Source organism: Catenulispora pinistramenti (genome assembly GCF_018274385.1).
Classification (GTDB): Bacteria; Actinomycetota; Actinomycetes; order Streptomycetales; family Catenulisporaceae; genus Catenulispora; species Catenulispora pinistramenti.
Genome location: NZ_JAAFYZ010000004.1, coordinates 1 through 114,780 on the forward strand (window position 1 = coordinate 1; position 114,780 = coordinate 114,780).

Consider the following 114,780-nt stretch of genomic DNA (forward strand, 5'->3'; position numbering starts at 1 on the left):
GGTGGGGTCTGTTGGGGCGTTGTTGGCTGGGGTCGGCTGCGGGTCGGTGCCTAGGAGTACCTCCGGCTTGGGGCGCAGGGTGTCGGCGTCGAGCCAGCCTTGCTTGACCGCCTCTTGTTGGCAGCCGGTGCGGGAGCGGCCGTGGGCGTGGCTGATGGCTTTCCAGTTTTCGCCGGTGCGGATGCGGCGGAGGAGGTCTTGGCGCTCGTCGTCGGTCCAGCGGGTGCCGTGGTTGGGCCATTGGGCTTTGCGGAGGGCTGATTCGGGGTTGGGTTGTTTGGCGAACCAGGTGATGGAGCGGAGTTGGCCTTGGGCGGCCACGTAGACGATGTCGCCTTGGTGGTGGAAGACGAGTTGGTCGTCGTGGAACTCGACGCCGTCGGCGGGGATCATCAGTTGGGCGCCGGGGGTGGTTTCGGGGCCGGCTATGAGTTCCGCGCGGAGCCAGGGGTGGGTTTGGGTGGACATTGGTTCCCCCTCTGTGGTGGTTTGAACCTTTTGGTGACACCAGGGTGACAGAGGGGTCTGACGGTTTTTGGGGGTTTGGGGGGATTGGGGATAAGAGGTTTTATATTACCTTTGGCTCTTTTTGCGCCTCTTGGCCCGGGTGCTGGTGAGCAGGAGGCTGGTGAGCATGCCGGCCAGGAAGGTGCCTGCCAGGGTCAGCCACATGGGGCTGGTCACGGTTACCACCCAGAAGGTGATGCTGGCTTTGTGGGTGTTGGCCAGGATGAACCAGATCGCCACCACCGCGATGACGATGCCGCCGATCATGCGGGAGCGCTGGGCCTTGTCGGCCGCGTTGAGCGGGGCTTGGGCCGGCGGGGGCTTCGGGGCGTCGGTCGTCATGTCCGCACCTGTTGCCGCGCTGGTGCCTCGGGAACCGTTTATTGCCCCGAACAGGGGAAGGGGCGGGTGTGGGTCAGCGGTTGTTGAGGGAGAAGACCACTGAGCCGAAGGAGACCTCGTCGCCTGGGTGGACGGCGGTGGGAGCGGTGATGCGCCAGCCGTTGACTCGGGTGCCGTTGGTGGAGCCCAGGTCCACCAGGAACCAGCCGGTTTGGGAGCGGCGGAACTCGGCGTGGTAGCGGGACACCGTGGTGTCGAACAGTTGCAGGTCGCATTCGGGCATGCGGCCGATGCGCAGGGTGCCCTGGGGACCGCCGGGCAGGGACAGGCGGGGCAGGGAGGGGCCGCGCCAGGCGGCCTTGACCTTGAAGCGGAAGTGGGCGACGGCCGAGACGGCGTTCACCACGCGCTGGCCGAAACCCGGGCTGTCGGGCGGGATCGGCAGGTCGGAGACGAGTTGGGTCAGCTCGCTGTGCGACTGGACCGCCAGTACCCGGTCGATGCGGTGGGAAAAGGTGTCGCTGGACAGCCGGCCGGCCTGGGCGCCGGCCGACAGCGCTTCGATGGCGTCGTCGCGCTCGGCGTCGGACGGCCGAAAGTCCGGCGGCTGCCACGCCGCGCTCCCGAACGAAGGACCTCCCATGGAAGAGATTGTCCAATGTCGGCGGATCGGGTGTCCAGCAAGAGTGCGGGGCGTGATCGAGCCCTGTGTTACCCGCGGGGGTCGGTCACCTGGCCGAGGAACAGGATCTGGCCGCTCACGGTGTCCCGGATCAGGACCAGGAAGGGCCGGTCGACGTGCATTTCCGTCGGCTGGCGCGGCGGTCCCGGGGCGGCGCCGGCGATCACCGTGACGCCCGACGCCGCGGCCGCCGTGGTGCCCTGCTCGTCGACGGCGACGTGGGTCTTCTGCGCGACCATGCCCACGTGGAGCGGTTCGGCCGTGGCCGGCAGGCCGCTCAGATCCGCCGATTTCGGGTCGAACGCCGAGGTCATGCCCAGTTTCTGAAGCGCGGTTCCCAACTGGGCGCCGGTGTCGAAGGTGAACTTCGGGAGTTCGAGGGCGACGGTGCCCGGCGCGGCCGTGTTGATCATCGCGCTGAGGTTGTCGGCGGTGAGCGCCTTGCGGAAGGTGTCGAAGGACCCGGCTGACGGGAGCAGGATGCCCATCGCCATGTGGTCCTGTTGGTACGGCAGTTCCGCGTACTGCCAGCCGCTGCCGGAGGCGTAGCCGAAGCTGCTCTCGTCGCTCATCATGGAGACGTTCGCGGTACCGCCGTCGAGCAGGTGGAACGGCTTGTCCGCGGTTTCGTTCTTGTCGAAGGCCCCGGCCCACGCGGCTTTGAAGTACAGCGCGTCGGTGAGCGCGAGTCGGGTGTCGGCGGTCATCGAACCGGGTCCGAAGAGGTCCTTGATGAGGCCGTTCGTCTGGTCCTCGACGTTTTTGTCGATCGTCTGGCGGGCGGCGTCGGGGTTCGTGAAGTCGGTCTCGTGGACGCTGGTGTCGAAGGCCGCGGACAGAGCCTGCGCATACGACTGCTGGAGGCCGTAGCCCTGCTGCGTCCACACGGTGTCGTACTGCCGCAGGTCCGCTTTGTCGGCGAGTTCGCGCTGCATGGTCGCCGAGTCGAGCGCACCGAGTGCGTCGGCGAACTGGCCGGCCGGCATGGTGGTGTGCAGGACCTTGGCCATCTGGGCCTCGGTCTGGCCCTTGGCGCCGGGCATCAGCATCGCCAGCACCGTGGCCAGGCTGGTCGGCGAGACCATGACGTTGCCCTCGCTGCCGTCCGAGACGGAGTGGAAGATGTCGACGCCGAACGCGTTCACGCTGGCCGAGGCGGAGCTCAGCTCGGCCGGCCCGACGAGCGACTGTGCGTTGTCGACCCGTACGGGGCCGGTGTGTTCGGGGCCGGTGCGCACCGGTGCACCGTGACCGTGCGTACTGCTGCCGGAGGAAGCGCACGCCGTCAGGGCGGCGAGGGACGCGGCGGCGATCGCGGCTATCTGCTTGCGTGGCATGCGGATTGGACGCGGACCGGGCCGTCTCGGTTTCCCCGACGAGGGGGTGACCGCGTCCGGGGTTGATCGTTGAAGCGGGCATGAACGCCATGACCGTGCCCCCGATGACCAGCCCGGCGATGCCGCAGAACCAGGATCAGGAAGTACCCGGGGAAGTCGTTGACATCCCGCAGCAACAGGACGCCGAGTCGCCCGCGCAGGACGCCGGGGAGGTGTCTGTGGAAGCCGCTGTGGAGCCGGAGCCAGTCGCCGAGGTCGGCGAGCAGAGCGACGAGAAAGACGGCCAGGACGACAAGGACGGCAAAGAAGGCGGGGACGAGAAGGATCTCCGGGAGGAGAAGGAAGAGAAAGACGAGAAGGAGGACAAGGATGAGAAGAAGGCGGCGGCCAAGCCGAAGCGCAAGAGCGCCCCGCGCAAGGCCGCCGGCGGCACCAAGAGCCTTGTCGTCCTGAAGGAGGGCCGGGTCCAGTACGCCGACGTGGACACCGTCGTCGTGGTGGACCTCGATGAGGCCGCCTCCCCCGACACTGATGTGCACGACGTCCTGGACCGGCTCACCGAGCTGCGCGACGCCACCGAGTCGCCAGCCAAGGCGGGCGCGGTCAGGGCACTGACAGACCTGATCCAGGAGAAGGCCCTCGGCTAGATGATTGATTCCTGGGGGTACCGGCGCGAAACGTCACGCAGCCTCTGGCTGCCAAGGGCACAGTAGCGGCGCCTGGCCGCCCCGGCCGGCCACCCACAGCCAAACCAGGCTGAGGGCGGCCGTCCGGGTCGCCCATGCTTGCTGCTGAGCCGTTTCGCAATTTCACGTGTCAGCGGCGGTTCCGTATGCCGGAACCCCCAGGAATCAATCATCTAGTCGCCGATCAGGCGTCGGCGGGCGGCTGCCACAGCGGTTCGTCGACCGTGAAGCCCACCGGCTCGCCCCAGCCGTTCCGGTACGCGACCTCGTGCGCGGGACGGCGCGGGGCGACTCCCCATCGTCCGGTCGGGTAGCCGAAGGACACGCAGCAGGACTGGGTCCACTTCTCCTCGGCCGGCACGCCGAGGATCTCCTTGACTTCCTGATCATGGAAGCCGCCGAGGATCGTGGTCAGCGAGCTGCCGACGCCCTGGGCCCGGGCCGCCAGCTGCGCGCTCCAGACCGCCGGGAAGATCGAGCCGCCGGTGCGGTCGCGCTGGACGAAGGCGAACAGGAACAGCGGGACCTGTTCGAAGTGCTCGCTGAGCCACTGCGAGGACTTCGTGACCTTCGCCATCTGCCGGGACTCGGGGCTGTCCGGGTCGGCGGCCATGGCTTCCAGCAGCGGGGCGTAGACGGTCTTGTAGAGCTGGTCCATGGCGTCGCGGTAGAGCGGACCGAGGAGGTTCTTCTTCTCTGGGTCGTCGAGGAGCAGGAATCGCCAGTTCTGCCCGTTGCCCCCGGAGGGCGCGCGGATGGCGGCGTCCAGGATCTGGGCCTGGACCGACTCCGGAATCGGGTCGGGCTTGACCCGGCGCATCGCCCGGGTGGTGTAGAGCGCTTCGTAAATGTCCATGGTGTACCGAACAGTAGGTTTCCCCTGAGGCCGGCACAAGCGCCCGCTCAGTCATGGCGCAGCGCATAGCTCAGGCGGTCCGCGACGGCGGCCCGGGCCAGCCGCACGGCGGTCGCGTTGTCCACAGCTAGGAACACCAGGCCGCCGTCGTCCGGGGCGGAACGGGTGAGCGAACCGGCGTCCGCTGAGTGCGCGATCTCGAGGACCGAGACGTCCGTCGCGACAGCGGTCTGAGCCCGTGGCGGGCCGGGGTCGGAGTCGGGAGCCGGGCCCGCAAGAGCGTCGGGTGGGCCCGGTGGTCCGCCCGGACCGCCGTCCCGGGCGGCCAGCACGTCGATCCGGTCGCCGGGGCGCAGATACCCGGTGCTGCCGGGGTCGGCGAACCGCACCGGGACCGCGACCAGGCCGCTCATCAGGGATTCCGCCGCGAACCGGGGCGGTCGGCGCGGCGGTGGGGCCGAGTGTTCGGCGGTCAGCAGGGCCATTGAGACCCCGGCGAAACCGGCGGCGCCCAGGACGCGCAGCCTCCGGGTGCGCGACGAGTGGCGCCGGCCGGTCAGTCGGGCGACGAGCTTCGGGCGGGTGGTGGTGGGTGACGGCATTGCTCCCCCAGGCGTAGTCGGGACGCTTCAGGGAGTAATGATCCGAGGGGGCCGTCAAGCCTGTCCACCGGTTGCCGGGCAGCCTGTGGATAACTGGGGAGATTCTGTGGATAACCCGGTGGATAACCGGGGTGGCTCAGCTCTTTGTGGACGACGAAGAACTCGAGCTTGACGACGACGAGGACGACGTGCTCGACGACGAGGACGACGACTCGCCCTTGGCCGAGCCCTTGGTCGAGCCCTTCGACTCGCCGGAACCGCCCGAGCTGCCGGAGTCGCCCGAACCCGACGACCCGGACGAACCGTTCGACGAGGACGACGGCGGCGTGGACGAGCTCGAAGCCGAGCGGCTGTCGGTGCGGTAGAAGCCGCTGCCCTTGAACACGATGCCCACGGCGGAGAAGACCTTGCGCAGTTCGCCTTGGCAGTTCGGGCACACGGTCAGCGCGTCGTCCGTGAACTTCTGCACGACCTCCAGCGCCTCACCGCAGTCTTTGCACTGGTACTGGTAAGTCGGCACGGGGAAACTCCTTCATCGACCTGGCACTCTGGCCGCCAGACTGCCAATTCTGCGGGATCGGTGCGCGGACTGTCCAATGCGGTGGGGCAGTATCGTGACACACGTCACTAAAGACACCGCTCAGACGGCCGTCGCGCGCTTAGAGACCCTCGCACAACGGGGGATCTCAGAACAGCGGGATCTCGAACCAGACGAACTTCCCGGCGTCAGTGGGCCGCGCGCCCCATCGGGCCGACAGTGCGTCCACGAGATACAACCCGCGGCCGCCCTCATCTGTTTCCGCGGCCTGCCGGATGCGCGGCAACCGCACGTCCGGGTCGTGCACCTCGATCCACAGGGCCCGCAGGCCCCGGCGCAGCACCAGGTCCAGCCGCCGCGAACCGCCGGGGGCGGCCAGCGTGCCGTCCAGCATCCCCAGCTCGTCCAGCAGGCCGGGCTCGGCGAGCAGGTCCATCTCGTTGTCCTCGTCCAGGGCGCCGAGGTGGTCGGCGTACTCCCGGACGGCGGCCAGCTCCATCATGTCCTCGGCCATCGGCGGCGGCTCCGGCTCCGGGTACTGGTCGGAGTCGGAGAACGACCACGGGGTCGGGCGTGGTCCGCTGGCGTGCCGCACCGCGTTCGTGATCAGTTCGGAGACCAGCAGCTCGGCCAGTTCGGCGTGCTCGCTCAGGCCCCACTCGCGAAGTACGGCCCGGGTGTGGTGCCGGGCCGCGAACGCCGCCTCGGGGCGCGCGGGGAGGGCCAGCCGCGACAGCGGGAGGTCGACGGTGGACGTCGCCATGGCCAGCACGGCCTGGTCGTCGTGCGCTTCGCTGCCGGCGGCCCGCAGGGCGGCCCGGCAGATCGCCCGAGGCTCGCGCACCACGCGCTCGATGGCCAGACACAGGGTGCGGACTCCCGTGTCCACCGACTGGTCGCGACGTTCCACGACCCCGTCCGTGTACATCACCAGGACGTCCCCGGGAGGGATGCTGAAGATGTGATCCTCGAACTGCACGGCGCCCTTGCCGCCACCCGGTCCGAGCGGACCGATGCCCAGCGGGACGTCCGGCGGCACCTCCATCGGATAGGTGCCGTGTGCGGAAGCCAATAGCGGCGGCGGATGTCCGGCGTTCGCTAAAGCGCAGCGCCGCGTGAAGGGGTCGTAGATGGCGTATACGCAGGTGAAGAGGATTTCTTCGTTCAGCCCACGGACCAACTCATCCAGATATGAGAGCAGCTGTCCGGGCTGAACATCCAGTACCGCATAAGCGCGCAGAGCGGCGCGCAACTGCCCCATCACCGCAGCGGCGTGCGCACCGCGTCCCTGTACATCTCCGATGACCACGCCGATCCGCCCCGCCGACAGCTCGACCACGTCATAGAGGTCACCGCTGACTTCGGAGGCGGCACCCGGCGCATAGCCGACGCGGATGGAGACGCCATCAGGAAGCGGGAGATCGGTCGGCAGTAGCGACTTCTGCAGAGCCAGGGCCAGGGTCCGCTGCCGGTCGAACATGGCCGCGTTCTCCAGAGCCAGTCCGGCCCGCGCCGCCAACTCCTCTACGAGTTCCAGGTCCGCGGTGTCATAGCGCGGGGTCGGGTCGGCGTCCTCAGTGAGCGCGATCGCCAGCACTCCGCGCACACCGCTCGGTGCCAGCAGCGGAACGGCGATCAGCGACTTCGCATCCAGCAGGAGCGCCTTGCGGTCGCACTCCTCATCCGGATCCAGCGCCTTGACCCGCGGCGCGCCCTGGATGAGGACTGGGCGTCCGGTACGCAGCGCACGGTCACAAGGATGGCGCGCCGGGTAGTGGATCTCTGTACCCGCACGCATAGGGGGACACGGAGAGGTGTCCGTACTGTGCACGGTCACCAGGCGCTGCGCAGTGCCGTTCTCGTCCAGCAGGTCCACGACGCAGGTGTCGGCGAAAGCCGGAACCAGGATCTCGGCGAGCGCGGCCAGAGTCCGGCCGGTGTCTAGAGAGGTCCCTAACTGCATCCCCGCACGGGACAACACTGCGGCGCGTACCGCCGCCCGGGCCGCGGCCCGCTGCTGGTCGTCCCGGCTGGCGTCGGAGCCGAAGAGGTCGATCGCGGTCACCACGGTGCCGGTGACCATGCCGCCGTTCATCATGGGAGCCGCGCGCACCCGGGCGAGCAGAGAGTCGCCGTTACGCGTGGTGATGGGGAAGGAACCCTCCCATGTCCCGCCACGTTGGACAGTCGAACCGATGGAGTCCAGGTGTGACAGCGCGTTGCCATTGGTGTCGTCGACGACCACGAACTCGGTCCACGGCCGGCCCAGCACCTCTTCGCCGTACCAGCCGAACAGCTCCTCGGCGGCCGGGTTCCAGCCGGTGATCTGGCCTCGGTGGTTCAGGACCACCACCGGGTCGGGCAGGGCCTCCAGGACCGAGATCGCCGCGGTCTGGGTGCTGTTCGCCGGTACGAGCTCGGCGGCCGGCCGCGGCCGGGCATGCGGGAGCTGTTCCCCGGTCCCCGGCTGACGTCGCATGTGAGGTACCAACCGCTCTGCCGACCCTGCGTTCTTTAAGCGCCGAGTCTGCCACTAGCGGTCCCCTCAGCGCGAGAGAACCTCGCCGGGAGATTCGTTCCAGCGGCGAACGGTCTGCCCGGCGACCGCCATATCCACCGGCCGGTCGTGTGGTTCCACGGGGAGGTCGACATCGAGTTCGTCCGGGTAGAGCAGGGCCGCCACCCGGGGGCGTACGGCGCGCGGGGACGCCTCGATCCTGGCCAGCACCCGGTCGTAGCTGCCGCCGCCCCGCCCCATCCGGTGACCGCTCGGTGACACCGCGAGGGCCGGGACCACGATCCAGGAGGCTGACAACACAGCGTCCACACCCAGTGACTCGGCCGGCTCCGGGATCGGGCTCGGCCGCGAGCCGCCCGGCGGGATCCTTCGAACGAGTGAATCAGGGCCGGAGTAGTACCCCCACGACAGGTCCATGTCATTCTCTAGAATAGGTAACAGGACGCGGATACCGCGCCCGCGCAATCCCGCCAGCAACGGGCCGGTGTCCGGCTCGGTGCCGAAAGAGGCGTAGGCGGCGACCGTGTTCGCCGCTCCGATCTGCCCCACCAGGATCTGTCCCACCAGCACTTCGCACGCCGCGCTCGACCACGCCGCGCGCTGCTCCGGGGCGCACGCGCGCCGGGCGGCCAGCAACCGTGACCGGATCGTGCCCTTGGCATGGGCCGGGTCGTTGGATTGATTCGTCATGCTGTGCTCAAGAATGCCAGGTCGGGAGAGGAGCCCCACCCATGTCTCTCACGGCGCTCGGCTTGGTGTTGCTGGCGGTGGCCTGTTTGGCCTTAGCCGGCCTGAACCTGGCACTGCGTCGGCGACTGGAACACCTGGAGGAGTCCACCCGCACCGCCCTGGCCGAGGCCGCCAGCGAGGTGACCGGGCTGGAACAGGGCCGGGAGGACCTGGAACGGCTGTCCGCGCTGGACCCGCTGACCGGGGTGTGGAACTACCGCCACTTGCAGGGCATGTTGGCCCGGGAGCTTGAGGCCGCCCGCACCACGGGCATCGGCGGGGCGCTGTTGATGATCGATGTCGACGACTTCCGTCAGGTGAACGCCGCGCACGGCCACCAGCGCGGCTCGGCTGTGCTCCGCGAGCTGGCGCAGCGGTTGGCGCTGGAAGTGCGACACGCCGACACTTTCGCCAGATACGGCGGTGAGGAGTTCGTCCTCATTTTGCCCGGAACCAACGCCGAAACAGCGACGAAGGTCGCTGAGAGACTGTGTTACGCGGTCCGCAAACTCACTTTCGACGCAGGTCCGGACGGAGACGCGGAGCAGGGCCCGTTCCAGTTGACCATCTCCGTCGGCGGCGTGATCTTCCCCGACCACGGAACGCATGCCGCGACCCTGTTGCGCGTCGCTGATGAACAACTCATGGAAGCTAAACGTGACTCTCATGGAAGTTGGCGGATCACCTGATAGCGTCCCGATTTATGGTGGAGGTTCGCAAAGCAGTCATCCCGTCGGCAGGTCTGGGAACGCGGTTCCTGCCGGCCACCAAGGCGACGCCCAAGGAGATGCTTCCGGTCATCGACAAACCGACGATCCAGTACGTCGTCGAGGAAGCCGTGACCGCCGGACTGACCGACATCCTCATGGTGACCGGCCGGAACAAGCGGCCGCTGGAGGATCACTTCGACCGCGCCGCAGAGCTCGAGGAGGCACTGGCCGCCAAGGGCGACGAGAAGCGCCTGCAACTGGTCCGGGCGTCGTCGGAGATGGCGAACGTGCACTATGTCCGACAGGGCGACCCCAAGGGTCTCGGGCACGCCGTCCTTAAGGCGGAGTCCTATGTGAACGGCGAACCGTTCGCCGTCCTGCTCGGTGACGACTTCATCGACGACCGCGATCCGCTGCTCCCCGCGATGATCGAGGTCCGGCAGCGCTATGGCGGATCCGTGGTCGGGCTCATCGAGGTTCCTGAAGAGCAGATCCATATGTACGGCTGTGCCGCGGTGAAGCCGGCGGCCGACGGCCCGGGCCTGTCCCAGGCGCACACCAGCCTGATCCAGATCACCGACCTGGTGGAGAAGCCCTCGGCGGCCCAGGCCCCCTCCAACCTGGCCGTGATCGGCCGCTACGTGCTGGACCCGGCCGTCATGGAAGTCCTGCGCGAGACTCCTCCGGGACGCGGCGGGGAGATCCAGCTGACCGACGCGCTGCGCACCCTGGCGAGTGACCCGGACATCGGCGGACCGGTCCACGGCGTGGTCTTCACCGGGCGCCGCTACGACACCGGTAACCCGATCGACTACCTGAAGACCGTGGTGCAGCTCGCGGTCGACCGCCCCGACCTCGGCCGGGAGTTCCGCGACTGGCTGTCGTCCTATGTGCGTGAAGGCTTCCAGTCCTGAAGCACCGACTTCCTCCCTTATAGGTATAGGTCACCTTATAGATACAGATCACTCCGCCAACGGCGTTCGCGTCGGCGGCATAAGGGATGATGGACGCATGTCCGATTCCGATAACGCGACGATGCGCAGCGTCGACGACCACCTGAAGACGGTCCTCGACACCGTGCAACTGCTCGCCCCGATGGAGCTCCCGATCACCGATGTGAACGGGCTGGTGCTGGCCGATGACGTGGTGTCGGCCATCTCGCTGCCTCCGTTCGACAACTCTTCGGTGGACGGCTACGCGGTGCGCCTGGCCGATCTGGAGGGCGCCGGCGAGGACAGCCCGGCGGAGCTGCGGGTGCTCGGCGACGTCGCGGCCGGCTCGGTCCACGAGGGCATCCTGGAGCCGGGCACCTGCCTGCGCATCATGACCGGCGCGATGGTGCCGTACGGCGCCGAGGCGATCGTGCCGCTGGAGTGGACCGACCGCGGTACGGAGAGCGTGCGCATCACCCGGGCCCCGGAGCGCAACGAGCACATCCGGATACTCGGTTCCGACGTGACGGCCGGCGACGTCGTGCTCAAGGCCGGCACCCACCTGGGCCCGCGCCAGATCGGCCTGCTGGCCGCGATCGGCCAGGTCCACGCCCCGGTGCACCCGCACCCGCGGGTCGTGGTGCTGTCCACCGGCTCCGAGCTGGTCGAGCCGGGCACCCCGCTGGGCCCGGGCCAGATCAACGACGGCAACGGTCCGGCGCTGACCGCCGCGGTGAACGCCATGGGCGCCACCGGCATCCGGGTCGGCATCATCGGCGACGACCCGCAGGGCGTGCTGGACGCGATCGAGGACCAGCTGATCCGCGCCGACATCGTGATCACCACCGGCGGGGTCTCGGTCGGCGCCTACGACGTGGTCAAGGAAGTGCTCTCGACCCTGGGCACCGTGGAGTTCTCCAAGGTCGCGATGCAGCCGGGGATGCCGCAGGGCTTCGGCACGGTCGGCGAGGACCGGATCCCGATCTTCACGCTGCCGGGCAACCCGGTGTCCGCCTACGTCTCCTTCGAGATCTACATCCGCCCGGCGATCGAGAAGATGATGGGAATCGAGACCGGGCCCCGCAACACCGTGACCGCGACCTGCTTCGGGGCCTTCAAATCGCCCGACGGCAAGCGCCAGTTCGCCCGCGGCGTGTTCGACCCGGTCGGGCTGTCGGTGCGGCCGGTCGGCGGGCACGGCTCGCATCTGGTCGGTGACCTGGCCCTGGCCAACGCGTTGATAGTGGTGCCGGAGCACGTGACCGAGGTGGTCGACGGCGACGACGTCGAGGTGATCGTGCTGGACGGCGGTCCGCGGTGACCGCCGCCGAGGCAGCGGGGCCGGACCAGGCAGCAGGGCCGGCGGCAGCAACCGGAGCCGCCGGAGCGACCGGAGCCGCCGGGTCGGCCGGGTCCGCTGGGTCCGCCGCGGGCGGCAAGTCCGACCGCCTGACCCACATCGACGCCTCGGGCGACGCGCGCATGGTGGACGTGACCGCCAAGCCGGTCTCCGCGCGCCAGGCCCGCGCGACCGGCTTCGTCGAGGTCTCCCCCGAGGTCGTGGAGCTGCTGCGCGGCGAGGGCGTGCCCAAGGGCGACGCCCTGTCGGTGGCGCGCATCGCCGGCATCATGGGTGCGAAGAAGACCTCCGAGCTGGTGCCGCTCTGTCACCCGATCGGGATCAGCGGGGTGAAGGTGGCGCTGGAGGTCGAGGACGCCGGCGTGGCCATCGCCGTCACGGTGAAGACCGCGGACCGCACCGGCGTGGAGATGGAAGCGCTGACCGCGGTGGCGGTCGCCGGATTGACGGTCATTGACATGGTCAAGGCGGTCGACCCGGCCGCGGTGCTGACGAAGGTGCAGGTCGAGGCCAAATCCGGCGGTGTCTCTGGAGACTGGTCGCGGCCGGACTAGAACACGTACTCGATAACTCTTGCGACTTGAAGGTCTCGGTGTCATGGTGCCCCGAACGCGGCTTGTGAGGCTTCTCACAGGTCGTGGCCCTAGGCCGATCGGACATCTCCCCGAGATCTCAAGGACGCGCCATGACCGAATCGAGTACCGCGCCCGCACCGCCGCCAGATAACGACACCGGGCGCCTGGATCACGCGTCCCGGGCGCGCATCTTCTCCGTCATCGTGGTCGTCGTGCTGTTCGCCGAGGTCGCGCCGCTGCAGTACACGATGGTCTCGCCGGCGGCCCAGCTGATCGGCCGCAGCTTCCCCGGGGTGGGGAGCAACATCGCGTGGATGACCATCGTGTTCGGGCTGGTCGGCGGGGCCGCGACGCCGATCCTGGGCAAACTGTCCGACCTGTACGGCAAGCGCAACATGCTGCTGGCGGTCGGCGTGTCGTTCCTGTTCGGCTCGGTGATCTGCGCGACCACGAGCAACTGGACGCTGTTCCTGATCGGCCGGGCGTTCCAGGCGGTGGCCATCGCCGCGGCCACCGTCGCCTACGGCCTGATCCGGGACCTGATCCCGCGCAAGTACGTGCCGCTGGCGATCGGGCTGGTATCGACCGGGCTCGGGGTGTCCGGGGTCGGCGGGATCATGCTCTCCGGAGTGCTGACCGATTCCGCCGGCTGGAGCTACAAGTCGTTGTTCTGGTTCCTGACGATCTACACGTTGGTGACGCTGCCGTTGGTGTTCCTGATCTGCCCGGAGACCAAGTTCCGCGCCCGGCAGAAGCTGGACCCGCTGGGTGCGCTGCTGCTGGCCGGCGGCGTCGGATTCGGGCTGCTCTACGTCTCCAACGGGGCGAACGTCGGCTGGACCGATCCGCTCTACCTCGGCTACCTGATTCTCGGCCTGCTCCTCATAGCGGCGTTCGTCGCCTTGGAACGCAGAGTCAGCCAGCCGATCATCGATTTGAAGCTGCTGTTCTCGCCACAGGTCTCGGTGGTGCTGTTCATCGGGTTCTTCGCCGCGATCGTGGTGGGCATCCAAGCCTTCGCGATCCCTTATATGGTCTCCACCCCGAGCCACAGCGAACTGATCGCCGCGGGGCAACAAGGCGCGGCGGCCCGCTTCAAGGGGATGGTGCAGCCGAATCAGGTCCCGGTGAAGGTACTGGGAGACGTCGGCTACGCTCTCGGATTCACGTTGCTGGGCTTGGCGTTCCACGTCCAGGTATATGGCTCCTCGGTGTCCATGGTCTCCGGTGCGGCCTCGGGGCAGCTGTCGGGGAAGATCGGTGCGCGTAGACCGCTTCTGCTCGGTATGTTCGCCTTCGCCTTGACCAGCGGTATATATGCCGCATGGCATCACGGAGCGCTGACGCTTGCCCTTGTCGGTGTTGTCTTCGGGGTTGGATTCGGTGCGTATTACGCGACAACGCCGAACCTGTTGGTGGAAGCGTCTCCGCCGGAACAACAGGGCATCACCGCGGGGATGCTCGGAGTGTCCAACTCCATAGGCACTGCGGTGGGGACCGCTATAGCGGCGGCGTTCCAGGCGGCGCATCCTGTGAAGCTGGTGGTTGCCGGGCAGACGGTGCTCGCAGGGACACCAGATCCGAAGACCGGTATAACGGAGCGCGCGGCGGTCTTCACAGACGCTGCCTATACGCAGATCTTCATCGCCTGCGCTATAGCCGGCCTGATCGCGCTGATCGGTACGTACTTCATGCGGTCTGGACGTACGCCTTCTACCGGCGGCCTCGGCTATCTGTCCGAGTCGACACCCGCTAAACAGGCCGCGACCGCATAGGGAAGTTTGACCGCATAACGGTCTTAGACAGGCGCCGCCACACTGATGGGCTCGCACCGGGCGTTCAAGCACAGGCCGGTGGTGAGCGAGAAGTCGAAGTTGTGCGCTAGGCAGCGCAGAACCAGGCCCTCCGGCGCCTCGTCTATCACCGCTCCCTCAGCGAGGTCTTCGCCTGAGTGCGGGCAGTAGCGCGTCACTTCGAAGGCGCGGTCACCGGCGCTTAAGGTGACAGTCGCGTTCGGGTCGCGCTTGTCGTAGTCCTCAACAGCCTGCAACGCGTCTGCGTCGGCGTGCTTGAGCAAACCGAACAGGTAGGTGCCATCGGCATCTGGAGTGTGCTCTATGAGCAGACGCCGCGACAAGAACAAGTCGTCCCAACGGATCTCCCCGCTGAGTACTGCCTCCAGCCAGCGAGCTTCCACACTGAATGTGTACTGAGGAGCCTGCTGGGAGTGGGACGCCCCGAGGTCGACATCCCATACGCCGCCGTCGGCTCCAGAGACGTCGAAGCGTACCGTCATGCTGATTCGCTCTAAGAAGTACGGACTTAGCCGACCTAGCCGTACGAAGTGCTCCTTGAAGCGCTTTGCAAGACCTGAGCCCGCACCGGGATCCGGATGCGCTGCCCACACTTCGGCGATCTCCTGCGCGCGTGAGGAGGCGTACGCATCTAGATGCTCGCTATAAGCGAATCCCTCCCAGTGCGGATCCCTTATGACGTCATGGGTTGTGGGCGCTATGCGGACACTGTCCCCGGGAAGCATCCGCAGAGTCTCGGTCGGGAGTTCGCCGGGCTCACAGAGGTGCTGGTTGTGCTGTGCCAGGGCCGGATCCAGGAAGCACGCCGGTCCTGAGTACGTCATCACCAGACGCGGCTTCACAGAGCGCACCAACCGCTTCACCGCTTTGAACCTGGGCTCCGACGCGTCCAGCGCCATCAGGTCCAGCGGTCCGCCGACCTCGACCATGGCCCGGCGCGTCTGCGACAAGGACAGTCGCGCATCGTTGCCGTGCAATACGGAAACGCCGTCCGCGACGATCAGGAACGCGGCGCGGTGTTCCGCCGGCGACTGCTCGGGTATCGCGGTCAGCCAGTCACCCCGGTCGTTGAGCGGCAGCCGCTCCCAGGCCGCGACCTCGACGATGTCCTTGACACCGGCCTCGGAGAGCCGGTCTCGGAAGACGGATGACGGATACTCGGGGATCACCACGCGGACGCCGTCGCTGAGCGCTGACAAGAACGCCAAGTCCATGTGGTCCAGATGCGCGCTCGACACGGCGACCCACTCGGCGTGCCAAAGCCCTGGCATAAGCCGCAGATGGCTGTTGTCCGGGAACGGGAACCGCGCGCCGAGGTACGCGCCGCCCGGCGATACCCACGGATCGCACAGGACCCGCAGATTCTGGGTCTGCAGTCGCAGACCCATGTGTCCCGTCGAACTTATGAGTGGACCGAGCACCGGCTCATCCTGCCCCACAAAGCCACCGGGGCCAACCCTGCAAAGCCACCGGGGCCAACCCCGCGAAGGGGTGGCCCCGGCTGAACAGCGCCTATGTGCCGCAGGTGAGCGGGTAGGCGAGTGAGCGGGCGATGTCAGATCGCTGCTTCGAAGGCCTTCGCCATCACCTGGTAACCCGCGTCGTTCGCGTGGATGTTGGGACCGACCGGGGCCGGCGCGCACATCCAGGTCCACTGGCAGATCCGGGCCACGTTCAGCGGCACGGTGACCCCCGGCTTCAGCGGCACCTGGTCGATGAAGTCGTTGCTGTCGAAGGCCGAGGCGACGTCGGCGACCCGGACGCCGTTCAGCGGGTACTCGACGGCGAAGACCCCATTGAAGAGGTTGAGGAAGACGCCCGACAGCTCGGCGTTGGTCTGGCCGGAGGAGCCGGTGAGCCAGGTCGCGAGGAAGGGGTTGTAGTACGTCGACCCGACGAACTCGGTCTTGTGGCCGGCCGCGGCGCGCAGCGTCTGCAGGATGACGGGCAGGTCCTGCGCGGTCTGCTTGATGCCGTTCAGGCCGCACTGGATATCCAGGCCGTTGGCACCCGCGCAGCCGTCGACGTCGTTCGCGCCGATGTCCAGGGTCACCATGACCCGGTCGCCCTTGTGCGCCTTGAGGAACGTGGCGGCGGCGTCGAGCTGGCTCTTGTACGGCTCCGGGTACGGGCAGCCGCCGTGGATCATCGAGCCGGTGGTCTCGCCGGGGCACGCCAGGTTCACGTACTTGGTGCCCTGGGCCTTCAGCGTGGCGGCGATGTCGTCGGCGTAGCCGTGGCCGCTGATGTAGCCCTGGCCGGTCACCGCGTCGGGCTGCCAGCCGGCGCCGAGCGAGTCGCCCAGTGCGAGGTAGTAGTCGTACGGCTGGTGCTTCCAGCCGTCGGCGGCGCTCGCCGGGCCGGCGCTGACCGCCAGGCCGCACAGCGCGGCGGCCGCTATCGCGGCGGCCTTGCGCAGGCCGAGTCTGGGAACGTGCATACTCTTCGGTCCCCTCCCGTGGAGATGGCGCCGCCCGGCGAGGATGGCTCGCACAGAGAGTTGGCGGCGAACACCTGGATGCTACTGGCAGGTAGCCAGGAGGGGTAGAGGACCGGTCCTCTCTTGGAACGCAGAGGAAACGCCATAGCGCCCATAGCGCTATCGTCAGGAGAAAGACCGGTTTCGGTCGAAAGTCACCGCTATGTCAGGTCGCTGCGTCAGTTGTCGAAAGGCAGAACCAGCGTCCGCAGCAATCCGGCCAGCGCCTCCCGATCGGCCATCGAAATGCTGCCCAGCAGATCCCGCTCCTGGGCGAGCAGCCCCTCGAACGCGCCGTCCACCCGCTTGCGCCCGGTGTCCGACAGCTGCACCAGCACCCCGCGCCGGTCGCCGGGGTCGGGGAGGCGCTTGACCAGGTCCTTGGCGGCCAGGCGGTCGATGCGGTTGGTCATCGTGCCGCTGGTGACCAGGGTCTGGGTCAGCAGTTTGCTGGGGGTGAGCTGGTAGGGGGCGCCCGCGCGGCGCAGGGCGGACAGGACGTCGAACTCCCAGGGTTCGAGGTCGTGCTCGGCGAACGCGGTGCGGCGGGCGCGGTCCAGGTGGCGGGCCAGGCGGGAGACTCTGGAGAGGACTTCGAGGGGGGCGACGTCCAGGTCCGGGCGTTCGCGGTGCCAGGCTTCGATGAGGCGGTCCACCTCGTCCCGGCAGGCCTGGGCGCCGGGGTCCTCGGGTTTGGCGCCGTTGCCGGCGGTGGTCGCGACGGCGTCCAGGTCGTGCGTGTGTGGCGTCTCCACCGCGTACCTTCTCCTCGCCGATGATCCGAGATCCCAGCCTACCGGGAAGGTCGGCGCCGAGCATCTTGACATCGAGATTCTTGACCGGGCAGACTCTCGGTACATCGGTATCTCGATATCGAGATACTTGGTGGAGATACTTGATGGAGACCCGACCCGGAACCCCGACCCGGAGATCCGACCCCCAGCGGAGGCACAACACCATGGCCGGCGACATCTGGAACGCCCAGCAGTACCTGCGGTTCGAGAACGACCGCCTGCGCCCCTTCCTGGACCTGGTCACCCAGCTGGATCCGGACGGCGAGGTGCGCACCGTCGTGGATCTGGGCTGCGGCCCCGGCAACGCGACCGCGCTGCTGGTCGACTGGTGGCCGGACGCCCGGATCGTCGGCGTCGACTCCTCGCCGGCGATGATCGAGGCCGCGCGGCAGCACGCCGTGCCCGGCCACATCGAGTTCGAGCTCGGCGACCTGCGCGACTGGCACCCGGACGACAAGGTCGACGTCCTGCTCGCCAACGCCGTGCTCCAGTGGATCCCGGACCACCTGGACCTGCTCCCGAGCCTGACCGCGCAGGTCGCCCCCGGCGGCGTGTTCGGCTTTCAAGTCCCCGGCAATTTCGAGGCGCCCTCGCACCTGGCGCTGGCCGAGGTGAAGCGCAAGTGGGCCGACCGCGTCCCGCCCGGCCTGGACCGGCCCGGATCCCACGACCCGGCGGTCTACCTCGGGAAGCTGGCCGAGGCCGGGTTGGAGCCGGACGTGTGGGAGACCACGTACACCTACCTCGTCCCGGCCGACCCGGACCCGGGCGTGCCCTGCGGCGTGACCGAGTTCGTCCGCGGCACCGCGCTGCGGCCGGTGGTCAAGGCGCTGAACGAGGCGGACGCCGCCGACTTCGTCGCCGAGTACGACGCCCTGGTCCGTACCGCCTACCCGCTGCACGAGATCGGCGGCCGCACCGTGCAGCTGCTGGACTACCGGCGGATCTTCGCCATCGGCCGGTCTGCCTGACACATCGGCCGGTCTGCCTGGAATCGGCCACAGAACCGCGCAAACCGAGTATCGCTGAACAGGGGAGAAGAAGGATGCTCACAACACTCCACCACGTACAGGTAGCGGTCCCGAAGGGGGTCGACGACGTCTCGCGCGCCTACTACGTCGGCGTCCTGGGCATGACCGAGCTGACCAAGCCACCGACGCTGGCGGCCCGCGGCGGCTGCTGGTTCGCCGGCGGCGGCCTGGAGATCCACACCGGCGTCGTGGAGGATTTCGTCCCGGCGCGCAAGGCACACCCGGGGATCATGGTCACCGACATCGACGAGCTGGTCGCCGCGCTCACCGCCGGCGGGCACGAGTACACCTGGGACGAGACCATCCCGGACCGCCGCCGGGTGCACACCTTCGACCCGCACGGCAACCGGCTGGAGTTCATCCAGCAGTAGCCGCAGGGGTAGCAGTAGAAGCAGCAGCAGTAGAAGAAGCAACAGAAGAAGCAGCGGTCAGCGGTAGCCGCTGTAGCCAGCCGGTTCGCGACAGCCGCTACTCGTCCGTGAGCTCCCGGTCCCGCTGATCGAGTTCCTTCAGCAGGGCCTGGAGCTCGCCGCGCACGTAGTCCCGGGTGGCGACCTCGCCGACCGCCATCCTGAGCGAGGCGATCTCCCGGGTCAGGTACTCCATCGTCGCGATCGACATCTCCTCGCGGGCCTTGTCCTCGGCGATCTGCACCTTGTCCCGCTCGGCCTGCCGGTTCTGCGCCAGCAGGATCAGCGGGGCGGCGTACGCGGCCTGCGTGGAGAACGCCAGGTTCAGCAGGATGAACGGGTACGGGTCCCACCGGATCGTCTTGGTGATCACCATGATGTTGAGGATGATCCAGACCACGACGATCAGGCTCTGGATGATCAGGTACCGGGCCGTGCCGAAGAACCGCGCGATGCTCTCCGACACCCGCCCGAAGGCGTCCGGGTCGAACGAGGGTTTCAGCGACACCTGTCGCCGGCCGCGCGGCTGGTCCAGTCGCGGCGGGGTGTATTCGCGCGCCATTTAGCCCTCCCCCGCCTCGTTGTTCCGCTTGAGCGCCGATCGCTCGCGCTCGGCTTCCTGCTCCTCCAGCAGGTCCACCACCTCGCGGGCCTCGCGCTGCAGCTCGTCGAGCGCGTGCCTGGAGGGCTGCTTGCGCCAGTCGTCCGGCAGCAGGTGGTCCAGCACGTCGTCCACGGTCACCGCGCCGAGCAGCCGGTCGTCGGTGTCCACCACCGGTGCGGCCACCAGGTTGTACGTGGCCATGTACGCCGTCACCTCGTTCAGCGGAGTGTCCGGGGGCAGCGGCTCCAGCTCCAGGTCCACCACCGAGGCCGCCAGCGCCATCGGCGGCTCGCGCAGCAGCCGCTGGATGTGAACGGCGCCGAGGTAGCGGCCGGTCGGGGTCTCGGTGGGGGCGCGGGTCACGAACACCAGGGAGGCGTTCGCCGGCGTCCGCTCCGGATCGCGCACCAGGGCCAGCGCCTCGGCCACGGTCGCGTTCGGCGGCAGGATGATCGGGTCGGAGTTCATCAGGCCGCCAGCGGTGTCCTCCCGGTAGGTCAGCAGCCGCCGCACCGGGTTCGCCTCCTGCGGCTCCATCAGCGCCAGCAGCCGTTCGGCCTCCTCGGGGCTGAGCTCCCCCAACAGGTCGGCGGCGTCGTCCGGGTCCATCGCCTCCAGCACGTCGGCGGCCCGCTCGGACTCCAGGTCGCCCAGGATCTCCACCTGGTCGTCCTCGGGCAGCTCCTCCAGGACGTCGGCCAGGCGATCGTCGTCCAGCGCCGCCGCCACCTCGCCGCGCCGCCGGGGGGTCAGCTCGTGGATGACCTGGGCCAGGTCCGCGGCGTGCAGCTTGTCCAGGGCGGCCACCAGTTCGGCGGCGCCCTGGGTGCCGGCCGCGGCCAGCCCGGTGACCGCGTCCCAGTCCACGGTCAGTGACTCGCCGCGGCGCCGCAGGCCGCCCTTGATCCCGCTCTTGACCGGCTTCTGGACGAACAGCTTGCTGACCACGATCTCCTTGCCGCCGCGCTCGGGTTCGATCGCGACGTCGCGCACGGTGGCCGGGCCGCCGCCGGCCTTGAGGTGCACCTGCCGGTCCAGCAGTTCGGTCAGCACCAGCGTCTCGCCGGGCCGCTGCTGGAAGTGCCGCATGTTGACCAGGCCGCTGGAGACCACGTGCTCGTTGTCGATCGACTTCACCCGGCCGATCGGCAGGAACACCCGGCGCCGGCCGTGCATCTCCAGCACCAGGCCGAGCACTCGGGGCGCGGACTCGCCGGAGCCCATGCCGACCACGATGTCGCGGATCCGGCCGACCGGGTCGCCGTCCGCGTCGAACACGGACCGGCCCGCCAGGTGCGAGACGTAGACGCGGGACAGGGCGCTCAAGTCATCCTCCGCATCCGGGTCGGCCGGCCGACGGTACCGCGGACCGCCGCCGGTGGTCATGGTGAATGTGCTGCCGGCGGCGGTCGCCGAAACGCCGCCGACCGCGGGACATCCCAGGTCTGATGATGTGATCAGGCTACCGGTTCCGGGCCGGAGGCGGCCGACTCCGCTACTCCGTCCCCGCCGCGTACTCGGACCGTCTAGTCTCGTGGCGTCACCGATCGACTGGAGTACCGTGCGCACGTCCCGAGGAACCGCCGTCCGAGCAGGCGCCGTGGCGATAGCGGCCGTGGCGGCCCTGGCCGGGTGCGGCTCCACCGGCACGAACGGCGTGGCGAAGAAGGGGACCGGCTCGATCGTCGCCGACGCCGAGGACGCCGTGCTCAACGCCAGCAGCGTCCACATCCAGGGCCAGTTCAAGTCCGGCAACCAGCCGGTCGCGCTGGACCTGCGGCTGGAGCAGGACAAGGGCGCCTCCGGCACGGTCACCATCGGCAACGAGGTGATCGAACTGCTGCGGGTCGGGCCGGACGTCTACGTCAAGGGTGATGAGGAGTTCTACCGCTCCGTGCTGTCCCGGCTCGGCGACGGCTCGCCGGCCCCGTCGGCGGCGCCGAGCGGGACCGGGGCGCCCTCGGCCGCCGGGTCCGCGGCCGCCAGCGGCAGCTCCAGCGCGCCGGACAACATCGCGGTGACCGCGATGCAGATCAACTTCCTGCACATCGGCCCGGCCGACGCGCAGTACCAGACCTTCGCCTCGCTGACCGACCCGCGGCAGCTGCTGGCGCAGGTCATGCAGGGCATCGGGTCATTGGACAAGGACGGTCAGAAGGACATCCGGGGTACCAAGTCGATCGTGCTGTCCGGGGGCAAGGGCACCCGGGTGTACGTGGCCATCGACGGTCAGCCGTTCTTGGAGCGGGTGCTGCCGCCCGGCGGCGGGACGCTGGACTTCATGGACTACGACCAGCCGGTGACGCTGAACCCGCCGCCGCCGGGGCAGGTCGTGGACATAGCCAAGATCGCGAAATAGCCGCGATCCGGCGCACCGCCGATCCGACACAGCATCACAGATCCAGCGCACCGCCGATCCGTCACCCCACCGAGGCGAAAGCCTTGCCGTCGAGGACGATCCCCGGCTCGACCCCCAGCGCCGCGTAGACGTGCGCCGCGACGTCGACGTGCCGCAGCCTGCCGTACTCGGCGCCGCCCTCGATGCCCGGACCGCACGCCGCGATCCACGCCGTCCGCTCGGCCTCGCTGTCCCCGCCGTGCCCGCCCGCCAGCACCTGGCCGTGGTCGGTCACCAGGATGAAGGTCCAGTTCTCGGCGGCCCGGTCCGGCCGGGACGCCACCGCCGCCAGCAACTGGCCGACCCGCTCGTCGGTCCGGCGGATAGCCGCCCGGTAGAGGTCGCCGCAGCCCTGGTCGTGGCCGGTGGCGTCGTTCACGCCGAGGTAGACGAACGCCGCGCTGACGTCCTCGGCGGCCAGGACCCGCACGGCGTCGCCGGTGACCGCCTCGTCGCCGCGGTCGCAGCCCGGCGCCGACTGCCCGAACGTGGCGAAGCTCAGCCGGGACGGCGCCGCGAACATCGGGCCGTGGTCGGCGGTGGTGGCCAGGGGCGGCCAGGCGCCGACGGCGAGGTAGGTGTGCAGGCCGAAGTCGCGGGTCAGCACGGTCAGGAAGTCCGGGTGCTCGGCGAGGCGGTGTCCGGCGAAGTCGTTGCCGGTGACGTGGTGCCGGTCGATCGTGGTGCCGGTGACCGCGGTGGCCCAACAGGGCCCTGACACCGTCGGCGTGCCGTCCTCGATCCAGACCGGTGCGAGGAAGCCCTCACCGATGACGCGGCCGATGTCGGGGGTGGGTTCGGCGTCGAGGAAGTCGAGCCGGGTGCCGTCGATCCCGATGACCAAAACGCGTGAAGTGCTCATGTCTCCCCAGGCCTCGCCAGCCGACTACGCGATCCGTGCGAGATCATCCTCACGGACCGCGCCGAGCAGCGGAAGCCCCGCGGCGTAACGCTCCACCTCGGCGACGGCGTACTCGCCGAGCAGCGCCACCTCGGTGCCCATCGCCCCGGCCAGGTGCGGCGTCACGACCACGTTCGGCAGCAGGAACAACGGATGCCCGGGCGGCAGCGGCTCATCCGGGTCGGTGACGTCGAGGAACGCGTCGATCCGACCGGTCGCGCAGTGCCGCACCAGCGCCTCGGTGTCGATCAGCGCGCCGCGCGCGGTGTTGACGAGCACTGATCCGTCGCGCATCAGCCCCAGCCGCCGATCATCGAGCAGGTGGTGGGTCTCGGGCAGGGACGGCGCGTGCAGCGTCACCACATCGCTGCGGCGCAGCAGATCGTCGAGCTCGACGAGTTCGATCGACCACGGCGCGGGCATCAACGCCGCGGCGTCTGCGGCGCTCAGCGTCGGGTCGGCGAGGAGTACCCGGAAGCCTTCGCGGGCCAGCATCGGCAGGACCAGCCGACCGATCCGCGACGCGCCGACCACCCCGACCGTGCGGCCGGTGTTGCCGAAGTGCCGCGAGCTCGCAGAGTGCTTATATTCACCCTCGGCGTATCGCCGCGCCATCAGGAAAGTCCGTTTGCCGGCCAGCAGAATCACGCTCATCGTGAACTGCGCGACCGGATAGGCGTTGGCGTCCGCGGCCGAGGACGCGAGGATTCCGCGGGCCCAGAAGTCCGGGCCCAGATGCTGCTTCACCGACCCGGCCGCGTGGATCACGGCGCGCAGGTTCGGCGCCGCGTCCAGCACCGCGGCGGTCAGCGGCGGACAGCCCCACCCGGTGAGCAGGACCTCCGCTCCGGCCAGCGCCCGCCGGGCACGCGGCTCGGCGAAATCGGTCACGACCAGGCCGTGGTCGATGTCCACGACGGCGTCGAGCCGGGTGCGCAGCGCGGGCCCGAACGCCGCGTCGGCGACGTCCGGGCGCATGGCGGATAACGCGGCGGCGCGGTCGGCCATGGGGTCCCCTCCCAGTCAGGGTGATGTTCTGCCGGTACAGGTATGCCCGTTCGTTCCTCGCCGAGACATGTAATGTAACCGTTTTCGTACGCCGGGACGAAGACCTGAAAGGATCGGCGCATGAACTACCTGGCCGCCCTGGAAGACGAGGTCCGCGAGGCCGTGGCGCACGCGGCCGGGTCCGCCGCGCCCGAGCTGACCTACACGCTGTACCGGCAGTTCGGTGACACCGGGTACCGGTACGGCTACGAGCATCCCTATTTCGAGCGGCGCGGGCGGCTGGTCGCGGCCGGTGCGGCGGCGATGTTCGACGTGCGCGCGGGCGGCGCTGACGGCGCCGACGGCACGGTCAGCGCGGACGTGCTGGCCGTCCTCGCCGACGAGCTGTGGCGGGTGTGCGACGAGTACACCTGGGCCCTGCCCGCCCACGAGCATCACGCCCGGGACGGCGACATGCGGCGCTGCGTCGACCTGTTCGCCGCCGAGACCGCGCACACGGTCGCGGAACTGATCGGGCGCTTCGGGAAGCAGCTGCCCGAGGACGTGACGATGCGCTGCCGCGAGGAGCTGCTGGACCGGGTCTTCATCCCGTTCGCCGACGACCAGCGGCCGATGGCGTTCGAGGCGATGACGAACAACTGGCTGGCCGTGGTGGCCGGCGGCGTCGGGATGGCGGCGTTGGCCTTCTTCCCGGGCGACGCCAAGCGGTTGGCGATGATCCTCAAGCGCGCGCAGAAGTCCTTGCGCCGCTTCATCGAGCACTACCCGGAGGACGGTGGCTGCTCGGAGGGCATGGACTACTGGGTATACGGGTTCGGATACTTCGCCTACTTCGCCGAGGCGTGGCGGGAGCGCGGCGGCCCGGATCTGTTGCTGGACAAGAAGATCCGGGAGATCGCGGCCTTCCCGGCGCGCGTCGGGTTCGGCGACGGCCGGTTCCCCAGCTTCTCCGACGGCTCCGAGAACGCGGAGATCCCCACCGGGCTGATGTCGCGGCTGGTCGAACGGCTCGGGGTGCCGGTGCCTTGTCTGGCAACGGTTCCGAGCCTGGCATCAGACTTCTGTCATCGATGGCCGCACGTCGCCAAGAACATCGAGTGGACCAGCGAGCGGGTCCTGGGCAAGCCGGTCAGTCCGGGCGTGTCGTATCTGCCGGATCTGGCGTGGGTCGTGGACCGGGGCGCCGAGGCGGAGTTCGCGGCCAAGGGCGGGCACAACGACGAGTTCCACAACCATCTGGACGTCGGCACCTTCATCCTGCGGGGCCACGGCGAGACCTTCCTCGCCGACCTCGGCGCGGGTGAGTACAACGCGGACTACTTCGGGCCCGAGCGGTATAAGGACATTCATACGGCCGCCGAAGGTCACTCGATCCCGCTGATCGACGGCCGGGGGCAGCTGCCGGGGGCCGAACACGCCGCGGAGGTCGAGCGGTTCGCCGACACCGGCCGGGGTGCCATCCTCACCTTGGATCTGACCAAGGCCTACGAAGTCCCCGGGCTGCTCGCGGTCGGCCGCCGCTTCACCTGGCAGCGGCATGGCAGCCTGGCGGTGGTCGACCGGATCGAGGCGGACCGCCCGATGCCTTTCGAAGAGGTCTACATCAGCCGGATCCGGCCGGCGATTGAGCTGGCCGACCGGGTGGCCTCGGAGCGGCAGTCGACCCGCGGCGTGGCTTCCGATGGCGCGGCTCGGGAAGGTGAGCCGGCGGTGGGCGGCCCTGTGCCCGACCGCGTGGTCTGGGAGGGCGAGAAGGCGCGCTGCGTGCTGACCTTTCCGGCCGCCATGACCCCCGAGCTGGAGACCATCGAGACCACCGGTCATCGCGGAGAGCTGGAAAGCGTTTTCCGGCTTCGGCTACGATGCTCCCTCGAGGCTGGTGGCAGCCGGCTGGAGTCCGTGTTCACCGTCGAGCGCAAGGAGCGTTGATGGCCGGCGCGTTGGATGTCCCCGAGGACCGCGAGCTGTCCGGGTACACCGGCTGGACGCGGGAGCACTGGCTCACGCAGGCCGACTACCTGCTGGATTCGCTGAAGCCGTACGCCTCGCCGCACTCGGCACGCTTCGAACTGCCGGGGCGGCCCAGCGTCTCGGGCTTCGACTCGGACGCGCTGGAGGGCTTCGCCCGGACCTTCCTGCTGGCGGCTTGGCGGATCGCCGCCGACCGGGGGCGGGGACCGGTCGCCGAGGACCTGATCGCGCGGTACTCCTCGGGCCTCGCGGCCGGTGCTGACGCCGCGCATCCCGAGTCCTGGCCCCGGATCCCGCAGGGCCGGCCGGGACAGCCGATGGTCGAGGCGGCGTCGATCGCGCTCGGTCTGCACTACACGCGCGAATGGCTGTGGGACAAACTGGACACCCGGGCTCAGGGGCTGGTCGCCGACTGGCTCGGCGAGTTCGTCGGCAATCCGACCTGGCCCAACAACTGGATGCTGTTCCAGACGGTCAGTGAGGAATTCCTCGCCTCGATCGGCGCGCGGTATGAGGAGTCTGAGATCTTTCGCGGTCTCGACGCGACTGAGGAGTGGTACGTCGGCGACGGTTGGTACACCGACGGCGCCGGTCGCAACTTCGACTACTACATCGGCTGGGCTATGCATCTGTATCCACTGCTGTGGACACAGATGGCCGAGGGCGGCGCGCGTAACGACCGTGCGCTGTCGGCGCGCGAGGTCTACCGGGACCGGCTGCGCCAGTTCCTGGAGCGCTATTTCGACTTCTTCGGTTCCGACGGCGCGCCGATCCACCAGGGCCGGTCGCTGACCTACCGGTTCGCCACCGCCGCGCCGATCTGGATCGGGGAGATGTTCGACTGCTCCCCTTACGGCGCCGGGCTTTCGCGGCGTGCGGCCAGCGGCGTGCTGAAGCACTTCGCCGAGCACGGCGCCCCGGATTCGCGCGGCCTGCTGACCATGGGCTGGCACGATCCGTTCCCGCCGATGGTGCAGAACTATTCGGGCCCTGCTTCGCCCTATTGGGCTTCGAAGGGCTTCATCGGGCTGATGCTTCCGGCTGACCACAGGGTGTGGACGACGCCGGAGTCGCCGCTGCCGGTGGAAGCCGGCAACTTCCAGACGTCCATCGTGCCGGTCGGCTGGGCGCTGAGCGGCACCAAGGACGACGGCGTGGTCCGGTTGCTGAACCACGGCAGCGACAAGGCCCGGCACCACACTCCACCCTTCGACCAGCACACCGACGTCTTCTACGCGCCGCTGGCCTTCTCGACCGTGACCGCGCCGGACACCGCCCCGGAGGCGTGGGCCAAGCGGGTCGGGAACCAGGTCACGCTGATCGCGCCGGACGGCCGGATCTCCTCGCGTGCGGTGATCGAGCCGGGTCTGGCCGCTGACGGGCACGTCTCGTCGTCGTACGTCCCCGGCTTCGAGACCGAGCCGGGCGGGGCGGTGCTGCCCATCGAGGGCACGGAGATCTCGACCAGGGTGTTCGTGAAGGACGGCATCGAGACCCGGGAGCACTCGGTCACGGCGCCGGCCGGGTGGACGGTACGCGAGGGCGGCTACCCGGTCGCCGGCCCCGAGCAGCCGGTGCGGGGCGAGAAGGAGACGCGGCCCGGGGCGTTCGCCGTCAACGACCTCGGGGTGATGTCGCAGATCGAGGCGCTGAGCGGATGGACCGCGGCCGGGGTGGACGACGAACTGGGTGCCAACGCGCTGGGAGCCTTTTCGGCGACGCCCTATTTGACCGCCGAACATCCCGGCGGCACCAAGAGCTACCTGTCCGAGGTCAGGGTCTATCGGCTCCCCGATGAAGATGACGACGGGAATGAGGGCGTGGAATGAGCTGGCCGTTGGCGTTTTCCACACTGGGCTGTTCCGGGATGCCGTTGGCGGACGTCGCGGAACTGGCGCGGTCCACCGGGTGGCTCGGGTTGGAGCTGCGGGCCGCCGATGACGAGCCGGTGCATGTCGGGTTGTCGGCGCGGGAGCGGGCCGCGGCGCGCGAGGTGCTGGAGTCCGGCGGCGTCACGGTGTTGGCGGTCGCGTCTTATGTCAAAGTGGCGAGCGGTGCGGTCAGCGATGACGAGTGCGTCGCCGCGACTTTGGCACACGCGGAACTCGCACGGGATCTCGGGGCGCCTTACGTGCGCGTCTTCCCCGGCGCCGAGGAGCCCGGGGCCGAGGCGGACGCGCGTGCGGTGCGTCGGCTGAACGCCGCCGCGGCACGGCTGCCCGAGGGCGTCGCGATCCTGTTGGAAACCCACGACAGTCATCCACAGGGTGTGGATATCGCGCGGGTGCTGTCTCAGGTGTCCGGTGACGTCGGCACGATCTGGGACGTCATGCATCCGTGGCGGACCGGCGAGCCGATCGCCGTGACGAAGGAGGCGCTGGCGCCGTATCTGCGGCACGTGCAGGTCAAGGACGTGCTGTCGCCGGAGGAGCGGAAGCCATTGCCGTTGGGCGAGGGCACGATTCCGCTCGGCGAGTTCTACGCCGCGCTGCGCGAGTTGGGATATCAGGGCTGGATGTCGCTGGAGTGGGAGTCGAAGTGGCACCCCGACGCGGTGCCGCTGGCCGAGGCGTTGAAGGTGAAGCCGGTCTTCGACTAGACGATTGGAATCAATCGGCTGGGCCCGCCGCGCGCTCACCGGTTGATGAGCGGCCGCACCGAATCCCGCAGCACGATGTGGGTGCCCAGCATGACGTGCTGGCTCGGGGCGGCCGGTTCGTTGCGGTGCAGGGCCAGCCGGACGGCTTCGCGGCCGAGTTCCGTGTGCGGGATGGAGACGGTGGTCAGCGCCGGATAGACGTCCTGCGCCTCGCGTTCGTCGTTGTATCCGATCACTGATACGTCCGCCGGCACTGACACCTTGGCCTCCCGCAGCGCCACGAGTGCGCGGGCGGCCATGTGGTCGTCCCAGGCGAAGACGGCGGTGAAGTCCGGCGGGCCGGCGGCGAGGCGCTCCTTGAGAGCGGCGTAGGCGAACGGCGGCAGCTGGCCGCCGACGATGATCAGGCCCGGGTCCTCCTCGATGCCGTACGCCGCGGTGGCGCGGCGGTAGCCGTCGAGCCGGTCGCGGGTCGTGGTGTTGGCCGGGTCGCCGCCGATGAACAGGATCCTGCGATGCCCCTGGGACAGCAGGTGGCCGGCCGCGGCGAAGGCGCCGCCGGCGTTGTCGTATTCGACCACTGTCACGGGCAGGTTCTCGCCGGGCGAGGGACGTCCGCAGACCACCAGGCGCGAGCCTGCGCTGTCCAGCAGCCGGGCCAGCCGGGCCATGTGCTCGCGGTACTCGGGGGTGTCGACGACGCCGCCGACCAGGACCACCGCGTCCACGTTCTGCTCGCGCAGCGTCTCGACCAGCTTCACCTCGCGCTCCGGGTCGCCGCCGGTGGTGCTCACCATGCACAGCCGGTCCTCGGCCATCGCCTGCTGCTCCACGCCGGAGGCCACGCGGTTGTAGAAGGGGGAGGTGAGGTTGGACAGCAGGACCGCGATGGTCTTGGAGCGGGTGCCGGCCAGGGCCCGGGCGTGCGCGTTGACGACGTAGTCCAGGTCGCGGACCGCGCGCAGGACCTTGGCGCGGGTGGCGGCGGCGACCGGGTAGTTGCCGGTGAGGACCCGGGAGACGGTGGCGACCGAGACTCCGGCGCGGCTGGCGACGTCGCGGATGGTCGCGGCCCGGCCGTGAAGGGAATCGCCGTCGTTATGGGGTCGTCTCGGCACGGGGAGAGAATACGTTTTCTAAAGGGCTTCGCCTAATCATCCCGCAAAAGCACGGCCAGCTGCGTGCGCGATCGGACGCCGAGCTTTCTGTAGACGCCGGTCAGAACGGATTCGACGGTTTTCACCGACAGGAACAGGTTCGCGGCGATCTCGCGGTTCGGCAGGCCCTCGGTGACCAACGCGACGATGCGCTGCTCCGCGGCGGTCAGATCCGGCGCCGGTGCCTCGCCGACCACTTCGGCCGGTTCCCACAACGGGGCCTGCGCGCGTCGGAAGACCGCCTCGGCCTGGTCGTGGAAGTGCCGGGCGGAGGCCGCGCGGCGCCGACGCTTGTCGATGTTCGAGCGGGTCAGCAGGACGCGGCCGCGCTCCAGCGGCAGGCCGAGCGTGCGGAAGGTGTGGTCGGCGCGGTGCAGGAGGGCTTCGGCGCGCGGGTGATCGCCTTGCGCCGCCTTGAGGACCGCGTCCGCGCGGTCCAACGTGGCCAGGACTCCGCGCCGTCGCAACCGCTCGGCTTCGCGCCGGGCGTCGGCTATCACGGCTGCGGCTTCGTCGCCTTGGCCGAGCGTCACCAGCACTTCGGCCAGGTCGGCGTGGAAGCGTACGGCTGACGGGTCGACGAGGCCCTGCTCCTCTACCAGGGTCCTGACTCGCTGGAGATCGTCGGCCGCCGCGGGGGTGTCGCGCAACAGGACGTGAACCATGCCGGACAAAGCGAGGCAGCGCGTGAGGAAGATCTGGTCCTGCTCCTGCGCCGAGGCGGCGGTCCCCCGCTCGGCGAGGCGCAGTGCCTCCTCCAGCGTGCCGCCGGCCAACTGCGCCAGCGCGGATGTGAAGAACGCCGGGCCGGGGGAGGCGCGCTCGGCGCCCGGGAGCTCTTCGAGCCGGCGTGCGTTCCGGATCGCGGCGGCCCCGTGCCCCGCCCGCGCGTCGATCTCCACGGACCCGCGCAACAGCAGCGCGCGGTCGGCGTGGCTGCCGCTGCGCTCGGCGTGCGGCGTGAGCTGGCGGAGGTGGTGGCGCGCCTCGTCGAGCTGGTCGGCGAAGAGCGCGAAGCGGACCGACAGCCAGCGCGGGGAGTTGAGCAGCGCGCCGGGCACCGGATCGGAGCTGAGCGCGAGTGCGCGGCGCAGCACGCGCGGGTAGGACGGCTCGCCGAGCAGCTGCTCGATGCGCGCGAGCATGACCAGCGCCGCCGCCCGCGACTCAGGATTCTGCGAGAGCTCGGCGGCCCGCACCGCGGCCCGGGCGGCATCATGCGCGCGCCGGTTGTCGCCCAGCGCGAGGTGCGCGTGCCAGGCGACCCGCAGATGCACAGCGGAGAGCAGCGCCGGATCCGCGGCCGCCTCGGCATCGGCCAACGCCCGGCCGAGGAGGTCATCGAGCCCGCCCACGGCCTGCCCGGCGGCATCCACGACCGCGAGCCGAGCCCGCGCGCGAGCCAGATGATCGGACTCGGTGCGATCAAGCCGCGTGACGGCGGTGCGGGCCAGGTGCGGGCGGCCGGCGGCTGCGGCGTCGGTGGCGGCGGCCAGGAGGAGGGCCGAGACGGCGGTGGGGCTGGGGTTGGGTGGTGAGGTCGGCGGGATCGCCGGTTCGGGCTGTTGCTCGGCGGTGGGGGTGGCTGCGGTTTCGTCGCGATGCTGCGCAGGGTGTTGCTGATTGGCGGTGGGCGCGAGGTTGCTGGGCGGAGCCGGTGGTTTCGCAATTTGCTGCTGCTGCTGCTGCTCGGCGGCGAGTGCGAGGTCGCTGGGCGGAGCTGGTAGTGCGGCGTCGAGGTGCTGGGCAGGCTCGCTTGCCGCCGAAGCCTGCGCGGGGTCGGCGGCGGTGCGAGGTGAGCGCTCACTGGCAAGCTGCTGATTGGCGGTGGGCGCTGGGTCCCGGGGCGGAACTGGTCGCGTTGTGGGGGCGGGCTGTTGCTCGGCCGCCGGCTTGTTCGCCGTCCCGCTGACCGGCGCGGGCAGCGGCGCCAGCGATCCGTCCGCCGCGCCCGCCTCATCCGCGTTACCCGTCTCACTTGCCTCATCCCGGGCCGGCATCATCTCCGCCGCCAGCAGCCACAACTCCGCCGCCCGTCCCGGGTCCCCGCGCCGTCGCACTGCTCGCGCCGCGGCTGCCAGCTCGGATGCGACCCCCAGATCCGGGTGGTCGCGGGCGGCTGAGGCCCGGTGCCATAGGCGCGCTGTGGAGTCGGTTGCTGTTTCGGCCAGAAGTAGGTGCACTGTGCGGAGCGTTTCTTGTGATGCGTCGGCGAGGACCGTGTCGCGGACCGCGGTGGCTGGGAAGGAAACCGTTCCGTGGACGTCGACCGCGATCAGTCCCGCCTGCTCCGCGCAGGCCAGTGCTTCCAATGTGTCCGGTCCTGCCGTGCGGCGCAGTGTCGGTATCGAGGGGTCGGCGGCGAGTGCGGTGATCAGGAGTGTGCGCCAGATGCCGTCCGGCGTCGGCAGTTCGTCGATCCAGCCGCGGACGCAGCGCCGTGCCGCTGTCGGGGTCGTCACCACGTCCAGTGCGCCGGATGACGCGTCCAGGCCGCGTGCGATCTCGACCGTCAGGCGCGCGTTGCCGCCGGCCGCCGCGTGGACGCGGGCCGCGACGCGGAGGCCGATTCCGCGTTCCTGGAGCAGGGTCGCGGTCTGTTCGGCGGTGAGTGCGGGGACCGGTAGTTCGATGGCGTCGCGGCCGAGGAAGTCCACCGGGCCGCCGGGGCGGGTCGCCGCTACGACGGGGATTCCGTGGCGTGCGAGGTAGGCCAGGGCGTCGAGGCTGTCCGGGTCCCACCATTGGGTGTCGTCGGCTAACAGCAGGACGCGCTTGGTGGGTGGCGGCGCCGAATCCACGCATGCCTTTGCGGCTAAGCGGATCGCCACGCGGTCTGGTCGGCCGGGTATTCGGCGGAGCGCCTGGCGTACCGCTTCCAGCCAGAGGGCGGGGAGGCCGGGTGCTTCGCAGAGGAGGTCGGCGAGGGCGGCGAAGGGGACTTCGTGGTCGGTGGGGGCGGCGGTGAGCCAGATGACGTGGTCTTCGCGGGTGATCCAGGGCTCTGCGACCGCGTCCAGGAGGGCCGACTTGCCGCGGCCCGGCGGTGCCGACAGGACCGTGGGGGCGCCGTCGGCGGCGCGTGCGGCCAGGTCGGCGACGAGCTCCCGGTGCCCGATCATGTCAAGTCCTTGGCGGTCGCGATGCCGGTGACGGCCGCGGGTGCCGGATCCGGCGGGGTGCGGCGGTCGTTCGGGGAAGATTACGCCGTGATTGTCGTCGGTCACAAGGGGTCCCGTTGTGTTTCCAGCCACGCCACTGTGATTGAGAGCCGGCTATGAAGCGACACATCAAGGGTTTCCCCAGATGCGGCTCCGCCTGCACGGTGTGCAGCCTACGGAAACGCGGATTTTGTGCGACCGCATAAACGCCGTCGGAAACGCCGCCCCGACGGGGTGGAGGCGGCGAACGCGGCGCCACGTTGTTGGACGACGTGGCGGCGTTAAGTGATCAGCTCTCTGCGACCGAGCGCGGCTCCGGCTCCCTCAAGCCGGATCCGCGCTCGTCGTCGGGCGGCTGTCAGATCCCCGAGGCGGCGCTGACCGCCTCGTGGCGGGCGCGGACGGTGGCGATGGTCTGGTCGCCGTCCGCGTCCCAGATCTCCTGGTTGAAGATCTCCACCTCGGCGGAGCCGGTCCAGCCCGCGGCGGTCACCAGCCGGCGCATCCGCGCGAAGTCGATGTGGCCGTCGCCGACGTGGCCGCGGCCCAGCAGCATGTCGGCCGGCAGCGGCACGACCCAGTCGCACTCCTGGTAGGAGTGGATGCGATTGCCCTTGCCGGCGCGGGCGATCGACGCCTCAAGCTCCGGGTCCCACCACACGTGGTAGGTGTCGACCACGACGCCCACCCGCTCGGCCGGGAACGCCTCGGCGATGTCCAGCGCCTGCCCGAGCGTGGAGACCACGGCGCGGTCCGCGCAGAACATCGGGTGCAGCGGCTCGATCGCCAGCTTCACACCGTGCTCGCCGGCGAACGGCGCGAGGTCGGCGATGCTCTCGGCGACCGCGGTGCGGGCGGCGGGCAGGTCCTTGGAGCCGAGCGGGAGGCCGCCGACCACGAGGACCAGGACGTCGGTGCCGACACCGGCCGCTTCCAGGACCGCCTGCCGGTTGTCGGCGAGGGCGGCGGCCCGGTCCTCGGCGGAGGTCGCGGTCAGGAAGCCGCCGCGGCACAGGCTGGTGACTTCGATCCCTGATCCGCGCACGATCTTCGCGGCGGCCTCGATGCCGATCTCCTGGACCCGGTCGCGCCACAGGCCGATCGCGGGGACGCCGCCCCGGACGCAGCCGTCGACGGCTTCGGCGAGGGTCAGGCGCTTCACGGTGGCCTGGTTCAGGGAGAGCTTCACGCGGTCACCGCCAGGGGTGCGATAGTCAGTAGACTGATATCGGTGCCGATGAACAGGCGCTCGCGCGGGCTCATGCCATCGCTGGCGCTGGCGCTGACACGGATGCTGTTGTTGTTGCGAGCGGGGCCGGCGGCTGAGTCCGAGCCGGCGGCCGAGTTCGGGCCGGCGGCCGAGTCCGGGCCGAGCGGCGCGCGCGAGTTCACGAGACCACTGCCTGGAAGCGCGCGGCGGCCGACTCCGGGTCGTCGATGACCCCGGCGATCTCCGCCAGCCGCAACAGTTCCGTCAGGTGCGCCGCGTCGCGGGCCGTCTCCAGGCCGCCGACCATGCGGAAGTGGTCCTGGTGGCCGTTCAGGTAGGCGAGGAAGACCAGGCCCGTCTTGTAGTTGAAGGTCGGCCTCTCGAAGATGTGCCGGGACAGCTCGACGGTCGGCGTCATCAGCCGGTCGTAGGCGTCCAGGTCGCCGCGGTCCAGTGCTTGCAGGGCCTGCGAGGCGGGGCGGGCGATGCCGTCGAAGATGCCGAGCAGGGCGTCCGAGTGGCCGTGCTCGTCGCCCTTGATGAGGTCGGGGTAGTTGAAGTCGTCGCCGGTGTAGAGGCGGACGCCTTCGGGCAGGCGGCGGCGCAGTTCGAGCTCGTAGTCGGCGTTCAGGAGGGAGACCTTGATGCCGTCGACCTTCGCCGGGTCGGCGTTGATCAGGTCCAGGACCGTGTCCATCGCCGTCGGGATGTCGGACGAGCCCCAGTAGCCGGCCAGCGCCGGGTCGAACATGTCGCCCAGCCAGTGCAGGATCACCGGGTTCGAGGCCTGATTCAGCAGCGATCCGTAGACGGTCAGGTAGTCCTCCGCCGACTTCGCCGAAGCCGCCATCGCGCGGCTCGCCATCAGGATGACGCGCGCTCCGGCGCCCTCGACCACGCCGAGCTGTTCCTCGTACGCGGCCTGGATGTCAGGGAGCGGATGTGCACCGGCGGCGAGCTGGTCGGTGCCCGCACCACACGCCAGCAGCGACGGCACGTTCGCCGCGTCCACCGCCTTCGCCGCCGCGCCGCTGCGCCGGATCAGCTCCTGGGTGGCCGGCCAGTCCAGTCCCATGCCGCGCTGCGCGGTGTCCATGGCGTCGGCGATGCCGAAGCCGAGCGACCACAGGTGCTCGCGGAAGCGCAGGGTGGCGTCCCAGTCCAGGACCGCGGGCCGGCCGGGGCCGTTGTCGGCGTTCGGGTCCGCCACGACGTGCGCGGCGGCGTACACGACCCGCGAGGTGAAGCCGGTCATCGCGGTGCTCACTTCCCGGTCCGGTCGAGCTCCGGCACGGCGATCTTGCGGCCCTCGCGCCAGGACTGCGCGCCGAGTTCGGCCAGCTGCACGCCGCGGGCGCCGGCCCACAGGTCGTGGCTGTACGGCGCGTCGGCGACCAGGTGCGCCAGGAACATCTCCCACTGCACCTTGAAGCCGTTGTCCATGACGGCGTTGTCCGGGACCTCCTGCCACTGCGCGAGGAAGTCCTCGGTCGCCGGGATGTCCGGGTTCCAGACCGGCTTCGGGGTGGCGGTGCGGTGCTGCGCCTTGCAGTTGCGCAGGCCCGCGACGGCGCTGCCGTGGGTGCCGTCGATCTGGAACTCGACCAGTTCCTCGCGGTTGACGCGGGTGACCCAGGAGGAGTTCAGCGAGGCGACGATGCCGCCCTGGAGCTCGAAGATCGCGTACGCCGAGTCGTCGGCGGTGGCCTTGTACTCCCGGCCCTGCTCGTCCCACCGGGCCGGGATGTCGGTGCGGGCCTCGGCGTAGACGCTCTGGACCGGCGCGACCACGTGGTCCAGCACGTAACGCCAGTGCGGGAACATGTCCAGGATGATGCCGCCGCCGTCCTCGACCCGGTAGTTCCACGACGGCCGCTGCGCCGGCTGCCAGTCGCCCTCGAAGACCCAGTAGCCGAACTCGCCGCGGACCGACAGGATGCGGCCGAAGAAGCCGGAGTCCACCAGGCGCTTCAGCTTCAGCAGGCCCGGCAGGAACAGCTTGTCCTGGACCACGCCGTGCTTGATCCCGGCGTCGTCGGCCAGCTGCGCGAGGCGGATCGCCTCGTGGAGCGTCTCGGCGGTCGGCTTCTCGGTGTAGATGTGCTTGCCCGCTTCGATCGCCCGGGTGATGGCCGGGACGCGGGCCTGGGTGACCTGCGCGTCGAAGTAGACGGTGACCGACGGGTCGGCCAGGGCTTCGTCCAGGGAGGTGGTCCACTTGTCCAGGCCGTGCCGGGCGGCCAGCGCCTCGATCTTCTCGGCGTCGCGGCCGACCAGGACCGGCTCGGGCCAGACCGTGCGGCCGTCGGGCAGGACCAGGCCGCCCTGCTCGCGGATGGCGAGGATGGACCGCAGCAGGTGCTGCCGGTAGCCCATGCGTCCGGTGACGCCGTTCATAGCTATTCCGATAGTCTCGCGCGTCATCGCTGCTCCCAGGGGGTCTGGCGGTCGGTTTGGGGTGGTCTGCGCGGTTCGCGCGCCGAGGGAGATCGATTCGTGATCCGCGGCCGGCCCGGCGGGCGCTGGAAAGCGCTTTCCGAACCTGCCCCGAGGCGATAGGTTACGAGCGTGTCCACGCAGCGGTCAACACCCCCGCCGGCCCCGCGCCGTGGCGGCGCCACCCTGCAGCAGGTGGCCGACGCCGCGGGGGTCTCGCTCGCCACCGCTTCGCGGGTGCTGAACGGCAGCACCCGGACCGTGAACGCCGAGCTCAGCGAGCACGTGCGCGAGGTCGCCACCCGGCTGCGCTACGTCTCGCACGGCCCGGCCCAGGCCCTGGCCCGGGCCACCACGTCGCTGGTCGGGCTGCTGGTCCACGACGTCAACGACCCGTACTTCTCGGCGATCGCCGCCGGCGCGATGCGGGTGGCCCGCGAGCGGGACCTGCTGGTGATGGTCGCGAACACCTACCGCGACCCCGCGTTGGAACTGGACTACATCACCCGCCTGGGCGCACAGCGGGCCCGGGCGATCCTGGTGGCCGGCTCCCCGCCGGTGGATCCGGCGCTGGCCGAGCCGTTGCGCGAGCGGCTGTTGGACTACCAGCACGGCGGCGGCCGCGTGGTGACCATCGGCGACCAGGGGCCGGAGATCGATGCGGTGCTGCCGGCGAACGCCGCCGGCGCCCGCGCGGCGGCGCTGCACCTGACCGCGCTGGGGCACCGGGAGATCGGCCTGGTCGCCGGCCCCGGCGGGCTGGTGACGATCGCCGACCGCTCCGCCGGCTTCCGGGCCGGCCTGATGGCGAGCGACAACGATCCGCACGGCATCGCGATCGAGGGCGACTTCACCCGCGACGGAGGCTACGCCGCGACCCGGCGCCTGCTGACCGAGCACCCCGAGGTGACGGCGCTGTTCGTGATGGCCGACGTGATGGCCGTCGGCGCGCTGGCCGCGCTGCGGGACGCGGGCCGCCGGGTGCCGGCGGACATCAGCCTGGTCGGCTTCGACGACCTGCCGATCTGCGCCGATCTGGTGCCGGCGTTGACGACCGTGCGGGTCGACACCGAGGGCATGGGCGAGCAGGCGATGCGGATGGTGGTGGCCGAGCCCGAGCTTTCCGGGGAGCCGGACGGGGCTGCTTCGGAGGTTGCTTCGGAGGCGGCTTCGGAGGCGGCTTCGGAGGCGGAAGATCCGTATCGCGGGCGCACGGTCGTGCACAGCGCCACGGAACTCGTCGTTCGGGGGAGCACCGGGCCGGTGACCTGAGCCGGTTCGCAGCACACGTATATAAGGGTGGGGATTTGAGTCTGCTCAGTGCCGAGGCTTCGGCTGCCGGCGCACCCGGAATCCTGGTCCCCGTCGTCCTTTCCGCGGCTTTCTTGCATGCGTGCTGGAACGCGATCCTCAAGTTCGTCCCCGACAAGCTGACCGCGTCACTGCTGATGACGGTGTCCGGCGGCGTGCTGGCTGGGCTCGGCGCGTTCGTGGTGCCGGTACCGGCTCGCGCGTCGTGGGTGCTGTTGCTGGTGTCGGCGGCGCTGCACGTCGGCTACTTCCTGATGCTGATCAAGACCTTCGAGATCGGCGACTTCAACCAGGTGTATCCGCTGGCGCGAGGGCTGTCGCCGGTGGTGGTCGCGGGCTTCGCGACACTGCTGGGCGACCCGATGTCGCGGCACCAGACCCTGGGCATCGCAGTGGTCTGCGGCGGACTGGCCACGCTGGTCTTCTCGGCCGGGCGGCCGAAACGTACGCAGGGCAAGGCCTTGTTCTGGGCTGCGATGACCGGGCTGTCGATCGCGACCTACACGGTCACCGACGGCGTCGCGGTGCGGCATTCGGGGACCGCGGCTGGCTACACGGCGTGGATGATGCTCGCGGAGAGCACGATGATGACGGCCGCGTGCGTGACGATCATGGTGCGCCGGGGTGCGGCGGCACCCGGCGGGCAGGACGCGGGACTGCGTGCCGCGCTTCGCCAGCTGAGCCGCGGCGATGTGGTGCGCGCAGTGATCGCCGGAGCGTTGTCGCTGCTGGCTTACGGCTTGGTCCTGTGGGCCCAGACGCGCGGCGCGCTGGCGGCGGTGTCGGCACTGCGCGAGACCAGCGTGATCTTCGGCGCGGCGCTCGGGTCGGTGTTCCTGCGCGAGCCGTTCGGGCGGTATCGGATCCTCGCCGCGGTGACGATCGCCAGCGGGATCTTGATTCTTGAGGCGGCGTAACGTCTTTAAGCGCTAGATCCGCACCGCGTCCAAAGCCGCCCGCATCCGCAGCACCCGCCGCTCCAGCCGCCCGACCGGGCCCTCGCGTCCGTTCTGGTCGATCAGCAGCGCGAGGGTGCCCTCGATCGCGCCGAGACGGTTCGACAGTTCGTCCAGCATCCGCGGGGTGACGCCGGCTTGTTCGCGCAGCATCTCCGCCTGCTCCTTGAGCTGGCGGTTCTTGCGATGCAGTTCCGCGAACACGCCGACCTTCGCGCGCAGGACCCAGGGGTCGAACGGCTTCGTCAGGTAGTCCGCGGCGCCGGCGGCGTAGCCGCGCAGTGTCTGGTGCGGGCCGTCGCCGGCGGCGGTCAGGAAGATGATCGGGGTGTCGCGGGAGCGTTCGCGGAGGCGGACGTGGGCCGCCACCTCGAAGCCGTCCATGCCGGGCATGCGGACGTCCAGCAGGATCACCGCGAAGTCCTCGCGCAGCACCGCTCGTAGGGCCTGTTCGCCGGAGGACGCGGTGATCAGTTCGTGGCCCAGGGATCCCAGGATCGACTCCAGCGCCAGCAGGTTCTCCGGGCGGTCGTCGACCAGCAGGATCTTGATGTCGGCGCCGGACGGGGCCGAGGCGCGGTGCGTGTCGTTCACGGGGTGGGGCCTCCTGCTGTGGGCTGGACGCCGGTCTCGGCGTCGAGCCAGCCTCGCATGACGGTCAGCAGATGCGGGGTGTCCACGGGTTTGGTGACGTAGTCCGAGGCCCCGGCCTCGATGGACTTCTCGCGGTCGCCGCGCATGGCCTTGGCGGTCAGCGCGATGATGGGCAGGTTCTTGTAACGGTCGATCTCGCGGATGGCCGCCATGGTGGCGTAGCCGTCCATCTCCGGCATCATCACGTCCATCAGGACCAGCGCCACGTCGTCCGCGCGTTCCAGGGCCTCCAGGCCCGCGCGGCCGTTCTCGGCGTTCAGGACCGAGCAGCCGTGTTGTTCCAGGACCGAGGTGAGGGCGAAGACGTTGCGGATGTCGTCGTCGACGATGAGGATCTTCTCGCCGTCGAAGGTGATGTCTGAACCGGCCGCGTAGAGCTCTGTAGAGGGCAGGTAGAGGTCCGGCTGCGGGCCCTGCGAGGGGATCAGCGGCAGGGTCGGGGACGGTTCGGCGGCCAGGATCGCGGGCGGGATCGGGCTGGTGCCGTAGCCCAGGCTGGCCGTGCTGCCGAAGACCGCGCCGCCGTCCGGGCCGACCGCGTGCGGCAGGAACAGGGTGAAGGTCGAGCCGCGGCCGCGTTGGCTTTCGGCGCGGATGGCGCCGCCGAGGAGCTTGGCGATCTCCCGGCTGATGGACAGGCCCAGGCCGGTGCCGCCGTAGCGGCGGGAGGTGGTGCCGTCCTCCTGTTGGAAGGCCTCGAAGACGGTCTGGATCTTGTCGTCCACGATGCCGATGCCGGTGTCGGACACGGCGAAGGACACCGCGCGTCCCAGCGAGACCTCGTTGCTGTCCTCCGGGCCGCCCAGGAGGATGTCGTCGGCGGTGTCCACGACCAGCTCCACGTGCCCGGTCTCGGTGAACTTCACCGAGTTCGACAGCAGGTTGCGAAGGACCTGCTGCAGCCGCTGCTCGTCGGTGAACAGGTGCGCCGGGACCGAGGGGTGGACGCGCACCCGCAGGTCCAGGCCCTTCTGCTCGGTCTGCGGGCGGAAGGTGGCCTCGACGTAGTCCACCAGCTGGCTGACCGCTATCCGGGCCGGCTGCACGTCCATCCGGCCGGCCTCGATCTTGCTCAGGTCCAGGATGTCGTTGATCAGCTGGAGCAGGTCGCTGCCCGCGCCGTGGATGGTCTCGGCGTACTCGACCTGCCGTTCGGTCAGGTTGCCCTCGGCGTTGTCGGCCATCAGCCGGGCCAGGATCAGCAGGCTGTTCAGCGGGGTGCGCAGCTCGTGCGACATGTTCGCCAGGAACTCGGACTTGTACCGCGAGGACATGGTGAGCTGGTTCGCACGCTCCTCCAGCTCCTGCCGCGCCTGTTCGATCTCGGAGTTCTTGACCTCGATGTCCTGGTTCTGCCGGGCCAGCAGCTCGGCCTTCTCCTCCAGTTCGGCGTTGGAGCGCCGCAGTTCCTTCTGCTGGTTCTGCAGCTCGTCGGTACGGGCCTTGAGTTCGTCGGCCAGCCGGCGGGACTCCCCGAGCAGTTCCTCGGTGCGGGTGTTGGCGGTGATGGTGTTGACGGTCACGCCGACCATCTCCATCAGCGATTCCAGCAGCGCCCGGTGCACCTCGTCGAAGCTGTGGAAGCTGGCCAGCTCGATGACCGCCATGACCTCGTTCTCGAACAGCACCGGCAGCACCGCGATCGAGGACGGCGGCGCCGAGCCCAGGCCGGAGGAGATGCGGATGTAGTCCACCGGGGCGTGCTGGATCATGATCGGCTTGCGTTCCACCGCGGCCTGCCCGATCAGGCCCTGGCCCAGCCGGAAGCGCGAGGTGACGTCGGGGGACTCGCGGTCCACGCCGTAGGACGCGATCAGGTTCAGCACCTTCGTGCCGGATTCCTTGCGGGCCAGGTAGAAGGCCCCGTACTGGGCGTTCACCAGCGGGGTCAGCTCGCTCATGATCATCGCGGAGACCGCGTCCAGGTCGCGCTGGCCCTGCATCATGCCGCTCATCCGGGCCAGGTTGGTGTTCAGCCAGTCCTGCTGGTCGTTCCGGCGCGTGGTCTCGCGCAGGTTGCCGATCATCTGGTTGATGTTGTTCTTCAGGTCGGCGACCTCGCCCTTGGTCTCGACCGTGATCAGCCGGGTCAGGTCGCCGGCGGTGACCGCGGTGGCCACCTCGGCGATCGCCCGGACCTGGGTGGTCAGGTTGGAGGCGAGTTCGTTCACCGACTCGGTGAGGCGCTGCCAGGTCCCCGAGACGTCCTCGACCGTGGCCTGGCCGCCGAGTTTGCCCTCGGTGCCGACCTCGCGGGCGACGCGGGTGACCTCGGAGGCGAACGCCGAGAGCCGGTCGACCATGGTGTTCAGCGTGGTCTTCAGCTCCAGGATCTCCCCGCGCGCCTCGACGTCGATCCGCCGGGTCAGGTCGCCGTTCGCGACCGCGGTGGTCACCTGCGCGATGTTGCGGACCTGGCTGGTCAGGTTGTTCGCCATCGCGTTGACGTTGTCGGTCAGGTCCTTCCAGGTGCCGGCCACGCCGCGCACCGTGGCCTGGCCGCCGAGCTTGCCCTCGGTGCCGACCTCGCGGGCCACGCGGGTGACCTCGTCGGCGAAGGTGCCGAGCCGGTCCACCATCTTGTTCAGCGTGGTCTTCAGTTCCAGGATCTCGCCGCGGGCGTCGACGGTGATGGTCTGCGTCAGGTCGCCGGAGGCCACCGCGGTGGCCACCTGGGCGATGTTGCGCACCTGGGTGGTCAGGTTGTCGGCCATGGAGTTCACCGAGTCGGTGAGGTCCTTCCAGGTGCCGGCCACGCCGGGCACGCGGGCCTGGCCGCCCAGCCGGCCCTCCGTGCCGACTTCCAGCGACACCCGGGTGACCTCGTCGGCGAACCCCGAGAGCTGGTCCACCATCGTGTTGATGGTGTCCTTCAGCTCCAGCATCTCGCCGGCCACCTCGACGGTGATCTTCTGGGTCAGGTCGCCCTGCGCCACCGCGGTGGTCACTCCCGCTATGTCCCGGACCTGAGCCGTCAGGTTGCGGGCCGCGGAGTTCACCGAGTCGGTGATGTCGCGCCAGATCCCCTCTGCGTGCGCAACCGTGGCCTGGCCGCCGAGCCGGCCCTCGGTGCCCAGTTCGCGCGCCACCCGGATCACCTCGGAGGCGAACCCGGACAGCTGGCCGACCATCGCGTCGATGGTCTGGGCGAGTTCGGCCACCGGGCCGTCGACGATGTCCCCGGACAGCGCGATCTTGCGCGACAGGTCGCCTCGGGCCACCGCCTGGGCCACCTCCAGGATCGCTCCGAGCTGGCGGTCCAGCTCGGCGTCCGCCCTGGCATCCGATTGCAGCGTCATCGCCGCGCCTCCTTGACGTGGGCGGCGGCCTGCACCGGGTGCGCGACGCTGAATGGCTCCGGCGTGCTCGTGGAGTCACCCGACGTGCGGCGGCTGCCGCCCGGTGTTCTCTCGTTCTGACACAGTCTGGCAGATCGTTCGGGCGGAAACGGATGAACCATACGATTAGCCCGCGCAGACGCCCCGGCCGGGTTAGGCTCGAAGGCGATGGCCCAGCGCACCCCCCGTACGTCTCTTCCCCGAGACCGCCCCGAAGAAGCGGTCCGGCTCACCTTGCTTTCCCAAGCCGGCGAACTGCTCACCGGCACCCTGGACCGGCGCCGCCTCGCGGCCCTTGCCGCCCAGCTCATCGTGCCCAGGCTGGCCGACTGGGTGGCAATCTATCCCGCCGCGGATCACTCGAACGTGTCATCCGCATGGACGCCGGAACACATTTGGCACCGGGAAGAGCGCAGGTTGGACGCCTTGGGCGTGGCGCTGAAGAACTGGCAGCCGCCGCTGCCCGGCGACAGTGGCAGGACTCACATCCCGGGGATCGGTCAGAACGACTGGCCGGTCCCGGTCGCCTCCCCCTACGGCCAGGCGCTGCCGATCCCGCTCACCGCGCGCGGCGTGTCACTGGGCACCCTGGTCCTGGGCGGGCCCGGCAAGGGCGGTTTCGCCGGGCCCATGCTGCCGCTGGCGGTCGAGCTGGCGGCCCGGATCGCGGCGGCGCTGGACAACGCCCGGCAGTACGCCGAACAAGTGGAGATCATCCGAGGGCTGCAACGCTCGCTGCTGCCGCCCTCGCTGCCCACGGTGGGCGGCCTGGACATCGGCGTGGTCTACGAGGCCGCCTCCAACAGCGACGGCGTGCACGTCGGCGGCGACTTCTACGACGTGTTCCCGATCAGCCGGAAGGTCTGGGGCTTCGCGGTCGGCGACGTCTGCGGCACCGGTCCGGAGGCCGCCGCGCTGACCGGCCTGGCCCGGCACTCGCTGCGGCTGCTGGCCCGCGAGGGCCGCTCGCCGGTCTCGGTGGTCGAGCGGCTGAACCAGGCGGTCCTGGAAGAGGGCGAACTCGCCGGCGACGCCGGGCGGTTCATCACCCTGCTGTACGGCGAGGTCGAACCCCGGCCCGACGGCTCGGCGCAGCTGGTGATGGTCTGCGCCGGCCACCCGCTGCCGCTGATCCTGCGCCAGGACGGCAGCGTCCGCGCCGCCGCGAACCCGCAGCCGCTGCTCGGCGTCCTGCCGGATCCGACGCTGTACGCCGAGGACGTGGAACTCGGCGTCGGCGAGGTGCTGCTGGTCTACACCGACGGCGCCAGCGAGCGCCGCAACGGCCGGCAGATGCTGGGCGACGAGGGCGTGGCCGCGGCGCTGTCCGGCTGCTCGGGGATGACCGCGCCGGGGGTGGTGGCGCGGGTGCGGCAGGCGGTCGTGGACTTCGGGGACTCCGGGACGCGGGACGACCTGGCGCTGTTGGCCCTGCGGGCTTACAAGGGCTGAGGGAGCAAGGGCTGGCAAGAGCTAGCAAGGGCTGAGGAAGCAAGCGATTCGGCCCGGACACACAGGTGCGGTCCCGAGCCGGGGGGAACGTTCGGGACCGCTGCCGGCCTGAGCCGGCTATCTATAGGACGCCTGCGAGCCACGGTTGGGTTGTGTTACGACAGGCCCTTGACATCCGGACCGCTCAGGGCGGCGGCGAGGGCGGCGGCGGTCCACGGGACCGGCTTCAGCGCGGCGCCGGCGGTGTAATCCGGCCCCTTCGGCAGGCTCAGCATCGGTACCGGCTCGCCGTGGTCGTAGACGATGGCCGGGGCGGCGGCGATGACCACTGTCGAACCGTTGGGGAAGGTCCGGGCGGCCACCGTCATCGACTCGGCGCCGGCATCCAGCGAGTGCGTGGTGTCGATGAACGAACCGTCGCTCTGGCGCTGCTTCTCACAGGGCGACCAGTTCTTCGGGGCGCCGTCGGGCGACGTCTCGAACAGCCCGCCGCCCAGGCCGCACGGCGCGGTCGATGCCGGAGTGTCGGGCCCGACCTGCGGATCCAGCAGCTTGATGGTCACCAACCCTACGGGTTTCGACGGGTCGGAACCGTGTCCGTCCAGGGATGGCTTGGTGACGCCCTGCGGAACCCAGTAACCGGTGCCGCCGATCTCCACGGCGTGCACGCCGGCCGGCAGCGTTCCGACGTCGAAGGGACCGGTGCCGCCCTCGGCCTGGATCCGGGCCCGGGTCGGATCCAGACCGAGCAGGATGTGGTCGATCGTGGTGGCGGCGGCTGCCGGGTACATCTGGGTGTGGGTCCGGCTGGCACCGGTGCTGTATGTCCGCGACAGGGTGAGGTACGTGGTGAGGTTCGCGTGCGTCGAGGACGGGTCGCCGGACGCCGACGAGACGGCTTCTGCGCCGCCGCCCGACCCGCCGCCGAGGGTGGTGAAAGCCGTCGCCGAGATCCCCACGATCGCTGCCGCGGCCAGGGTGCCGCTCAGTCGGAGCCGCGTCCGTCGGCTGGCGCTCACGCCTGCCGCCGCCACGGCGTCGGGGACCCAGTGTGGTTCCTGCTGACCGGTCCGCACACGGTCGAAGACACCGCGGGCCCAGTCGTCTTCTTGGATTTCGAGATCTGTCACGGGATCGTCCCTCATATCGAGATCAGGCATATCGAGATCAGTGTTCTGCCGGCGCGGGCTCGAAGACCGTGCCGGCCAGGAGCGGGCGCAGTGCGGCGAGTCCCTTGGCGGCCTGGCTCTTGACGGTGCCCGCGGCGCACCCCAAGATCCCGGCCGTCTCCTGCACGCTCAGGTCCTCCCAGTAACGCAGGACCAGGACCGCACGCTGCCGGGGCGGGATCCGGCGCAGCGCCGCGACCAGCACGTCGCGGTCCTCGCTGGGCTCGGTGCCCGGCGCCTGGAGATCCGGCAGGTACTCGGCCGGGGTCTCCCGCCGCCACTTCAGGCGGCGGGTGTCGAGGTAGGCGTGAAAGAGCGTCGTGCGCAGGTAGGCGTCGAAGGAGTCCTGGCGCCGGATCCGGCGCCAGTGCAGATGGACCTTGACGAACACGGTCTGGACCAGGTCCTCTGCCAGGTGCCAGTCTCCGGACATCAAGTAGGCGGTGCGCCGGAGCGCGCCGCCTTTGGCGGCGACGAGTTCGGCGAACTCCGCCTCGTAGGACTTGTCCATCCCCCACCTCTTCCTGTACCTGCGCTGGCAGGAGTTATACGGAAGTCGGGGGCGGTTGGGTTGCCCGGCTCAGCGCCTGGTGTAGGCCAGCTGCGAGACCCCGATGTAGCCCGAGGCGAATCCGGCCTCGCAGTAGGCCAGGTAGAACCGCCAGGTCCGGCGGAACACCTCGTCGAAGCCGAGCGCGGCGACCCGCGGCCACTGCTCCTCGAACCGGTGCCGCCACGCGCGCAGGGTGCGGGCGTAGTCGAGGCCGAAGTCGCGGCGGGCGGCCAGCCGCAGGCCCGCGGTGCCGGCGGCGTAGTCGAGTTCGGGGATCGACGGGATCAGGCCGCCGGGGAAGATGTACTTGTGGATCCAGGAGTACGAGTCCTGGGTGGCGAGCATCCGGTGGTGCGCCATGGTGATGGCCTGGATCGCGACCCGGCCGCCGGGGGCCAGATTGCGCTCGATGGCCTGGAAGTAGTCCGGCAGATACCGGCGGCCGACCGCCTCGATCATCTCCACCGAGACCACTGCGTCGAACATTTGTTCCTCGGCTACCTCGCGGTAGTCGGCCAGGCGCACCTCGATCCGGTCGGACAGGCCGGCCGCGGCGATGCGCCTGCGGGCCAGTTCCCGCTGTTCCTCCGAAAGGGTCACGGTCAGCACCGTGGCACCGCGCTCGCCGGCCGCCTTGATCGCCAGCGAACCCCAGCCGGAGCCGATCTCCAGCACCCGCGTGCCCTTGCGGACCCCGGCCGCGTCCAGCATCGCGTCGATCTTGCGGAGCTGGGCGGCGTGCAGGTCGCCGGGGCCGTCGGCGTCCGCGACCGGGTCGAACAGCGCCGAGGAGTAGGTCATCGAGGGGTCGAGGAAGGCCTCGAACATTTCGTTGGACAGGTCGTAGTGCGCGTGCGCGTTGTGCCGCGCCCCGTGCTCGTCGCCGTCGTGCTCGCGCGGGACGTGGTCGGCCGCCAGCCCGCGCAGCTTCTGCAGCGGCCTGGGGATCAGGCCCTCCAGCCGGGAGGCCAGCTCGGTCAGCAGCGCTACCAGCTCGTCGCCGGTGGCGGTGTCCCAGGCGCCGGTCTGATACGCCTCGCCGAAGCCGATCAGGCCGTCGGCGCCCAGCCGGTTCAGGAACTCCTTCGGCCGCCGGACGCGCAGCACGGGGCCGCCGCCTCCGGGCACCCCGGCGCCGGCCAGGGCCAGCCCGTTCGGGGCGACCACGGTCACCGGGATTTCCTTCAGTGCGTGAGTGAAAAGTCGGCGCGCTATGCGCGCCCGGACCGGACGGTCCGGGACCCGGGCCAGGTCCGGCCAGCGGGCGGTGTCGATCAGCGGGATCGGCGGGTGCGTCATGGTTCTCGCTCCGAGATGGTGATCTGTCTCTGAACGCCTTCAGTAACGTAACACGCTCTTGATCGTTAAGCGCGGACTCGCCCGGCGGGGGTCAGGACCCGTTGTAAGCCCTCGGGCGCGGCCGCTTGGAAGGCCTCGGCGATCACCTCGGCGTAGCGGGGCGGCCGGGCTCCGGCCTCGTCCGCGGCGCCGTTCTGATCGAGGAGACACGTATAACTGAATGCCAGGACCAGCCGATTCCAATCCCGGGCGCGGGAAAGAAGTGTGTGGCCCGAGCCCGGCAGGACGATCCGCGCCACGTCGTGGCCCTCGGCCCGGGCGCGCGCGGCGTACTCGAAGGACGAGCGCGGCGACGTGACGTGATCGCGGGTTCCGTGCGCGAGCAGCAGACGCCGCCCGGCCAGCTGCCCGGTGGGCTCCTCTGCCGGCAGCCAGGGCGCCAGCCCCAGCACGCCGACCACGCCGGGCGCGTCCGCGGCGTTCACCACGGCCCGGCCGCCGAGCGAGTGCCCGGCCAGTACCAACGGCACGTCGCCGTACCGCTCGGCCAACCGCGTGACGGCCCATCGCACATCCGGCACCGGAGCGCTCTCGGCCCCGTTCCACCCCTGATACCGGAAGCACATCGTGTGCACCGCGACCCCGCGCCCGGCCAGCACCGGGGCCACGGCGCGCGCGATCATCCGCACCCGGGTCACCGGCCCGCCCCGCCGCCGCGGCGCCTGGTGCGAAAGCTCTTTGCCGCCGTGCGTCAACAGCAGGACGCCGACCACCTTGTCCGGGAGCTGATGGACCGGCGGGTCGAGGCGGGGTTCGGATTCCCTGCTCACGGGAGCGAGGGTACCGCTGAAAGGTTCGCGTTGCTAAGCATCATCTCAACGGGCGGGTGAACGAGGGCCGTCGGTGCGGGGCTGATACCCGCGCTGTCGGCTGATCCGATCGAAGCACGGCGACACTCCCGCGAGCGAAAACCCCGAAGCCCGTCGGAGCCGAAGCTCCGACGGGCTCCGAACCGGGACCGGGCGGTCGACCTCACGCTGCCTTGCGCTGGTCTCCCGCGGCCTCGGCGAACTCGTCGCGCGGGCGCTCGATGGAGCCCAGGCCGACGGCCTCGCGGCGGAAGAACAGGGCCAGCGTCCAGTCGGCGATGACGCGGATCTTGCGGTTGAAGGTGGGGACCCGGCTCATGTGGTACGTGCGGTGCATGAACCAGGCCGGCCAGCCGCGCAGCCGGATGTTGTAGACGTCGGCGACGCCCTTGTGCAGGCCGAGGGAGGCCACCGAGCCGACGTGCTTGTGCTTGTACTCGCGGGGCTCGAAGCCGCGGACGGCCGCCACCACGTTGTCCGCCAGCTGCTTGGCCTGCCGGACCGCGTGCTGCGCCGACGGGGAGCACCACTTGCCGGGGTTGGCCAGGTCCGGGACCTGCGCGCCGTCGCCGGCCGCCCAGACGTTGGTGAAGCCCTCGACCAGCAGGGTCGGGTCGGCCTTGACGTGGCCGCGCTCGCCCAGCGGGACGCCGAACTTCTGCACCACCGGGTTCGGCTTGACGCCGGCGGTCCACACGATCGTGGAGGCCACCATCTTGGTGCCGTCCGACAGCTGCACCCGGCGGTTGACGCAGGACTCCAGGAAGGTGTTCAGCTTGACCTGGATTCCGCGCTTCTCCAGCTCGTGCACGGTGTACTCGCCGAGCGCCGGCCGCACCTCGGGCAGGATGCGCCCGGAGCCCTCGACCATCACCCAGCGCATGTCCTCCGGCTGGATGTTGGGGTAGATCTTGCAGGCGTCGCGGGCCATGTCCTCCAGCTCGGCGATGGCCTCGATGCCGGCGAAGCCGCCGCCGATGAAGACGAAGGTGAGCGCGCGGCGGCGGATCTTCTCGTCCTTGGTGGTGGCCGCGATGTCCATCTGGCCCAGGACGTGGTTGCGCAGCGCTATGGCCTCTTCGATCTGCTTGAAGCCGATGCCGTTCTCGGCCAGCCCGGGGATCGGCAGGGTGCGCGCGATCGAGCCGACCGCGATCACCACCTGGTCGAACTCCAGCTCGTAGGGGTCGCCGGCGATCGGCTCGATCGAGGCCACCTTGCGCTCGTGGTCGATGTCGGTGACCCGGGCGGTGAGCACCTCGGCGCGCTTGAGCACCGAGCGCAGCGGCACCACGACGTGCCGCGGGGACAGGGAGCCGGCCGCCGCTTCGGGCAGGAACGGCTGGTAGGTCATGTACGAACGCGGGTCGACGACCGTGACCAGCGCTTCGTCCTTGCCGAGCTTCTTGAGAATGCGGTGCGCCGTGTACATCCCGACGTACCCGCCGCCAACGATCAGAATCCGAGGGATCGCCTTGCCGTTCCCGCTCGCCTTGCCCACTTTGATGCTCGCCTCCGCCGCCTAGTCCAAGGCCGCCGTCTCGACGCTCGATCTTCTTACTTTTCAAGCGTAGAGACGTTCAGAGCGTGCCCGGTGCGACGTGTGTTAACGGCAGATGTCGGCGGGAAGATTTGGGCGCATTTGGCGCCAGATGTGCCGGTGACGCTGGTCACATTGTGAGGAACATTACAGCTGCTCAGACACAGTGTCAGGTACTGAGACACATTCGACGTCGCGTAGAAGAATGCGTTCGACGAAGTGTAGAAGAAAACGCCGCCCGGGTAATACGAGCGGCGTTTCCCGTTGGTTCCCGCCCCGGGCTCAGTTCCCGAACGGCTGGATCTGCTGGTCCGCCTGCGCGATGAAGGACTGGTCCATCGTCAGCGCCCAGCGCGGGTCCGCCACGATCGCGTAGAGCTGGTCGTCGGTCAGCGGGCCGTTGCTCCACTCCACGACGTTGATCTGGAGGTGGTCCGGCCGTTCGATGGTGATCGAGTTGTTGTGCGTCTTCGGGCCGTTGGCCGGCTCGCCGGTGCCGTGGACGACATAGACGATCGTCCCGTCGGAGAGCGTGCCCGCCGCGCAGTAGTCCGTCTCGTACATCGGATTGCAGGTCGACTGCAGGTGGTGGCCGTCCAACTCACTCTTGTTCACCGAGACCGAGAACCTGGTCGTCCCCCGCGGCGTGCTCCAGCTCAGGGTGGTGTTCGCGTTGGTGCCGGGGGGTTCGGCGCCGCCGCCGAACCCGGACGCCGAGCCGGGCCCGGTCTTGCGCAGGTCGTCCCGCAGGATCCAGGCGACGGCCTGCCCGTCCGCGGTCGCCGGGTCGGTCGGGGTCCCGGTCGCGGTCGGGGGCTTCCAGGAGGCCGGGATCGAGCCGATCACGGTGTTCGGGCCCGACGTCGAGGAGCCGGGGTTCGTCGGCGGCTGGGACTGCGGGGTCCGCGCCGGTGGCGTGGCCCCGGCTGGCGTCGGGCCGGCGGCCGTCGTGACCGGAGCGGACTGCGCGGCCGGTGTACCGCTAGGGCCGCCGGCGTTCACCGAGTGCGACCCGCCGGAGGCGAACCCGCCGCCCAGCGCGACCGCCCCGGCGGCCACCCCGGCCACCGCCGCGGCGCCGCCGACCATGCCGAACAGCCTTTCGCGGCGCCGGATCCGGCGGCCGTGGGTCAGCGCCTCGCCGGCCAGACCGCCGAGCGGCGGCGGTCGCAGACCGGCCAGCTCGTCCTCGATCCGGTCGCGGATGTTGTCTTCAGACGTCATGAGGATTCTCCAATCGCGTGCCGTGGAAGTGGGCCGCGGGGCCCTCAGACCGGCAGGTCCTCGCCGAGCAGGTTCCGGAGTTCGGCCAGGCCGCGCAGGCTGGCCGACTTCACCGCGGACCGGCTCATCCGCAACGCTGACGCCGTCTCCTCGACACTGCGGTCCTCCCAGTACCGCAGGACGATGACGGCGCGCCGCTTCGGCGTCAGCCGGGCCAGCGCGGCCAGCAGGGACAGGCGCAGTTCGGCGCGGTCCTGGCCGCCGTCCCCCGCCTGCTCCGGCAGGTCGTCGGACGGCCGCTCGTGCCAGGACCGGCGCCTTTGCTGGCTCAGGAACTCGCGCACGATGATCTGCCGCACATAGGCGTCGACGGCGCCGTCACCGTGGATCCGGTGCCACGCCGCGTAGGCCTTCGCCAGGCCGATCTGTGTGAGGTCCTGCGCCCGGTGCCAGTCCCCGCACATCAGGTACGCCGTGCGGCGTAACCGATCGGCCCGCGCCACCGCGAACTCCGTGAACTCCTGGTCCCTGATCGCCCGGTCCACCCCGACCCGCTTCCCTCGTGTGTGAGCCCGAAGGCCGCTGTCACAAGGAGGTATGCAGTGACAGCGGCCTTCGGATGCACTTCGCAGGTCAGGCGATGCTCGCGGCGATCCCGTCCAGGATGTCCCGCTCGCTGACCACGACCTCCGGCACGGTCAGGCCGGACGCCACCCGCTCCATGATCGCCAGCAGGATCAGCGCTCCGGCGCCGATCACGTCGGCGCGGCCGGGGTGGATCGCCGGGACCGCCTTGCGCTGCTCGGCGGTCATGCCGAGCAGCTGGTCGGTGAGGTCCCGGATCCGGCCGAGCGAGAGATGCGACAGGTGGACGCGGGAGGAGTCGTACTCGGCCAGGTCCAGCGCGACCGCGCCGAGCGTGGTCACCGTGCCGGCCAGGCCGACCAGGGTGCGGGCCTCGTCCAGCGGCACCGCCTCGGCGGCCCGGTCGATCAGCTTCCCGATGTCCGCGCGCGCGGCCTTGACCTGGGCCTCGGTCGCGATCCCGGAGCCTTTCAGGTGCCGCTCGTACATCCGCACCGAGCCCATGTCGACGCTGCGGGCGGCGATCACCCCGCGCTCGCCGTCGCCGAGGACGAACTCCGTGGAGCCGCCGCCGATGTCGATGACCAGGTAGGGCGCCTGGTGCCGGTCGTGCGGCAGTTCGGTGGTGGCGCCGGCGAAGGAGAACCGGGCCTCCTCGTCGCCGCTGGCCACATACGGCTCGACGCCCAGGATGCCCTTCACGCCCCGGACGAACTCCCGCCGGTTCTCGGCGTCGCGGGTGGCGCTGGTGGCGACGAAGCGCAGCGGGATCGGCGTGCCGCCGCTGTGCCGCTCGATCAGGTCCTGGTACTCCAGGCAGGCGGCGAAGGTGCGCTCCAGCGCGGCCGGGGCCAGCCGGCCGGTGGCGTCCACCCCCTCGCCGAGCCGCACGATGCGCATCTCGCGCACCACGTCGTCGGTCTTACCGGTCTTCTGGTGGACGTCCGCGATCAACAGCCTGATGGAGTTGGTGCCGCAGTCGATCGCGGCGACGCGCTTGGTCATGTCGTTCATGTTCCGCTACGCACCCGGTTCTACGCCCGGTACGACACATTGCCCGGCCTTCCACCACTCCGGCAGCAGCGCCAGCGCCTCGTCACCCAGCGGGTTCACCCCGGGGCCGACGGCCAGGGTGTGGCCGACCAGGACGTGCAGGCACTTCACCCGGTCCGGCATGCCGCCGGCGGTCGGGAATCCGTCCAGCACCTCGATGGCGTCGCGCCGGGCCCGGTAGTCCTCGTCGGCGGCGCGGTAGGCGGCGGCCAGCTCCGGGTCGGTCTTCAGGCGCTCGGTCATCTCCTTCATGAGACCGGAGGCCTCCAGGGTGCCGATCGCCGAGGCCGCCTTCGGGCAGGTCAGGTAGAACAGCGTCGGGAACGGCGTGCCGTCGGGCAGCCGCGGCGCGGTCTGGACGACGTCCGGGTTGCCGCACGGGCAGCGGTGCGCGACCTGGCGCACGCCGCGGGGCGTACGGCCCAGTTGGGCCTGGACGGCGGCCAGGTCGACCTGGTCGACCGGGGGCGGCGCGGCGGCGTCGGCGCTCGCGGCCGCTTCCGGGGCGACGGGGGCGGTGCGGGCGGGGTCCGGGGTGGGGGCGTCGTTCGTCATGGCCTGTCCAGCCTACGTGCCCTCGGCGCTACGCACTTCCTCCGGCGGCGCCGAGGGAGGTACTTCCGTTGGAGTACGGCTGCTGACTCCTGATGGGGGACGCGTAGATCAAACGCGTGCTGCGAGGGTCGTGAGGTCATCGCGAACCTGAGTCACGTATACGTCGAGGGGGACGTACCAGATGCTTCCGGCTTTGCGCGTGGTGGCAGTGCTCCACGCGCTCTCCTTCCTACTGCAACCGATTCTGGCCGGGCTGTTCCTGTCCGGCCAGGATTCGGCCATCGATTCGCACGCCACCAACGCCGGGATCGTGGTGCTGCTGTGCCTGATCCTGACCGTCCTGGCGTTCCCGGCCTGGCGCAAGGACCTCGTTCCGCGCGCGGCGTTCACCACGTCCCTGTCGTTGCTGGTCGCCGAGGGCGTCCAGATGTACGCCGGCTTCGCGCACCTGATGTGGCTGCACGTCCCGCTCGGTGTGGTGATGATGGGCGGCCTGGCGACGGTGATGCCGCTGGTGATGCGGCCGTACAAGCCGGCGATGGCGGCCGGTTCGGCCGGTGCCGTCGTGGCCTTCCCCGGTGCGGAGGCCGGGGAATGAGTGCTTTGCGTCTGTCCCGCCGCAGCGCGCTGCGGCTCTTCGGCGGTGCCGGGATGGCCGCGGTGCTGGCGCCGACGCTGGCCGGTTGTGCCAAGCCCGGCAGCGACGGGATCAACCCCGGGACCCTGAAGAGCTCGGCGAAACTGCCGCAGCCGTTCACCGTGCCGCTGCCGATCCTGAAAGCTCTGGCCCCGGACTCCACCGACGCGCAGGGCGTCCACTACTCGATGACGCTGAAGCAGGCCGAGGTCGAGATCCTGCCCGGCTACCAGACGAAGATCTTCGGCTACAACGGGACCTTCCCCGGGCCGTATCTGGACGTCCACGCCGGCACGCCGGTGGTCGTGCACCAGACCAACCAGCTGCCGGTGCCGATCGTCACCCACCTGCACGGCGGCCTGACCCCGCCGAGCGACGACGGCTTCCCCACCGACCTGGTGTTCCCGCAGGCGCTGGCGGACATGGCGAATCCGGGGATGGCGGCGTCGATGTCCGGGATGGACGGGATGCCGTCGATGACGGACCCGCTGGCGCGCATGACCGCGGTGCAGCGGGACTACGTCTTCCCGCTCAACCAGCGCGCGGCCACGCTCTGGTACCACGACCACCGGATGGACTTCACCGGGGTGCAGGTGTGGCGGGGCTTGTTCGGGCTCTGCGTCGTGCGCGACGCCGAGGACGACAAGCTGCCGCTGCCCAAGGGCGAGCGCGAGATCCCGCTGATGATCGTGGATCGCGCCTTCGACGGCGACGGCCAGCTGATCTACCCGGAGAAGGACCCGACGCTGCTCGGGAAACCGAGCATGGACAAGTCGATCTCGGCCGGTGCGCAGGGCGACGTGGTGCTGGTGAACGGTGCGCCGTGGCCGTACCTGGAGGTCGCGGCGGTCAAGTACCGGCTGCGGATCCTCAACGCCTCCAACGCGCGCCGCTACGAGCTGAAACTGGACGGCCCAGGGGGCGGGGAGTTCATCCAGGTCGGCTCGGACGGCGGCCTGCTGGCCGCGCCGGTCACCCACTCCACGCTGGCCATGGCCGCGGCCGAGCGTTTCGACGTGGTCGTGGACTTCTCGAAGTACCCGGTCGGTTCGACGGTGACGCTGAAGAACGCCGCCGACAGCGGCGGTCCCGGCCTGGTGATGCAGTTCAAGGTGACGTCGCAGGCCACTGACGATTCCTCGGTCCCGGCGACGCTGTCCACCATCGACAAGCCGGCGGTCGACGGGGCCAAGCGAAAGCTGGTCTTCTCGTTGCAGGCAGACAAGTGGCAGATCAACGGTAAGGACTTCGATCCGGCGCACCCGCTGCTGAAGCCGGTGTTCGGCAAGACCGAGGAGTGGACGGTGACCTCGGTCGAACGGCACTCGGTGCACGTCCACGGGGCGCACTTCCAGGTCACCGCGCGGGGCACCGGCGGGGCCGGGGAGTACGACCACGGCTGGAAGGACACCGTGGAGCTGTCTCCGGGTTCTGAGGTCAAGTTCGCGATCCGGTTCGACGGCTATCGCGGCCGGTATGTCGCGCACTGCCACAACCTGGAACACGAGGACATGGCGATGATGGCGGCCATCCAAGTGGTCTGATCCGCTGTCGGTGATCCGGGCCGGTCCGCCGCCGATCCGGCGGCGATCAGCCGCCGATTCACCGATCTACTGCGGCCGATGTGCCGCCGCCGGCGCCAGGGGCACCCGCCAGACCACGCGGGTGCCCTCGGCGTCTTCGGCGGGCCCGGCGTGGAAGCTGCCGCCGAGTTCGTCCGCGCGGGCGGCGAGGTTCGCCAGCCCTTGCGCGGCGGTGCGCGGGTTCGGTTCCCAGGCCGGCATCGGGGCGCTGCCGTCGTCGTGGACGTCGAGGGTCAGTGTGGTGGCCGGTCCGGTCTCGACCGTCACCACCACCTCGACCCTGGTCGCACCGGCGTGTTTGGCCGTGTTGGCCAGCGTTTCGCGGACGGCGGCCACCAGGTGCGCGCCGGTGCCGGCGGTGACGAGGGAGTCCAGCGGGCCGGTGAAGCGGACCGAGGGCTCGAAGCCGAGGACGCGGGCCGCGCGGGAGGCCTCGCGCAGGACCCGGGCGCGCGTGGAGGTGGCCTCCTGGTCGGCGGAGAGCTGGAGGTCGAAGATGGTGGTGCGGATCTCGGCGATCGCGGCGTCGAGTTCGTCCATCACACTGTCCAGGCGGTCGGCGGCGGCCGGGAGGTCCGGGCCGGGCCCAGTGAGGCGGCGGCGCAGCGTCTGCAAGGACAGGCCGGCGGCGAAGATGCGCTGGATGGTGAGGTCGTGCAGATCGCGGGCGATGCGCTCGCGGTCGGCGTAGACGGCCAGCCGGTCCTCGGCGGCCCGGGCCTCGGTGAGGGCCAGTGCCAGCCCGGCCTGGTGCGCGAAGGCGGTGGCCAGCCGGGCGTCCTCGTCGTCGAAGGTCCGCCGGCCCGGTGCGTTGGCCAGGACCAGGGTGCCGATGGGGCGGTCGTCGCGTTGCGCCAGGGCGGCGTAGACGAGCGCTCCGAACCGGCGGTAGGGCGGCGCGAGCTCCTCGGGTTCGGCGTCCCCGGCCTCCATGACGAAGGCGCGGCCGGTGAGGGCCACTTCCACCGAGCGCCGATGCGGTTCCACCCGCGCGCCGCGCACCTCGTCGGCGGCCAGCCCGGTGGCCACGTCGACGCGCCAGGTGCCGCCCTCGTGGTGCAGCAGCAAGGAGCAGTGGTCGGCGCCGGAGGCTTCGCGGGCCCGCTCGGCGACCAGGACGAGGACTTCGTGGGGATCCTCGGCGAGCAGCATCAGGGTGATGACGTCCGTGGCCGCCGAGAGCCAGGACTCGCGGCGGCGGGCGGCGGCCAGGTCGGCGCGCAGGGCGGCTATTTCGGGCGATTCGGACATCGCCTCGATCTTAAGCCGCCCGCGCGCCGCCTGCCTTCTGTGCTGCTCCCGCCGGCTGCCGGCCCCGCAGGCCATTTCCTGCGGGGCCGGTGTCCGGTGCTACTCCCGGAACTCGCCGGCGACCCGCAACAGGATGTCGTTCGCCTCGACCTCGCCGATGGTGACCCGCACGCCCTCGCCGGCGAACGGCCGGACCACGATGCCGGAGACCTCGGCCATCGCGGCGAACTCCACGGTGCGCTCGCCCAGCCGCAGCCAGACGAAGTTGGCCTGGCTCTCCGGGACGGTCCAGCCCTGTGCGCGCAGCCCCTCGATGACCCGGGTGCGCTCCTGGACCAGCGCCTCGCAGCGCTCCAGCAGCGGCTTCTCGGCCCGCAGCGACTCGATCGCGGCCACCTGGGCCAGGCTGTTCACGCCGAACGGCACCGCGGTCTGGCGCAGCGCCGCGGCCACCGGCTCGTGCGCGACGGCGAAGCCGATCCGCAGACCGGCCAGGCCGTAGGCCTTGGAGAAGGTGCGCAGGACGGCCACGTTGGGGCGGTCGCGGTAGAGCTCCAGGCCGTCCGGGCTGCTGTCGTCCCGCACGAACTCCCGGTACGCCTCGTCGATCACCACCAGCACGTCGCTCGGCACCCGGTCCAGGAACCGCACCAGGTCGTCCTTGGAGATCGCGACGCCGGTCGGGTTGTTCGGGTTGCAGACGAAGATCAGGCGGGTGCGGTCGGTCACCGCGGCGGCCATCGCGTCCAGGTCGTGGTGCTCGTCGGGGGTCAGCGGCACCTTGATCGAGGTGGCCCCGGAGATCTGGGTGATGATCGGGTACGCCTCGAACGAGCGCCACGCGTAGATCACCTCGTCGCCCGGGCCCGAGGTGGCCTGCAGCAGTTGCTGCGCCACGCCGACCGAGCCGGTGCCGGTGGCGATGTGCTCCGCCGGGACGCCGAAGTGCTCGGCGAGCTCGGCGGTCAGCGCCGCGACGCCCATGTCGGGGTAGCGGTTGAAGCTCTCCGCGGACTTCTGGACCGCTGCCAGCACGCCCGGGAGCGGCGGGTAAGGGTTCTCATTCGAGGACAGCTTGAAGGCGGAGGTGTCGGGGATCTTTCCCGCTTTGTAAACGGGGATGCCGCGCAATGCTCCACGGAGCTTCGGGGTCTGGACGTCGTCGGCCACGGCTGGAATCTCCTTCTCGGGGTTGATCTCAGATTAACCGCCGCCGGACTTTTCGCCGACCGTCCTGAGCGGGACAAATGAGGTGTGACCCTCAACGGATTCCCTTACGGAGAGTTGCTGTTCGGTACGGACGGTCAGGTGGCCGACCCCTCTCAACGCGGCGTCGCCCCGGCGGTGGCGCTCGGCGCGGATGTCACGGACGTTCTGGTGCTCTCACACGGCTGGCTGGACGACGCCTCGCGTGCGCAGATCCTGTACGACGGCCTGACCCGGGCCATGGTCCAGGCCGGCGGCGCCCCGCCGGGACTGGCCGTGCTCGGGATCGTGTGGCCGGCCCGGCGATTCGACGCGGCTCCGGAGGTCGAGGCCACGGCGGCCATGAACGATCCGAGCGGCCGGACCGCCGCGTCCTACGTCACCCGGCTCCGGAACCGGGTCCGGACCGAGATCATCGACCTGCCGGCCGCGGCGGAGTACGCCAACCCCGGCGACCATCAGGCCACGTTCTTGGGGCTGGACCCCAGGGAACTGCTGGCGAGGTTCGGTCGGCTGGAGGACGGGATCTACGCCGTCATGAACCTGGCGACCTACTACGAGATGAAGGCGCGGTCCGGCAACGTCGGCCGGGGTTTGGCGCCGGTGTTGGCGGCGGTGCGGGCGGCCCGGCCCTCCGTGCGGCTGCACCTTGCCGGGCACAGCCTCGGGTCCCGGGTGATGGCCTCGGCGCTGGCCAACTGCGAGCCGCTGCCGGTGTCGTCGGCGATGCTGATCCAGGGCGCGCTGTCGCAGTTCGGCTTCGCGAAGCACTGGGACGGTGTGCACGACGGCCTGTTCCGCCCCGGGCTGTTCGGCGGGCGGCTGCGGGGGCCGGTGGTCGTGACGCACTCGCGGCACGACGAGATGGTCGGCATCATCTACGACCTGGCCTCGCGGCTGGTCGACGACCAGACGGACTCGGCCGGCCGGGCTCCGGAGGACGCCGCGCGTGCGGAGTTCGCGGCGATCGGGTCCCATGGCGCGCTGTGCACACCGGAGTCGGTGTGGGGCGAGATGCTGCCGGTCTCGGGGGCCGGCTACGCGTTCCGGGCCGGGGCGATCAGCAATCTGGATTCGAGTGCCTACATCCGGAGCCACTTCGACGTGATGACGCCGGAGGTGGGGAAGGCGCTGGTCGGGATGGTCACGGCGGGCGAGGTGCGCTGAGCGGACCGGCGGCGACGCTTCATGGCCGGATCTGTCATGGCCGGATCTGTCACTCGCGTGTCATTGCGGACTTCGGCGCGTGCGGCGACGCTATGAATATGAGCCGCCGCGTGGTGTTCCTGGTCTTCCCGCGGTTCCAGCTGCTCGATCTGACCGGGCCGCTGGAGGTGTTCGCGCAGGCCGACTCGCTGTTCGGGCCGGGGCGTGAGCGTTACCAGACCTCGGTCGTGGCGCTTGATCCCGCGGCGGTGACGGCGTCGGACGGATTGGCCGTCGTGCCGCATCAGACGATGGCCGAGGCCGCCGATGCGGCGATCGACACGCTGGTGGTGGTCGGCGGGCGCGGGGTGCGCACCGCGATCCACGATCCGGTTTACGTGGACTGGGTCCGGGCCAGCGCCGCTCGGGCCCGGCGGGTCACCTCGGTCTGCACGGGCGCGTTCCTGCTCGCGGCGGCCGGGCTGCTGGACGGTCGGCGGGTGGCGACGCACTGGAACGCCTGCGAGGAGTTCGCCGCCCTGTTCCCGCACGTCCGGGTCGAGGCGGACCCGATCTTCATCCGCGACGACCCGATCTGGACGTCGGCCGGGGTCACCGCCGGTGTGGACCTGGCGCTGGCGCTGGTCGAGGACGACTTCGGCGCGGCGGTGGCGCGGCGGATCGCGAAGCAGCTGGTGGTGTTCGTGCAGCGGCCCGGCGGGCAGGCGCAGTTCAGCACGCAGCTGGCGGCGCAGCGTCCGGAGCGTGATGCGCTGCGGGAGGTGCAGGACTGGATCGCCGACCATCTCGAAGACGATCTGAGCCTGCCGGCGCTGGCCCGGCGGGCGGCGCTGAGCGAGCGGCACTTCTCGCGCGTGTTCCGGGCCGAGACCGGGATGACGGTGGCGGCCTACGTCGAGGCCGCACGGCTCGAAGCGGCGCAGCGGCTGCTGGAGAGCACGGGGGACGGCCTGGACCGGATCGCGCGCAGCTGCGGGTTCGGGACCGTCGAGACCATGCACCGGACCTTCAACCGGACGATCCGGGTGACACCCGGGGAGTACCGGCGGCATTTCAGTTCCCACCGTTAGGGATCCGTAGAAAGAGGAAGTCACCATGACCCGCCGCATCGCCATCCCCCTGTTCCCCGGCTTCATGCCCCTGGACCTCGTCGGCCCCTACGACGTCCTGCGCTTCCTGCCGGACACCGAGACCGTCTTCGTCGCCGCCGAACCCGGCGTCATCCCCGGCGCCGACGGCGGCTTCGGCCTCCAGGCCCAGGCCGCCCCGGCCGACATCGAATCCTGCGACATCCTGCTGGTCCCCGGCGGCGGCGGAACCCGCGACTACGAGGCGCGCAAACCGCTGATCGACTGGATCGGCCGCATGCACGAGACCACCACCTGGACCACCTCGGTCTGCACCGGCTCCCTCCTGCTCGGCGCGGCGGGCATCCTGAAAGATCTCGACGCCACCACCCACTGGAACGCCGTCAAGGATCTGGAGTCGCACGGCGCCCACTACACCGCCGACCGCGTGGTCCGCCGCGGCAAGGTGATCACGGCCGCCGGCGTCTCCTCGGGGATCGACATGGCCCTCACGCTGGCCGGCCTGATCGAGGGCGACGAGTTCGCGAAGGCGGTGCAGCTGTGGATCGAGTACGACCCGCAGCCGCCGCACGACACCGGGTCGGTGGCGAAGGCGGGGCCGGAGTTGGTGCGGCGGACGCCGGAGCTGATTCGGGAGGGCGGCGCGCGGCGGGGGTAGTGCGAGGCGCTGCCTGAGCCGCGAGTGGGTTCGCTGCCGAGCGGCGCGGGCCGCGGGCAAAGCCGTGGCCGGCGCGGGCCGCGGGTAGGAGTCGGCACTGCATGATCGTGCTGGTTGCTCAGCGGCGAGATGACCTGTCCGAACACCGCCAGCCCCGCCGCACTCCGCTGCCTAAGGTCGGTGAAGTGGTCGCGATTTCAACCACTTCACCAAGCCTTAGGGGATTGTCATGGATCTTGCATTGCGCGGCCGCGTCGCCGTTGTCACCGGCGGCAGTAAGGGCATCGGCCTCGCTGTGGTCAGGACGTTGCTGGAGGAGGGCGCGTTCGTCGTCGCGGCTTCGCGCTCCGAGTCGGCGGGGCTGGCGGCGTTGGCCGGCCCGAACCTGCTTCATGCGGCCGGCGATCTGCTGGATCCGGTGTTTCCGGGGCAGGTGGTGGCTCGGGCCGTGGACGCTTTCGGCGGCCTCGACATTCTGGTCAACAACGCCGGTGGTCCCCCGCCGGGTGTCGTGCTGCCGCGCGGGCCGTTCCTGGACGGGACCGACGTCGACTGGCAGGCGATCTTCGAGTTCAACCTGTTCGCCGTCATGCGGCTGACGCGCGCCGCGCTGCCGCACTTGGTCGAGCGCGGCGGGACGATCGTCAACGTCTCCTCCTCGCTGGCGCGGCAGCCCGGGACCAACAACTACGAGTACTCGGCCGCCAAGGCGGCGCTCGCGCATGTCTCGAAGGGATTGGCCGAGGAGTTCGGGCCGCGGGGAGTGCGGGTCAATGCCGTGTCGCCCGGTGTCACGCGGACCAATTGGTGGACCGACGAGGGCGGGGTCGCGGACATGTTCGCCGGGGCCATGGGGGTGGACCGCGACACGTTGCTCGACAAGACGTTGCCGGAGATGTTGCGACTGAGCACCGGCCGCTTCGTGGAGCCGCAGGAGGTCGCGGATGTGGTGGCGTTGTTGGCGTCGCCGCGGTCGGGGAGTGTCAACGGGGCGGACTTCGTCGTGGACGGCGGCATGTTGAAGGAGCTGTAGCGGGCTTGCGTGCGGGGTGGCCGCCCGAACAGCCTCCGCCGGGCGGCGCGCGTGGTTTGTGATCGATTGCGGAGCCGCGCGTGGCGGTTTAGGTTACTGGCGAGTAGTACGAGTAGCGCCCGCGCCGAGGAAGAGGCCGCCATGCCAGTGCTCCGCTCCCAGCTGGATCCGTCGTCGGAGGCGGCCCGCGCCGATCGCGAGGCGGTGTTGGCAGCCTTGCAGCGGATCAGGGAGCTCCAGCAGAAGGTGCAGGCCGGCGGCGGGGCGAAGTACTCCGAGCGGCACCGCTCGCGGGGCAAGTTGCTCGCGCGGGAGCGGTTGGATCTGTTGCTGGACGAGGACTCGCCGTTCCTGGAGCTGGCCGCGCTGGCCGGGACGCACGATCCGTCCGAGACGGTCGGCGGCGTGTCGGGGATCGGCACCGTGTCCGGCGTCGAGTGCATGATCGGGGCCAACGACCCGACCGTGAAGGGCGGTGCGGTCGGGCCGTCCGGGGTGGCGAAGCAGTTGCGGATGCTGGAGATCGCCGAGCGGAACCGGCTGCCGCTGATCTCGCTGACCGAGTCGGCGGGTGCCGATCTGCCGCGGCAGGCGGACATCTTCGTGCCGGGCGGAGCCTCGTTCAAGGGGATCTCGCGGTTGTCGGCGGCCGGGATCCCGACGCTGTCCATCGTGTTCGGGTCCTCGACGGCCGGCGGCGCCTATGTTCCCGGCATGAGCGAGTTCACCGTGATGGTGAAGAACCAGGCGGCGGTGTACCTCGGCGGGCCGCCGCTGGTGAAGATGGCGATCAACGAGGACACCGATGACGAGACGCTCGGCGGTGCGGACATGCACGCGCGCATCTCCGGCCTGGCCGACTACCTGGCGCGCGACGAGCGGGACGCGATCCGGATCGGACGGCAGATCGTCGCCGATCTGCGCTGGCGCAAGGCCGGTCCGGGACCGACTGAGAACCCTGATGAACCCCTCTACGCCGCCGAAGACCTGCTCGCGCTGGCCCCGATGGACCTGCGGCGGCCGGTCGAGGTGCGGGAGATCCTGGCCCGGGTGCTGGACGGCTCGCGCTTCTCGGAGTTCAAGCCGCTCTACGGCACCACCCTGGTCTGCGGCTGGGGCTCGATCCACGGCTACCCGGTCGGCATCCTGGCCAACAACGGCATCCTGTTCTCCGAGGAGGCGAACAAGGGCGCGCACTTCATCCAGCTGGCCAACGCCCGCGAGGTGCCGCTGCTGTTCGTCCAGAACATCACCGGCTTCATGGTCGGCTCGCGCTACGAGCGCGGCGGCATCATCAAGGACGGCAGCAAGCTGATCAACGCCGTCTCCAACTCCCAGGTGCCGCACGTGACGCTGATGGTCGGGGCCTCCTACGGCGCCGGCAACTACGGCATGTCCGGCCGCGCCTACGACCCGCGCTTCGTGTTCACCTGGCCGAACCACCGGATCGCCGTGATGGGTGGCCGGGAGCTGGCCGGGGTGATGTCGATCGTGCAGCGGCAGAAGGCTGAGAAGGCCGGGCAGCCGTACGACGAGGCCGCGGACGCGCAGACCCGGGAGTTCATCGAGGCGATGGTCGACGGGCAGTCCGACGCCGTCTACGCCAGCGGCCGGCTGTGGGACGACGGGGTGATCGACCCGCGGCAGAGCCGGACCGTGCTCGGGCTCGCGTTGTCGGCGATCGACTCCGGGCCGGTGGCCGGGACCCGGGCGTTCGCGCCGTTCCGGATGTAGCCCGTTTGCGGGCCGCCGCCGCGCGGATCGTGACGACAGTCACAGCTCCACGACCGACATTCCGACCTGTGAGACAGTGACGCCATGCCGACGAATCCGACGTTCTCCACCGTGCTAGTGGCCAATCGGGGCGAGATCGCCCGGCGGGTCTTCCGCACTGCCAAGGCCATGGGCCTGCGCACCGTCGCCGTGTATTCCGAGCCGGACGCGGACGCCCCGCACGTGCGCGAGGCCGACGTCGCGGTGGCCCTCGGCGGCAGTACCAGCGCGGAGTCGTACCTGGATGTCGCGAAGATCCTGGAGGCGGCGCGCAAGACCGGCGCGGACGCCGTCCACCCCGGCTACGGCTTCCTGTCGGAGAACGCCGGCTTCGCCGAGGCCTGCGCCGAGGCCGGGATCGTGTTCGTCGGCCCGTCCCCGGACGCGATCCGGAAGATGGGGATCAAGCACGAGGCGAAGGCGATCGCCAAGGCGGCCGGGGTCCCGGTGCTGCCGGACGCGCTGCTCACCACCGACGAGCCCGACGACTGGCGCAAGGCCGGCGAAGGCGTCGGATTCCCGTTGCTGGTCAAGGCTTCGGCCGGCGGCGGCGGCAAGGGTATGCGGCTGGTGACCGTGGTGGACGAACTGGAGAACGCGGTCTCCGGGGCCCGGCGCGAGGCGGCAGCCGCGTTCGGGGACGGGACCGTGTTCCTGGAGCGCTACCTGACCGAATCCCGGCATATCGAGATCCAGGTCTTCGGCGACAGCCACGGCAACGCGGTGTTCTACGGCGAGCGCGAGTGCTCGGTGCAGCGACGGCACCAGAAGGTCGTCGAGGAGGCGCCCTCACCCGTGGTCGGCGCGGCGGTCCGGGCCCGGATGGGCGAGGTCGCGTGCGCGCTGGTGCGCGAGCTCGGCTATGTCGGCGCCGGGACAGTGGAGTTCCTGTTCGACGACACGGACGACTCCTATTACTTCCTGGAGATGAACACCCGGCTCCAGGTCGAGCACCCGGTCACCGAGGAGGTCTGGGGCCAGGACCTGGTTCGCAAGCAGTTCGAGGTCGCGAACGGCGCCGAGCTCACCGCGCCGGACCCGGAAGGCCTGCACGGCCACGCGATCGAGGTCCGGATCTACGCCGAGGACCCGGCCCGCAAGTACATCCCTTCGCCCGGCACCCTCGCACTGTATGAGCACGCTGATGTGCCCGGGATCCGTTATGAGGACGGGGTGCGCAGCGGCAGCGTCGTCTCGCACTACTACGACCCGATGCTGGCCAAGGTGGTCGCGACCGGCGCCAGTCGGACCGAGGCGGCGCTGAAGCTGGCTTCGGCGCTCGCCGGTATGCGGATCCAGGGCTTGAAGACCAACCGGGATCAGCTCGTCGCGATCCTGCGCGACCCCGACTTCCTGGCCGGGACCACGCGCACTGACTTCCTCGACCTGCACCCCGCGCTGGCGGCGCCGGAAGACCGGGTTGACGTCACCGCGCATCTGGCGGCGGCCATCGCGGTGTCCGTACACCGGCGCCGTACCGCCGGTGGCGCCACGGCTTTCGCCCCGGCCGGCTGGCGGCTGCTGCCGTACGACGGTGCCAACGCGGCGTGGACCCGGCAGGACGTCCGCCGCGCGCCCGAGACACCGGTGACCTACCGGCTGGACGGCTCGACGCTGTACCTGATCCACGGCGGCGCCGAGTACGAGGTTTCCCTGAAGGATCTGGGCCCGGAGTCGGTGCGGGTCACCGTCGACGGCGTCGATCGGCTGTGCCGGGTGCGGGTCGCCGACGACACCGTGGTCTGGGTCGACGACAGCGACGGCGGGCACTCGGCGTGGAAGCCGACGCCCCGGTTCCCCGAGGACGCCGACGCCTCCGCCGCTGATGACGGGGCCGCCGAGGTGCCCGGGACCGTGGTCGCGATCGCGGTGGCGGCCGGGGACCGGGTGAAATCCGGCCAGGTGCTGGTGACCATGGAGGCTATGAAGATGGAGCACCAGGTCAAGGCCGGGCGGGACGGCGTGGTGGCCTCGGTGGACTGCGCGGTGGGGCAGTTCGTGGACGCGCACCAGGTTCTGGTGACTCTGGCCTGATGGGGCGTGCGGGGAATGTAAGTGCCGCGCGCGCATAGTGCTAGCGCGCGGGGCGCTTTCAGCCCAGAATCGGGGCATGCCTGCCACGCAAAGTACTGAGACGCGCGACCCGGTGGAGTTCCACTGGCTCGGCGACATCGTGCGTGTGAACCTCGACGACAACGCGCGCGGTTCCGTCCTGGCCTACGGGGACCAGGAGTGGGACTGGACCGAGTTCGACGCCCGGGTCCGCAAGTGCGTGACCGGGATCCGCAGCGACCGGCTGCAGCGCGGCCAGCGGGTCGCGGTGCTGGCCCGCAACCACCCGGTCCACGTCGAGACCCTGTTCGCGGCCAGCAACATGGGGCTGGTCTGCACCTGGCTGGACTGGCGCCTGGACCGCGCGCGGCTGGTCCACGCGCTGAACGAGGCCGAGGCCCGGATCCTGTTCGTCGGCGAGGAGTTCGTGGACCTCATCGACGGCGCCATGATGGAGATCGCCTCGGTGGTCAGCACGATCACCGTCGGCGGCCGCGAGGACGAATACGAGGAGTGGCTGGAGACCCACGAGACCCACGAGGCGCTGCTGCGTGCGGCCCGGGAACTCGCGGCCGTGAGCGGCGACGACCCGGTGCTGCGGCTCTACTCCTCGACCGGGAAGAAGGGGCCGACCCGCGGTGAGTACACCCATCGCGCGCTGCTGGCCTCGGCCTCGGAGACCCTGCGCCGCAAGTCCCTGGCCCGCGGCGACGTCGAGGCGCTGGACGCGCCGGTGACGGTGCACGAGGCCGCGGTGCGGGTGCTGGCGAACATGTCGGCGGGGGCCGCGACGGTGCTGGTGCGGGAGGAGTAGCCACTGCCGGGAGGAGTAGCTACCGCTTCGCCTCGGCCCGCTTCGCGCGCTCGGTCCGCTCAGCGTGCTCCGCGTGCTCGGCGAGTTCCGGGTGCTCAGCCCGCGGGCCCCGCTCGGCCCGCTGCGTCTTGCGTGCGGCGCGCCGCACCTTGGCCTCGGCCTGCTCCTGCACTATCAGCCGCGGCTGGCCCTCCAGGTGGGACAGGCCGTTCCAGGCCAGGTTCACCAGGTGGGCGGCGACCTCGGCCTTGGGCGGCTTGCGGACGTCGAGCCACCACTGGCCGGTCAGGGCGACCATGCCGACCAGCATCTGGGCGTACATCGGGGCCAGCTTGGGGTCGTAGCCGCGGTGCATGAAGTGCACCCCGAGCAGGTCCTCGACCTGGGAGGCGATGTCGGAGATCAGGGAGGCGAAGTTGCCGGTGGAGGTGGTGACCGGGGAGTCGCGGACCAGGATGCGGAAGCCGTCGGTGCTGGACTCGATGTAGTCCAGCAGCGCGAAGGCCGCCTGTTCCAGCAGTTCGCGGGCGTGTTCGCCGGTCAGGCCGGTGGTCACCATCGACAGCAGCTTGGCCATCTCCCGGTCCACCACGACCGCGTACAGCCCCTCCTTGCCGCCGAAGTGTTCGTACACCACCGGCTTGGAGACCCCGGCCTTGGTCGCGATCTCCTCCACCGAGGTGGCGTCGAAGCCGCGCTCGGCGAACAGCGTCCGGCCGATCTCGATGAGTTGTTCCCGCCGTTCCTTGCCGCTCATCCGGGTGCGGGACGCCGGGGCCGGGGTTCGGGAAGTCACCGTGGCATTCTCTCAGGTTTCTCGCGACATGACGCGACCGGGGTGGAGGCACCCTCCGTATTTCCCGGCCGGACGTCGTCGCGGGTGGGACCGCCCGGGCCCGCTTCGGCTCAGACCGCCTGCGTCTGCTTCATGGCGATGCGCTCGGGCGAGGGCCACCGGACGTCGCGCACCCAGCCCAGCTTCTCGAACACCCAGATGATCCGCGCCGAGGAGTCGATCTGGCCGCGCAGCACGCCGTGCCGGGCCGCGGTCGGGTCCGAGTGGTGCAGGTTGTGCCAGGACTCGCCCATCGACAGCACCGCCAGCCACCACACGTTCCCGGACCGGTCCCGGGAGCGGAACGGCCGCTCGCCGATGGCGTGGCAGATCGAGTTGATCGACCAGGTGGTGTGGTGCAGCAGGCTGATCCGGACCAGCGAGCCCCAGAAGAAGGCGGTCAGTATCCCCTGCCAGCTCCAGGTCACCAGCCCGCCCACGGCCGCCGGCAGCAGCAGCGAGGCCAGCGCCAGGTAGGGGAAGGCCCGCGAGACCCGGACGATCGCCTGGTCCTTGAGCAGGTCCGGGGCGTACTGCTGCTGGTTGGTCTGCTCGATGTTGAACAGCCAGCCGATGTGCGCCCACCACATGCCCTTGATCAGGGCCGGGACGGTCGCGCCGTAGCGCCACGGGGAGTGCGGGTCGCCGTCCTGGTCGCTGTAGCGGTGGTGCTTGCGGTGGTCGGCGACCCAGCGGATCACCGGGCCCTGGACCGCCAGCGAGCCGGCGATCGCCAGCCCCACCCGCAGCGCCCTGCGGGCCTTGAACGAGGAGTGGGTGAACAAGCGGTGGAACCCGACCGTGACGCCGTGCCCGCTGATCGCGTACATCACCACCGCGATGATCAGATCGGTCCACGTCAGACCCCAGCCCCACAGCACCGGGACGGACGCGACCAGCGCCACGAACGGAATCCCGATGAACAGACTGAGCGCGAAGCGTTCCTTGAAGGACTGTTGGTCGCCCCCGAGCGTGCCCCGGCTCGGGACGGGCTCGACGGACTGCTGGGGTACGGCGGTTGCTGTCATCGCGATCATGCCTTGAGGGGAAGTGCCCTTGTGGGGGCTGGCGGATCGGGGGAACTGACCGCAACCTACGCTGCCGTAGGTTGGGTTACAAGGATTACACGGCGGGTGACGCTCGGATGTCCGAACGCTGTACGCCTCCCGGAGGACCGACGGCGGTCGGCGCCGCCCTAATCCCGGGCGCGCGAAGACCCCCGGATGTGGGAAACTGGCGACGACGATCCGCCATGGGGTAATTGGCAGCCCAGCAGACTTTGGATCTGTTTGTCCAGGTTCGAGTCCTGGTGGCGGAGCACTGGCGAGGGCCGGCCGCGGCTGGCCCGCCCCGGCGGGGGTTCGCTCGCAACCCCTCCCCACGATCGCTACCCTCCTAGGGAACCGACGCCGCCGACGCGCGGCGCGCAGCAGCACCGCACCCCGCTAGGAGTCACCCCATGACCGACCAGCACGCGCCGACCGTCGTCATCCTGGCCGCCGGCGAGGGCAAGCGGATGAAATCCGCGACGCCGAAGGTGCTGCACGAACTGTGCGGGCGCACGATGCTCGGACACGTGGTGGCCGCCGCGCACGAGCTGGCGCCGCGGCGGCTCGCGGTGGTCGTCGGCAAGGGGCGCGACCAGGTCACCCCGCACGTCGAGGCGATCGCCCCCGAGGCCCGGATCGTCGTGCAGGACCCGCAGAACGGCACCGGGGAGGCGACCCGGCTGGCGCTGGAGGCGCTGACCGCGGACGGCGCGGAGCTGCGTGGCACGGTGCTGGTACTGCTGGGCGACGGGGCCATGGTCACCGGGGACACGCTGCGGCACCTGATCGCCGAGCACGAGAAGGCCGGCAACGCGGTGACCGACCTGACCGCGGTGGTGCCGGACCCGACGGGCCTGGGCCGGATCCTGCGCGAGCCGGACGGCACGCCGGCCGGCCGGCTGCTCGGCATCGTCGAGCAGAAGGACTGCACCCCGGAGCAGGCCGCCATCCACGAGGTGAACTCCGGGATCTTCGCCTTCGACGCCGAGACCCTGCGCGCCGCGCTGGGCCGGCTCACCACCGACAACGCCCAGGGCGAGGAACTGCTCACCGACGTGCTGGCGATCGCGGTCGGCGACGGGCTGCCGGTCGGCGCCGTGGTCGCCGCCGACCACCACGACCTGCTGGCCGCCAACGACCGGGCCCAGCTGGCCGATCTGCGCCGGCTGATGAACCAGCGGATCACCCGCCGGTGGATGGTCGAGGGCGTCACCATCGTGGACCCGGCGACCACCTGGATCGACGTGGACGTGGTGCTGGAGCCGGACGCCACGATCCGGCCCAACACCCAGTTGCAGGGCTCGACCCGGATCGCCGCCGGCGCCGACGTCGGCCCGAACTGCACGCTGACGGACACGGTCGTCGGCGCCGGCGCCCGGGTCACCAACGCCACCACCGATGGCGCCGAGATCGGCCCGCAGGCCAGCGTCGGCCCGTACACCTACCTGCGCCCGGGCACCAAGCTCGGCCGCAAGGCCAAGGCCGGCGGCTTCGTGGAGATGAAGAAGTCGACGATCGGCGCCGGCAGCAAGGTCCCGCATCTGGCCTACATCGGCGACGCCACCATCGGCGAGGGCTGCAACGTCGGCGCCGGTGTCATCACCGCCAACTACGACGGCGAGAACAAGTTCCCGACCCGCATCGGCGACCACGCCTTCATCGGCACCAACACCACCCTGATCGCCCCGGCCGACATCGCCGACGGCGCCTACGTCGCGGCCGGCTCGGCGATCAGCCTGCCGGTCGGCCCGGGGGAGTTGGCGGTGGCGCGCGGGCGCCAGCGCAACATCGCCGGCTACGTCGCCCGCAAGCGTCCGGGCTCGGCGGCGGCCCAGGCGGCCGAGCGCGAGATCGAGCGCTCCGGGCAGTCCGGATCCGATGCCGGCACCGCTGTTGAGACGAATCCCACAGGCAGCGGGCCCGACGGTCGGGGGGACGCGGTCTGAACGGCTCGTTGCGTCTGAGAGTATGAAAGAACTACGGCCCCTCGTCTCTTAGGAGAACCCACCGTGACCGGCCTCAAGACCACCGGCGAGAAGAAGCTCATGCTTTTCACCGGACGTGCCTACCCCGAGCTGGCCCAGGAAGTCGCCGAAGAGCTGGGGGTGGAGATCGCCCCGATGAAGGCGCACGATTTCGCCAACGGCGAGATCTACACCCGGTTCGAGGAATCGGTGCGTGGTAGCGACGCCTTCGTGATCCAGTGCCACTCGGCCCCTATCAACCACTCCATCATGGAGCAGCTGATCATGGTGGACGCGCTCAAGCGGGCGTCCGCCAAACGGATCACCGTCATCACCCCCTTCTACGGCTACGCCCGCCAGGACAAGAAGCACAAGGGCCGCGAGCCGATCTCGGCCCGGCTCATGGCGGACTTCTTCGCCACCGCCGGCGCCGACCGGCTGATGGCGGTGGACCTGCACACCGACCAGATCCAGGGCTACTTCGACGGCCCGGTGGACCACCTGTTCGCGCTGCCGCTGCTGGTGGACTACATCCGCGGCAAGTACGACACGGCGAAGCTGACGGTGGTCTCCCCCGACGCCGGCCGGGTCCGTACCGCCGACCGCTGGACCGACCGGCTGAACACGCCGCTGGCGATCGTGCACAAGCGCCGTGACCCGAACATCCCCAACACGGTCTCGGTCCACGAGATCGTCGGTGACGTCAAGGGCCGCACCTGCGTCCTGGTCGACGACATGGTCGACACCGCCGGCACCATCTGCGCGGCCGCCGAGGCGCTGTTCGACAACGGCGCGGCCGAGGTCATCATCGCGGCCACGCACGCGGTGCTGTCCGACCCGGCGGTGGACCGGCTGAAGAACTCGCGGATCAGCGAGGTGATCTTCACCAACACGCTGCCGATCCCGGACGAGAAGCGGTTCGACAAGATGACGGTGCTGTCCATCGCGCCGATGCTGGCCCGGGCCATCCGCGAGGTGTTCGAGGACGGTTCGGTCACGTCGATGTTCGACGACCACAGCCACTGAGCCGCACCACGAGCCCAGGGCTTGCGAGTACTGGGCCATAAGTACTGAAGCGCTGAGCGATGCTCCGGCCCACTGTGTGGTCCGGAGCATCGCTTTGGGCGCGCTAAGCTGGACCTTTGTCCGGCGAGGGCGGGGAGAGCACTCCCTGCCGTTATCGACGAAACAAGGAGAAACCCCCATGGCTGAAATCCGTTTGAGCGCCGAGGACCGCACCGAGTTCGGCAAGGGCTTCGCCCGCCGCGCCCGGGCCGTCAACAAGATCCCGGGTGTCGTGTACGGCCACGGCGAGCCGGTGCGGCACATCCTGCTGCCGGGCCACGACCTGATGATCGCGCTGCGGACTTCCAACGTGCTGCTGAGCCTGGACTTCGGCGACGGCTCGACCCAGCTGGTGCTGCCCAAGGACGTGCAGAAGGACCCGGTGAAGCGGACCCTGGAGCACGTGGACCTGCTGCTGGTCCGCCAGGGCGAGAAGGTCACCGTCGACGTCGCGGTCACCCCGGTCGGCGAGGTCGTCACCGGCGCGGTGCTGGACCAGCCGCTCACCTCGGTGTCGGTGCTGACCGAGGCCACCCACATCCCGACCTCCTTCGAGGTGGACGTGGAGAAGAAGGAGGAGGGCTTCCAGCTCTTCGCCCGCGACCTCCAGCTGCCGGCCGGCGTCGAGCTGCTGACCGACGGCGACCAGCTGGTGCTGCACGTCGCCGCGACCCGCGGTGAAGTGTCCGAGGAGGCCGCCGAGGCCGCCGACGGCGAGGGCGACGCCGGCGAGGGCTCTGCGGAGTAAGCACTCCCAGCCCCGCTATCCTGGTCGTCATGACCACCACCGAGGCCCGCGATCGACTCTGGTTGATCGCGGGCCTCGGCGCTGTGCTTTCGGCGCGGCAGGGGTTCTACCACCCGTACCCCCGATCCGGACGGCCGACATGAACAACGTTCCCGAAACCCGCGACCAGCTTTGGCTCGTGGTCGGACTGGGCAACCCCGGCCCCGGGTACGCCGGCAACCGGCACAACGCCGGGTTCATGGTCGCGGACCTGTCGGCCGCGCGGATCGGCGGCAAGTTCAAGTCGCACAAGGCCCGGGCGGACGTCGTCGAGGGCCGGCTGGGCATCGGCGGGCCGCGGGTGGTGCTGGCCAAGCCGAAGACGTTCATGAACCTGTCCGGCGGCCCGGTGAAGGCGCTGAGGGACTTCTACAAGATCGAGCCGGCGCAGATTATCGTCGTGCACGACGAACTCGACATCGACTACGGCGTCCTGCGCCTCAAACTCGGCGGGGGCGACAACGGCCACAACGGGCTGCGCTCCATCTCCTCGGCCCTGGGGACCAAGGACTACCACCGGGTCCGCTTCGGCGTGGGACGGCCGCCGGGCCGCCAGGACCCCGCCGACTTCGTGCTGAAGGACTTCTCCACCGTGGAGAAGAAGGAACTGGACTACCACGTGGACCGGGCGGCCGACGCGGTCGAGGACCTGATCCGGCGCGGCCTGGTCGACGCGCAGAACATCTACCACGCGGCCTGAGAGGGCGGATTGTGACAATCGCGGCGCGAAACGGCCTATGAGCGGCGCCTGGCGTCGCCAGACGGCCCTTGCAGCCAACCAGGATGCGGCAGGCCGTCTGTCTCGTGCCGTCTCAGGCAACGTCTGCCCTGGTGATGACTTGGCGTGGGCGGAGGTTGTCGGTGTGGCGGTTTCGCTAGATTGCTGGCGGGATGAGGTAGTGCGGTAGAGGGCCGGTTTGGGGTGTTCGGTTTCGGATCTTCTTTTTTGAGGGGATTCTGCGGGGCGAGTTGCTGTTTGGTTGTGGGTTTTAAATGCTTTTTACGGCCTTCGGTCATAGTTGTGCCGGTTCGGGGTTCGGGGTGGTGGGTGTGTTTGTCGGCTGCCGGTTCCGGTGTTCACAACCCCGCCGCACCTCAGGCCTCTTCAACACCGGCAAGTCAGAGCAAGGGCAAGGCCAGATCAAGAGCAAGATCAACAGCACAGGCCAGATCAAGATCAAGAGCCACAGGCAAGATCAAGAGCTGAAGGTCAAGGTCAAGGGCTGTGGTGAAGGGCCGGGCCTCCGGCGGGCCTCGGCAACCTCAGGGAAACTAGCGCGGTTCCCTCGGGTGGCTGGGCCAGGGCTCAGCGGCGGCGGTTTGTGAGGTGGTGCGGTCCGCTCCCCTCGGTCGCGTCGTCAGCCCGATGGGTACAGCACCGGTGTCCGGGGGTCAAGTCCGCGCGGCTGCGGTTGGGCGTGTGAGCTGCGGTTTGTGATAGCGCGAACTTGACCCCCGGCCACCGGCACTGTAGGCGAAGCCCTGCCGACGCGACCGAGGGGAACGAACCGAAAACCAGCCGGAAGAATGGCAAAGCCCAGTGGTTCGCTACCGGCGGCCAGGCGGATTCGGCAGCCGGTCGGGGTGCTGGCAGCGCGACAGTCGCAGGGTGCTCATTCCGAGCTGGCGGGTGCGGCCGCAGGTGTGGGCGCGGGCTCATCTGGCTGCCAAGATCGCTGCCGCCGGATGACAGACAGGCCTGACCACCAAGATGGCCGCCGCCGGATGACAGACGGACCCCACCACCAAGATGGCTGCCGCCGGATGACAGATTGGTCTAGCCGCCAAGGCATGCCGCCTACCGCACCCGGGCGTGTTCTCGACCAGCTGACCACCGGCCCGCCGCCACATCCTCACCGGCAGCGGCATCAACCAACCGGTGTCCTCGTTCCCTGCGTTTTGTATTTCTCCGGCTGGTTTTCGGTTCGTTCCCCTCGGTCGCGTCGGCAGGGCTTCGCCTACAGTGCCGGTGGCCGGGGGTCAAGTTCGCGCCATACGAAACCGCCGCCCACCTGCATGTCCGCCGCGCGCGGACTTTACCCCCGGACACCGGTGCTGTACCCCCCGGGCTGACGACGCGACCGTGGGGAACGGACCGCACCACCTCACAAACCGCAGCCGCTGAGACTCACCCGGCCACCCGAGGGAACCGCGCTAGTTTCCCTGAGGTTGCCGAGGCCCGCCGGAGGCCCGGCCCTTCATCACAGCCCTTGACCTTGACCTTAGCTTGTGGCTCTTGCTGTTGATCTTGCCCTTGCTCGGACTTGCTGGAGTTGAAGAGGCCTGAGGTGCGGCGGGGTTGTGAACGCGCGAACCGGCAGCCGACAAGCACACCCGCCGCCTCGAACCCCGAACCGGCACAACTATGACCGAAGGCCGTAAAAATCGCCTTTCAACCCACATCCCAATCGCAACCTGGCCTGCAAACTCCACCCTCCTGAAACTCCACCCCAACGGACCCGAACCCCGAAGAGCCCTCGTGGCGTGCCTCATGCCCGCCCGTGCCCCACGCCCACCATTAGCACCAGAATCCCGCAGCGTTGCCTCAGCCCAGGGGCATGCGCACCTTCAACCAGTGTTCAACGAGCGCTTGTCCATTGCGCTGTTCGCAGCCGCCGCTGGTGGCTTGATCCCCTGCTGCACGGCGCCAGCGAGCTCTCTGCGTCGGCGTAGCCTTTTCCTGGCTGCTATTGCCAAGGTGGGGCGTGGCTCGGCATGGGTAATCTCCATCAGAGGTCTGATTCGTGATGGGGTGTGGGCTCCTGTCGGGAAAGTGGGGACACTGATGGGACCGGTCGATCCGCTGGGTGTCTCGAAGGGCGACGTGTCGTCCGAGCTGTCGGGCAGTGCGAAGGACGTCGTCCAGGCTCGGGATGTGTCCGGCGGGATCCATTTTCATACGGACTCCACCTCGGCAGCGGTGCCGCATCTGCTCCGCGCGGATGTGACCGGATTCGTCGGCCGCGAGGCGGAACTGGCGGCGCTGGCTGTCGCCGCCGAGAAGCGTTCCGGGCTGCGGCTGGTGGTAGTGGCCGGTACTGCCGGGGCCGGGAAGACGTCGTTGGCTTTACGATTCGCCCACCGGGTGCGCCCGTCGTTTTCGGGTGGGGATCTCTTTGTGGATCTGCGTGGCTATGACCCCGGCCCGCCGGTGGCTCCCACCACGGCGCTGGCGTTGTTTCTGCGCGCTTTGGGAGTAGCGGCCGGCGACCTTCCCGCCGACCTGGAAGGCCGTGCCGGGCTGTACCGGTCGTTGCTGGCCGGCCGATCGGTGTTGGTGGTGTTGGACAATGCCGCCACGGTCGGGCAGGTACGTCCGTTGCTGCCGGGGGATGGCGGGGCTCTGGTCGTGGTGACCAGTCGCAGCCGCCTGTCCGGGCTCACCGCCCGGGACGGAGCCCGCCGGATAGGGGTGGGCGTACTGGACCAGGCTGCGGCGGTGGACTTGATCCAAGCCGTGACGGACGGGGAGCGGGTCGGTGACGACCCGGAACAGGTGGCCGAGTTGGCCGCGCTGTGTGCTCGGTTGCCGCTTGCCCTGCGCATCGCCGCGGAGCGCGCGGCGGCGCGCCCCTTCATGCCGCTGCCGGACCTGATCGCGCAGCTTCGCTCGGGGTCGGGACTGTGGGAGGCGCTGTCGTCCGACGACGACGAGCAAGAGGCCGATGCGGTGCGCACCGTGTTCGCCTGGTCCTACCGGGCTCTGCCGCCGATCGCAGCCCGGGCCTTCCGGCTGCTGGGACTGCATCCGGGGCCTGAGTTCGGCGCGAGGGCGGCCGCGGCGCTTCTCGGGGTCTCGCAGGTGAAGGCCCGCACCATGCTGGACGTGCTTGCCGGTGCGCATCTGCTGGAGCAGACCGGCCCGGCCCGATTCCAGTACCACGACCTATTGAGGGCCTTCGCTGCCGATACCGCTGCGGCCGACGAGCCGGAACATGAGCGGCGCGAAGCCTTCCAGCGGATCGCGGACTGGTATCTGCACAGCGCGCGTGCCGCCGCCCTGTTCGCCGACAACCTTTCGGCCGGCGCGGCAGCGGAGCCGCCCGTACCCGGCGTCGAACCGGAGGACTTCACCGACTACCAGGGTGTCGCGGACTGGTACGCCGCCGAGCGGCACAACCTGCAAGCCATGATCCGGGCTCTGGAACAGGCTGGCGACGGTGAAGCCGTCTTCCAGTTGGCGATGACTGTTCGGCCGCTGATCTTCACGCACGGATCCGCCGACGACCGCTTGCCGACCGCGCAGGCCGCCTTGCGCGGCGCCGTCGCCGCCGACGATCTCGGGGCCCAAGCCCGCGCCTTTCGCGCTCTGGCCAGCACCGAGCGCCTTGGCGGCGACCTGCCCGCGGCCCTGGAGTACGCACGGAGCGCGCTCGACGCCTTTGAGACCCTGAACGACCCCGCCGGGGCAGCCGAGGCGGCCAACGCCCTGGCCCTGGTACTCATCGCTCAGCGCGACCTGGAACAGGCTCAGCGAGTACTCACTGTGGGCACCGAGCGGGCCGATGCCGACGGGCAACAGCGCTGGGCGGCGCTCCTGAGAACCAATAGCGCGGGCGTGCTGGAGGCACAGGGAGACTTCGCCGCCGCTGTTGAAGTCGGCGAGCGGTGCGTAGCCGGGCTCGCTGAGGCCGGCTATCAGGGCCCGATGCTTCTGGAAGCGCACAGCACAGTCGTCCGGGCCTGTATCGAGCTCCAACAATGGGACCAGGCCCGGCAGCACCTGGACGCCGCCGAACGCCACGCCTCCACCGGAGCCGATCCCTCGGTACAGGCGACGCTGCTCACCGACCGCGCCGAACTGCTCATAGCCCTGGGACACCCCGCCGAAGCCCAGGAGGCGGCGTGGCAGGCCGAGAACCTGGCCCGGGCACTGGGCGAGCGCGGGCAGCAGGCCCGCATACTGACCGCCGCCGGACGTGCCCTGCGCCTTCTAGGGCGGGCTGAGGAGGCGGCAGGCTTGCACCGTCGCGCCGTCCAGTTGCGTCGTGTCCTGCCCGACCGGTTCAAGACGGCTGAAGCCCTTGGCCGTCTGGCCGAGGCCTTGGCCGACATCGGCGAGCCATCCGAGGCGAGCGCTGTCCGTGGTGAGGCGGTCGGCCTGCTTGACGGGTACCGGGATCGGCGCGCGACGGACTTGCGGGCCCGCCTTGCAGATGTCGAGGCGCCAGAGGCTTAGCTGAGTTGTTCTTCTGTCGCCAGGGCAGCCTGCTGATGTTCGCGTGAGAGCGCATCATCACCGGTAGTGGCGAACACTTCGCTGAGGGCCCGATGGGCTTCGGACTGTTCCATGAGCGCGGCGGCTTGTTCTGCCAAAGCCAGTGCGTTGCGATAGGCGTCGATGGCGCGAAGGGTATCGCCGCTGGCCCGGTAGACGTGTCCTTCGGCCAGTTGGATCTGTGCCTGTTGCCGCTGATCGCGAGCGTGTTCGGCCAGCGCCGCGGCCTCTCGGAGCTCTGCGAGGGCGGTGGTGTGGTCGTTCAGGCGGGTGTGGGCGGTGGCCATCAGGATGAGGCTGTCGATCTCGCTGCGATGGTCTCCGATGGCCCGGAACGCGTGAAGGGCCTGTTCGAAAGACGCCAGTGCCTGGCGGAAGTTGCCGGCGTGTTCGTATATCGCGCCGAAGTTGTTGCCCAGCACCGCTGTGACAAGTGGGTCGCCGAGGCTTTCGGACAGGACGCGCGCCTCATGGAAGTAAGCCAGGGCTCGAGTCTGGTGGCCGACTGTGCGATGCAGTTCGCCGAGATTGATCAGTGCGTCGCAGATCGCGCGCAGATCGTTCTCGCGGCGCGCGAGATCCAGAGCGTGATTGCTCAGGGCGAAGGCTTGCTCGTGGTGTCCTTGGAAGAAGGTCGCGACGGCGCACAGGTTCTCCGCCGCGGCCACTCGGTTGTTGTCGCCGAGTGCCCCGTACAAGGCTGCGGCGGCGCGGTAGGCGGCGACGGCCTCGTCGTGGCGTCCGGCGACGTAGTGGACGCGGCCGATCTGGAAGTGCGCGTCGGCCTGGCCGTAGCGATCGTCGTCGGCGGTCCACACGGTCAGCGCGGCTTGGGCCGATTCCAGGGCCTTGCCGAGGTCGTCGGTCCTGATGTAGACGGCGGCCTGGTCGGTGAGGAGCCTGGCCGCCACGGCGCCTGATTCCGTGCCGGAACTCAGGTGCGCGGCGAGGGTCTGCTCGATGTACTCCAGTGCCTCGTGCGAGCGTCCCCGGTGGTCGAGGTGTTCGATGAGTACGTGCGGCAGCAGGCCTGTGAGGGTGCCGTGCCCCTGTTGCACCGTCCACGCGGTGAGGGCGGCCAGGTTGAGATGCTCCTGGTCGAGCCAGGCGCGAGCCTGTTCGGGGGTGTCGAGGAAGACGCCGTCCTGCGTGGTCGAGGCTGCGGGGTAGTGCAGCGCCCATCGGCGGGGGTTCTGGGCATGGTCGGCGCGGGCCGCGGCGGCGCGGTAGAAGGCGATGGCCCGTTCCACACCGTGCTGGTTGTCCGGTATCTGATGCTGTTCGACGGACTGCGCCAGAATGTACTGGCGAAGCAGGTCGTGGAGCCGATAGCGGTGTGGCCCGGCGTGGTCCAGGAGCCGGTGGTCGACGAGGGCGTCGAGTCTCGCGTCGGTGTCGGCCAGAGCGCCTTGGGACATCGCGGCGGCGGCGGGCAGCCCGATGTCTGCTCCCGGGTGGGCCGCGACGTAGCGCAGCAAGTCGCGCAGCGTGCCGTCCAGCGCCCGGTACGACATCGCGAAGGCGGTGTGGATCGGCCCGGTCAGCGGGTCGTCGGCCAGGGCCCGCGACATCATCGAGAAGCGGTCCACCAGGTCGCCGACAGTCCAGACCGCACGGCCGCGTAGGTGGCCGGCGGCCAGCGTGATCGCCAGTGCCAGACCGCCGAAGCACCGGGTGAAGCGGTCGAGGTCGCCGTCGCCGGACAGATCCCGCTCGGTGATGTGGGCCAGGAGCGCGATGGCCGCGGCGTCCGAAAGCGGCGCCACCGTGAGATGGCGCAGGTCGGGCGGTCCGACCAGGCGGCGCCGGGACGTGATCAGGACGATGGTGCCGGGCGTGGCCGGGAGCAGCGGTTCGATCTGGGCGAAGTCCTGGACGTCGTCGAGGACCAGGAGCAGACGCTTGCCGCTGGTGCGCCGGCGCCACAAGGCGGCCAGAGACGCGAGCGTGTCGGCGCGTCCCAACTCGCGAAATGGAGTTCCGACCGCGTCGAGTAGCTGAGTCAGGGCTTCGCGGGGGTCCAGCGGCGGCAGGTGTTCGTCGTGTGTTCGTAGGTTGATTTGCAGCGCTCCGTCGGGGCAGCGCTTGCGCAACAGGTGAGCCGCGCGCAATGCCAGAGCGCTCTTTCCGATTCCCCCGAGCCCGTCGACGGAATACGTCACCCTTCGCGCGCCGGAGAGCAGGTCGGCGTCGACGGTTTCGATGAGGGCTGAGATATCGGCGTCCCGTCCGGCTATGAAGGTGGGATCGGTATCCAGGGTGTTGATCTCATCCGGCGTTTGTCGGCGGTCGACGGCCGGCTGCGTCTTGGCCGAGCCGTTGAGCAACCGTTGGTGGACCATCCGGAGTTCCGGCCCGGGCTCGGTCCCGGTCAGCTTGTGCAGCTGATCACGGAAATCGCGGTAGACGCGCAGCGCGTCCGTGGTGCGGCCGTCGCGGCCCAGCGTCGTCATCAGCAACCCGGCCACCCGCTCGTCGGTGCGGTTGGTCGCCGCCAACTCGCTCAGCTCCACCACCGCCTCGGCGGGGCTCGCACCGGAACGCAGGTCCAGCTCGATACGGCGCAGGATGGCGGCGCGGCGCTTGTCGGTCAGGATCCGCTGCACAGCCGTGGCCCAGGACCCGGTCAACCCGGCCAGCGGCTCACCGATCCACAGCGCCTCAGCCTGTCGGAACAGCCTTCGGGCCGCGGAGGGGTCGGCCTCGGCACGGGCTTGAGCCTGCGACACCAGCCGGTCGAAACAGTGCACGTCGACTCGGTCGAGGGAGACGTTCATCCGGTATCCGGCCGGACCGCTCGCGATGAGCTCGCCCGATTCGCCCGCATTGCGCAGCCGCCTTCGCAGGCGTGAAATATACGACTGGAGGGTGCCTCGGAAGCCGTCCGGAGGATCGTCGTCCCAAACCCGATCGGCGAGCGCACGCGCAGACACCGCCCGGCCGCGCTCGATCAGCAAAGCTGCGAGCACCAGCTGCTCTTTAGGGGAACCAGCTGGCTGGAAACGTTCTCGTACGCGCAGGCCGATCGGACCCAGAACGGTGAACACACCAGGCGCCCCCTTGTGTGCTGCAGGACGTTGCTCTGCAACTGTGGCTGCATGGGGCTATATCAGACCCCAGAGATAATTTGCGGCAAACCGTCTTGCTTCGCAAGCGGGGTGGCTTGAAGCAGCGCCGGCCGGGGAGCCTGCGCCGAGCGCCGAGCGCTTCTAGAGCAGCGGCCTCAGTTCGACGCTGTAGTCGAGGCGGTCAGCCCAGACGATCAGCGCGATCAGCCGCGGCATCTGCTCGCCGTCCTCCCAGCGCTGCAACGTCGATCTGGTGACCCCGACGATCAGGCCGAGGTCGGTTTGGGAGATCTTGCGGACGCGGCGCCTGGCCTTCAAGAGCGGAGCCAGCAGGCGGTACTCCTGCATCTGCCAGATCGGGTGGTGCTCCACCTCGACCGGGGGAGTCGTCGCGTCGGTGAGCCGGTCGGCGAGCGCGAGGCGGAACCCCAGCCGCTGGGCCCAGTCCAACGCGTGGGCGAGGCTGGGCGAGTCGTAGCGCCGTTCCCAGTCCCGCAACGATCTGCTCGTCACCCTGAGCGCTTCGCTGAGGGCTTCTTGCGACATCTTGGCCGCCAGCCTCGCGCTGAGGAGCTGTGCCTGGATCGCGTTCAACCGCCGTTGTGCCGCCGCGTTGACCCGCAAGCCCATCCGAAAACACCCCGCATGTCAGAACCGCCGACATGCCACGTGACCGGAGCAGCAGCCACGTCGCGTGGGTCGGCGCCCGCGGGTCACCTACCCGCGGAGCCACCGATGGAACCTAGCGGAGCCCTCGCGAACCGACAATGCGTTCGTGGTCAATCACACACGAATTCTGCGGCCGAACCCGCCATTTCGTTCGATGTCTGTGGACGCCGGCGCACGCGCCTGATCTGGGCGGATGTCTGTGTTCGGATACCGCTGGGGTGCTGCTCTGGCACCCTCTACCATGCATCAAATGATACCTGTGGTAAATGGATCTTCGTTGGAGCTAGTACTGTGCGATACGCGCGATCCAGGCCGGCTTGATAGCTGGTCCGGAGGTAAAGCACAGCATTAGACCGACAGGCTGCCTCTGCCTGCGATCGCGTGAGATGCCCCGGACTGCTCACGACCGTCGAAGAGGATCTTGATGTCTCGGATATGCCGCCGCTCGACCGCCCTCATCAGTGCTCTGACCATCCTGGTGGGTGTCTTGTGTTTGAGCCTCGGCCACAGCGTGCCCGCCGCACCGCGTGCGAGCGCTGCTATCAGCCGTGCGAGCGTTGCTGTTGCCCGTGACCAGATTCAGGCGCAGCGGGAGGTGGCTCTTGGCGCGGATGATCAGGTCGTCGCGGACGAGTTGCCGGTCGTCGAGCCGGCGACGTTCATCCATCACATGATCATCGGCCCCGATTCGGCCGAGGCCAGTCAGCAGCCGCAGCCGCTCACTTGCTGACCCCGGGCCCGTCGCGATCTATCAAATGAGGCAGACGGGCACAAGCTGGACGTCCAGCGATCCGTAAGCGGGCTGCAAACCCCGGCGGAATACCTCTAGTAGCGGATCACGCCACGTACATACGCCGCTCGCTCACAGGTCTACAGCAACAAGGGCCGAGTGTCGAAGGCGAAGGCGGGCTCTGCGGTAAGTCACCGAACCGGGGGCGGGCCCCGGCGGTGTGGGGGAGTTCACGGGAGGAGAGGGCCATGGGGTCACAGTGTCGAGGGTGGTCGAAGAGCACCTTCAGCGATCAAGGCACGAGCTGCGTGGAAGTGCGGTTCGTGGAGGACGACGGTGACAGCGGCCTCCTCGCTGAGGTCCGGAACAGCCGTCAGCCGGAGGGGCCGGTATTGGTGTTCGACCGCACGGAGTGGGAGGCGTTCGAACTGGGCGTCTTCAATCACGAGTTCGAAATGCCCTGTTAGGCACTGTTAGTCACAGCTTGTGCTGTTGACCAAGGCGCGGTCCGGTCCGGGATTCCCGGACGGGCCGCGTTTCGGTGCATGGCGCAACGAGTCCCGCTGATCGGCCGACGGGACAAGGCACTCGGCCGGTCAGCAGGGGCCTTCGTTACGGATGCGGATGGTCGTCGATCTGCACCGGGTCGTGCCCGCGCAGGGTGCATCTGAGTACCTGCTTTTGTCAAAGTCTTGTCTGCTCTGAACGAGCTAAGGAGTCTGATCGCAGGTTGTGCCTTCCCGGTTCGAGGTGAGCGCTGGCCTAGCCTTCGCCTGAAACCAATCGGTTCCAGGAGGGATTCAACGTGCACACAACCATGCGTATCGGGGCCGCGGCCGTGGCGGTTCTCACGGCCGCGGGTATCTCGGCGGGAACAGCCTCGGCTGCGGAACGCGGCCATTCCGCCTTCGGCTGGGGCGCGGACCGGGTCGTGTTCGCCCAGACCGATGCCACGACCGGCAACCAGGTCGTCGCCTACCACCGTGGCGACGACGGCCGCCTCACCCCGCTCGCGGCCTACGACACCGGCGGGCTCGGCGGTGTCCTGGGCTCGTCGGTGGTGGACCACCTCGCCTCGCAGGGTTCCCTGACGTACGACCGGGAGCACCAGCTGCTGTACGCGGTCAACGCCGGCAGCGACACGGTCTCGGTCTTCGCCGTCCACGGAGACCGGCTGTGGCTGCGGCAGACGCTGCCTTCCGGCGGCACCTTCCCGGTGAGCGTCGCAGTGCACGATGACGCGGTCTACGTCCTCAATGCCCTGAACGGCGGCTCGGTCCAGGGATACACCGTTGAGGACGGCCGACTGCGCGAGCGGCGCGCGTGGAACCGTCCGCTCGGGCTGGACCCGAACGCCACGCCGCAGTTCACCAACACCCCCGGGCAGGTCGGCTTCGCCGACCGGGGGCGCAAGCTGGTCGTGACGACCAAGGCCAACGGTGACAACGTCGACGTCTTCGCCCTCGACGAGGACGGTGCCCCGGCGCCGGCTCCGGTGGTGACCAACCTTCCGGGCGCGGTGCCGTTCGCCTTCGTCACCGGGCCGGACAGCCGGACGCTGTATCTGACCGAAGCCGGGCCGAACGCCGTGGCCTCGTTCCGCGTCAACGGCGACGGGACGCTCACGCCGCTGCAGACCGCCGCCACCGGCCAGTCGGCGACCTGCTGGATCACCGCGGTCGGCGACCTGTTGTACGTCTCCAACGCTGGCAGCGCGACTGTCAGCATCTACCGCGCCGGCGAGGACGGCTCGCTGCAGCCGATCGGCACCGCGGCCACCGACCCGGGCACCGTCGACTCGGCCGCGTCCCACGACGGGCGGTACCTCTACGTGCAGACCGGCGGCCAGGGCATCCTGGACGGGTACGCGATCAACCGGGACGGCACCCTGCGCCCGATCGGTTCCGAAACCGTGCCGAACGCCGTCGGCGGCGAAGGCATCGTGGCCGCCTGAACAAAGGTTCTCCGCGGAACCGGTCCCGGCGGTCGGCCTGTCTGCCGGCCGCCGGGACCCGCGAACGTCGACCGCTCGGCGTAGCTCCGCAGGCCAAGGCATGAGAACGCTGCCTAGCGTTGCCATCATGGATCCTGCTCACAACCACGCCTTGTACTACAGCAACGGGAACTACGAAGCGTTCGCGCGGCCGCGCAAACCGGCGGGTGTCGAGGACAAGACGGCGTGGTTCGTGGGTGCGGGCCTGGCCTCGATGGCCGGCGCGGCCTTCCTGATCCGCGACGGACAGATGTCCGGCGACCGGATCACGATCCTGGAGCGCCTGAAGCTGCCCGGGGGCGCCCTGGACGGTATCGAGAAGCCGAAGAAGGGCTTTGTGATCCGTGGCGGCCGGGAGATGGAGAACCACTTCGAGTGCCTGTGGGACCTGTACCGGTCGATCCCGTCGATGGAGGTCGACGGGGCCAGCGTTCTGGACGAGTTCTACTGGCTGAACAAGGACGACCCGAACTCCTCCCTGTGCCGCGCCACCTGGAAGCAGGGCGAGGACGCGCACACCGACGGGCAGTTCACCCTGTCGGACGCGGCGCAGAAGGACATCGTGAAGGTGTTCCTGGCCACCCGGGAGCAGATGGAGGGTAAGCGGATCGACGAGGTCTTCGGGGCGGACTTCTTCGCCAGCAACTTCTGGCTGTACTGGCGCACCATGTTCGCGTTCGAGACCTGGCACAGCGCGCTGGAGATGAAGCTGTACCTGCACCGGTTCATCCACCACATCGGCGGTCTGCCGGACTTCTCGGCGCTGAAGTTCACCAAGTACAACCAGTACGAGTCCCTGGTGCTGCCGCTGTACCGGTGGCTGGTGGACCAGGGCGTCACGTTCATGTTCGACACCGAGGTCACCGACGTCGACTTCCACATCACCGGCGAGCGCAAGCAGGCCACCCGGATCCGCTGGGTCAGCGGCGGCACGCCCGGCGGCGTCGGCCTCGGCGAGAACGACCTGCTGCTCATGACCATCGGCTCGCTGACCGAGAACTCCGACGACGGCGACCACCACACCCCGGCCCGGCTGGACACCGGCCCCGCTCCGGCGTGGGACCTGTGGCGCCGTATCGCAGCCAAGGACCCGGCGTTCGGCCGCCCCGACGTGTTCGGCGCCCACATCCCGGAGACCAAGTGGGAATCGGCGACCGTCACCACCTTGGACCGGCGGATCCCGGCGTACATCGAGAAGATCTGCCGGCGGGACCCGTTCAGCGGGCGGGTCGTCACCGGCGGCATCGTCACCGCCAAGGACTCGGCCTGGCTGCTGTCCTGGACGGTGAACCGACAGCCGCACTTCAAGCAGCAGCCGCGGGACCAACTGGTGGTGTGGGTGTATTCGCTGTTCGTCGACAAGCCCGGCGACTACGTGAAGAAGCCGATGCAGGAGTGCACCGGCGAGGAGATCACCGCCGAGTGGCTGTATCACCTGGGCGTGCCGGTCGAGGACATCCCGGAGCTGGCCGCCGAGGCCGCGACCTGCGTGCCGGTGATGATGCCGTACGTGACCGCGTTCTTCATGCCGCGCAAGGCCGGCGACCGGCCCGACGTGGTGCCGGAGGGCGCGGTGAACTTCGCCTTCATCGGCCAGTTCGCCGAGACCACCCGCGACTGCATCTTCACCACCGAGTACTCCGTGCGCACCGGCATGGAAGCCGTCTACCGGCTGCTCGGCGTCGATCGTGGCGTGCCGGAGGTCTTCGGTTCCACGTACGACGTCCGTGCCCTGCTGGCCGCCACCACCCGGCTGCGTGACGGGAAGGAGCTGACCCTGCGTGGCCCGGCCAAGCTCCGCAAATGGCTGGGCCGCAAGCTGGACACCAACGAGGTCGGGGAACTCCTCAAGGACGCGGGACTCGTCGGCGACGAGTGAGTGCGTCCGAGAGGTGGCAGATCTCGCTGTCACACCCGCGGCGTCATACCCGCGGCGCCACCGCCTGGCGAGGTGCCGCGGCGGTCCGCGCCGCGGTGAGCGCCGCGTCCACGCGGTCCAGTTCGTAGGTCCCGCCGACGAGGTCGGCGAACGGGAAGGTGCGGTGGTGGTCGGCCAGGAACCGCACCGCGGTGGCGAGGTCCGCGGGCCGGTAGTTGTGGACGCCGATCACGGTGTGCAGGCCACGCACCACGCGTTCCGGATCCAGGCTCGCCGGTGCGCCCGGGGACACGGATCCGACCAGGACCGCCGTGCCGCCCACGGTGAGGGAGTCCAGGCAGGCCTGCACGGCGGTCGCCTGGCCGGAGAACTCTAGCGCCACGTCGAATTCGCGGATTCCGTCGGCGGTGATGTTGGTGGTGTTGGTGGCGGCGTCGGCAGCGGTAGCGGCAGCGGCAGTGGTGGCGGCGTGCGCACCGGCGGCGCCGAAGGCCAGGGCCTGGGCGCGGCGGACCGGGTCCGGATCCACGGCCTCCACGTGGGCGCCGGCGGTGGCGGCCATCGCCGTCGCCGTCAGGCCGAGCATGCCCGCCCCGGTGACCAGAACCCGCCGGCCGGCCAGCGGCCCCGCGACGGCGAGCGCCGCGGCGACGGTCGCGGTGGCGCAGGACGCGGGGCTGGCCACCTCGTCGGGCAGGTCCGCGGGGACGGCGACGACGGCGGTGCCGGGCAGGACCACGCAGTGGGTTGCGAAGCCACCGGTCAGCGGGGCGCTTTCGACCAGGGGTTCGTGCCCGTACTTGCGCAGCCGCAGGCACTTCTGCGGCAGTCCCCGATCGCAGCGCTCGCACGATCCGCAGGACGCGGTGACCGACCAGACCACGCGCATGCCGGGGACCACGGGCGTCCCGTCGACGCACCGCACGCCGCCGGCACCCACGCCGAGAACGGTCCCCACCTGCTCGTGGCCCAGCAGTGCCGGGACCGGGGAGGGCCGGTGCCCGCCGACCGTGTGCAGATCGCTGCCGCAGACCGTGGCCAGGTCGATCCGCACCAGCAGCGCGCCGGGGCCGGGGACCAGGGGAGTGTCTGCGCAGACCACGCGGAAGGGGCTGCCGACGCCGTCCCACCGGGCGTAGCGGACCGGGACGGTTTCCATCGAAGAGGTCATGAGCCGAACTTGTCATGAGAAGCTGAGAAAATCAACGGCGCCCGGTACGACAGCCCTTTTCCAGGCCTGGAGCAGGCAAGGAGCGACCACGAGGGGCGTCTGGTCGCAGAGTGTTCAGGTCTTGGACGACTCAGATGTCATGACAGGAAGGCGGTGTTGAGATACCGTCGCCGGTCCTCACAGCCTCGCCGTCCGCGTACCGCGGGTGTTGGTGACGGTCACGGTCGCCACGTCCGGCCGGTACCGGTCGTCGGACCACTCGATCGGCACGCCCTGGGAATCGGTGGTCACGCGACGTTCGCGCAGCAGCGGGGAACCGACACCGACTTCCAGCAGCTCGGCGTCGGTGGCGTCCGCGGCGACGGCGTCGAAGGTGTGCCGTGCCGCCGCCAGATCGGTGCCCTGCTCGGTGAGCACCGCGTAGATGGAGCCCGCGTCCAGGTCCGCGCTGAGCAGCGGACGGCCGACCGCCTCGGTGTAGGTCATCCGCTCCAGCATCGCCGGCCGGCCGTCCAGCAGCCGCAGCCGCAGAAGCTGGACCACCATCGCGTCGGCGTCGAGCTCCAGCGCGGCGGCCACCGCCGGATCCGGGCGGCGCAGGGCGATCTCCTGGAGGCGCTGACCCGGCACCTGGCCGGTGAGTTCGGCGCGCATCGTGAAGGACAGGAACGACTCGAACGGCTGGGCCGGCACCGCGTCCAGCACCAGCGAACGCCGCCCCTGGCCGCCGCCGATCAGACCCTCTTCGCGCAGTACGGCCAGGGCTTGGCGCACCGGAGTCCGTGAGGCGGAGAACTCCTCGCACAGCTCGGCCTCCGACGGCAGCGACTCCCCGACGCCGATCTCGCCGCTGCGGATGCGGCGGCGCAACTCGGCCGCCACGGTGCCGTGCAAGGACTCCTTCACGACTGACGACCCTACAGGCGGGCGGTGGTGAGTGATTCCTGGGCGCGAGGCGAGATCGGGTCGGAAGGTGTAGTGACAAGATCGAGCTTCGAAGCAGGGGCGGCTGGTTCGCCGTGCGCATTTGGCCAGTGCGTTCCTGTTATCCACCGCACTGCCTGGGTCTCCGGCAAGGTGAACTGTCGGTGACTTGTAAGTACAAGTCATTGACCGGGATCTCGGTGCCTGCCACTGTCTGCTCACAGCACTGCAAGCCAGGTACAGCAGGCCTGCCACCGCATGTCCAGCACCCCACCCCCAGCATCAGGAGACCGCCGTGACCACCGACACCCCGCCCGCCGGTGTCCAACAGATCCTGGACGACGCCCCGCTGAGCACGTTCCACCTCAAGGCCGCGGTCGTCGCCGGCGCGGGCTTCTTCACCGACTCCTACGACCTGAACGTGATCGGCACGGTGATGCTGCTGGTCAAGCCGCAGTTCCACCTGGTGGCCGGGCAGGTCTCGCTGGTCACCAGCTCCACCCTGCTGGCCGTGGCGGGCGGGGCGCTGCTGTTCGGCCGGCTCGGCGACCTGCTGGGCCGGCGCCGCATCTACGGCCTCGAAGCCGTTCTGATGATCATCGGTGCCCTGCTCTCGGCGTTCGCCCCGAACTTCACAGTGCTCATGGTCGGCCGGGTGATCCTGGGCCTGGGCATCGGCGGCGACTACCCGGCCAGCGGCGTGATCATGGCCGAGTTCGCCAACCGCCGCAACCGCGGCAAGCTGGTCGGCCTCACCTTCCTGTTCTACGTGCTCGGCCAGGTCGCCGCCTATCTCGTGGCCCTGCTGATCATCGCCGTCGGCACCCCGGACCACGTGGCGTGGCGGGTCGTGCTGGGCCTCGGCGCGCTGCCGGCCCTGTTCGTCCTGTGGAACCGCCGCCACATGCCCGAATCGCCGCGCTGGACGGTGGCCGTCGCCGGTGACGCCGGGCAGGCCGCCGTGGACTTGGCCCACTACGCCGGCCGCGCCGTCGGCCGTGACGCGGTCGCCGCCGCTTCGGGTGCGGCCGTTGCTGTTGCCACCGCTGGCACCGCTGCCACCGCGGCACCGGCCGCACCGGCCGCACCGGCCGCGGCGAGCCCGCGTTCGCGTCCGCGCCTGGGTCTGGGTCTGGGCCTGGACGTCCTGCGCAGCCGCTCGTTCCTGATAGCCCTGCTCGGCACCGCCGGCAGCTGGTTCTTCTTCAACGTCGCCGTCTACGGCAACTCCGTCAGCCAGCCCCTGCTCATCGCGAGCATCGCCCCCAAGACCACGACCATCCGCAACATCGCGATCAACGCCGCACTCGTGCTCTGCTTCAGCCTCACCGCCGCCCTGATCGGGCTGGCGATCCTCGATCGGATCCCGCGCCGACCGCTCCAGATCATCGGCTTCGGGTGCAGCGCCGCCTCCATGCTCCTGATCGCCTCCTTCAGTGGCCTGACACACACCGTCGTACCCTTCGCCCTGGTCTTCGGTGTCTCCTTGTTCGGAATCGCGCTCGGGCCGAACTACACCACCATGCTGCTGGCCGCCGAGAGCTATCCCACGGCCGTCCGCTCCACCGGGCACGGCCTGTCCGCGGGCATCGCCAAGATCGGGGCCTTCCTCGGGGCCCTGTACACACCGGTGGTCCTGGCCCACTACGGGCTTCGCGTGGTGACGCTGATCGCCGGGATCTGTTTCCTGCTCGGCATCGCCACCACCCTGGTCCTGCGCGAGCCGAAGGACTCGGCACTGGGCGACCTCGACGTGACCGAGGCTCGGACGCCCGAACCAGCGCTCGCGTAAGCGGTGCGCCGCAGCGGCCGCTGCCCGCTTGACGTCCGGCTGGCTGGTACAGTGGGGGCCGACACCGCCGTAAAGTGACGGTGCAACCCACCGGCACAGCGGGGCCGACTGCCCCGCGCTTTGGTACCCGGTCAGGGTCGTGATCGCTGAGATGTCGCGATCGCCTTGAGGTTCTTGCGACGAGCAGAGCTTTGAACCGTCGCGCCGGTCGTTCGGTCGAGCGTTTCGCAGATCACGAAGTAGTGAGGACCCCGCTGTGACCACCTATGGCTTTCTCAGCACGTATCCGCCCACCCACTGCGGGCTGGCGACGTTCAGCTCCGCGCTGCTCCGCCACCTCACAGCCCAGGGCTTCCGGGACCGCGCCGGCGTGGTCCGAGTCGTGGACCAGTTGTCGGCCGAGGTCCATCCGGACGTCGTCGCCAACCTGGTCAACGGCTCGCCGGGCGGCCCGTCCACCGCCGCCGCGGTTCTCAACCGCTTCGACATCGCCCTCGTGCAGCACGAGTACGGCGTCTACGGCGGTCCGGACGGCGCCGAGGTGCTCGACGTCCTGGCCGAGGTGACGGTTCCGACGATCGTCGTGCTGCACACGGTGCTGTCCGCCCCGTCCGCGCGCCAGCGCCAGGTGCTGGAGCGGATCGCGGACTCCGCCGCCGCGGTCGTGGTCATGTCCGCCACCGCCGCGCGCCGTCTCCAGGAGGGATACCTGATCGACCCGGCCAAGGTCTCGATCATCCCGCACGGCGCGCTGACCGGCCGGCGGTTGTCCCCGCCGGCCTCGTTCAACCCGTTCAGCCCGCCGGACCCGCGCCCGAAGCGTCCGTTGATCCTGACCTGGGGCCTGCTCGGACCGGGCAAGGGCATCGAGGCGGCGATCGAGGCCTTCGCCGGCCTGACCGACCTGGATCCCGCGCCGCGCTACCTGGTCGCCGGCCAGACCCATCCCAAGGTCCTGGCACGTGAGGGCGAGGCTTATCGCGACTCCCTGGTCGGCCGGGCCGAGGAACTGGGCGTCAGCGCCGACGTGGAGTTCGCACCGGAGTACCGCAACGCGGAATCGCTGATGGACCTCGTGCGCGCGGCCGACGTCGTGCTGCTGCCGTACGAGTCGACCGAGCAGGCGACCTCCGGCGTCCTCATCGAGGCCGTCGCGGCCCGCCGCCCGATCGTCGCCACCCGGTTCCCGCACGCCGTCGAACTCCTCGCGGACGGCTCCGGGCTGCTCGTCGCGCACGGGGATGCCGCCGCCATGACGGGGGCCCTTCGCACCGTCCTGACCCAGCCCGCCACGGCGGCGTCCATGACGGCCGCCAGCGGCCGCCTCGCCCCGGCCCTGGACTGGTCCGCCGTCGCCGACTCCTACCGGACGCTGGCCACTTCGCTGCTCCGGGCTCGTGCCGGGATCGCCGCATGATCGCTGCATGATCGCGGTGTGATTGGTTTGATCGCGGTGTGATTGTGCTGTAGCCGCGATGCGGTCGCGGGGTGACAGCCGCAGCCGGTCACCGGCCGTACGCCGCCGTCGGACGGGCTCAGCACCCGAATGAGCCGTTGCCGTCCCAGCTGAGCAACTCGGCGGCCGGGGTGTGGTTCCCCGTCGTCGCCGCACCGGCCATCGCGGCGGCCGCGGTGCTCCGGGCCGTCTCCGGCGGCACGACGAGCAGGAGCCGGTGATCCAGGATCCCGACACTGAGGCTGATGGTCCCCGCGCTGGCGGCCGGCCAGCCGATCCGGACCAGGTCCCCGTTCACGATGATCGAGCGCGGCACGCTGTCCCAGAACCCGGTGTCCAGCGCGACCCGGCGGATCCGGCCCAGATGGGCGCCGAGCGCGGTGATCAGGTCCGGAAGTTCCGCCGCGATGTCGCTGGACCGCGGCCACCACGCCCCGTCGAACAGTCCGGTGCCCGTCATCGCCGGTTCGAGCACCAGGCGGGGCAGACAGTCGGTGGCGAAGGGCCGGGGTCCGGGCCCGGGCAGAGGCCTTACGGGGAAGAAGCTGTCCGTCATGCCGGACGCCGCCCGTCTGATCTGGTGAGAGACCGATCGTGAACCCAGGGCGACACCAATTCGGCTACCGATGTACGACATGTCCTCGGCTGGGAGCATCATACGCCTGTCAGACCGCGCGTCCCAGGGTGTGGCCGGGGCCGAAGACGCTGGTCGCGAAGGCTGCGAAGGTCGCGAAGGTCGCGAAGGTCGCGAAGGTCGCGACGGGTCGCTCAGCTCTGTGGCGGTTCCTCGTCGTGTGCGGCGTCGACCGCGTGGCGCAGGTCGGACAGCGCCTGCCGCATCAGCGCACTGAAGTCCGCCGTGGCGTCGGCGGCCCAGTCGTCGTAGGCGGCGTCGAAGGCGGCGACCGCGGCCTGCGCGGCGAAGGCGGCGGTCCTGGCCGGGACCCGGCGCTCGCCCAGGGCTTCGGCGATGGCGGCGGTGAGGGACGCCATCTTGATCAAGTTGCGTTCCTGCAACTCGGTCGAGGAGGCGATCAGGCCCCGTCGGATGCGGGCGGGTTCCCGGTACGGCGTCAGGTCCAGGCCGCCGCGGGTGAGGGCGGCGATGGCCGCGTCGATGGGTTCGGCGTCGGCGTCGGTTTCGGCCAGGTAGCCGAGGATGTCCGCTTCGAAGCCCTGCGCTCCGGCGAACAGGACTTCCCGCTTGTCCGCGAAATGGTTGAAGAACGAGCGCTTGGTCAGCCCGGCCCGCTCGGCGATCTCGGTGACGGTCACGTCGGCGTATCCACGCTCGGCGAACAGCTTCCAGGCAGCTTGTTGCAGCCGCTGCACGGCGTTCGGTTCCCAGCGTCCCATGGGCTCCAGCCTACCCGGTGAGTGCACCTGGTGCCATCAGTGATTGCACTTGGTGTAGTCCCGTGCCAGACTCGTGACTGCACCCCGTGCAATGCACTCAGTGCAGTCACTGATCCGGAAGGAGAAGGCCCGTGAGCACCGACCCCGCTGCCAACAGAGCTGCCGACCCCGCTGCTGAGCCCGCCGTCAACACCGCCGTCAACACCGCGGCCTGGATACCGGCCAAGCGCGCCCGACTGGAAGTCGGGCCCGCCCCCTACACCCCGCCCGCCGCTGACCAGATCGTCATCCGCAACCGCGCCGTCGGGGTCAACCCGCTGGACTGGATCATCCAGGTCGAGCCCTTCGCCTACCGCTGGCTGGGCTACCCGACGGTGCTGGGCTCGGACGTCGCCGGCGAAGTCGTCGAGGTCGGCGCGGCCGTCACCCGGTTCCAGGCCGGCGACCGGGTACTGGCCCACGCGGTCGGCACCGACAAGGACGCCGACCGCGCTGCCGAAGGCGCCTTCCAGCTGTACACAGTCGCGCTGGAGCGCATGGCCAGTCCCCTTCCGGACACGATGCCCTTCGCCGAGGCCGCGGTCTTGCCGATGGCGGTCTCGACGGCCTCGGTCGCCCTGTTCCAGACCGACCACCTGGCACTGCGGCACCCGTCGGCCAGGCCCGAGCCGACCGGGCAGACCGTGCTCGTGTGGGGCGGCGCCACCAGCGTGGGCGGCAACGCCGTCCAACTCGCCGCGGCCGCCGGGTACGAGGTCATCGCCACCTGCTCGCCGCGCAACTTCGAGTACGTCCAGTCCCTGGGCGCCGCCCGCGTCTTCGACTACAACAGCCCGGACGCCGTGGCCGACATCACCGCCGCCTTCGCCGGCCGCACGCTGGCCGGCGCGATCGCCTTCGGCACCACCGGCGCCGCGGCCTGCGTGCGGATCGCCGGGGCATGCCAGGGCACGAAGTTCGTCTCGATCGCCACCCCGCCGGTCTCCTTCGCCCCGGCCGACAACACCGGCCGCCTGGCCCGCCCGCGCATGATCGGCCGCATGATCGGCGGCAACATCGGCCTCCAGCTCGCGGCCCGCCGGCGCGGAGTCCGGACGAAGTACATCTTCGGCACCTCACTGAAGGCCAACGAGGTCAGCCTCGCCGTCTACCGCGACTTCCTGCCCGCCGCACTGGCCGAGGGCCGATACGCGGCCGCACCCAAACCGATGGTCGTCGGGCACGGCGTCAAAGACTTCCAGCACGCCATGGACGTACAGCTCAAGGGCGTCTCGGCCGCCAAGGTCGTCGTCACCCTCGACTGAGGGCCCGCACGGCCTGGTTTCGATTCAGCCTTGTCACGGCTATAGGCAGCTCGTTGGCCGATAGCCGTTACGGATTCAGGCGGGGGCGCCGGGCCGCGGCGGGGGAGCGGGATGAGTCCGCGAATCGGAGCCGCTGTCCCGGTCGACGGTCGCGGCCCAGCTGGCCGGCAGGTCCAGGGCATCGCGCGTGGGCGTGGCGGGTTCAGCGCTGTAGGCCATGATGGTCAGCCCGGTGTCCGCCGGCAGTTCCAGGGCGTCGTAGCCGAGGGTGAGTTCGCCGACGACCGGGTGGTGGATCTGCTTGACGCCGCCGTGGTGCAGCAGGACGTCGTGGGCGGCCCAGCGGGTGCGGAACAGGCCGCTTTGGGTGGAGAGCTCGCCGACCAGTTCGGTCAGGGCTCTGTCGTGGGGGTCGCGAGGATCGGGCCGGAGGCGGCGACCCGTGCCAGGCTGGAGACATGGAGTACACACGACTGGGAACGTCAGGGCTCAAGGTCAGCCGGATCGCCTTGGGCTGTATGAGCTTCGGCGACCCTGCCAAAAGGCTGGCCTGGGTCCTCGACGACGACGCGGCCGAGCCGATCTTCCGCCAGGCGGTCGAGCTCGGCATCACGTTCTGGGACACCGCGAACATCTACGGCCTGGGCACCTCCGAGGAGATCGTCGGGCGCGCGCTGCGCAAGTACACCCAGCGTGAGGACGTCGTCCTGGCGACCAAGCTGTGGGCGCCGATGCATCAGGGCCCGGGCGGATCGGGCCTGTCCCGCAAGGCCGTCATGGAGCAGATCGACGCCTCGCTGCGGCGCCTGGACACCGACTACGTCGACCTCTACCAGATCCACCGCTTCGACCCGCAGACGCCGGTCGAGGAGACGATGGAGGCGCTGCACGATGTGGTCAAGGCGGGCAAGGTCCGCTACATCGGCGCTTCGTCCATGTGGGCCTGGCAGTTCGCCATCATGCAGTTCGCCGCACAGGCCAACGGGTGGACCCGCTTCATCTCCATGCAGGACCAGTACAGCCTGATCCACCGCGAGGAGGAGCGCGAGATGTTCGGCCTGCTCGCCGACCAGGGCGTGGGCAGCATCCCGTGGAGCCCGCTGGGCGGGGGGATCGTCACCCGGCCCTGGGACGAGCGCTCCACGCAGCGCGCGGAGATCGGCCGGACGGTCGACGACCAGGACCGGCCGATCTTCCTGGACAGCGACCGGGCGATCGTGGAGGCCGTCCAGCGCATCGCCGATGCGCGCGGCGTGTCGATGGCACAGATCGCGATGGCCTGGGTGCTGAAGAACCCGGTGGTCTCCGCCCCGATCGTGGGCGCGACCAAGCCGCACCACCTCGCTGACGCCGTCGCCGCGCTCGACATCGAGCTCACCGCCGAGGAGATCGCCTCCCTCGAAGAGCCCTACGTCACGCGCCAGCCCACGTTCTTCTGACCCCGACCTTCTGACCCCGGCCCCGGTTGACTTTTGGTCGCTGACCAACTTCACTGAGACCAGCATTTGGTCAGTGACCAAAATCGAGATCGGGAGTACCACATGACCGCGAAGACATGGTTCATCACCGGCGCGTCCAAGGGATTCGGCAGGCAGTGGGCTGAGGCGGCGCTGGAACGGGGCGACCGGGTCGCCGCGACGAGCCGGGCCGACGACGCGTTCGACGACCTGGTCAAGACCTATGGCGACCAGGTGCTGCCGATCCGGCTGGACGTCACCGACCGCGCGGCCGTCCAGGCCGCGGTGCGGCAGGCCGCCGAGCGCTTCGGCCGCCTGGACGTCGTGGTCAACAACGCCGGCTACGGCCTGTTCGGCATGGTCGAGGAGATCGGCGAGGACCAGGCCCGCGCGCAGATCGAGGTGAATCTGCTCGGTCCGCTGTGGGTCACGCAGGCGGCACTGCCGTTCCTGCGCGCCCAGGGCGGCGGGCACATCATCCAGGTCTCCTCGATCGCGGGCGTCTTCTCGCTGCCGGGCCTCGGTGTCTATCACGCCTCGAAGTTCGGCCTGGAGGGATTCACCGCGAGCCTGGCCAAGGAGGTCGCGGACTTCGGTATCAAGGTCACCCTGGTGGAGCCCGCCGGATACGCCACCGACTGGGCGGGACCGTCCGCCGTCCACGCCGAACGCCTGCCCGCCTACGACGGCTTCCGCGCCGGCATGCAGCGGCCGGCTGGCGTGCGCGGCGAGCCGACCGCCACCCGCGCGGCGATCCTCGCGGTCGTCGACGCCGAAGAGCCGCCGCTGCGGATCTTCTTCGGCAAGGGGCCCCTCCCGGTGATCCGTGCCGAGTACGCTTCCCGCATCGAGGAGTGGGAGCGTTGGGACGAGGTCTCCCAAGCGGCGTTCGGCGCCTGAACGGGGTACGAGGATGCGCTGGACGCTGGACGACGTGATCGAGGCGGCGTTCACCGAGCTCGAAGCCGAAGGGCTCGACAAGCTGACGCTGCGCGGGGTCGCCCGCACCCTCGGCTCCCACCTCAACTCGGTGAGCTCCTACGTGAAGACGAAGCAGACACTCATCGAGACGATGGCCGACCACATCGTCGGCTCCGTCGACGTCACCAACCTCCCGGACGAACCGGTCGAACGCGCCCGCGCCGTCGCCACCGGCTACCGGGACGCCCTGCTCGCCCACCGCGACGGCGGACGCCTGGTCGCCGGCACCTTCACCGGCACCGGCAAGACCCTGCGCGTCGCCGACACCATGGCCGGCGCACTGCTGGACGCCGGCTACGACAAGGCAGAGGCAGCGCGGCTGTGCTGGGCGATCGTCTACTTCACGCTCGGCCTGACCCAGGAACAGCAGACGCCGTCGGCCGACCCCCGCGGCTCGTTCGACGAACTCGTCGCCACCGGCAGCTACCCGTCCCTGGCCCGGATCGGCGAGCACCTCATGGTCGCGGACTCCTTCGACGACCGTTTCCAGTACGGGCTGTCGCGGTTACTGCCCCCTGGCGCTTGAAGCCCTTTTCGACCGATGCCATCTTCACGGGTGTCGTGTCCCGTTTCGTCGCTCAACCATCATCTCCGCGTTGCCCGCGAGCAATACTGTGTCGGGGCACTGCGATAAGGCTCCGCGTGGATGTTCTTCCCGATCGTCACGGCTAAGGAGACCCTCTGATGCCCGACATCTCCCGACGCAGACTCCTCACCTCGGCTGGAGCGCTGAGCGGGGCAGCCCTGGCCGCGGAGTTCCTGCCGCAGAACGTGCAGCGGGCGCTGGCCGCCACCCCGTCCCGGACCGGGCGGCCGAACCGGTTGTCCGACATCAAGCACGTTGTGATCCTGATGCAGGAGAACCGGTCGTTCGACCACTACTTCGGCACGCTGCCGGGGGTGCGTGGCTTCGCGGATCCCGCCGCGTTGACGCTGAGTACCGGCAAGTCGGTCTTCCACCAGCCGGATCCGCAGAATCCTGACGGCTACACGCTGCCGTTCCATCTGAACACCTCCACCAGCAGCGCGCAGGCGATCCCGTCCACCAGCCACGCCTGGAGCGTTCAGCACAGTGCGTGGAACGGCGGCAAGATGGACAACTGGCTGCCGGCGCACCGTGCGGCCGACGGTAAGAACGGCCCGTACACCATGGGCTACTACACCGAGGACGACATCCCCTTCCACTTCGCGCTGGCGAAGAACTTCACGATCCTGGACAACTATCACTGCTCGCTGATGGGGCCGACGTGGCCGAACCGGCTGTACCTGATGAGTGCCTGGATCGACCCCGAGGGCGTGGGCGGCGGTCCCATCACCAGCAACCAGCACAACGAGCTGTACAAGTGGAAGACCTATCCTGAGGCGCTGACCGAGGCGGGGGTCTCGTGGCGGGTCTATCAGGAGGTGGACAACTACGGCACCAACGTCCTGGAGTACTTCGACAAGTACGTCAACGCGCCGGTCTCCTCGCCGCTGTATCAGAACGCCCTGCGCAGCTACTCCTCCGACCGGTTCGAGCACGACGCCGCGCACGACCAGTTGCCCACGGTCTCCTGGATCCTGCCGACCAGCTGGCAGTCCGAGCACCCCGACTACACCCCGGCGGCCGGCGCGGACTTCGTCGCCCGCAAGATCGACGCCATCGCGTCGAACCCGGACGTGTGGGCCAAGACGGTCTTCATCCTGAACTACGACGAGAACGACGGCCTGTTCGACCACGTGCCGCCGCCGACCCCGCCGGCCGGGACCGCGGGGGAGTTCGTCGACGGCGTACCGATCGGCGGCGGGTTCCGGGTGCCGTGCGTCATCGTCTCCCCGTGGACCGCCGGCGGCTGGATCAGCAGCGCGACCTCGGATCACACCTCCACCCTGCAGTTCCTGGAGCGGCTGACCGGGGTGCGGATCCCGAACATCACCGACTGGCGCCGTGACACCTTCAGCGACCTGACCTCCGCGCTGGGCTTCCCGGTCCGCAGCGCCCCGCAGCTTCCCGACACCAAGCGTCCGCTGGCCCGCGCGGTTCAGGAGATCGCGACGTTGCCCGCCCCGGCGCTGCCCGGTGCCGACCAGTCGATGCCGGGACAGCAGCGCGGCAGCCGTCCGCGTCCCCGGCCCGGCGTCTAGCGTCCGTTCCGTAGAACTGACAGGAGGATCCAGCATGTCCAACGACAGTTCACAGACTCCGGGCGCCGGGACCGACACGCCCGACACGCCCGACGTGCGCGACACGCCCGACGTGCGCGACATGCACTACGCGATCGGTGAGACCGACGTGCTCGAAATCGTCGTCGAGCCGGCCACCGAGAACGCCCCGCGCGGTCGGAGCCTGCGGGTGGCGGGCTCCGTCGCCGCGATCGCCGTCGTCGCCGCGGGCGCCATCGCCATCGGTGCCGCCAACAGTTCCGCCGGCCCGCGGCGTTCCGACGCCGACCAGGTCTCGCACGCGGTGCCGGCGGCGGCGGTCGGCGCGGCCGGCTATCAGGTCTACGTGGCCGCGGCCGGCGGCGGCGCGGTCGCCACGTTCAACACCCGCACCGGTACCCAGGGCCCGACCTACGGCACCGACTCGGCCATGGGCATCGCGCTCTCGCCCGACCACCGCACCCTCTACGCGGCGAACACCGGCCAGTACGGGGTGCTCGCCTTCGATGTGGCGACGAAGAAGAGCACGACGATCCAGGTCGGCGCCTATCCGCAGGATGTGGCGGTGTCCCCGGACGGCAAGACCGTGTACGCCACCGTCACCGGCGGCGACACCGGTCCCGGCGGTTCGAACACCGTCGCGGTGATCGACGCCGCGACGGATAAGGCCGTCTCCACTATTACCGTGGGCTCCGCGCCCCGTCGCATTGTCCTGAGCGCCGACGGCAAGCGCGCCTACGTCGGGACCGGCCAGGGCGTCTGGATCGTCGACACCGCGACCCGGCGTACCGTCGGGGTCGTCCACACGCCCTCGGACGTGCAGGGTCTGGCGTTGAGCCCGGACGGATCCCAGCTCTACGCGACCGCCCCCGACGAGGACGAAGTCCTGGTCATCTCCACCCGCGACGCGTCGGTCCGGCACACGTTCAAGGCCGGGGCCGAGCCTTGGTCGGTCGGCGTTCTGCCGGACGGCTCCAAGCTCTACGTCGCGGACATCAACTCCAACAGCGTCTCGGTCCTGGACGCGCGCACCGGCCGGACCACCGCCGCGATCACTGTCGGCTCGCTGCCGACCGCCATCGGCGTCACCCCGGACGGCACGCAGGTCTGGGTGGGCAACACCCTGTCCGGCAGTGTCTCGGTGATCGACACCGCGTCCGGCAAGGTCGTGTCCACCATTCCCGGCGGTCCCGGAACCAGCGCCCTGGACGACGCGCCGACCGACATCGTGTTCGCGCCGGCATCCTGATGGCACACCACGCATCCTGATGGCACACCACGCATCCTGGGATGCAGACATCTGTCATCGTGGGCGAACAAAGGCTCCGGCATTATTACCAGTTAATGGCAATAGCTCCTATTTATTGAAAATGGGGTATAATCGGGGCATCCGAGGAAGCGTTACTCACTAACATCCGCGCTGGTGTCGCCCCTGGGTCATGACAGGTCCGCTCGCGGACCGGACGGGGCGGCCTGCTTATGGCGCTTCCCACTTTCTTTCCTCCACCCTTGCAGGGTGATTCCTGCGGTGCTCCGCTCCTCCCGCGGTTGGTCTTGGAGCCGACTCTGTCGCAGACCGGCTCGTTCGACGGCGCCTGGTGGCCGCGCTCGCACCACGTCCTGGCCGAGCTGCCGGACCTGATCACGGCGCTGAGCGCGCACCTGGGCCGCATCGTGCGGGTCGGTCTCGACATCGAGGCCTGGGACGATGTGCCGCGCAGCGTCACCGTCGACGGCCAGGTGATCCGGATCAGCTGGTTCCCGGGCCGGGACCGGACCATAAGCGTCAGCCTCGGGTTCCAGAACCACTTCCTGTTGCTGGTCGTCCCGCCGGCCACCGGTGTGGGGGCGGCGCAGACGGCGATGGCCGAAGCCGCCGGGCGCGACAACCGCTCGACGGCCGCCGACCTCCTTCCGTGGCTTCCGTGACTTCCGTGACGGCACGGCCTGGGACTGATTGGCCGTCAGCCGCACGCGGGCCTGCTGGTACTGTCGACGGTGACACCGTCTTCCAGTGATGGTGCAGCCCACCGGCACAGCGCAGCCTTCTGCTCCGCGTCTTGGTCCCCGGTCAGGGTCGTGGTCGCCCTTCATCAGCGCGATCGCCTCGAATGCGCAAACAGCGAGCACCCGCGATACCGCGATACCGCCCTGCTCGCCCTCCGTCCGATCGACGAAGTGAGGGCTCCGCCATGACCAGCTTTGGCTTTCTGAGCACCTACCCGCCCACCCAGTGCGGCCTGGCCACCTTCAGCGCGGCGCTGGTGCGTCATCTGACCGGTCAGGACGGCGGGGACCGGGCCGGTGTGGTCCGGGTCGTCGACACCGTGCAGCCGGCTGTGTATCCGGACGTCGTCGCGCAGTTGGTCAACGGCTCGCCGGCGGGACCCGCCACGGCGGCAGCGGTGCTGAACCGCTGCGACGTCGCCATCGTGCACCACGAGTACGGCATCTACGGCGGCCGGGACGGCGAGGATGTGCTGCGGGTCCTGGACGAGACGGGCGTCCCGGTGATCGCGGTGCTGCACACCGTCTTGGCCGCGCCCACCGCGCACCAGCGGCAGGTGCTGGAACGGATCGCCGACGCCGCGGCCGCGGTCGTGGTGATGTCCCAGACCGCCGCCGACCGGCTGGACGCGGGCTACCTGGTCGACCAGGCCAAGATCTCGGTCATCCCGCACGGCGCGCTCCCCAGCCGGCGCCGCTCGCCCCTGGCCTCCCTCAACCCGTTCGCTCCGCCGGCGCCGGTCGCCGCGGTGCGGCGCCCGATCGTCCTCACCTGGGGTCTGCTCGGGCCGGGCAAGGGCATCGAGTGGGCGCTCGAGGCCTTCGCCGGGCTCGGCGGCCTGGATCCGGCGCCGCGGTACGTGATCGCCGGCCAGACGCATCCCAAGGTCCTGGCGCGGGAGGGTGAGGCGTATCGGGACCGCCTGCGTGCCCGGGTGCAGGAGCTCGGGATCTCGGCCGATGTCGAGTTCGATCCCGGATATCACAATCCCGATGTGCTGACGGACCTCGTCCACAGCGCCGACGTGGTGCTCCTGCCCTATGAATCCACCGAGCAGGTGACCTCCGGCGTGCTCATCGAGGCGGTCGCCGCCGGCCGGCCGATCATCGCGACCCGCTTCCCGCACGCCGTGGAACTGCTCGCCGACGGCACCGGGCTGCTGGTGAAGCACCGGGACGTGGCCGCCATGACCGAAGCGCTGCGGGCGGTCCTCACCCGGCCGGCCCTGGCCCGGTCCATGACGCAGGCCTGCGGCCGCATCGCCTCCGACCTGGCCTGGACCACCGTGGCGGACTCCTACCGGGCCCTGGCCACGTCGCTGCTCGACACCCCGATCACCGCCGCTGCATGAAACCCGAGATCTCCTTCGCCCACCTGCACCGGCTCAGCGACGACACCGGTCTGTTCGAGCACGCCCGCGGCGCCGTGCCGCGCCGCGAGCACGGATACTGCCTCGACGACGTCGCCCGCGGCCTGCTGGTCGTCTGCCGCGAACCCGAACCCGACGCCGGTCTGACCGCTCTGGCCGAGACCTACCTGGCCTTCGTCGCCCACGCTCAGGACCCTGACGGGTCGTTCCACAACCGGCTGGGCCTGGACCGGATCTGGCACGACGAACCCGGCGTGGGCGACTGGTGGGGGCGCGCGCTGTGGGGGCTGGGCACCGCCGCGGTCCGCGGCCCGGAGCCGTGGATCCGCAGCGCGGCTTCGGAGATGTTCGACAGCGGCGCGACACTGCGCTCGCCCTGGTCGCGCAGCAACACCTTCGCGGCGTTGGGCGCCGCGGAGATCCTGGCCGTCGATCCGGGGCACGAAGGTGCGCGAAAGCTGCTCGCCGATGCCGCGCGACTGATCGGGCCGCCACGGGCGGACGACGCCTGGCCCTGGCCCGAGCCGTGGCTCAGCTACGCGAACGCCGCCCCCGTCGAAGTCCTCATCGCCGCCGGCCACCTGCTGGAGGACGAACGCCTGCTCGCCGACGGCCTGACCCTGCTGGGCTGGCTGCTGGACACGCAGACCCGGGACGGGCACCTGTCCCTGACCCCGGCCGGCGGTCACGGCCGGGGCTGGACCGGCCCCGGCTTCGACCAGCAGCCCATCGAGGCCGCCGCGCTGGCCGACGCCTGCGCCCGGGCCCTGGCCGTCACCGGCGCCGACCGCTGGGAGGCGGGCCTGGCCCGTGCGATGGCCTGGTTCCTCGGGATGAACGACTCAGGCATCCCGCTGGCCGACCAGAGCACCGGTGGCTGCTGCGACGGCCTGGAGCGCGAGGGGCGCAACGAGAACCAGGGCGCGGAGTCGACGCTCGCGCTGATCTCCACTTTCCAACACGGCCGCAACCAACCAAAGGGGCGTCTTGCTTAACCTCGAGCTCGGCATCGTCGCGCACTCCCGCAAGGAGAACGAACACCGGCTACCCATCCATCCCGCGCACTTCGAGCGTATAGACGCCGACGTGCGGGCACGCATCCACCTGGAGGAGGGCTACGGCGAACGCTTCGGAGTCCCCGACAGCCGACTGGCCCCGCTCGTCGCCGGGATCAGGTCCCGGGCCGAACTCGTAGCCGCCTGCGACATCATCGTGCTGGCCAAGCCGCTGCTCGAAGACGTCTCGGAACTGCGCGAAGGCCAGACCCTGTGGGGCTGGCCGCACTGCGTCCAGGACACGAAGCTGACCCAGACGGCCATCGACCGCCGGCTGACGCTGATCGCGTTCGAGGCGATGAACCACTGGACCGGCGACGGCTCGTTCAACCTGCACGTGTTCCACAAGAACAACGAGATGGCCGGGTACTCCTCGGTGCTGCACGCGATGCAGCTGGTGGGCTCGACCGGCGACTACGGCCGGCGGTTGAACGCCGTGGTCATCGGCTTCGGCGCGACGGCGCGCGGCGCGGTGACGGCGCTGAACGCCCTCGGCGTCCACGAGGTCGACGTCCTCACCGGCCGCGGCGTCAGCGCCGTCGCCTCGCCGATCCACTCCGCGCGCATCGTCCATTTCGACCACGACGAGGCCGACGACACCGACGACCCGCGCCGCAGCCACGCCCTCACCGACAGCGGAAGCCAGCCGCTGGCGGAGTTCCTGGCCGGCCACGACATCATCGTGAACTGCGTCCTGCAGGACACCAGCGCGCCGCTGACCTTCCTGATAGAGGAAGACCTCGCGACGCTGGCCCCCGGCACCCTGGTCATCGACGTGTCCTGCGATGAGGGGATGGGCTTCAGCTGGGCGCGCCCGATGACGTTCACCGAGCCGATGTGCGTTGTCGGCAACGGGGTGCAGTACTACGGCGTCGACCACAGCCCCTCCTACCTGTGGAACTCCGCGACCTGGGAGAACAGCGAAGCCCTGATTCCCTTCTTGCGCACGGTCCTCAGCGGCCCCGCCGCCTGGGAGGCCGACGACACGATTCGGCGCGCCATCGAGATCCAGGACGGCGTGATCCAGAACCCGGCGATCCTGGCGTTCCAGCATCGATCGGCGGAGTATCCCCACTTGGCGCACGTCGCTACGGAGCAGGAATGAGCACGCCGGAACCCACGGTCCGTCCGCGGGCGAGACCGGGGCCGAGGACGGCGACCGAGTCGGCCGGGCCACCACTGCCAAGCACGTCAAGGACCGGTGATTGCTCTGTTGGGGTGATTCTTCCGTGGGTCTGCCGCAGCGGTGGCCGCCGAACTGTGCTATAGTGATCTTGTTGCAGTAGTGGTACCCATGAACTTAGTGTGCGCCTGATGCTTTGCGGCTCAGGCGCCTTTTGTTTTCCGGAACTCTCCGGGTGGGGACATTTCCGCGGCAGGGGACTCCGCGCGGTGTGGGGACCCTTCGAACCCCACACAAAGAAGGAAAAGTCATGGCTACAGGCACCGTCAAGTGGTTCAACGCGGAAAAGGGCTTCGGGTTCATCGAGCAGGACGGCGGCGGCGCCGACGTGTTCGCTCACTTCTCGAACATCGCTGCCGACGGCTACCGCGAGCTCCAGGAGGGCCAGCGCGTGAGCTTCGACGTCACGCAGGGCCAGAAGGGCCCGCAGGCCGAGAACATCGTTCCGGCTTAATCGCGAGCCAGGGCATCCGCCTTACCGGATGACTCTTGAGTGCGGCCCGGTACCTGCTTCAGGTGCCGGGCCGCACTTCGTGGTGTCAAAGTGTCCGCGGTGTCAAAGTGCCGGACAAGCTTTCCGGCCAGCCGGAGCGGACCCGGCCAGGCGCAGCGCGCAGCGGAACCGGCGCGCTGCCGCGTCGGCGGCTGGTGCCGCCTTGACCACCGGTGCCGCCTTGACGGCCGGTGCCGCTTCGACTTAGCGGCGCGGCCTCACCTCTTGCCGGTGCGGCTTCACCTGGCCGTGCGGAGCTTGGTGAGTGCCTCGGCGAGGATGGCGTCGGCATCGGCGTCGCTGCGCCGGTCGCGGACATAGGCCAGGTGGGATTTGAACGGGCCCGCCTGCACCAGGGCCGGGGGGTTGTCGGGGTCCAGGCCGGCCGGACGGTCACAGTCGTGACAGTCCCACGTGGTGGGAATCTCCGCTGACGCGGCGAAGATCGGGCTCGTCGAATGGCCGATCGCGCACCAGAAGGTGACCGCGACCCGCGTTACCAATTGCCCTCGTTCGTTCTCGCCGCTGGGTCCTGCCCCGATTCTGCTCCCACGTATTCCGCTGCGCGCCATGCTATGGAGCCTCCTTAGCCGCGGTCGGCACTGAGCTCAGCTGAGCGAACCGTCCCGCTGTGACGAACAGTACGCCCCTGGGGCGGCGCGAGCGGGAAAGCAAGACGATCGCTGACCGGCGGATCCTGTGTCAGGGGCGCGGTCCGGGCCGCCGTTCGCCGTGGATTCGGGGTCGAGCGCGGCCGCTGGCGGCTGGTCGACGGCTGGTCTACGGCTGGTCGACGGCGTCAGTGCGCTGACCGGCTCAGACGGATCCCTGCTGGCCGGCCCCGGTGTCGATGAGGATCTGCTGCGCGTCCGCGACGTTGTCCTGCCGGACGGCCTGCGCTATGGCTGCCTTCGCCGCCTCCGCGTCCGCGTCCGGCGGTATCACCAGCAGCGAGAAGAGATCGTGTTCGCTCCGGGTGACCAAGATGGTGTCGTCGCCGACCGGGTAGGAGTCGATGCGCACCACCTGGCCGTCCACGACCAAGCGGGTCGGCAGACCGTCCCAGGCCGTCGCGTCGAGCCCGACCCGGGTGATCGGGCCGATGTGCCGGGCCAAGGCGCTGATCAGGCCTGGGAGCTCGGAATGGATACGCCGGGAGCGGGGCCACCAGGCCCCGTCCAGGACACCGCCCTCGCGAGGCCCGATCGTCTCCAGGCGCAGGATCGCGGTCCCCGGCGCCACGGCCGTGTGCACCGCCGTGGGCAACTCGCCCCCGGCCTCGGCGCGAGGCGGCGGGTCGGGGGTGTCGCGTCTTGGGGAGTTCGCCATGACAGATCGCCTGTTCCCTCTCTCGGCATCCACTCTACGTCGCGGGCAGGCTTCCAGCAGGGTGCGACCACCGCGATCAGACGACCGGGACCGGCGGAGCCGCGAGCAGCGCACGGTCCCCGTCGATGCCGTGGTCCAGCGCGGCCTCCACGTCCTCGTGCGGGGTTCCCAGGCGCGGCGTGCTGACCTTGTCGAGACGGTGGTAGTGCTGCTCGCTGAGGTCGAGGTGCAGAGAGCTCAGGTACTCCGCCAGCTGTGTCAGGGTGCGGGGGCCGGCGATCGGGACCAGTGCTGTTTGTGCCAGGGCGGCGCGGCGGCGTAGCCAGGCCAGGGCGACCTGCGGCGCGCTGGTGCCGAGCTCGTCGGCGATCGCCAGGACGGTGTCGAGGACCGCGGTGCGCTGTGCGCTGCCTTCGATCGCGTTGCCTTCGATCGGGCTGCCTTCGATCACGTCGCCGCGCGCGCTGAGCCGGCCCTGTCCGCCCTGCCGGTACTTGCCGGTCAGCAGCCCTCCGGCCAGCGGGGAGTACAGCAGCATGCCGAGGCCGTGGGCCTGCGCCATCGGCAGCAGTTCCCGTTCGGCGGAGCGCTCGGCCAGGCTGTACTCGGTCTGGATGCCGACCAGCGGGGCCAGGCCGCGCAGCTCGGCGCGGACCGTGGCGCCCGCGACGCGCCAGGCCGGGAAGTTGGACAGGCCGCCGTGCCGGATCTTGCCGGCGCGGATCAGGGTGTCGAAGCCGGACAGGATCTCCTCGAGCGGGGTCGTGCCGTCCGGGAAGTGCGGCATGTAGACGTCGACGTAGTCGGTGCCCAGGCGGCGCAGGCTGGCCTCCAGGGAGCGGACCATGACCTTGCGCCCGTTGCCGGTGCTGCCGGGCGCGGGCTGCGCCTGCCTGGTGCCGCTGTATTTGGTGATCACCACGAAGTCGTCGCGCCGGCCGCCGAGCAGCCTGCCGAGCATGGTCTCGGCCCGCCCGTCCTGGTAGATATTGGATGTGTCGAAGGTGGTGCCGCCGGCCGACACGAACGCCTCGAAGATCTGCCGCGAGCCTTCAGGCCCGGCGCCGGCCTGCTCGGTGGAGAAGTTCGCCGTCCCCAGCGCGTACTCCGAGACGCGCAGTCCCGTCAGTCGGCCGAACGTCTGGTAGCGCATGGCAGCTCCTGGATCCCGGTGGTGCGAGGTAGACTTCACGACGGTATCAAGAAAAACGAGGGGTCGCTCTTTTTATGCCGAAGGTCAGCCAAGCCCACCTGGACGCCCGCCGCCAGCAGATCATCGACGCCGCCCGGGCCCGGTTCGCCACCCACGGCTTCGCCCGCACCTCGATGGCCGACATCGTCACCGGGTCCGGCCTGTCCAACGGAGCGATCTACCGCTACTTCACCAGCAAGGAAGAGATCGTCGTCGCCGTCTGCGAACAGGCCGGCGACGGTCTGCCACAGGAGCTCACCACCGAGGCCGTCAACGGCTTCCTGGAACACATCCGCACCCTGGCGCGGGATGCGGACCACGCCCGCCTGGTGGCCCAGATCTATGCCGAAGCCGCCGTCTCGCCGCCGCTGGCAGCGCTGGTGCGCGACCAGCTCGCGGCGCTGCGGGCGGCGGTCGCCGAGTTGGTGCTCGCCCGCCGAGGCCTGGACCGAGGCCGGGATCGGGACCGGGACCGGGACGCCGAACGGGTCGCCGAGGCGTTCGTGGCCCTGTGCGCCGGCTACAACCAGCAGTTGGCGATCCGGGGCGATGTGGATCCGGCGCCGTATACCGCCGCGCTGATGGCGATCGTCGAAGAGTGATGGTCCGCTATCTCATCGTCTTCCCCAGCCCTACTGGTGCCCGAGGATCCGATGCGGTCGGTAGAGCCTCTCCAAGCTCGCGACCTCCTCACCGTCCAGCTCGACATCAACAGCCGCAATAGCGTCGTCCACATGCTTCGCCTTGGTCGCGCCCACGATGGGTGCGGTGACCCCCGGCCTGCCGAGCAGCCAGGCCAGGGCGACCTGCGCGGGCGGCAAGCCGCGGTCGGCGGCCAGTGCCCGTACCGCGTCGACCACGTCGAAGTCGGCGTCGCCGTACATGTCGTCGGCGAGCGGGTCGGCGCCGGATCGGAGTGTGTGCCGCCGGCCGTCGCGCTCGCGGGTGCCGGCGAGGAGTCCGCGGGCGAGCGGGCTCCACGGGACGATGCCCACTCCCTGGTCGAGGCAGAGGGGGATCATCTCTCGTTCCTCTTCGCGGTACAGGAGGTTGTAGTGGTTCTGCATCGACAGGAACGGGGTCCAGCCGTTGGCCCGGGCGGTGTGCTGCGCCTTGGCGAACTGCCAGGCGTACATGCTGGAGGCGCCGATGTAGCGTGCCTTCCCGGTCCGGACCACGTCGTGCAGCGCCTCCATCGTCTCCTCGACGGGGGTCTCGTAGTCCCAGCGGTGGATCTGGTACACGTCGACGTAGTCGCAATCCAGGCGGCTCAGTGAGGCGTCGATGCCGGCCAGGATGTGCTTGCGGGACAGACCTCGATCGTTCGGGCCGGGGCCCATCGGGAAGTACACCTTGGTGGCGAGCACGTAGTCTTCGCGATGGGGGAAGAACTTGCCGAGCAGCCGTCCGGTCACCTGCTCGCTCGCGCCGTTCGAGTACATGTCGGCGGTGTCGAAGTACGTCACGCCGGCCTCGACCGCGCGCCGCACGAGCGGTTCCGCGGCCTCCTGGCTGAGGATCCAGTCCCGCCCGGACTGGTCTCCGTAGCTCATCATGCCCAGGCAGATGCGTGAGACCTTGAGGCCGGAGCGGCCTATCGTCGTGTACTGCATCCCGGTTTCCTCTCTTGCGGCGAGTCTTGTGACGAGCTGAGAATCAGTTCTGCCGTCACGGTGAGATGATCGCCCATCCCGTAAGCTGGCGGAATGCCGAACCGCAGGCCCAGGCCGGAGCGGGCCTACGAACCCAAGGAAATCGACGGCCTGGACCGTCGCATCCTGGCCGAGCTCCAGGTTGACGCCCGCCTCAGCCTGGCTGAGCTGGGCCGCAGGGTGAATCTGTCGGCTCCGGCCGTGGCCGACCGGATCCAGCGGCTCGAAGAGACCGGCGTCATCACGGGCTACCACGCGGCGGTGGACCCGAGCACTGTCGGGTTCCCGGTCACGGTGCTGGTGCGGATCAATCCGGCGGTTCGCGAGCTGCCGCGCATCGCGAAGCTCGCCGAGGAGACTCCGGAGATCGTGGAGTGCTACCGGATCACCGGCGACGATTGCCTTTACTTCATCGCGCACCTGCGCGCCGTCGAGCACCTTGAGCCCATCCTCGATCGCTTCGCCCCGTACGGCCGCACCACCACCTCGCTCGTCCACGCGGCCACGGTGCCGCGTCGGCCGCTGCCGCTCGGTGCGCCCGATCGGCCCGATCGGCCCGATCGGCCCGAGGCCGAGTGACGCCTGATCACGCCCTGGCCGTGCCCTGATCGTGCCCTGATCAGGTCCGGACTAGGTCCGGATCAGGCCCGCTGGTCGCGATACCGCCGCATCACCACCGACCCGATCAGCGCCGTCCCCGGACCCTCCTGGCCGCCCGGGCCGGGTTCCGGATCCACACTGTCGGCGGCCAGCGGCTCGCCGCACCGGTCGCAGGCCACTGTCGGCGTCATCGCCTGACCGCACGCCTGGTGGCGAAGCGCCATCGGCGCGCCGTCGCCGCCGTCCAGCCAGCGGTCGCCCCAGGCCATCAGCGCCATCAGCACCGGGATCAGGTCCAGGCCCATCGGGGTGAGCCGGTACTCGTGCCGCAGGGGAGACTCCTGATACGCCACCTGTTCCAGGAGCCCGTCGCCGACCAGCTGCGTGAGCCGCGCGGACAGCACGGCGCGCGCCACCCCCAAGTCGGCGCGCAGGTCCTCGAACCGGGTGATCCCGCAGTACACGTCGCGCAGGATCAGCGGTACCCAGGACGGGCCGACGACGTCCGCCGCGCGGGCGATCGAGCAGACGATCGCGGAGAAGTCGGTGGTGCGCGGCACGGCTCAGCCCACGATCGGCGCGGCCGCGGCCTCGGCGACGCCTGTGTCGGCCAGTCGGCGCAGGGCGCCGGCCAGCAGCTGGGTGTCCTCCAGGGAGTAGATCGCGACGATGCGTCCCCATCGGATATCCAGGACCTGGAGCATCCGGTTGCGGTACGGCTCCCCGGCCACCTCGGCGGCGATGTCGACCACGCTGATCACCCGGGTCCGCCACGGCCAGCCCTTGACCAGCACGTCGCGCACCTCGAAACGCCCGCGGCCCATCAGGCGGTCCACCCGGGCGAACCACGTCTCGATCAGCGCGCGGCCGTGCCGGCGCCCGCCGAGCGCGTGGTCGCCGACGAACTCGTACACCGCCTCCTCGGCGAGGCCTTTGGTGACGGCGGCGGTGTCCCCCGCACTGAGCGCTGCGAACGCCTTGCGGACCTGGTGGGCGACGATGGCCTTGTACATGAGCCCCTCCTGGACTGCCTCAGTCTGTTTAGCAGACTGTCGAATCTATCGTGCCGCCCGCTTCCTCGCATGTCCGGGTACTGCTTTCACGGCCGCCGCTTTCGGAACCGCCGCGTCCAAAGCCGCCGACACGCCGCGCGTTTTCGTCGTCTTCATCACCTGCGACATGATTTGAAGAATTTTTGGCAAACCCTTGGGTAGCCCTCTGATCCATTTCTTGCCAATGTCCATATCCGGTACCAATTCCGCCACCTCCCTCGCCACCTCCAGGAGGAAACATGCATCGGGCATCATCAGGACTCGGCGACCGCCGGGCCTTGCGCACCGGCGCCAGGTTGGCCGCCGTCGGGACCGCGGTCGCGCTGTCCCTCGCGGTCGCCGTCGGCGCCCAGGCCGCGCCGGGCAGTGTCCCGCACCAGGTCCCCAGCCCCAAGCACCACCACTTCAGCGCCGAGGTGAACCGCATCGGCGCGGCCGCGACGATCCCGGACCGGGTGGCGCGCGTCGAGCAGGCGCTCCAGTCGTCCGGGCCCGGCCTGCAGCAGGCCTATGACGTCGCGCCGCTCTACGCGAACCACATCGACGGCACGGGCCTGACGATCGCCACGCTGGTGGCGTTCGGCGACAAGAGCGCCCAGAGCTATCTCGACCAGTACGACTCGGACAACGGCCTGCCGGCGACGACCGTGCAGACCATCGCGCCGTCCGGCACGGTGCCGGCCTGCACCGATCCGGGCGTGAACACCAGCGACTGCCAGAGCTGGGGCGGCGAGACGGACCTGGACATCTCGATGATCCACACCCTCGCGCCCGGGGCGAAGATCCTGATCATCGCGACCCCGGTCAGCGAGACCGAGGGCGTCACCGGCTTCCCGGAGCTGCTGTCCGCGATGGACTACACGGTCTCCAACCACCTCGCCGACGTCATCTCGATGAGCATGGGCACCCCCGAGGACGACTTCGCCAGCTCCGCCCAGCTGCACGACCTGGACAGCCACTTCAAGAACGCGACCGACAACGGCGTGACGGTCCTGGCCTCCACCGGCGACGACGGCGCCGACGGCATGCAGGTGGACGGCACCACCCCGTGGGGCAAGCGCGTCGTCTCCTTCCCGGCCGACGAGTCCTACGTGACCGCGGTCGGCGGCACCGATCTCTACCTCGACGACAACGGCAACCGCACCCAGCCCGACGACCTGTGGCCCGAATCCGGCGGCGGGGTCTCCCACGAGTTCGGCATCCCGGCCTGGCAGCAGAGCACCGCCACCGCCACCGGCGCCGCCGGCCGGTCTCTGCCGGACATCACGATGGAGGGCACCTCCGGCACCTCGGAGTCCTCCCCGCTGATGGCCGCCATCGTCGGCCTGGCCGACCAGTCCGCCGGCCACGACCTGGGCCTGATCAACCCCGCGCTGTACGCCATCGGCCCCAACGGCACCGGCTCCGGCGTCGTGGACGTGACCAGCGGCTGCAACTCCACGGACACCGTGACCGGCTACTGCGCCGGCACCGGCTTCGACATCGCCTCCGGCTGGGGCACGATCGACGCGGCCGCCTTCGTGCCGGCGCTGGTCGCCGCCTCGACGCCGAGCAGCAGCCTGCGCGTGGACGCCGGCGCGAAGGGCCCCGGACACATCCGGCTGCTGGAGAAGCAGTGAACTGATGAAGTGACCGCTGAAGCGGCTGATCCGCTGGAGCCGCTGATCCGTTGATCCGCTGAAGCGGCGGATCGCGCGACGGGTGCCCCGGAGGCTGCGGCTCCGGGGCACTTTCGCGTCGGCGACGGCCGGTAGGGTCGGCCGCCATGAGCGGCATCGAGTCGCCGCGGGACTCCCGGACGTTCCTTCTGGAAGTCGGCGCCGGCGGCGAAGTGGCCGATGCCGCATTGCTGGCCGAACCGTTCCCCGGACCCGTCGACCCGACCGAACTCGCGGCGGCCGTCGCCGACCAGCCCGACGACCCCCGAGTCCACGTGTGGCACGGCGATCACCCCGGAGGTGCGGCGGGCAGGTATTTGTCCAGGCTGACGCCGTTGTTCCAGTGGCTGAGCAGGTCGCGGTCGATGAGGACGACGTGCTGGCCGGCCGCGAGCTCGCGGCTCTGCTTGGTGAAGCGCCAGGCGGTGGTGACGAACACCGGGACGTCCGCGTTGTGGATGGGGCGCGCGGTGCCCAGGAAGCGTTGCAGATCCGGGCCGGGGACAGCGTTTCCCGGCTTGTAGCGCTTGCATTGGATGACGACTCGGCGGCCGTCGGGAGAATCCGTTATCACGTCGGCGCCGAGATCGCCGGCCCCACCGCGGGATTGGTGCACCGTGAAGCCGTCCCGATGGCACAGGCCGGCGATGAAGAGCTCGAACTCAGTACCCGACATCGCGTCGATGGCCGTCAGGCTTTGGTGCCGTGCCGCACGCTCCAGGTCGTCCAAGCGCTTCAGCTCGGCGTGCTGCTCGGCCCGTCCGGCGCGCAGAACCGGCCTGAGCGCGGATCCGAGAGCCGCGAGCAGCGCGCTGGCTGGAACGGCTGGCCACAGCGAGCCCAGGCTGCCGCTGGCTGTCTCCACAAGTGCCACGGCCCCGCCGACGGCAACGGCGACGACCACGTGTCTGACGGCGGCTGGCGTGGCCATGGTCTCCCCGATCCGGAAGGCGGCGTCTCACCCGACCGCCGCGACGAACTCCTCCATCGTGACCTGCCCGGCGTAGATGCCATAGAACATGCTGATCAGATCCGGGCGGCCTGCGATCGCGCGGAGCAACGGCAGCAGGGCAGCGGAGTTGCCGCCCTTCGCGAACGTGAGAGTGGTCTCGAATGCCGCGCTGCTGTCCCGCTCCCGGTCGGTGCAGTGCGCCGCTGTCGCCGCGTCCACGGCCCGTGGGCCCGCCGCGAGGGCCGCGGGCAGGCGGTCGGCCAGCGATTGTGCCTGAGCGAACGCGTCGCCGATTCCTTGTGCGGTGACCGGATCCTTCGCCGTCGCGGCGTCCCCGATGAGCGCCCAGCCCGGCCCGGACGACTCCCGGACGTAGTTGCCCAGGTCGCCGGAGCCGGCGATGGGCCCGCCGCGGGCGGCGTCGGTGAGGTGTTCGGCGACGGCCGGGGCGCTCTTGGCGACCGCGGCGAGGAAGTGCCGATCAATGTCCTGTTTCACCTCGGCGAAGCGCGCGTGCGGCCAGCCGACCAGGACCAGATGGTGTCCGTCGTGGGTGGGGTAGGCCAGAACCGCCTGGCCGCCGCCGACGAAGATCTGCGTGCCCACGTTCGGCAGGCCGTGCCAATAGCCGTAGAACTGGCAGCCGAAGATGCCGGCGTCACGGATCGGCTTCGCCCCGGCCTGACGCGCCACCGCCGAGTGCCGCCCGTCCGCGCCGATGATCAGCGCGGCCCGCTCCGTGAAGCCGCCGCGTCCGCCGAAAGCGGCGCCGACCGCTCGGCCGTCCTCCCAGATCAGCTGCTGGAACGAAGCGCCCTCCCGCAACTCGGCACCCGCCGCCACGGCCGCCTCGACCAGCAGCGCGTCGAGCACGGTCCGGCGCGGCGCCAGCGACGACGCGACCCCGTCGCAGGCATAAGGCGCCCCGCGCAGGACGAGGTCTTCGGCCGCCCGGAAGCTGATGGTGTCGATAGCCGGGCAGCCGCTGGCCAGCAACGGATCCAGCAGACCCCAATCACGCAGGCGCGCCACACCCGTGGGGTGCAGCAGGTGGGTCGAGACCGTGTCGCTGGGGAACGCGGCTCGGTCCGTGAGCAGGACTCTGACACCCTGCCGAGCCAGCAGCAGGGCCGTGGCGGCGCCGGCGCAGCGGGCGCCGACGATGATGACGTCGTGCGTGCTCAAGGTGTCAGCTTCCCGTGAATACCTCGATGGCGCCAGCGGCATCCTCCAGCGTCATGGGTTGCAGCACGGCCGCGCTCGCCTCGGCCGCGGCCGCTACGAGTCGGCGTGCGGGCCAGTCGCTGGGAACGGGACGGTGGTCGCGCGCCGAGGTCAGCACCAGCCGGGCATCGGAGCTGTCGGGGTCTGGCGACACCTCGCCTTCCAGAGCGTTGGTCTGCTCTATGGCGTTGTGGATCCAGCGCAGTGCTTGATCCCGCGCCGCCGGCTCGCTGCGTGGGTCCGCGTGGTCGAGGATCGGAAGCTGCGCCGCCATCGCGCCGGCCGCCTCCGGGGCGAGTGCCCCGAGCACGGCGATCGTGGCCAGTCGGGCGCCGCCGTCGCCGTGGCTCTCCGGGGAGAGGTCGAGGGCGGCGTGCTCGTCGGCGTGCCGGAGTAGCGCGGACGACAGCTGCGACGGTGAGGAGATGTATCCCTCCTGCCCGAGTTCCGGATTGGCGTGGGTGCCGGTGAGGGGCGCGGCGATGGTGATGAGGCGCAGGACTTCACGCAGCCGCTCGGGGGCCGGGTCGTGGTGTCCGAGTGCTGCTTCCAGGGCGCAATGCATGTCGTCGATCGCGTCGCCCTCGTAGTCCTCGTCGCGGATCGCTCGCTGCGCGGCGATGAAGTTCCGTATCGGAGTCAGCAAGACGGGTGGAAGAGCCGGATCTTCCAGTGCCGCGGCGATCACCGCGTCGCCGAGCATCACCAGCGCGGAGTGGACGACTTGGTGCAGGGTGTCGATGCTGCCGGTGAGGTCGTCCAGCAGTTCGGCGCCGACTGGGATGTCCAGTAGGTCGGGCCGGTGGATGGCGGCCCAGACCGCGGCGTGCGAGGTGGCGGCGGCCCAGACCTCGCAGGTGTCGGAGTCGATGTCCTCGTCGATACGGTCCGATTCCAGGTCGGTGATGATGGCCACGACCGGGTCGTCGGTCAGCTCGACCGCCAGCTCCCACGGGCTGCGCACGTCCTGGAGACCGGCGCACATCGTGGCCAGCGCACCGAAACC

General features: G+C 69.9%; 101 protein-coding genes, 1 tRNA gene and 2 pseudogenes (1 of these 104 only partly in view). 50 read left to right on the top strand and 54 right to left on the bottom strand.

Translation table 11 applies throughout. The features are described from left to right. From KGQ19_RS01600 to KGQ19_RS01615, 4 genes are all read right to left on the bottom strand, one after another. Positions 1–468: hypothetical protein (locus KGQ19_RS01600; protein ID WP_212007223.1), on the bottom strand; the 468-nt coding region annotated here is incomplete at its 3' end. 105 nt (positions 469–573) lie between these two features. Then, on the bottom strand, positions 574–849 hold the full coding sequence (locus KGQ19_RS01605; protein WP_212007224.1) for a LapA family protein: 276 nt from the start codon (positions 847–849) through the stop codon (positions 574–576). A gap of 73 nt (positions 850–922) precedes the next feature. Continuing rightward, on the bottom strand, positions 923–1,492 hold the full coding sequence (locus tag KGQ19_RS01610) for an FHA domain-containing protein (protein WP_212007225.1): 570 nt from the start codon (positions 1,490–1,492) through the stop codon (positions 923–925). A gap of 68 nt (positions 1,493–1,560) precedes the next feature. After that, a complete protein-coding gene (locus KGQ19_RS01615; protein WP_212007226.1) occupies positions 1,561–2,868 on the bottom strand; it encodes a serpin family protein in 1,308 nt (435 codons plus the stop codon). An 80-nt stretch (positions 2,869–2,948) separates the two neighbouring features. On the opposite strand from KGQ19_RS01615, the gene KGQ19_RS01620 reads away from it, so the two are divergent. Continuing rightward, positions 2,949–3,515, top strand: a complete 567-nt coding sequence (locus tag KGQ19_RS01620; RefSeq protein WP_212007227.1) for a hypothetical protein — start codon at positions 2,949–2,951, stop codon at positions 3,513–3,515. 223 nt (positions 3,516–3,738) lie between these two features. Here the strand turns inward: KGQ19_RS01620 and KGQ19_RS01625 are convergent, their stop codons facing one another. The 5 genes from KGQ19_RS01625 to KGQ19_RS01645 all read right to left on the bottom strand — a co-directional run bounded on the left by KGQ19_RS01625 (position 3,739) and on the right by KGQ19_RS01645 (position 8,758). After that, positions 3,739–4,410, bottom strand: coding sequence for a nitroreductase family protein (locus tag KGQ19_RS01625; protein ID WP_212007228.1), 672 nt, complete (start codon positions 4,408–4,410; stop codon positions 3,739–3,741). Between the two features lie 47 nt (positions 4,411–4,457). Further along, positions 4,458–5,012 (bottom strand): RcpC/CpaB family pilus assembly protein, encoded by a 555-nt coding sequence (locus KGQ19_RS01630; RefSeq protein WP_212007229.1) that lies wholly within the window; start codon positions 5,010–5,012, stop codon positions 4,458–4,460. Between the two features lie 136 nt (positions 5,013–5,148). Then, complete coding sequence (locus tag KGQ19_RS52530) at positions 5,149–5,532, bottom strand: FmdB family zinc ribbon protein (protein ID WP_212007230.1); 384 nt, start codon at positions 5,530–5,532, stop codon at positions 5,149–5,151. A 166-nt stretch (positions 5,533–5,698) separates the two neighbouring features. Then, on the bottom strand, positions 5,699–8,029 hold the full coding sequence (locus tag KGQ19_RS01640) for an ATP-binding SpoIIE family protein phosphatase (RefSeq protein ID WP_212007231.1): 2,331 nt from the start codon (positions 8,027–8,029) through the stop codon (positions 5,699–5,701). 66 nt (positions 8,030–8,095) lie between these two features. Further along, a complete protein-coding gene (locus KGQ19_RS01645) occupies positions 8,096–8,758 on the bottom strand; it encodes a 5-formyltetrahydrofolate cyclo-ligase (protein ID WP_212007232.1) in 663 nt (220 codons plus the stop codon). Positions 8,759–8,799: 41 nt separating this feature from the next. On the opposite strand from KGQ19_RS01645, the gene KGQ19_RS01650 reads away from it, so the two are divergent. The 5 genes from KGQ19_RS01650 (at position 8,800) to KGQ19_RS01670 (ending at position 14,149) form a co-directional block, all read left to right on the top strand. Beyond that, positions 8,800–9,486: a GGDEF domain-containing protein gene (locus tag KGQ19_RS01650; RefSeq protein ID WP_212007233.1), complete on the top strand. Its 687-nt coding sequence runs from the start codon at positions 8,800–8,802 to the stop codon at positions 9,484–9,486. A gap of 14 nt (positions 9,487–9,500) precedes the next feature. Next, positions 9,501–10,421, top strand: a complete 921-nt coding sequence (locus KGQ19_RS01655) for a UTP--glucose-1-phosphate uridylyltransferase (RefSeq protein WP_212007234.1) — start codon at positions 9,501–9,503, stop codon at positions 10,419–10,421. A gap of 97 nt (positions 10,422–10,518) precedes the next feature. Further along, the gene (gene glp / locus KGQ19_RS01660) at positions 10,519–11,760 is read left to right on the top strand and encodes a molybdotransferase-like divisome protein Glp (RefSeq protein ID WP_212007235.1); all 1,242 of its coding nucleotides are present in this window, start codon (positions 10,519–10,521) and stop codon (positions 11,758–11,760) included. Positions 11,761–11,888: 128 nt separating this feature from the next. Continuing rightward, positions 11,889–12,353, top strand: a complete 465-nt coding sequence (gene moaC / locus KGQ19_RS01665; protein ID WP_268907665.1) for a cyclic pyranopterin monophosphate synthase MoaC — start codon at positions 11,889–11,891, stop codon at positions 12,351–12,353. A gap of 131 nt (positions 12,354–12,484) precedes the next feature. Next, positions 12,485–14,149: an MFS transporter gene (locus KGQ19_RS01670; protein ID WP_212007236.1), complete on the top strand. Its 1,665-nt coding sequence runs from the start codon at positions 12,485–12,487 to the stop codon at positions 14,147–14,149. A 23-nt stretch (positions 14,150–14,172) separates the two neighbouring features. Here KGQ19_RS01670 and KGQ19_RS01675 read toward each other — a convergent pair whose 3' ends face one another. From KGQ19_RS01675 to KGQ19_RS01685, 3 genes are all read right to left on the bottom strand, one after another. Then, a complete protein-coding gene (locus KGQ19_RS01675) occupies positions 14,173–15,627 on the bottom strand; it encodes a Rieske 2Fe-2S domain-containing protein (RefSeq protein ID WP_212007237.1) in 1,455 nt (484 codons plus the stop codon). Positions 15,628–15,743: 116 nt separating this feature from the next. Beyond that, positions 15,744–16,628, bottom strand: a complete 885-nt coding sequence (locus tag KGQ19_RS01680) for an SGNH/GDSL hydrolase family protein (protein WP_212007238.1) — start codon at positions 16,626–16,628, stop codon at positions 15,744–15,746. A 218-nt stretch (positions 16,629–16,846) separates the two neighbouring features. Further along, positions 16,847–17,323, bottom strand: coding sequence for a MarR family winged helix-turn-helix transcriptional regulator (locus KGQ19_RS01685; RefSeq protein ID WP_368862042.1), 477 nt, complete (start codon positions 17,321–17,323; stop codon positions 16,847–16,849). A 302-nt stretch (positions 17,324–17,625) separates the two neighbouring features. Here KGQ19_RS01685 and KGQ19_RS01690 point away from each other — a divergent pair, with 302 nt between their 5' ends. Both KGQ19_RS01690 and KGQ19_RS01695 read left to right on the top strand, forming a co-directional pair. Beyond that, positions 17,626–18,432, top strand: coding sequence for a methyltransferase domain-containing protein (locus KGQ19_RS01690; RefSeq protein WP_212007240.1), 807 nt, complete (start codon positions 17,626–17,628; stop codon positions 18,430–18,432). Positions 18,433–18,506: 74 nt separating this feature from the next. Next, positions 18,507–18,863: a VOC family protein gene (locus KGQ19_RS01695; RefSeq protein ID WP_212007241.1), complete on the top strand. Its 357-nt coding sequence runs from the start codon at positions 18,507–18,509 to the stop codon at positions 18,861–18,863. A gap of 97 nt (positions 18,864–18,960) precedes the next feature. On the opposite strand, the gene KGQ19_RS01700 is transcribed toward KGQ19_RS01695, so the two are convergent. Together KGQ19_RS01700 and KGQ19_RS01705 are read right to left on the bottom strand one after the other, a co-directional pair. Continuing rightward, on the bottom strand, positions 18,961–19,464 hold the full coding sequence (locus KGQ19_RS01700) for a DUF1003 domain-containing protein (RefSeq protein ID WP_212007242.1): 504 nt from the start codon (positions 19,462–19,464) through the stop codon (positions 18,961–18,963). Then, on the bottom strand, positions 19,465–20,832 hold the full coding sequence (locus tag KGQ19_RS01705; RefSeq protein WP_230418058.1) for a magnesium transporter MgtE N-terminal domain-containing protein: 1,368 nt from the start codon (positions 20,830–20,832) through the stop codon (positions 19,465–19,467). 274 nt (positions 20,833–21,106) lie between these two features. Here KGQ19_RS01705 and KGQ19_RS01710 point away from each other — a divergent pair, with 274 nt between their 5' ends. Then, the gene (locus KGQ19_RS01710) at positions 21,107–21,865 is read left to right on the top strand and encodes a hypothetical protein (RefSeq protein WP_212007244.1); all 759 of its coding nucleotides are present in this window, start codon (positions 21,107–21,109) and stop codon (positions 21,863–21,865) included. A gap of 61 nt (positions 21,866–21,926) precedes the next feature. Here the strand turns inward: KGQ19_RS01710 and KGQ19_RS01715 are convergent, their stop codons facing one another. Together KGQ19_RS01715 and KGQ19_RS01720 are read right to left on the bottom strand one after the other, a co-directional pair. Next, a complete protein-coding gene (locus tag KGQ19_RS01715; protein ID WP_212007245.1) occupies positions 21,927–22,766 on the bottom strand; it encodes an alkaline phosphatase family protein in 840 nt (279 codons plus the stop codon). A gap of 24 nt (positions 22,767–22,790) precedes the next feature. After that, a complete protein-coding gene (locus KGQ19_RS01720; RefSeq protein WP_212007246.1) occupies positions 22,791–23,813 on the bottom strand; it encodes a hydroxyacid dehydrogenase in 1,023 nt (340 codons plus the stop codon). A 120-nt stretch (positions 23,814–23,933) separates the two neighbouring features. On the opposite strand from KGQ19_RS01720, the gene KGQ19_RS01725 reads away from it, so the two are divergent. From KGQ19_RS01725 to KGQ19_RS01735, 3 genes are read left to right on the top strand one after another with little or no spacing between them, the layout of a single operon-like run. Further along, a complete protein-coding gene (locus tag KGQ19_RS01725) occupies positions 23,934–25,742 on the top strand; it encodes a heparinase II/III family protein (RefSeq protein ID WP_212007247.1) in 1,809 nt (602 codons plus the stop codon). After that, positions 25,742–27,613, top strand: coding sequence for a DUF2264 domain-containing protein (locus KGQ19_RS01730; protein WP_212007248.1), 1,872 nt, complete (start codon positions 25,742–25,744; stop codon positions 27,611–27,613). The genes KGQ19_RS01725 and KGQ19_RS01730 overlap by 1 nt, the downstream gene beginning before the upstream one ends. Then, a complete protein-coding gene (locus KGQ19_RS01735; RefSeq protein WP_212007249.1) occupies positions 27,610–28,383 on the top strand; it encodes a sugar phosphate isomerase/epimerase family protein in 774 nt (257 codons plus the stop codon). The genes KGQ19_RS01730 and KGQ19_RS01735 overlap by 4 nt, the downstream gene beginning before the upstream one ends. 35 nt (positions 28,384–28,418) lie before the next feature. Here KGQ19_RS01735 and KGQ19_RS01740 read toward each other — a convergent pair whose 3' ends face one another. The 6 genes from KGQ19_RS01740 to KGQ19_RS01765 form a co-directional block, all read right to left on the bottom strand. Continuing rightward, entirely contained in the window at positions 28,419–29,501 is a 1,083-nt protein-coding gene (locus KGQ19_RS01740; RefSeq protein WP_212007250.1) for a LacI family DNA-binding transcriptional regulator, read from the bottom strand. A gap of 32 nt (positions 29,502–29,533) precedes the next feature. Then, complete coding sequence (locus KGQ19_RS50830; protein ID WP_212007251.1) at positions 29,534–32,662, bottom strand: LuxR C-terminal-related transcriptional regulator; 3,129 nt, start codon at positions 32,660–32,662, stop codon at positions 29,534–29,536. Positions 32,663–33,059: 397 nt separating this feature from the next. Beyond that, the gene (locus tag KGQ19_RS01750) at positions 33,060–33,890 is read right to left on the bottom strand and encodes a sugar phosphate isomerase/epimerase family protein (RefSeq protein WP_212007252.1); all 831 of its coding nucleotides are present in this window, start codon (positions 33,888–33,890) and stop codon (positions 33,060–33,062) included. Then, positions 33,887–34,093: a hypothetical protein gene (locus KGQ19_RS01755; RefSeq protein WP_212007253.1), complete on the bottom strand. Its 207-nt coding sequence runs from the start codon at positions 34,091–34,093 to the stop codon at positions 33,887–33,889. Before KGQ19_RS01755 ends, KGQ19_RS01750 begins: the two co-directional genes overlap by 4 nt. Beyond that, entirely contained in the window at positions 34,090–35,166 is a 1,077-nt protein-coding gene (locus KGQ19_RS01760; protein ID WP_212007322.1) for a dihydrodipicolinate synthase family protein, read from the bottom strand. Before KGQ19_RS01760 ends, KGQ19_RS01755 begins: the two co-directional genes overlap by 4 nt. A gap of 8 nt (positions 35,167–35,174) precedes the next feature. After that, positions 35,175–36,335: a Gfo/Idh/MocA family protein gene (locus KGQ19_RS01765; protein ID WP_212007254.1), complete on the bottom strand. Its 1,161-nt coding sequence runs from the start codon at positions 36,333–36,335 to the stop codon at positions 35,175–35,177. Positions 36,336–36,479: 144 nt separating this feature from the next. Here KGQ19_RS01765 and KGQ19_RS01770 point away from each other — a divergent pair, with 144 nt between their 5' ends. Further along, entirely contained in the window at positions 36,480–37,619 is a 1,140-nt protein-coding gene (locus tag KGQ19_RS01770) for a LacI family DNA-binding transcriptional regulator (protein ID WP_212007255.1), read from the top strand. Positions 37,620–37,654: 35 nt separating this feature from the next. Continuing rightward, entirely contained in the window at positions 37,655–38,575 is a 921-nt protein-coding gene (locus tag KGQ19_RS01775; RefSeq protein ID WP_212007256.1) for an EamA family transporter, read from the top strand. Positions 38,576–38,587: 12 nt separating this feature from the next. Here the strand turns inward: KGQ19_RS01775 and KGQ19_RS01780 are convergent, their stop codons facing one another. Together KGQ19_RS01780 and KGQ19_RS01785 are read right to left on the bottom strand one after the other, a co-directional pair. Then, on the bottom strand, positions 38,588–39,208 hold the full coding sequence (locus KGQ19_RS01780; protein WP_194896514.1) for a response regulator: 621 nt from the start codon (positions 39,206–39,208) through the stop codon (positions 38,588–38,590). Continuing rightward, positions 39,205–42,531 (bottom strand): annotated as a pseudogene (locus KGQ19_RS01785) (HAMP domain-containing protein); the annotation flags it as partial. The pseudogene KGQ19_RS01785 and the gene KGQ19_RS01780, both read right to left, overlap by 4 nt. A gap of 243 nt (positions 42,532–42,774) precedes the next feature. Between KGQ19_RS01785 and KGQ19_RS01790 the strand changes: the two are divergent. After that, the gene (locus KGQ19_RS01790) at positions 42,775–44,058 is read left to right on the top strand and encodes a PP2C family protein-serine/threonine phosphatase (protein WP_212007258.1); all 1,284 of its coding nucleotides are present in this window, start codon (positions 42,775–42,777) and stop codon (positions 44,056–44,058) included. Between the two features lie 155 nt (positions 44,059–44,213). On the opposite strand, the gene KGQ19_RS01795 is transcribed toward KGQ19_RS01790, so the two are convergent. From KGQ19_RS01795 to KGQ19_RS01835, 9 genes are all read right to left on the bottom strand, one after another. After that, positions 44,214–45,188 carry a hypothetical protein gene (locus KGQ19_RS01795; RefSeq protein ID WP_212007259.1) on the bottom strand — a complete coding sequence of 325 codons (975 nt, stop codon included), beginning with the start codon at positions 45,186–45,188 and terminating at the stop codon, positions 44,214–44,216. A gap of 37 nt (positions 45,189–45,225) precedes the next feature. Beyond that, positions 45,226–45,738, bottom strand: coding sequence for a SigE family RNA polymerase sigma factor (locus tag KGQ19_RS01800; RefSeq protein WP_212007260.1), 513 nt, complete (start codon positions 45,736–45,738; stop codon positions 45,226–45,228). A gap of 69 nt (positions 45,739–45,807) precedes the next feature. After that, positions 45,808–47,079 carry an SAM-dependent methyltransferase gene (locus tag KGQ19_RS01805; protein ID WP_212007261.1) on the bottom strand — a complete coding sequence of 424 codons (1,272 nt, stop codon included), beginning with the start codon at positions 47,077–47,079 and terminating at the stop codon, positions 45,808–45,810. A 65-nt stretch (positions 47,080–47,144) separates the two neighbouring features. Further along, positions 47,145–47,909 carry a hypothetical protein gene (locus KGQ19_RS01810; RefSeq protein ID WP_212007262.1) on the bottom strand — a complete coding sequence of 255 codons (765 nt, stop codon included), beginning with the start codon at positions 47,907–47,909 and terminating at the stop codon, positions 47,145–47,147. A 202-nt stretch (positions 47,910–48,111) separates the two neighbouring features. Then, entirely contained in the window at positions 48,112–49,449 is a 1,338-nt protein-coding gene (locus KGQ19_RS01815) for an NAD(P)/FAD-dependent oxidoreductase (RefSeq protein ID WP_212007263.1), read from the bottom strand. A gap of 321 nt (positions 49,450–49,770) precedes the next feature. After that, positions 49,771–50,712, bottom strand: a complete 942-nt coding sequence (locus KGQ19_RS01820; protein WP_212007264.1) for a hypothetical protein — start codon at positions 50,710–50,712, stop codon at positions 49,771–49,773. Between the two features lie 44 nt (positions 50,713–50,756). Beyond that, entirely contained in the window at positions 50,757–51,257 is a 501-nt protein-coding gene (locus KGQ19_RS01825; RefSeq protein WP_307856314.1) for a SigE family RNA polymerase sigma factor, read from the bottom strand. An 88-nt stretch (positions 51,258–51,345) separates the two neighbouring features. Further along, positions 51,346–52,302 (bottom strand): Ppx/GppA phosphatase family protein, encoded by a 957-nt coding sequence (locus KGQ19_RS01830; RefSeq protein WP_212007265.1) that lies wholly within the window; start codon positions 52,300–52,302, stop codon positions 51,346–51,348. Between the two features lie 15 nt (positions 52,303–52,317). Then, entirely contained in the window at positions 52,318–52,905 is a 588-nt protein-coding gene (locus KGQ19_RS01835) for a DUF501 domain-containing protein (RefSeq protein WP_212007266.1), read from the bottom strand. A gap of 193 nt (positions 52,906–53,098) precedes the next feature. Between KGQ19_RS01835 and KGQ19_RS01840 the strand changes: the two genes are divergently transcribed. Next, positions 53,099–53,503 (top strand): hypothetical protein, encoded by a 405-nt coding sequence (locus KGQ19_RS01840; RefSeq protein WP_212007267.1) that lies wholly within the window; start codon positions 53,099–53,101, stop codon positions 53,501–53,503. Continuing rightward, the gene (locus KGQ19_RS01845; RefSeq protein WP_212007268.1) at positions 53,500–55,086 is read left to right on the top strand and encodes a multicopper oxidase family protein; all 1,587 of its coding nucleotides are present in this window, start codon (positions 53,500–53,502) and stop codon (positions 55,084–55,086) included. Before KGQ19_RS01840 ends, KGQ19_RS01845 begins: the two co-directional genes overlap by 4 nt. 66 nt (positions 55,087–55,152) lie before the next feature. On the opposite strand, the gene KGQ19_RS01850 is transcribed toward KGQ19_RS01845, so the two are convergent. Together KGQ19_RS01850 and hisC are read right to left on the bottom strand one after the other, a co-directional pair. After that, complete coding sequence (locus KGQ19_RS01850; protein ID WP_212007269.1) at positions 55,153–56,376, bottom strand: GAF domain-containing sensor histidine kinase; 1,224 nt, start codon at positions 56,374–56,376, stop codon at positions 55,153–55,155. A gap of 99 nt (positions 56,377–56,475) precedes the next feature. Further along, a complete protein-coding gene (hisC, locus tag KGQ19_RS01855) occupies positions 56,476–57,546 on the bottom strand; it encodes a histidinol-phosphate transaminase (protein WP_212007270.1) in 1,071 nt (356 codons plus the stop codon). 84 nt (positions 57,547–57,630) lie between these two features. Here hisC and KGQ19_RS01860 point away from each other — a divergent pair, with 84 nt between their 5' ends. The 7 genes from KGQ19_RS01860 (at position 57,631) to KGQ19_RS01890 (ending at position 66,167) form a co-directional block, all read left to right on the top strand. Beyond that, entirely contained in the window at positions 57,631–58,749 is a 1,119-nt protein-coding gene (locus KGQ19_RS01860; RefSeq protein WP_212007271.1) for a hypothetical protein, read from the top strand. A gap of 98 nt (positions 58,750–58,847) precedes the next feature. Continuing rightward, positions 58,848–59,819: a GlxA family transcriptional regulator gene (locus tag KGQ19_RS01865; protein WP_212007272.1), complete on the top strand. Its 972-nt coding sequence runs from the start codon at positions 58,848–58,850 to the stop codon at positions 59,817–59,819. 25 nt (positions 59,820–59,844) lie between these two features. Beyond that, positions 59,845–60,495, top strand: a complete 651-nt coding sequence (locus KGQ19_RS01870) for a DJ-1/PfpI family protein (RefSeq protein WP_212007273.1) — start codon at positions 59,845–59,847, stop codon at positions 60,493–60,495. Between the two features lie 229 nt (positions 60,496–60,724). After that, positions 60,725–61,528: an SDR family NAD(P)-dependent oxidoreductase gene (locus tag KGQ19_RS01875; protein ID WP_212007274.1), complete on the top strand. Its 804-nt coding sequence runs from the start codon at positions 60,725–60,727 to the stop codon at positions 61,526–61,528. A 141-nt stretch (positions 61,529–61,669) separates the two neighbouring features. Then, the gene (locus KGQ19_RS01880; protein ID WP_212007275.1) at positions 61,670–63,262 is read left to right on the top strand and encodes an acyl-CoA carboxylase subunit beta; all 1,593 of its coding nucleotides are present in this window, start codon (positions 61,670–61,672) and stop codon (positions 63,260–63,262) included. An 84-nt stretch (positions 63,263–63,346) separates the two neighbouring features. Next, positions 63,347–65,335 (top strand): ATP-binding protein, encoded by a 1,989-nt coding sequence (locus tag KGQ19_RS01885; protein ID WP_212007276.1) that lies wholly within the window; start codon positions 63,347–63,349, stop codon positions 65,333–65,335. 76 nt (positions 65,336–65,411) lie between these two features. Beyond that, positions 65,412–66,167, top strand: coding sequence for an AMP-binding protein (locus KGQ19_RS01890; protein WP_212007277.1), 756 nt, complete (start codon positions 65,412–65,414; stop codon positions 66,165–66,167). Between the two features lie 172 nt (positions 66,168–66,339). On the opposite strand, the pseudogene KGQ19_RS01895 reads toward KGQ19_RS01890, so the two are convergent. Then, positions 66,340–66,963: pseudogene (locus tag KGQ19_RS01895) on the bottom strand (TetR family transcriptional regulator); the annotation flags it as partial. A gap of 110 nt (positions 66,964–67,073) precedes the next feature. After that, positions 67,074–68,030 carry an acyl-CoA desaturase gene (locus tag KGQ19_RS01900; protein ID WP_212007278.1) on the bottom strand — a complete coding sequence of 319 codons (957 nt, stop codon included), beginning with the start codon at positions 68,028–68,030 and terminating at the stop codon, positions 67,074–67,076. 218 nt (positions 68,031–68,248) lie between these two features. On the opposite strand from KGQ19_RS01900, the gene KGQ19_RS01905 reads away from it, so the two are divergent. From KGQ19_RS01905 to KGQ19_RS01930, 6 genes are all read left to right on the top strand, one after another. Beyond that, positions 68,249–68,320 (top strand) — tRNA-Gln (locus tag KGQ19_RS01905). Between the two features lie 141 nt (positions 68,321–68,461). After that, on the top strand, positions 68,462–69,997 hold the full coding sequence (glmU, locus tag KGQ19_RS01910; RefSeq protein WP_212007279.1) for a bifunctional UDP-N-acetylglucosamine diphosphorylase/glucosamine-1-phosphate N-acetyltransferase GlmU: 1,536 nt from the start codon (positions 68,462–68,464) through the stop codon (positions 69,995–69,997). 63 nt (positions 69,998–70,060) lie between these two features. Beyond that, complete coding sequence (locus KGQ19_RS01915; protein ID WP_194925457.1) at positions 70,061–71,041, top strand: ribose-phosphate diphosphokinase; 981 nt, start codon at positions 70,061–70,063, stop codon at positions 71,039–71,041. Positions 71,042–71,219: 178 nt separating this feature from the next. Continuing rightward, positions 71,220–71,828: a 50S ribosomal protein L25/general stress protein Ctc gene (locus tag KGQ19_RS01920; RefSeq protein ID WP_212007280.1), complete on the top strand. Its 609-nt coding sequence runs from the start codon at positions 71,220–71,222 to the stop codon at positions 71,826–71,828. A 139-nt stretch (positions 71,829–71,967) separates the two neighbouring features. Then, positions 71,968–72,567, top strand: a complete 600-nt coding sequence (gene pth, locus KGQ19_RS01925) for an aminoacyl-tRNA hydrolase (protein WP_212007281.1) — start codon at positions 71,968–71,970, stop codon at positions 72,565–72,567. A gap of 1,875 nt (positions 72,568–74,442) precedes the next feature. Continuing rightward, positions 74,443–77,046, top strand: coding sequence for a tetratricopeptide repeat protein (locus KGQ19_RS01930; protein WP_212007282.1), 2,604 nt, complete (start codon positions 74,443–74,445; stop codon positions 77,044–77,046). On the opposite strand, the gene KGQ19_RS01935 is transcribed toward KGQ19_RS01930, so the two are convergent. Both KGQ19_RS01935 and KGQ19_RS01940 read right to left on the bottom strand, forming a co-directional pair. Beyond that, positions 77,043–80,132: an AfsR/SARP family transcriptional regulator gene (locus KGQ19_RS01935; protein ID WP_307856316.1), complete on the bottom strand. Its 3,090-nt coding sequence runs from the start codon at positions 80,130–80,132 to the stop codon at positions 77,043–77,045. The genes KGQ19_RS01930 and KGQ19_RS01935 overlap by 4 nt on opposite strands. A gap of 162 nt (positions 80,133–80,294) precedes the next feature. Further along, entirely contained in the window at positions 80,295–80,783 is a 489-nt protein-coding gene (locus tag KGQ19_RS01940) for a helix-turn-helix domain-containing protein (protein WP_212007284.1), read from the bottom strand. A gap of 463 nt (positions 80,784–81,246) precedes the next feature. On the opposite strand from KGQ19_RS01940, the gene KGQ19_RS01945 reads away from it, so the two are divergent. The 4 genes from KGQ19_RS01945 (at position 81,247) to KGQ19_RS01960 (ending at position 85,424) form a co-directional block, all read left to right on the top strand. Beyond that, positions 81,247–81,552, top strand: coding sequence for a hypothetical protein (locus KGQ19_RS01945; protein ID WP_212007285.1), 306 nt, complete (start codon positions 81,247–81,249; stop codon positions 81,550–81,552). 248 nt (positions 81,553–81,800) lie between these two features. After that, on the top strand, positions 81,801–82,019 hold the full coding sequence (locus KGQ19_RS01950; protein WP_212007286.1) for a DUF397 domain-containing protein: 219 nt from the start codon (positions 81,801–81,803) through the stop codon (positions 82,017–82,019). Between the two features lie 338 nt (positions 82,020–82,357). Next, positions 82,358–83,506, top strand: a complete 1,149-nt coding sequence (locus tag KGQ19_RS01955; protein WP_212007287.1) for a lactonase family protein — start codon at positions 82,358–82,360, stop codon at positions 83,504–83,506. Between the two features lie 151 nt (positions 83,507–83,657). Beyond that, positions 83,658–85,424, top strand: coding sequence for an oleate hydratase (locus KGQ19_RS01960; protein WP_212007324.1), 1,767 nt, complete (start codon positions 83,658–83,660; stop codon positions 85,422–85,424). A gap of 43 nt (positions 85,425–85,467) precedes the next feature. On the opposite strand, the gene KGQ19_RS01965 is transcribed toward KGQ19_RS01960, so the two are convergent. Both KGQ19_RS01965 and KGQ19_RS01970 read right to left on the bottom strand, forming a co-directional pair. Beyond that, on the bottom strand, positions 85,468–86,595 hold the full coding sequence (locus KGQ19_RS01965; protein ID WP_212007288.1) for an alcohol dehydrogenase catalytic domain-containing protein: 1,128 nt from the start codon (positions 86,593–86,595) through the stop codon (positions 85,468–85,470). Between the two features lie 177 nt (positions 86,596–86,772). Then, on the bottom strand, positions 86,773–87,501 hold the full coding sequence (locus tag KGQ19_RS01970) for a GntR family transcriptional regulator (protein ID WP_212007289.1): 729 nt from the start codon (positions 87,499–87,501) through the stop codon (positions 86,773–86,775). A gap of 313 nt (positions 87,502–87,814) precedes the next feature. On the opposite strand from KGQ19_RS01970, the gene KGQ19_RS01975 reads away from it, so the two are divergent. Both KGQ19_RS01975 and KGQ19_RS01980 read left to right on the top strand, forming a co-directional pair. Further along, positions 87,815–89,311, top strand: coding sequence for an MFS transporter (locus KGQ19_RS01975; protein WP_212007290.1), 1,497 nt, complete (start codon positions 87,815–87,817; stop codon positions 89,309–89,311). A 256-nt stretch (positions 89,312–89,567) separates the two neighbouring features. Then, the gene (locus KGQ19_RS01980; RefSeq protein ID WP_212007291.1) at positions 89,568–90,728 is read left to right on the top strand and encodes a glycosyltransferase; all 1,161 of its coding nucleotides are present in this window, start codon (positions 89,568–89,570) and stop codon (positions 90,726–90,728) included. Positions 90,729–90,846: 118 nt separating this feature from the next. On the opposite strand, the gene KGQ19_RS01985 is transcribed toward KGQ19_RS01980, so the two are convergent. Together KGQ19_RS01985 and KGQ19_RS01990 are read right to left on the bottom strand one after the other, a co-directional pair. Next, positions 90,847–91,323, bottom strand: coding sequence for a DUF5994 family protein (locus KGQ19_RS01985; protein WP_212007292.1), 477 nt, complete (start codon positions 91,321–91,323; stop codon positions 90,847–90,849). A 212-nt stretch (positions 91,324–91,535) separates the two neighbouring features. After that, on the bottom strand, positions 91,536–92,123 hold the full coding sequence (locus KGQ19_RS01990; RefSeq protein ID WP_212007293.1) for a TetR/AcrR family transcriptional regulator: 588 nt from the start codon (positions 92,121–92,123) through the stop codon (positions 91,536–91,538). 131 nt (positions 92,124–92,254) lie between these two features. Here KGQ19_RS01990 and KGQ19_RS01995 point away from each other — a divergent pair, with 131 nt between their 5' ends. After that, on the top strand, positions 92,255–93,427 hold the full coding sequence (locus KGQ19_RS01995; protein ID WP_212007294.1) for a zinc-binding alcohol dehydrogenase family protein: 1,173 nt from the start codon (positions 92,255–92,257) through the stop codon (positions 93,425–93,427). A 75-nt stretch (positions 93,428–93,502) separates the two neighbouring features. Here the strand turns inward: KGQ19_RS01995 and KGQ19_RS02000 are convergent, their stop codons facing one another. Beyond that, on the bottom strand, positions 93,503–93,898 hold the full coding sequence (locus KGQ19_RS02000; protein ID WP_212007295.1) for an MmyB family transcriptional regulator: 396 nt from the start codon (positions 93,896–93,898) through the stop codon (positions 93,503–93,505). Here KGQ19_RS02000 and KGQ19_RS02005 point away from each other — a divergent pair. The 10 genes from KGQ19_RS02005 to KGQ19_RS02050 all read left to right on the top strand — a co-directional run bounded on the left by KGQ19_RS02005 (position 93,886) and on the right by KGQ19_RS02050 (position 104,076). Beyond that, positions 93,886–94,866: an aldo/keto reductase gene (locus KGQ19_RS02005; RefSeq protein ID WP_212007296.1), complete on the top strand. Its 981-nt coding sequence runs from the start codon at positions 93,886–93,888 to the stop codon at positions 94,864–94,866. The genes KGQ19_RS02000 and KGQ19_RS02005 overlap by 13 nt on opposite strands. Before the next feature lie 102 nt (positions 94,867–94,968). Next, on the top strand, positions 94,969–95,784 hold the full coding sequence (locus KGQ19_RS02010) for an SDR family NAD(P)-dependent oxidoreductase (protein ID WP_212007297.1): 816 nt from the start codon (positions 94,969–94,971) through the stop codon (positions 95,782–95,784). A gap of 13 nt (positions 95,785–95,797) precedes the next feature. Then, on the top strand, positions 95,798–96,391 hold the full coding sequence (locus KGQ19_RS02015; protein ID WP_212007298.1) for a TetR/AcrR family transcriptional regulator C-terminal domain-containing protein: 594 nt from the start codon (positions 95,798–95,800) through the stop codon (positions 96,389–96,391). Positions 96,392–96,549: 158 nt separating this feature from the next. Next, the gene (locus tag KGQ19_RS02020) at positions 96,550–97,989 is read left to right on the top strand and encodes an alkaline phosphatase family protein (RefSeq protein WP_212007299.1); all 1,440 of its coding nucleotides are present in this window, start codon (positions 96,550–96,552) and stop codon (positions 97,987–97,989) included. 34 nt (positions 97,990–98,023) lie between these two features. Then, complete coding sequence (locus KGQ19_RS02025) at positions 98,024–99,256, top strand: YncE family protein (RefSeq protein ID WP_212007300.1); 1,233 nt, start codon at positions 98,024–98,026, stop codon at positions 99,254–99,256. 305 nt (positions 99,257–99,561) lie between these two features. Further along, positions 99,562–99,936, top strand: a complete 375-nt coding sequence (locus KGQ19_RS02030; protein ID WP_212007301.1) for a DUF5994 family protein — start codon at positions 99,562–99,564, stop codon at positions 99,934–99,936. A gap of 263 nt (positions 99,937–100,199) precedes the next feature. Beyond that, entirely contained in the window at positions 100,200–101,366 is a 1,167-nt protein-coding gene (locus KGQ19_RS02035; RefSeq protein WP_212007302.1) for a glycosyltransferase, read from the top strand. Next, on the top strand, positions 101,363–102,379 hold the full coding sequence (locus tag KGQ19_RS02040; protein WP_212007303.1) for a glycosyltransferase: 1,017 nt from the start codon (positions 101,363–101,365) through the stop codon (positions 102,377–102,379). Before KGQ19_RS02035 ends, KGQ19_RS02040 begins: the two co-directional genes overlap by 4 nt. Next, a complete protein-coding gene (locus tag KGQ19_RS02045) occupies positions 102,372–103,544 on the top strand; it encodes a N(5)-(carboxyethyl)ornithine synthase (RefSeq protein WP_212007304.1) in 1,173 nt (390 codons plus the stop codon). Before KGQ19_RS02040 ends, KGQ19_RS02045 begins: the two co-directional genes overlap by 8 nt. 328 nt (positions 103,545–103,872) lie before the next feature. Continuing rightward, positions 103,873–104,076, top strand: a complete 204-nt coding sequence (locus tag KGQ19_RS02050; RefSeq protein WP_194894901.1) for a cold-shock protein — start codon at positions 103,873–103,875, stop codon at positions 104,074–104,076. 278 nt (positions 104,077–104,354) lie between these two features. Here the strand turns inward: KGQ19_RS02050 and KGQ19_RS02055 are convergent, their stop codons facing one another. The 3 genes from KGQ19_RS02055 to KGQ19_RS02065 form a co-directional block, all read right to left on the bottom strand. Further along, complete coding sequence (locus KGQ19_RS02055) at positions 104,355–104,687, bottom strand: RNA polymerase-binding protein RbpA (RefSeq protein WP_194894903.1); 333 nt, start codon at positions 104,685–104,687, stop codon at positions 104,355–104,357. A 244-nt stretch (positions 104,688–104,931) separates the two neighbouring features. Continuing rightward, positions 104,932–105,444, bottom strand: a complete 513-nt coding sequence (locus tag KGQ19_RS02060; protein ID WP_212007305.1) for a DUF5994 family protein — start codon at positions 105,442–105,444, stop codon at positions 104,932–104,934. A gap of 76 nt (positions 105,445–105,520) precedes the next feature. Further along, on the bottom strand, positions 105,521–106,597 hold the full coding sequence (locus tag KGQ19_RS02065) for an aldo/keto reductase (protein WP_212007306.1): 1,077 nt from the start codon (positions 106,595–106,597) through the stop codon (positions 105,521–105,523). A 74-nt stretch (positions 106,598–106,671) separates the two neighbouring features. Between KGQ19_RS02065 and KGQ19_RS02070 the strand changes: the two genes are divergently transcribed. Continuing rightward, entirely contained in the window at positions 106,672–107,238 is a 567-nt protein-coding gene (locus KGQ19_RS02070) for a TetR/AcrR family transcriptional regulator (RefSeq protein WP_212007307.1), read from the top strand. Between the two features lie 30 nt (positions 107,239–107,268). Here the strand turns inward: KGQ19_RS02070 and KGQ19_RS02075 are convergent, their stop codons facing one another. Continuing rightward, positions 107,269–108,249 carry an aldo/keto reductase gene (locus tag KGQ19_RS02075; RefSeq protein WP_212007308.1) on the bottom strand — a complete coding sequence of 327 codons (981 nt, stop codon included), beginning with the start codon at positions 108,247–108,249 and terminating at the stop codon, positions 107,269–107,271. Positions 108,250–108,342: 93 nt separating this feature from the next. Here KGQ19_RS02075 and KGQ19_RS02080 point away from each other — a divergent pair, with 93 nt between their 5' ends. After that, on the top strand, positions 108,343–108,867 hold the full coding sequence (locus KGQ19_RS02080; protein ID WP_212007309.1) for an Lrp/AsnC family transcriptional regulator: 525 nt from the start codon (positions 108,343–108,345) through the stop codon (positions 108,865–108,867). Positions 108,868–108,929: 62 nt separating this feature from the next. On the opposite strand, the gene KGQ19_RS02085 is transcribed toward KGQ19_RS02080, so the two are convergent. Genes KGQ19_RS02085 through KGQ19_RS02095 form a run of 3 tightly spaced genes read right to left on the bottom strand, consistent with a single transcriptional unit; the run spans position 108,930 to position 110,153 of the window. After that, positions 108,930–109,448: a winged helix-turn-helix transcriptional regulator gene (locus tag KGQ19_RS02085; RefSeq protein WP_212007310.1), complete on the bottom strand. Its 519-nt coding sequence runs from the start codon at positions 109,446–109,448 to the stop codon at positions 108,930–108,932. A gap of 3 nt (positions 109,449–109,451) precedes the next feature. Then, on the bottom strand, positions 109,452–109,901 hold the full coding sequence (locus KGQ19_RS02090; protein ID WP_212007311.1) for a nuclear transport factor 2 family protein: 450 nt from the start codon (positions 109,899–109,901) through the stop codon (positions 109,452–109,454). A gap of 45 nt (positions 109,902–109,946) precedes the next feature. After that, positions 109,947–110,153 (bottom strand): hypothetical protein, encoded by a 207-nt coding sequence (locus KGQ19_RS02095; RefSeq protein ID WP_212007312.1) that lies wholly within the window; start codon positions 110,151–110,153, stop codon positions 109,947–109,949. A gap of 26 nt (positions 110,154–110,179) precedes the next feature. Here KGQ19_RS02095 and KGQ19_RS02100 point away from each other — a divergent pair, with 26 nt between their 5' ends. Next, complete coding sequence (locus KGQ19_RS02100; protein ID WP_212007313.1) at positions 110,180–111,559, top strand: S53 family peptidase; 1,380 nt, start codon at positions 110,180–110,182, stop codon at positions 111,557–111,559. Positions 111,560–111,887: 328 nt separating this feature from the next. On the opposite strand, the gene KGQ19_RS02105 is transcribed toward KGQ19_RS02100, so the two are convergent. The 3 genes in view from KGQ19_RS02105 to KGQ19_RS02115 are tightly spaced (at most 27 nt apart) and all read right to left on the bottom strand, a layout consistent with a single transcriptional unit that may run on beyond the window. Next, a complete protein-coding gene (locus KGQ19_RS02105; protein WP_212007314.1) occupies positions 111,888–112,529 on the bottom strand; it encodes a restriction endonuclease in 642 nt (213 codons plus the stop codon). 27 nt (positions 112,530–112,556) lie between these two features. Further along, positions 112,557–113,735 (bottom strand): NAD(P)/FAD-dependent oxidoreductase, encoded by a 1,179-nt coding sequence (locus KGQ19_RS02110; RefSeq protein ID WP_212007315.1) that lies wholly within the window; start codon positions 113,733–113,735, stop codon positions 112,557–112,559. A 4-nt stretch (positions 113,736–113,739) separates the two neighbouring features. Next, on the bottom strand, positions 113,740–114,780 hold the 3' portion of the coding sequence (locus KGQ19_RS02115; protein ID WP_212007316.1) for a hypothetical protein. 876 nt of this gene lie beyond the right edge of the window; only the last 1,041 of its 1,917 coding nucleotides appear in the window; the start codon falls outside the window, past its right edge; it ends in the stop codon at positions 113,740–113,742.

Excerpts from the sequence above, each read along its gene's own strand:
- KGQ19_RS01605 (WP_212007224.1), bottom strand. The coding sequence starts at position 849 with ATGACGACCGACGCCCCGAAGCCCCCGCCGGCCCAAGCCCCGCTCAAC.
- KGQ19_RS01645 (WP_212007232.1), bottom strand. The coding sequence starts at position 8,758 with ATGACGAATCAATCCAACGACCCGGCCCATGCCAAGGGCACGATCCGG.
- KGQ19_RS02035 (WP_212007302.1), top strand. The coding sequence starts at position 100,200 with ATGACCAGCTTTGGCTTTCTGAGCACCTACCCGCCCACCCAGTGCGGC.
- KGQ19_RS01730 (WP_212007248.1), top strand. The coding sequence starts at position 25,742 with ATGGCCGGCGCGTTGGATGTCCCCGAGGACCGCGAGCTGTCCGGGTAC.
- KGQ19_RS02050 (WP_194894901.1), top strand. The coding sequence starts at position 103,873 with ATGGCTACAGGCACCGTCAAGTGGTTCAACGCGGAAAAGGGCTTCGGG.
- KGQ19_RS01835 (WP_212007266.1), bottom strand. The coding sequence starts at position 52,905 with ATGACGAACGACGCCCCCACCCCGGACCCCGCCCGCACCGCCCCCGTC.
- KGQ19_RS01690 (WP_212007240.1), top strand. The coding sequence starts at position 17,626 with ATGGCCGGCGACATCTGGAACGCCCAGCAGTACCTGCGGTTCGAGAAC.
- glp (WP_212007235.1), top strand. The coding sequence starts at position 10,519 with ATGTCCGATTCCGATAACGCGACGATGCGCAGCGTCGACGACCACCTG.
- KGQ19_RS01830 (WP_212007265.1), bottom strand. The coding sequence starts at position 52,302 with ATGACCAAGCGCGTCGCCGCGATCGACTGCGGCACCAACTCCATCAGG.
- KGQ19_RS01820 (WP_212007264.1), bottom strand. The coding sequence starts at position 50,712 with ATGACGTCTGAAGACAACATCCGCGACCGGATCGAGGACGAGCTGGCC.
- KGQ19_RS01865 (WP_212007272.1), top strand. The coding sequence starts at position 58,848 with ATGAGCCGCCGCGTGGTGTTCCTGGTCTTCCCGCGGTTCCAGCTGCTC.
- KGQ19_RS02065 (WP_212007306.1), bottom strand. The coding sequence starts at position 106,597 with ATGCGCTACCAGACGTTCGGCCGACTGACGGGACTGCGCGTCTCGGAG.
- KGQ19_RS02010 (WP_212007297.1), top strand. The coding sequence starts at position 94,969 with ATGACCGCGAAGACATGGTTCATCACCGGCGCGTCCAAGGGATTCGGC.
- KGQ19_RS02040 (WP_212007303.1), top strand. The coding sequence starts at position 101,363 with ATGAAACCCGAGATCTCCTTCGCCCACCTGCACCGGCTCAGCGACGAC.
- KGQ19_RS02015 (WP_212007298.1), top strand. The coding sequence starts at position 95,798 with ATGCGCTGGACGCTGGACGACGTGATCGAGGCGGCGTTCACCGAGCTC.
- KGQ19_RS02075 (WP_212007308.1), bottom strand. The coding sequence starts at position 108,249 with ATGCAGTACACGACGATAGGCCGCTCCGGCCTCAAGGTCTCACGCATC.
- KGQ19_RS01965 (WP_212007288.1), bottom strand. The coding sequence starts at position 86,595 with ATGACCTCTTCGATGGAAACCGTCCCGGTCCGCTACGCCCGGTGGGAC.
- KGQ19_RS01890 (WP_212007277.1), top strand. The coding sequence starts at position 65,412 with ATGCCTGCCACGCAAAGTACTGAGACGCGCGACCCGGTGGAGTTCCAC.
- KGQ19_RS01870 (WP_212007273.1), top strand. The coding sequence starts at position 59,845 with ATGACCCGCCGCATCGCCATCCCCCTGTTCCCCGGCTTCATGCCCCTG.
- KGQ19_RS02020 (WP_212007299.1), top strand. The coding sequence starts at position 96,550 with ATGCCCGACATCTCCCGACGCAGACTCCTCACCTCGGCTGGAGCGCTG.
- KGQ19_RS02080 (WP_212007309.1), top strand. The coding sequence starts at position 108,343 with ATGCCGAACCGCAGGCCCAGGCCGGAGCGGGCCTACGAACCCAAGGAA.
- KGQ19_RS01880 (WP_212007275.1), top strand. The coding sequence starts at position 61,670 with ATGCCAGTGCTCCGCTCCCAGCTGGATCCGTCGTCGGAGGCGGCCCGC.
- KGQ19_RS01610 (WP_212007225.1), bottom strand. The coding sequence starts at position 1,492 with ATGGGAGGTCCTTCGTTCGGGAGCGCGGCGTGGCAGCCGCCGGACTTT.
- KGQ19_RS01655 (WP_212007234.1), top strand. The coding sequence starts at position 9,501 with ATGGTGGAGGTTCGCAAAGCAGTCATCCCGTCGGCAGGTCTGGGAACG.
- KGQ19_RS01720 (WP_212007246.1), bottom strand. The coding sequence starts at position 23,813 with ATGGCCGACCGCGCCGCCGCGTTATCCGCCATGCGCCCGGACGTCGCC.
- KGQ19_RS01845 (WP_212007268.1), top strand. The coding sequence starts at position 53,500 with ATGAGTGCTTTGCGTCTGTCCCGCCGCAGCGCGCTGCGGCTCTTCGGC.
- KGQ19_RS01735 (WP_212007249.1), top strand. The coding sequence starts at position 27,610 with ATGAGCTGGCCGTTGGCGTTTTCCACACTGGGCTGTTCCGGGATGCCG.
- KGQ19_RS01700 (WP_212007242.1), bottom strand. The coding sequence starts at position 19,464 with ATGGCGCGCGAATACACCCCGCCGCGACTGGACCAGCCGCGCGGCCGG.
- KGQ19_RS01940 (WP_212007284.1), bottom strand. The coding sequence starts at position 80,783 with ATGGGCTTGCGGGTCAACGCGGCGGCACAACGGCGGTTGAACGCGATC.
- KGQ19_RS02090 (WP_212007311.1), bottom strand. The coding sequence starts at position 109,901 with ATGTACAAGGCCATCGTCGCCCACCAGGTCCGCAAGGCGTTCGCAGCG.
- KGQ19_RS01990 (WP_212007293.1), bottom strand. The coding sequence starts at position 92,123 with ATGGGACGCTGGGAACCGAACGCCGTGCAGCGGCTGCAACAAGCTGCC.
- KGQ19_RS01985 (WP_212007292.1), bottom strand. The coding sequence starts at position 91,323 with ATGACGGACAGCTTCTTCCCCGTAAGGCCTCTGCCCGGGCCCGGACCC.
- KGQ19_RS02055 (WP_194894903.1), bottom strand. The coding sequence starts at position 104,687 with ATGGCGCGCAGCGGAATACGTGGGAGCAGAATCGGGGCAGGACCCAGC.
- KGQ19_RS01640 (WP_212007231.1), bottom strand. The coding sequence starts at position 8,029 with ATGCGACGTCAGCCGGGGACCGGGGAACAGCTCCCGCATGCCCGGCCG.
- KGQ19_RS01765 (WP_212007254.1), bottom strand. The coding sequence starts at position 36,335 with ATGACGCGCGAGACTATCGGAATAGCTATGAACGGCGTCACCGGACGC.
- KGQ19_RS01620 (WP_212007227.1), top strand. The coding sequence starts at position 2,949 with ATGAACGCCATGACCGTGCCCCCGATGACCAGCCCGGCGATGCCGCAG.
- KGQ19_RS01885 (WP_212007276.1), top strand. The coding sequence starts at position 63,347 with ATGCCGACGAATCCGACGTTCTCCACCGTGCTAGTGGCCAATCGGGGC.
- KGQ19_RS01950 (WP_212007286.1), top strand. The coding sequence starts at position 81,801 with ATGGGGTCACAGTGTCGAGGGTGGTCGAAGAGCACCTTCAGCGATCAA.
- glmU (WP_212007279.1), top strand. The coding sequence starts at position 68,462 with ATGACCGACCAGCACGCGCCGACCGTCGTCATCCTGGCCGCCGGCGAG.
- KGQ19_RS01945 (WP_212007285.1), top strand. The coding sequence starts at position 81,247 with ATGTCTCGGATATGCCGCCGCTCGACCGCCCTCATCAGTGCTCTGACC.
- KGQ19_RS02025 (WP_212007300.1), top strand. The coding sequence starts at position 98,024 with ATGTCCAACGACAGTTCACAGACTCCGGGCGCCGGGACCGACACGCCC.
- pth (WP_212007281.1), top strand. The coding sequence starts at position 71,968 with ATGAACAACGTTCCCGAAACCCGCGACCAGCTTTGGCTCGTGGTCGGA.
- KGQ19_RS01850 (WP_212007269.1), bottom strand. The coding sequence starts at position 56,376 with ATGTCCGAATCGCCCGAAATAGCCGCCCTGCGCGCCGACCTGGCCGCC.
- KGQ19_RS01625 (WP_212007228.1), bottom strand. The coding sequence starts at position 4,410 with ATGGACATTTACGAAGCGCTCTACACCACCCGGGCGATGCGCCGGGTC.
- KGQ19_RS02100 (WP_212007313.1), top strand. The coding sequence starts at position 110,180 with ATGCATCGGGCATCATCAGGACTCGGCGACCGCCGGGCCTTGCGCACC.
- KGQ19_RS01790 (WP_212007258.1), top strand. The coding sequence starts at position 42,775 with ATGGCCCAGCGCACCCCCCGTACGTCTCTTCCCCGAGACCGCCCCGAA.
- KGQ19_RS01805 (WP_212007261.1), bottom strand. The coding sequence starts at position 47,079 with ATGACGCACCCGCCGATCCCGCTGATCGACACCGCCCGCTGGCCGGAC.
- KGQ19_RS01800 (WP_212007260.1), bottom strand. The coding sequence starts at position 45,738 with ATGGACAAGTCCTACGAGGCGGAGTTCGCCGAACTCGTCGCCGCCAAA.
- KGQ19_RS01680 (WP_212007238.1), bottom strand. The coding sequence starts at position 16,628 with ATGCACGTTCCCAGACTCGGCCTGCGCAAGGCCGCCGCGATAGCGGCC.
- KGQ19_RS02005 (WP_212007296.1), top strand. The coding sequence starts at position 93,886 with ATGGAGTACACACGACTGGGAACGTCAGGGCTCAAGGTCAGCCGGATC.
- KGQ19_RS01670 (WP_212007236.1), top strand. The coding sequence starts at position 12,485 with ATGACCGAATCGAGTACCGCGCCCGCACCGCCGCCAGATAACGACACC.
- KGQ19_RS01695 (WP_212007241.1), top strand. The coding sequence starts at position 18,507 with ATGCTCACAACACTCCACCACGTACAGGTAGCGGTCCCGAAGGGGGTC.
- KGQ19_RS02070 (WP_212007307.1), top strand. The coding sequence starts at position 106,672 with ATGCCGAAGGTCAGCCAAGCCCACCTGGACGCCCGCCGCCAGCAGATC.
- KGQ19_RS50830 (WP_212007251.1), bottom strand. The coding sequence starts at position 32,662 with ATGATCGGGCACCGGGAGCTCGTCGCCGACCTGGCCGCACGCGCCGCC.
- KGQ19_RS01760 (WP_212007322.1), bottom strand. The coding sequence starts at position 35,166 with ATGACCGGCTTCACCTCGCGGGTCGTGTACGCCGCCGCGCACGTCGTG.
- KGQ19_RS02060 (WP_212007305.1), bottom strand. The coding sequence starts at position 105,444 with ATGGCGAACTCCCCAAGACGCGACACCCCCGACCCGCCGCCTCGCGCC.
- KGQ19_RS01650 (WP_212007233.1), top strand. The coding sequence starts at position 8,800 with ATGTCTCTCACGGCGCTCGGCTTGGTGTTGCTGGCGGTGGCCTGTTTG.
- KGQ19_RS01900 (WP_212007278.1), bottom strand. The coding sequence starts at position 68,030 with ATGACAGCAACCGCCGTACCCCAGCAGTCCGTCGAGCCCGTCCCGAGC.
- KGQ19_RS01715 (WP_212007245.1), bottom strand. The coding sequence starts at position 22,766 with ATGAGCACTTCACGCGTTTTGGTCATCGGGATCGACGGCACCCGGCTC.
- KGQ19_RS01875 (WP_212007274.1), top strand. The coding sequence starts at position 60,725 with ATGGATCTTGCATTGCGCGGCCGCGTCGCCGTTGTCACCGGCGGCAGT.
- KGQ19_RS01725 (WP_212007247.1), top strand. The coding sequence starts at position 23,934 with ATGAACTACCTGGCCGCCCTGGAAGACGAGGTCCGCGAGGCCGTGGCG.
- KGQ19_RS02105 (WP_212007314.1), bottom strand. The coding sequence starts at position 112,529 with ATGGCCACGCCAGCCGCCGTCAGACACGTGGTCGTCGCCGTTGCCGTC.
- KGQ19_RS01615 (WP_212007226.1), bottom strand. The coding sequence starts at position 2,868 with ATGCCACGCAAGCAGATAGCCGCGATCGCCGCCGCGTCCCTCGCCGCC.
- KGQ19_RS01630 (WP_212007229.1), bottom strand. The coding sequence starts at position 5,012 with ATGCCGTCACCCACCACCACCCGCCCGAAGCTCGTCGCCCGACTGACC.
- KGQ19_RS01920 (WP_212007280.1), top strand. The coding sequence starts at position 71,220 with ATGGCTGAAATCCGTTTGAGCGCCGAGGACCGCACCGAGTTCGGCAAG.